General features: G+C 63.2%; 111 protein-coding genes and 1 tRNA gene (1 of these 112 cut by a window edge). 49 read left to right on the top strand and 63 right to left on the bottom strand.

All coding sequences use genetic code 11. The features are described from left to right. Positions 1–21 carry the end of a glycosyl transferase gene (locus GSQ90_RS12095; RefSeq protein WP_158815094.1) on the top strand. Its footprint begins 978 nt before the window's first position, so only the last 21 of its 999 coding nucleotides appear in the window; its start codon lies off the left edge, out of view; the stop codon is at positions 19–21. A gap of 48 nt (positions 22–69) precedes the next feature. Beyond that, the gene (gene rpe / locus GSQ90_RS12090; protein ID WP_158815093.1) at positions 70–747 is read left to right on the top strand and encodes a ribulose-phosphate 3-epimerase; all 678 of its coding nucleotides are present in this window, start codon (positions 70–72) and stop codon (positions 745–747) included. A 19-nt stretch (positions 748–766) separates the two neighbouring features. On the opposite strand, the gene GSQ90_RS12085 is transcribed toward rpe, so the two are convergent. The 6 genes from GSQ90_RS12085 to GSQ90_RS12060 form a co-directional block, all read right to left on the bottom strand. Next, positions 767–3646, bottom strand: a complete 2880-nt coding sequence (locus tag GSQ90_RS12085) for a valine--tRNA ligase (protein ID WP_158815092.1) — start codon at positions 3644–3646, stop codon at positions 767–769. 171 nt (positions 3647–3817) lie between these two features. Continuing rightward, complete coding sequence (locus GSQ90_RS12080; protein ID WP_246731553.1) at positions 3818–4411, bottom strand: PopZ family protein; 594 nt, start codon at positions 4409–4411, stop codon at positions 3818–3820. Between the two features lie 154 nt (positions 4412–4565). Further along, the gene (locus tag GSQ90_RS12075; protein WP_158815091.1) at positions 4566–6002 is read right to left on the bottom strand and encodes a TolC family outer membrane protein; all 1437 of its coding nucleotides are present in this window, start codon (positions 6000–6002) and stop codon (positions 4566–4568) included. Between the two features lie 254 nt (positions 6003–6256). Then, positions 6257–6922 carry a protein-L-isoaspartate O-methyltransferase gene (locus GSQ90_RS12070; protein ID WP_158815090.1) on the bottom strand — a complete coding sequence of 222 codons (666 nt, stop codon included), beginning with the start codon at positions 6920–6922 and terminating at the stop codon, positions 6257–6259. A 58-nt stretch (positions 6923–6980) separates the two neighbouring features. Continuing rightward, positions 6981–7054: transfer RNA gene (locus GSQ90_RS12065), tRNA-Cys, on the bottom strand. A 79-nt stretch (positions 7055–7133) separates the two neighbouring features. After that, positions 7134–7862 (bottom strand): phosphatidylcholine/phosphatidylserine synthase, encoded by a 729-nt coding sequence (locus tag GSQ90_RS12060; protein WP_158815089.1) that lies wholly within the window; start codon positions 7860–7862, stop codon positions 7134–7136. Positions 7863–8101: 239 nt separating this feature from the next. Here GSQ90_RS12060 and GSQ90_RS12055 point away from each other — a divergent pair, with 239 nt between their 5' ends. Next, the gene (locus GSQ90_RS12055) at positions 8102–9346 is read left to right on the top strand and encodes an FAD-dependent monooxygenase (RefSeq protein WP_158815088.1); all 1245 of its coding nucleotides are present in this window, start codon (positions 8102–8104) and stop codon (positions 9344–9346) included. A 42-nt stretch (positions 9347–9388) separates the two neighbouring features. Here GSQ90_RS12055 and GSQ90_RS12050 read toward each other — a convergent pair whose 3' ends face one another. The 7 genes from GSQ90_RS12050 to GSQ90_RS12020 form a co-directional block, all read right to left on the bottom strand. Next, positions 9389–10306: a pirin family protein gene (locus tag GSQ90_RS12050; RefSeq protein ID WP_158815087.1), complete on the bottom strand. Its 918-nt coding sequence runs from the start codon at positions 10304–10306 to the stop codon at positions 9389–9391. Between the two features lie 52 nt (positions 10307–10358). Continuing rightward, entirely contained in the window at positions 10359–10964 is a 606-nt protein-coding gene (locus tag GSQ90_RS12045; protein ID WP_158815086.1) for a riboflavin synthase, read from the bottom strand. Position 10965: 1 nt separating this feature from the next. Further along, positions 10966–12111 carry a bifunctional diaminohydroxyphosphoribosylaminopyrimidine deaminase/5-amino-6-(5-phosphoribosylamino)uracil reductase RibD gene (gene ribD / locus GSQ90_RS12040; protein WP_246731552.1) on the bottom strand — a complete coding sequence of 382 codons (1146 nt, stop codon included), beginning with the start codon at positions 12109–12111 and terminating at the stop codon, positions 10966–10968. After that, complete coding sequence (nrdR, locus tag GSQ90_RS12035) at positions 12108–12617, bottom strand: transcriptional regulator NrdR (RefSeq protein WP_158815085.1); 510 nt, start codon at positions 12615–12617, stop codon at positions 12108–12110. Before nrdR ends, ribD begins: the two co-directional genes overlap by 4 nt. A 40-nt stretch (positions 12618–12657) precedes the next feature. Continuing rightward, positions 12658–13968, bottom strand: coding sequence for a serine hydroxymethyltransferase (glyA, locus tag GSQ90_RS12030; RefSeq protein WP_158815084.1), 1311 nt, complete (start codon positions 13966–13968; stop codon positions 12658–12660). 201 nt (positions 13969–14169) lie between these two features. Continuing rightward, positions 14170–14619 carry a hypothetical protein gene (locus tag GSQ90_RS12025; protein ID WP_158815083.1) on the bottom strand — a complete coding sequence of 150 codons (450 nt, stop codon included), beginning with the start codon at positions 14617–14619 and terminating at the stop codon, positions 14170–14172. Positions 14620–14987: 368 nt separating this feature from the next. After that, positions 14988–15266 carry a hypothetical protein gene (locus GSQ90_RS12020; RefSeq protein WP_158815082.1) on the bottom strand — a complete coding sequence of 93 codons (279 nt, stop codon included), beginning with the start codon at positions 15264–15266 and terminating at the stop codon, positions 14988–14990. Positions 15267–15365: 99 nt separating this feature from the next. Here GSQ90_RS12020 and GSQ90_RS12015 point away from each other — a divergent pair, with 99 nt between their 5' ends. Continuing rightward, complete coding sequence (locus GSQ90_RS12015; RefSeq protein ID WP_158815081.1) at positions 15366–15788, top strand: chorismate mutase; 423 nt, start codon at positions 15366–15368, stop codon at positions 15786–15788. 21 nt (positions 15789–15809) lie between these two features. Here GSQ90_RS12015 and GSQ90_RS12010 read toward each other — a convergent pair whose 3' ends face one another. The 6 genes from GSQ90_RS12010 to GSQ90_RS11985 all read right to left on the bottom strand — a co-directional run bounded on the left by GSQ90_RS12010 (position 15810) and on the right by GSQ90_RS11985 (position 21531). After that, positions 15810–16148, bottom strand: coding sequence for a septum formation initiator family protein (locus GSQ90_RS12010; RefSeq protein WP_158815080.1), 339 nt, complete (start codon positions 16146–16148; stop codon positions 15810–15812). A 97-nt stretch (positions 16149–16245) separates the two neighbouring features. Further along, positions 16246–17526 carry a phosphopyruvate hydratase gene (gene eno / locus GSQ90_RS12005; protein ID WP_158815079.1) on the bottom strand — a complete coding sequence of 427 codons (1281 nt, stop codon included), beginning with the start codon at positions 17524–17526 and terminating at the stop codon, positions 16246–16248. Positions 17527–18161: 635 nt separating this feature from the next. Next, a complete protein-coding gene (gene tgt, locus GSQ90_RS12000) occupies positions 18162–19310 on the bottom strand; it encodes a tRNA guanosine(34) transglycosylase Tgt (protein ID WP_158815078.1) in 1149 nt (382 codons plus the stop codon). A gap of 28 nt (positions 19311–19338) precedes the next feature. Continuing rightward, a complete protein-coding gene (gene queA, locus GSQ90_RS11995) occupies positions 19339–20430 on the bottom strand; it encodes a tRNA preQ1(34) S-adenosylmethionine ribosyltransferase-isomerase QueA (protein ID WP_158815077.1) in 1092 nt (363 codons plus the stop codon). Between the two features lie 34 nt (positions 20431–20464). Continuing rightward, positions 20465–20920, bottom strand: coding sequence for a peptidylprolyl isomerase (locus GSQ90_RS11990; protein WP_158815076.1), 456 nt, complete (start codon positions 20918–20920; stop codon positions 20465–20467). 56 nt (positions 20921–20976) lie between these two features. Next, positions 20977–21531 (bottom strand): peptidylprolyl isomerase, encoded by a 555-nt coding sequence (locus GSQ90_RS11985; RefSeq protein WP_158815075.1) that lies wholly within the window; start codon positions 21529–21531, stop codon positions 20977–20979. A 165-nt stretch (positions 21532–21696) separates the two neighbouring features. Between GSQ90_RS11985 and GSQ90_RS11980 the strand changes: the two genes are divergently transcribed. Then, on the top strand, positions 21697–22563 hold the full coding sequence (locus GSQ90_RS11980) for a lysophospholipid acyltransferase family protein (RefSeq protein ID WP_158815074.1): 867 nt from the start codon (positions 21697–21699) through the stop codon (positions 22561–22563). A gap of 84 nt (positions 22564–22647) precedes the next feature. Further along, the gene (gene xth / locus GSQ90_RS11975) at positions 22648–23430 is read left to right on the top strand and encodes an exodeoxyribonuclease III (RefSeq protein ID WP_158815197.1); all 783 of its coding nucleotides are present in this window, start codon (positions 22648–22650) and stop codon (positions 23428–23430) included. A 466-nt stretch (positions 23431–23896) separates the two neighbouring features. Here the strand turns inward: xth and GSQ90_RS11970 are convergent, their stop codons facing one another. Further along, the gene (locus GSQ90_RS11970) at positions 23897–24082 is read right to left on the bottom strand and encodes a hypothetical protein (protein ID WP_158815073.1); all 186 of its coding nucleotides are present in this window, start codon (positions 24080–24082) and stop codon (positions 23897–23899) included. A 200-nt stretch (positions 24083–24282) separates the two neighbouring features. On the opposite strand from GSQ90_RS11970, the gene lexA reads away from it, so the two are divergent. Continuing rightward, positions 24283–24987, top strand: coding sequence for a transcriptional repressor LexA (lexA, locus tag GSQ90_RS11965; RefSeq protein ID WP_158815072.1), 705 nt, complete (start codon positions 24283–24285; stop codon positions 24985–24987). A gap of 454 nt (positions 24988–25441) precedes the next feature. Here the strand turns inward: lexA and GSQ90_RS11960 are convergent, their stop codons facing one another. Together GSQ90_RS11960 and GSQ90_RS11955 are read right to left on the bottom strand one after the other, a co-directional pair. After that, positions 25442–26812: a PleD family two-component system response regulator gene (locus tag GSQ90_RS11960; RefSeq protein WP_158815071.1), complete on the bottom strand. Its 1371-nt coding sequence runs from the start codon at positions 26810–26812 to the stop codon at positions 25442–25444. A 4-nt stretch (positions 26813–26816) separates the two neighbouring features. Further along, positions 26817–27188 carry a response regulator gene (locus tag GSQ90_RS11955; RefSeq protein WP_158815070.1) on the bottom strand — a complete coding sequence of 124 codons (372 nt, stop codon included), beginning with the start codon at positions 27186–27188 and terminating at the stop codon, positions 26817–26819. A 100-nt stretch (positions 27189–27288) separates the two neighbouring features. Between GSQ90_RS11955 and GSQ90_RS11950 the strand changes: the two genes are divergently transcribed. Both GSQ90_RS11950 and GSQ90_RS11945 read left to right on the top strand, forming a co-directional pair. Then, complete coding sequence (locus GSQ90_RS11950) at positions 27289–27597, top strand: DUF3572 domain-containing protein (protein ID WP_158815069.1); 309 nt, start codon at positions 27289–27291, stop codon at positions 27595–27597. Beyond that, positions 27594–28898 (top strand): DNA polymerase IV, encoded by a 1305-nt coding sequence (locus GSQ90_RS11945; protein ID WP_246731551.1) that lies wholly within the window; start codon positions 27594–27596, stop codon positions 28896–28898. The genes GSQ90_RS11950 and GSQ90_RS11945 overlap by 4 nt, the downstream gene beginning before the upstream one ends. Positions 28899–28922: 24 nt before the next feature. Here GSQ90_RS11945 and GSQ90_RS11940 read toward each other — a convergent pair whose 3' ends face one another. Next, the gene (locus GSQ90_RS11940; RefSeq protein ID WP_158815068.1) at positions 28923–29738 is read right to left on the bottom strand and encodes a cell envelope integrity EipB family protein; all 816 of its coding nucleotides are present in this window, start codon (positions 29736–29738) and stop codon (positions 28923–28925) included. A 156-nt stretch (positions 29739–29894) separates the two neighbouring features. Here GSQ90_RS11940 and GSQ90_RS11935 point away from each other — a divergent pair, with 156 nt between their 5' ends. From GSQ90_RS11935 to GSQ90_RS11915, 5 genes are all read left to right on the top strand, one after another. After that, a complete protein-coding gene (locus GSQ90_RS11935; RefSeq protein ID WP_158815067.1) occupies positions 29895–30365 on the top strand; it encodes a RidA family protein in 471 nt (156 codons plus the stop codon). Between the two features lies 1 nt (position 30366). Further along, positions 30367–31143: a glycerophosphodiester phosphodiesterase family protein gene (locus GSQ90_RS11930; RefSeq protein WP_158815066.1), complete on the top strand. Its 777-nt coding sequence runs from the start codon at positions 30367–30369 to the stop codon at positions 31141–31143. A gap of 114 nt (positions 31144–31257) precedes the next feature. After that, entirely contained in the window at positions 31258–32442 is a 1185-nt protein-coding gene (locus GSQ90_RS11925) for a GNAT family N-acetyltransferase (protein ID WP_158815065.1), read from the top strand. Positions 32443–32524: 82 nt separating this feature from the next. Next, a complete protein-coding gene (locus tag GSQ90_RS11920) occupies positions 32525–33253 on the top strand; it encodes an SDR family oxidoreductase (RefSeq protein WP_158815064.1) in 729 nt (242 codons plus the stop codon). Continuing rightward, a complete protein-coding gene (locus GSQ90_RS11915; RefSeq protein WP_158815063.1) occupies positions 33253–33873 on the top strand; it encodes a 2-hydroxychromene-2-carboxylate isomerase in 621 nt (206 codons plus the stop codon). The genes GSQ90_RS11920 and GSQ90_RS11915 overlap by 1 nt, the downstream gene beginning before the upstream one ends. On the opposite strand, the gene GSQ90_RS11910 is transcribed toward GSQ90_RS11915, so the two are convergent. Then, complete coding sequence (locus tag GSQ90_RS11910; RefSeq protein ID WP_158815062.1) at positions 33870–35015, bottom strand: MFS transporter; 1146 nt, start codon at positions 35013–35015, stop codon at positions 33870–33872. The genes GSQ90_RS11915 and GSQ90_RS11910 overlap by 4 nt on opposite strands. A 121-nt stretch (positions 35016–35136) precedes the next feature. Here GSQ90_RS11910 and GSQ90_RS11905 point away from each other — a divergent pair, with 121 nt between their 5' ends. Beyond that, on the top strand, positions 35137–35568 hold the full coding sequence (locus tag GSQ90_RS11905; protein ID WP_158815061.1) for an HIT family protein: 432 nt from the start codon (positions 35137–35139) through the stop codon (positions 35566–35568). Positions 35569–35595: 27 nt separating this feature from the next. On the opposite strand, the gene clpA is transcribed toward GSQ90_RS11905, so the two are convergent. The 3 genes from clpA to GSQ90_RS11890 form a co-directional block, all read right to left on the bottom strand. Beyond that, positions 35596–38094 carry an ATP-dependent Clp protease ATP-binding subunit ClpA gene (gene clpA, locus GSQ90_RS11900; protein WP_158815060.1) on the bottom strand — a complete coding sequence of 833 codons (2499 nt, stop codon included), beginning with the start codon at positions 38092–38094 and terminating at the stop codon, positions 35596–35598. Positions 38095–38104: 10 nt separating this feature from the next. Further along, complete coding sequence (gene clpS, locus GSQ90_RS11895; protein ID WP_371418360.1) at positions 38105–38455, bottom strand: ATP-dependent Clp protease adapter ClpS; 351 nt, start codon at positions 38453–38455, stop codon at positions 38105–38107. A 389-nt stretch (positions 38456–38844) separates the two neighbouring features. Then, complete coding sequence (locus tag GSQ90_RS11890; RefSeq protein WP_158815059.1) at positions 38845–39180, bottom strand: phasin family protein; 336 nt, start codon at positions 39178–39180, stop codon at positions 38845–38847. Positions 39181–39638: 458 nt separating this feature from the next. On the opposite strand from GSQ90_RS11890, the gene GSQ90_RS11885 reads away from it, so the two are divergent. Next, positions 39639–41495: a D-alanyl-D-alanine carboxypeptidase gene (locus tag GSQ90_RS11885; protein WP_158815058.1), complete on the top strand. Its 1857-nt coding sequence runs from the start codon at positions 39639–39641 to the stop codon at positions 41493–41495. Positions 41496–41549: 54 nt separating this feature from the next. Here GSQ90_RS11885 and GSQ90_RS11880 read toward each other — a convergent pair whose 3' ends face one another. The 4 genes from GSQ90_RS11880 to GSQ90_RS11865 all read right to left on the bottom strand — a co-directional run bounded on the left by GSQ90_RS11880 (position 41550) and on the right by GSQ90_RS11865 (position 44618). Beyond that, positions 41550–42266, bottom strand: a complete 717-nt coding sequence (locus GSQ90_RS11880; protein ID WP_158815057.1) for a DnaJ domain-containing protein — start codon at positions 42264–42266, stop codon at positions 41550–41552. Positions 42267–42356: 90 nt separating this feature from the next. Continuing rightward, positions 42357–43064 carry a VWA domain-containing protein gene (locus GSQ90_RS11875; RefSeq protein ID WP_158815056.1) on the bottom strand — a complete coding sequence of 236 codons (708 nt, stop codon included), beginning with the start codon at positions 43062–43064 and terminating at the stop codon, positions 42357–42359. Positions 43065–43140: 76 nt separating this feature from the next. Then, on the bottom strand, positions 43141–43575 hold the full coding sequence (locus GSQ90_RS11870; protein ID WP_158815055.1) for a DUF1489 family protein: 435 nt from the start codon (positions 43573–43575) through the stop codon (positions 43141–43143). A 374-nt stretch (positions 43576–43949) separates the two neighbouring features. After that, on the bottom strand, positions 43950–44618 hold the full coding sequence (locus tag GSQ90_RS11865) for a Pr6Pr family membrane protein (RefSeq protein WP_158815054.1): 669 nt from the start codon (positions 44616–44618) through the stop codon (positions 43950–43952). A 177-nt stretch (positions 44619–44795) separates the two neighbouring features. Between GSQ90_RS11865 and GSQ90_RS11860 the strand changes: the two genes are divergently transcribed. From GSQ90_RS11860 to GSQ90_RS11845, 4 genes are all read left to right on the top strand, one after another. Continuing rightward, positions 44796–45749, top strand: coding sequence for an adenosine deaminase (locus tag GSQ90_RS11860; RefSeq protein ID WP_158815053.1), 954 nt, complete (start codon positions 44796–44798; stop codon positions 45747–45749). Between the two features lie 23 nt (positions 45750–45772). After that, complete coding sequence (locus GSQ90_RS11855) at positions 45773–46585, top strand: AraC family transcriptional regulator (RefSeq protein ID WP_158815052.1); 813 nt, start codon at positions 45773–45775, stop codon at positions 46583–46585. A 91-nt stretch (positions 46586–46676) separates the two neighbouring features. Further along, the gene (locus GSQ90_RS11850) at positions 46677–47288 is read left to right on the top strand and encodes a LysE family translocator (protein WP_158815051.1); all 612 of its coding nucleotides are present in this window, start codon (positions 46677–46679) and stop codon (positions 47286–47288) included. Between the two features lie 202 nt (positions 47289–47490). Continuing rightward, the gene (locus GSQ90_RS11845) at positions 47491–47802 is read left to right on the top strand and encodes an endonuclease domain-containing protein (RefSeq protein WP_246731550.1); all 312 of its coding nucleotides are present in this window, start codon (positions 47491–47493) and stop codon (positions 47800–47802) included. A 77-nt stretch (positions 47803–47879) separates the two neighbouring features. On the opposite strand, the gene GSQ90_RS11840 is transcribed toward GSQ90_RS11845, so the two are convergent. The 5 genes from GSQ90_RS11840 to GSQ90_RS11820 all read right to left on the bottom strand — a co-directional run bounded on the left by GSQ90_RS11840 (position 47880) and on the right by GSQ90_RS11820 (position 53816). Next, complete coding sequence (locus GSQ90_RS11840) at positions 47880–49835, bottom strand: biotin carboxylase N-terminal domain-containing protein (RefSeq protein ID WP_158815049.1); 1956 nt, start codon at positions 49833–49835, stop codon at positions 47880–47882. 278 nt (positions 49836–50113) lie between these two features. After that, positions 50114–50572 carry a DUF3237 domain-containing protein gene (locus GSQ90_RS11835; RefSeq protein WP_158815048.1) on the bottom strand — a complete coding sequence of 153 codons (459 nt, stop codon included), beginning with the start codon at positions 50570–50572 and terminating at the stop codon, positions 50114–50116. Between the two features lie 2 nt (positions 50573–50574). Beyond that, positions 50575–52182 (bottom strand): carboxyl transferase domain-containing protein, encoded by a 1608-nt coding sequence (locus tag GSQ90_RS11830; RefSeq protein WP_174247469.1) that lies wholly within the window; start codon positions 52180–52182, stop codon positions 50575–50577. A 72-nt stretch (positions 52183–52254) separates the two neighbouring features. Beyond that, entirely contained in the window at positions 52255–53193 is a 939-nt protein-coding gene (locus tag GSQ90_RS11825) for an ion channel (protein WP_158815047.1), read from the bottom strand. Then, on the bottom strand, positions 53163–53816 hold the full coding sequence (locus tag GSQ90_RS11820) for a glutathione S-transferase family protein (RefSeq protein WP_158815046.1): 654 nt from the start codon (positions 53814–53816) through the stop codon (positions 53163–53165). The genes GSQ90_RS11825 and GSQ90_RS11820 overlap by 31 nt, the downstream gene beginning before the upstream one ends. A gap of 105 nt (positions 53817–53921) precedes the next feature. Between GSQ90_RS11820 and GSQ90_RS11815 the strand changes: the two genes are divergently transcribed. Next, positions 53922–54215 (top strand): DUF3253 domain-containing protein, encoded by a 294-nt coding sequence (locus GSQ90_RS11815; protein WP_158815045.1) that lies wholly within the window; start codon positions 53922–53924, stop codon positions 54213–54215. 9 nt (positions 54216–54224) lie between these two features. Here GSQ90_RS11815 and GSQ90_RS11810 read toward each other — a convergent pair whose 3' ends face one another. From GSQ90_RS11810 to folP, 4 genes are read right to left on the bottom strand one after another with little or no spacing between them, the layout of a single operon-like run. Continuing rightward, a complete protein-coding gene (locus tag GSQ90_RS11810; RefSeq protein WP_158815044.1) occupies positions 54225–55019 on the bottom strand; it encodes a YdcF family protein in 795 nt (264 codons plus the stop codon). Between the two features lie 45 nt (positions 55020–55064). Further along, complete coding sequence (gene folK / locus GSQ90_RS11805; protein ID WP_158815043.1) at positions 55065–55607, bottom strand: 2-amino-4-hydroxy-6-hydroxymethyldihydropteridine diphosphokinase; 543 nt, start codon at positions 55605–55607, stop codon at positions 55065–55067. Then, on the bottom strand, positions 55597–55995 hold the full coding sequence (folB, locus tag GSQ90_RS11800; protein ID WP_158815042.1) for a dihydroneopterin aldolase: 399 nt from the start codon (positions 55993–55995) through the stop codon (positions 55597–55599). Before folB ends, folK begins: the two co-directional genes overlap by 11 nt. A gap of 2 nt (positions 55996–55997) precedes the next feature. Beyond that, entirely contained in the window at positions 55998–56972 is a 975-nt protein-coding gene (folP, locus tag GSQ90_RS11795; protein WP_246731549.1) for a dihydropteroate synthase, read from the bottom strand. A 64-nt stretch (positions 56973–57036) separates the two neighbouring features. On the opposite strand from folP, the gene GSQ90_RS11790 reads away from it, so the two are divergent. The 6 genes from GSQ90_RS11790 to GSQ90_RS11765 all read left to right on the top strand — a co-directional run bounded on the left by GSQ90_RS11790 (position 57037) and on the right by GSQ90_RS11765 (position 64287). Further along, the gene (locus GSQ90_RS11790; protein ID WP_158815041.1) at positions 57037–57900 is read left to right on the top strand and encodes a sulfite exporter TauE/SafE family protein; all 864 of its coding nucleotides are present in this window, start codon (positions 57037–57039) and stop codon (positions 57898–57900) included. Between the two features lie 71 nt (positions 57901–57971). Next, positions 57972–59003, top strand: coding sequence for a cysteine synthase A (locus tag GSQ90_RS11785; RefSeq protein WP_158815040.1), 1032 nt, complete (start codon positions 57972–57974; stop codon positions 59001–59003). Further along, on the top strand, positions 59004–59723 hold the full coding sequence (locus GSQ90_RS11780; protein WP_158815039.1) for an alanyl-tRNA editing protein: 720 nt from the start codon (positions 59004–59006) through the stop codon (positions 59721–59723). It abuts the gene before it with no gap. 506 nt (positions 59724–60229) lie between these two features. Then, a complete protein-coding gene (locus GSQ90_RS11775; RefSeq protein ID WP_158815038.1) occupies positions 60230–61609 on the top strand; it encodes an NAD(P)/FAD-dependent oxidoreductase in 1380 nt (459 codons plus the stop codon). Positions 61610–61689: 80 nt separating this feature from the next. Next, entirely contained in the window at positions 61690–62544 is an 855-nt protein-coding gene (gene sseA / locus GSQ90_RS11770) for a 3-mercaptopyruvate sulfurtransferase (RefSeq protein ID WP_158815037.1), read from the top strand. Between the two features lie 186 nt (positions 62545–62730). Further along, positions 62731–64287: a Na+/H+ antiporter gene (locus GSQ90_RS11765; protein WP_158815036.1), complete on the top strand. Its 1557-nt coding sequence runs from the start codon at positions 62731–62733 to the stop codon at positions 64285–64287. 43 nt (positions 64288–64330) lie between these two features. Here GSQ90_RS11765 and GSQ90_RS11760 read toward each other — a convergent pair whose 3' ends face one another. The 4 genes from GSQ90_RS11760 to GSQ90_RS11745 all read right to left on the bottom strand — a co-directional run bounded on the left by GSQ90_RS11760 (position 64331) and on the right by GSQ90_RS11745 (position 68550). Continuing rightward, the gene (locus tag GSQ90_RS11760; RefSeq protein WP_158815035.1) at positions 64331–65140 is read right to left on the bottom strand and encodes an ATP-binding cassette domain-containing protein; all 810 of its coding nucleotides are present in this window, start codon (positions 65138–65140) and stop codon (positions 64331–64333) included. Positions 65141–65149: 9 nt separating this feature from the next. Continuing rightward, positions 65150–66181: an ABC transporter permease gene (locus GSQ90_RS11755; RefSeq protein WP_158815034.1), complete on the bottom strand. Its 1032-nt coding sequence runs from the start codon at positions 66179–66181 to the stop codon at positions 65150–65152. 109 nt (positions 66182–66290) lie between these two features. After that, positions 66291–67265 carry a substrate-binding domain-containing protein gene (locus GSQ90_RS11750; RefSeq protein ID WP_158815033.1) on the bottom strand — a complete coding sequence of 325 codons (975 nt, stop codon included), beginning with the start codon at positions 67263–67265 and terminating at the stop codon, positions 66291–66293. Positions 67266–67524: 259 nt separating this feature from the next. Further along, positions 67525–68550: a LacI family DNA-binding transcriptional regulator gene (locus tag GSQ90_RS11745; RefSeq protein WP_158815032.1), complete on the bottom strand. Its 1026-nt coding sequence runs from the start codon at positions 68548–68550 to the stop codon at positions 67525–67527. A 131-nt stretch (positions 68551–68681) separates the two neighbouring features. Here GSQ90_RS11745 and GSQ90_RS11740 point away from each other — a divergent pair, with 131 nt between their 5' ends. Next, positions 68682–69881 carry a serine hydrolase gene (locus tag GSQ90_RS11740; protein ID WP_158815031.1) on the top strand — a complete coding sequence of 400 codons (1200 nt, stop codon included), beginning with the start codon at positions 68682–68684 and terminating at the stop codon, positions 69879–69881. A gap of 17 nt (positions 69882–69898) precedes the next feature. Here the strand turns inward: GSQ90_RS11740 and GSQ90_RS11735 are convergent, their stop codons facing one another. Both GSQ90_RS11735 and GSQ90_RS11730 read right to left on the bottom strand, forming a co-directional pair. Then, entirely contained in the window at positions 69899–70246 is a 348-nt protein-coding gene (locus GSQ90_RS11735) for an ArsC family reductase (RefSeq protein ID WP_158815030.1), read from the bottom strand. Positions 70247–70339: 93 nt separating this feature from the next. Continuing rightward, entirely contained in the window at positions 70340–70981 is a 642-nt protein-coding gene (locus GSQ90_RS11730; RefSeq protein WP_158815029.1) for a glutathione S-transferase N-terminal domain-containing protein, read from the bottom strand. A 70-nt stretch (positions 70982–71051) separates the two neighbouring features. Here GSQ90_RS11730 and GSQ90_RS11725 point away from each other — a divergent pair, with 70 nt between their 5' ends. Beyond that, positions 71052–71699: a TetR/AcrR family transcriptional regulator gene (locus GSQ90_RS11725; RefSeq protein WP_158815028.1), complete on the top strand. Its 648-nt coding sequence runs from the start codon at positions 71052–71054 to the stop codon at positions 71697–71699. Here GSQ90_RS11725 and GSQ90_RS11720 read toward each other — a convergent pair. Next, positions 71634–72272, bottom strand: a complete 639-nt coding sequence (locus GSQ90_RS11720) for a uracil-DNA glycosylase family protein (RefSeq protein WP_158815027.1) — start codon at positions 72270–72272, stop codon at positions 71634–71636. The two genes, GSQ90_RS11725 and GSQ90_RS11720, sit on opposite strands and share 66 nt — an antisense overlap. A gap of 218 nt (positions 72273–72490) precedes the next feature. Here GSQ90_RS11720 and GSQ90_RS11715 point away from each other — a divergent pair, with 218 nt between their 5' ends. From GSQ90_RS11715 to GSQ90_RS11700, 4 genes are read left to right on the top strand one after another with little or no spacing between them, the layout of a single operon-like run. After that, positions 72491–72934, top strand: a complete 444-nt coding sequence (locus GSQ90_RS11715) for a MarR family winged helix-turn-helix transcriptional regulator (protein WP_158815026.1) — start codon at positions 72491–72493, stop codon at positions 72932–72934. Positions 72935–72988: 54 nt separating this feature from the next. Further along, positions 72989–73552, top strand: coding sequence for an isochorismatase family protein (locus tag GSQ90_RS11710; RefSeq protein ID WP_158815025.1), 564 nt, complete (start codon positions 72989–72991; stop codon positions 73550–73552). A 2-nt stretch (positions 73553–73554) separates the two neighbouring features. Next, complete coding sequence (locus GSQ90_RS11705) at positions 73555–73884, top strand: hypothetical protein (RefSeq protein ID WP_158815024.1); 330 nt, start codon at positions 73555–73557, stop codon at positions 73882–73884. Next, positions 73881–75185, top strand: a complete 1305-nt coding sequence (locus GSQ90_RS11700) for an MFS transporter (protein WP_246731548.1) — start codon at positions 73881–73883, stop codon at positions 75183–75185. The genes GSQ90_RS11705 and GSQ90_RS11700 overlap by 4 nt, the downstream gene beginning before the upstream one ends. Before the next feature lie 32 nt (positions 75186–75217). Here the strand turns inward: GSQ90_RS11700 and msrA are convergent, their stop codons facing one another. Further along, the gene (gene msrA, locus GSQ90_RS11695) at positions 75218–75739 is read right to left on the bottom strand and encodes a peptide-methionine (S)-S-oxide reductase MsrA (RefSeq protein WP_158815023.1); all 522 of its coding nucleotides are present in this window, start codon (positions 75737–75739) and stop codon (positions 75218–75220) included. 335 nt (positions 75740–76074) lie between these two features. Continuing rightward, a complete protein-coding gene (locus GSQ90_RS11690; protein ID WP_158815022.1) occupies positions 76075–76980 on the bottom strand; it encodes a LysR family transcriptional regulator in 906 nt (301 codons plus the stop codon). A gap of 128 nt (positions 76981–77108) precedes the next feature. On the opposite strand from GSQ90_RS11690, the gene GSQ90_RS11685 reads away from it, so the two are divergent. From GSQ90_RS11685 to GSQ90_RS11675, 3 genes are all read left to right on the top strand, one after another. Further along, the gene (locus tag GSQ90_RS11685) at positions 77109–78464 is read left to right on the top strand and encodes an amidohydrolase family protein (protein ID WP_158815021.1); all 1356 of its coding nucleotides are present in this window, start codon (positions 77109–77111) and stop codon (positions 78462–78464) included. Between the two features lie 65 nt (positions 78465–78529). After that, the gene (locus GSQ90_RS11680; RefSeq protein ID WP_158815020.1) at positions 78530–79729 is read left to right on the top strand and encodes an arabinose transporter; all 1200 of its coding nucleotides are present in this window, start codon (positions 78530–78532) and stop codon (positions 79727–79729) included. Positions 79730–79808: 79 nt separating this feature from the next. Next, entirely contained in the window at positions 79809–80576 is a 768-nt protein-coding gene (locus GSQ90_RS11675) for an SDR family NAD(P)-dependent oxidoreductase (RefSeq protein ID WP_158815019.1), read from the top strand. A 42-nt stretch (positions 80577–80618) separates the two neighbouring features. On the opposite strand, the gene GSQ90_RS11670 is transcribed toward GSQ90_RS11675, so the two are convergent. Then, entirely contained in the window at positions 80619–81170 is a 552-nt protein-coding gene (locus GSQ90_RS11670) for a 2'-5' RNA ligase family protein (protein WP_246731547.1), read from the bottom strand. A 303-nt stretch (positions 81171–81473) separates the two neighbouring features. On the opposite strand from GSQ90_RS11670, the gene GSQ90_RS11665 reads away from it, so the two are divergent. The 6 genes from GSQ90_RS11665 (at position 81474) to GSQ90_RS11640 (ending at position 89264) form a co-directional block, all read left to right on the top strand. Further along, positions 81474–82838: an SWIM zinc finger family protein gene (locus GSQ90_RS11665; protein WP_158815017.1), complete on the top strand. Its 1365-nt coding sequence runs from the start codon at positions 81474–81476 to the stop codon at positions 82836–82838. Beyond that, the gene (locus GSQ90_RS11660; protein WP_158815016.1) at positions 82831–84258 is read left to right on the top strand and encodes a DUF5691 domain-containing protein; all 1428 of its coding nucleotides are present in this window, start codon (positions 82831–82833) and stop codon (positions 84256–84258) included. The genes GSQ90_RS11665 and GSQ90_RS11660 overlap by 8 nt, the downstream gene beginning before the upstream one ends. A gap of 5 nt (positions 84259–84263) precedes the next feature. After that, positions 84264–85334, top strand: a complete 1071-nt coding sequence (locus GSQ90_RS11655) for an AAA family ATPase (RefSeq protein ID WP_256366597.1) — start codon at positions 84264–84266, stop codon at positions 85332–85334. Further along, a complete protein-coding gene (locus GSQ90_RS11650) occupies positions 85331–87592 on the top strand; it encodes a DUF5682 family protein (protein WP_246731546.1) in 2262 nt (753 codons plus the stop codon). The genes GSQ90_RS11655 and GSQ90_RS11650 overlap by 4 nt, the downstream gene beginning before the upstream one ends. Beyond that, complete coding sequence (locus GSQ90_RS11645; RefSeq protein ID WP_158815014.1) at positions 87585–88739, top strand: VWA domain-containing protein; 1155 nt, start codon at positions 87585–87587, stop codon at positions 88737–88739. The genes GSQ90_RS11650 and GSQ90_RS11645 overlap by 8 nt, the downstream gene beginning before the upstream one ends. Before the next feature lie 249 nt (positions 88740–88988). After that, entirely contained in the window at positions 88989–89264 is a 276-nt protein-coding gene (locus GSQ90_RS11640; RefSeq protein WP_246731545.1) for a hypothetical protein, read from the top strand. Positions 89265–89282: 18 nt separating this feature from the next. Here the strand turns inward: GSQ90_RS11640 and GSQ90_RS11635 are convergent, their stop codons facing one another. From GSQ90_RS11635 to iolD, 11 genes are all read right to left on the bottom strand, one after another. Continuing rightward, a complete protein-coding gene (locus tag GSQ90_RS11635; protein ID WP_158815012.1) occupies positions 89283–90017 on the bottom strand; it encodes a DUF4253 domain-containing protein in 735 nt (244 codons plus the stop codon). A 105-nt stretch (positions 90018–90122) separates the two neighbouring features. Next, the gene (locus GSQ90_RS11630; protein WP_158815011.1) at positions 90123–90881 is read right to left on the bottom strand and encodes an Imm52 family immunity protein; all 759 of its coding nucleotides are present in this window, start codon (positions 90879–90881) and stop codon (positions 90123–90125) included. Positions 90882–90894: 13 nt separating this feature from the next. Beyond that, positions 90895–92259: a Tox-REase-5 domain-containing protein gene (locus GSQ90_RS11625; RefSeq protein ID WP_158815010.1), complete on the bottom strand. Its 1365-nt coding sequence runs from the start codon at positions 92257–92259 to the stop codon at positions 90895–90897. A 402-nt stretch (positions 92260–92661) separates the two neighbouring features. Beyond that, a complete protein-coding gene (locus GSQ90_RS11620; protein ID WP_158815009.1) occupies positions 92662–93681 on the bottom strand; it encodes a substrate-binding domain-containing protein in 1020 nt (339 codons plus the stop codon). Between the two features lie 50 nt (positions 93682–93731). Beyond that, positions 93732–94817 (bottom strand): ABC transporter permease, encoded by a 1086-nt coding sequence (locus GSQ90_RS11615; protein WP_158815008.1) that lies wholly within the window; start codon positions 94815–94817, stop codon positions 93732–93734. Continuing rightward, positions 94807–95547, bottom strand: coding sequence for an ATP-binding cassette domain-containing protein (locus GSQ90_RS11610; protein WP_158815007.1), 741 nt, complete (start codon positions 95545–95547; stop codon positions 94807–94809). Before GSQ90_RS11610 ends, GSQ90_RS11615 begins: the two co-directional genes overlap by 11 nt. 630 nt (positions 95548–96177) lie before the next feature. Further along, positions 96178–97248: a Gfo/Idh/MocA family protein gene (locus tag GSQ90_RS11605; protein WP_158815006.1), complete on the bottom strand. Its 1071-nt coding sequence runs from the start codon at positions 97246–97248 to the stop codon at positions 96178–96180. Positions 97249–97326: 78 nt separating this feature from the next. Continuing rightward, positions 97327–98301: a Gfo/Idh/MocA family oxidoreductase gene (locus tag GSQ90_RS11600; protein ID WP_158815005.1), complete on the bottom strand. Its 975-nt coding sequence runs from the start codon at positions 98299–98301 to the stop codon at positions 97327–97329. 114 nt (positions 98302–98415) lie between these two features. After that, positions 98416–99228, bottom strand: a complete 813-nt coding sequence (locus GSQ90_RS11595; RefSeq protein WP_158815190.1) for an SDR family oxidoreductase — start codon at positions 99226–99228, stop codon at positions 98416–98418. A gap of 5 nt (positions 99229–99233) precedes the next feature. Further along, entirely contained in the window at positions 99234–100133 is a 900-nt protein-coding gene (iolE, locus tag GSQ90_RS11590; protein ID WP_158815004.1) for a myo-inosose-2 dehydratase, read from the bottom strand. 6 nt (positions 100134–100139) lie between these two features. Beyond that, positions 100140–102011 (bottom strand): 3D-(3,5/4)-trihydroxycyclohexane-1,2-dione acylhydrolase (decyclizing), encoded by a 1872-nt coding sequence (gene iolD / locus GSQ90_RS11585; RefSeq protein ID WP_158815003.1) that lies wholly within the window; start codon positions 102009–102011, stop codon positions 100140–100142. Positions 102012–102120: 109 nt separating this feature from the next. On the opposite strand from iolD, the gene iolG reads away from it, so the two are divergent. From iolG to GSQ90_RS11565, 4 genes are all read left to right on the top strand, one after another. Beyond that, positions 102121–103128 (top strand): inositol 2-dehydrogenase, encoded by a 1008-nt coding sequence (gene iolG / locus GSQ90_RS11580; protein WP_158815002.1) that lies wholly within the window; start codon positions 102121–102123, stop codon positions 103126–103128. Between the two features lie 83 nt (positions 103129–103211). Further along, positions 103212–104021, top strand: a complete 810-nt coding sequence (locus GSQ90_RS11575) for an HpcH/HpaI aldolase/citrate lyase family protein (RefSeq protein WP_158815001.1) — start codon at positions 103212–103214, stop codon at positions 104019–104021. Then, positions 104021–104974, top strand: a complete 954-nt coding sequence (locus GSQ90_RS11570; protein ID WP_158815000.1) for a hydroxyacid dehydrogenase — start codon at positions 104021–104023, stop codon at positions 104972–104974. The genes GSQ90_RS11575 and GSQ90_RS11570 overlap by 1 nt, the downstream gene beginning before the upstream one ends. A gap of 1 nt (position 104975) precedes the next feature. Further along, positions 104976–106106: a Gfo/Idh/MocA family protein gene (locus tag GSQ90_RS11565; RefSeq protein WP_158814999.1), complete on the top strand. Its 1131-nt coding sequence runs from the start codon at positions 104976–104978 to the stop codon at positions 106104–106106. A 4-nt stretch (positions 106107–106110) separates the two neighbouring features. On the opposite strand, the gene GSQ90_RS11560 is transcribed toward GSQ90_RS11565, so the two are convergent. Further along, positions 106111–106983: a MurR/RpiR family transcriptional regulator gene (locus tag GSQ90_RS11560; RefSeq protein WP_158814998.1), complete on the bottom strand. Its 873-nt coding sequence runs from the start codon at positions 106981–106983 to the stop codon at positions 106111–106113. A gap of 743 nt (positions 106984–107726) precedes the next feature. Beyond that, positions 107727–109109 (bottom strand): MFS transporter, encoded by a 1383-nt coding sequence (locus tag GSQ90_RS11555; RefSeq protein WP_158814997.1) that lies wholly within the window; start codon positions 109107–109109, stop codon positions 107727–107729. Between the two features lie 133 nt (positions 109110–109242). On the opposite strand from GSQ90_RS11555, the gene GSQ90_RS11550 reads away from it, so the two are divergent. From GSQ90_RS11550 to GSQ90_RS11540, 3 genes are all read left to right on the top strand, one after another. Further along, the gene (locus GSQ90_RS11550) at positions 109243–110193 is read left to right on the top strand and encodes a LysR family transcriptional regulator (protein ID WP_158814996.1); all 951 of its coding nucleotides are present in this window, start codon (positions 109243–109245) and stop codon (positions 110191–110193) included. A gap of 434 nt (positions 110194–110627) precedes the next feature. Further along, positions 110628–111008, top strand: a complete 381-nt coding sequence (locus GSQ90_RS11545; protein WP_158814995.1) for a nuclear transport factor 2 family protein — start codon at positions 110628–110630, stop codon at positions 111006–111008. A 57-nt stretch (positions 111009–111065) separates the two neighbouring features. Beyond that, positions 111066–111626, top strand: a complete 561-nt coding sequence (locus GSQ90_RS11540) for a DNA-3-methyladenine glycosylase (protein WP_371418359.1) — start codon at positions 111066–111068, stop codon at positions 111624–111626. Positions 111627–111745 lie beyond the last annotated feature (119 nt).

Genomic DNA, 111745 nt, shown 5'->3' with positions numbered 1-111745 from the left:
CTCGTCAGGAAGAGATCCTGAAACGGTAGAGACCATCGCGCCGTCGACCAGGGAACCGGGGAATAACTTATGCTCAGGGACATCAAGATCGCCCCTTCGATTCTGGCCGCGGATTTCTCGCGGCTTGGCGAGGAAATCCACGCGATCGACGAAGCCGGCGGCGACTGGCATCATCTCGATGTCATGGACGGGCATTTCGTACCCAATATGTCGTTCGGACCGCTTGTCGTCCAAAGCCTGCGGCCGCTGACCAACAAGACTTTCGACGTTCATTTGATGATCGCGCCCGTCGATCCCTACCTCGAAGCCTTCGCCAAGGCGGGCGCCGACAGGATCACGGTCCATGCCGAGGCCGGACCTCATCTTGATCGATCATTGCAGACGATCCGCGGTCTCGGCAAGAAAGCTGGCGTCGCGCTCAATCCCGCGACGCCGGAAGGCGCGATCCAGTATGATCTCGACAGGCTCGATCTCATCCTCGTCATGACGGTCAACCCCGGCTTTGGCGGCCAGGCCTTCATCCCCGCCATGATTGAAAAAATCCGACGCGTCAAAGCGATGATCGGCGAGCGCCCGATCGAACTCGAAGTCGACGGGGGCATCGGGCCGCAAAACGCCGGCGCGGTCGTTGACGCCGGCGCCAATGTCCTGGTCGCCGGGTCGGCGATATTCGCGGGGCGTTCGGTCGAAGCCTATCGGGCGGAGATCGAGGCGATGCGCGGCGCGGCTTTAAAAGGGCGCGGCTGAGCAGCGCCCCACCGTCGCGCTAAGCCTTGTCGAACCGCGCCAGCGCCGCCTCCATCTTGGCGATCCGTTCGATGGCGGCCTCGCGGCGTTCGCGGTTTTCCTCAACGACTTCTTCGGGCGCGCGCGCCAGGAAATCGGCATTGCCAAGTTTGCCGTCGATCCCCGCGACCTCCTTGCGCTCTTTTGCGATTTCTTTGGCGAGCCGTGCGCGCTCGGCCGCAATGTCGACGATTCCGGCTAGCGGGATCGCGGCCAAGGCGCCGCGCACGATCATCTGAGCCGACCCGGCCGGCGCGGAATCGGCAAAACCGATTTCGGTCACCCGTGCGAGACGCTGGATCGTTTCGCCCCAGTTTTTGGCGGCGGCGACAATCGTCGCATCAGCCCCGACCAGCGTCAGCGGCAATTGCGCGCCGGCCGGCACGCCCATTTCCGAGCGCACGGAGCGGATTTCGGAGACGAGGTCGACCAGCCAGCCGATCTCCGCCTCGGCTTTGGGATCGGCGACAAAATCCGACTGGGGCCAGGGACCGAGCGCCAGAAGCTGCGCGCGCGGCGGTCCCTCCCCGCCCTTAATCGCCCAAAGCTCCTCGGTGAGGAACGGCATGAACGGATGCAGCAGCGCGAATATCTCGTCGAGAACATAGGCGATCGTCGCCTGCGCCTCGGCCCGCGCCGCTCCATCTTCGCCGCCTTGCAGCACCGGCTTGGCGAGTTCGAGATGCCAATCGCAAAAGATGTTCCACACAAAGCGGTAGACGGCGTTGGCGGCGTCGTTGAAACGAAAGGATTCGATCGCCAGAGCCGTCTCGGCCACCGCCTTGGCGGTCTCGCCAAGAATCCACTTGTTGAGCGGTTCGCGAACGGCGCCCGGATCGAAGGCCGCCTTGCGCAGGCAGCCGTTCATTTCGGCGAAGCGCGAAGCGTTCCAGAGCTTGGTCGCGAAATTGCGATAGCCTTCGACGCGGGCGGTGGACAATTTGATGTCCCGCCCTTGCGCCGCCATCGCCGCCAGTGTGAAGCGCAAGGAATCGGCGCCGTAGCGGTCGATCAACGCCAGGGGGTCGATGACGTTGCCCTTCGACTTCGACATTTTCGCGCCCTTCTCGTCGCGCACGAGGGCGTGGATGTAGACGTCGCGGAACGGAATCTCTTGCCTGAAATGCAGGCCCATCATCATCATCCGGGCGACCCAGAAGAAGATGATGTCGAAACCGGTGACGAGGACCGAGGTCGGATAAAAGCGCTTGAGTTCGGGCGTCTCGTCCGGCCAGCCGAGCGTCGAGAACGGCCACAGCGCGGATGAAAACCAGGTATCGAGAACGTCTTCGTCGCGGATGAAAGTCTCGGTCAGCCGCTGCGGATCGGCGGCGATCGCATCCGCCTCGTCCTGAGTCAACGCGCCCCGCTCGACGCCATCGGCCAGCGCCTCGCCGCACGCCTGCGCCTCGCTCTCGGCGACATAGACGGCGCCCCATGGCGCGTACCATGCGGGGATCTGGTGACCCCACCAGAGCTGGCGCGAAATGCACCAGGGCTGGATATTCTCCAGCCAATCGAAATAGGTCTTCTCCCAGTTCTTCGGCGTGAACAAAGTCCGCCCGTCGCGCACCGCTTTCAGCGCGGGCTCGGCGAGCGCTTTGGCGTCGGCGTACCATTGATCGGTCAGCCAGGGTTCGATGACGACGCCCGAGCGATCGCCGTGCGGCACCATATGCGTGTGCGGCTCGATCTTGGCGAGCAATCCCAGCGTTTCCATCATCGCGACGACGCGCTTGCGCGCTTCGAACCGGTCGAGACCGTCGAGAACCGCGACCGTCCGGGCGCAATCGTGATCTTCCGTCGGCACCCCTTCGAAAAAGGCGATATTGCCTTTGAGCTGGATGCGCGCCTCGCTATCGAGAATATTGATGGCCCGCACGCCTTCGGCCGCGTGCCGCCGGCCGACTTCGAAATCGTTGAAATCATGCGCGGGCGTGATCTTCACGGCGCCGGCGCCCTTTTCGGGATCGGCATATGCGTCGGCGACAATCGCGATCAGCCGCCCGACCAGCGGCAGGCGCGCCTTCTTGCCCTGCAAATGCCTATAGCGTTCGTCGTCGGGATGAACCGCTACAGCCGTATCGCCGAGCATGGTTTCGGGCCGCGTCGTGGCGACCGTCAGCTTTTCGCCGGTCTCCTCGCCCTCTTCATCGACGATCGGATATTCTAAATAATAGAGATGGCCGTTGGGATTTTTGGCAAGCGCCTTGCCGAGCGCGGCGGTGTCGAACGGCGCTTCGTCCCCGCGCGACCATTTGAACGCGCCGCGGCATTCGACCTGCACGACTTCGAGGTCCGAAATCGCGGTCTGGAACTGTGGGTCCCAATTGACGAGACGCTTGTCCTTGTAAATCAGCTTTTCGCGATAGAGCTGGACGAAAACCTTGATCACGGCCTTCGACAGGCCCTCGTCCATCGTAAAGCGCTCGCGGCTCCAGTCGCACGAGGCGCCGAGCCTCTTCAACTGGTTGACGATGGCGCCGCCCGATTCGGCCTTCCAGGCCCAGACGCGCTCAAGGAATTTCTCGCGACCCATTTCGCGGCGGCCCGGCTCCTGCCGCTCCATAAGCTGGCGTTCGACAACCATCTGGGTCGCGATGCCGGCATGGTCGGTGCCGGGCTGCCACAGCACGTCCTTGCCTTTCATGCGGTGATACCGGCACAAAATGTCCTGCAAGGTGTTGTTGAGCGCATGGCCCATATGCAGGTTGCCGGTGACATTGGGCGGCGGGATCACGATGCAAAACGGTTCGGCGGCGGCGCGCTCGGGCCGCCCAGCGCGAAAGGCGCCCTCGGCCTCCCATTGCGCCGAAATGCGCCCTTCGACGGCGGCGGGATCGAATGTCTTTTCCATCATGAACAAGCCCAAAACTCGCCGGGGAATGCGCAAGCCGCGCAACGCCCCGGGGAGCGGCTGCAACGCGACAGCCGCGACGATGACATCAGGGAAGACGAAACGCTCCGCCCGGCGCGCCGGGGTTAAAGCCCGAGGCGCGCGGCAAAGTCAACGCAAACGAGCGATTCCGGCTTAGCGGCCGCCGCGCGCGACCCGCTGAATCTCGGCGCGGACAAGCCGTTCGACGAGGCTGGGCAAGTTATCGTCGAGCCAGGCCTTGAGCATCGGGCGCAGCATTTCGCGCATCAGACCTTCGATCATTTCGGAACTCTGCATGGCGACGCTAGCCGACAGCGCATTAAAGGAAGCGGCGACCGCGGCGTCCGTCGCCGGAGACACAAACGAATCTTCCTCGACGGGCGCCGGATCTGGCGCAACCTCCGGCGCGACAGGCGCGGCCACAGGCGCCGGCTGTTCCCAAACGATCTTTGGAGATGGCGGGGCGATATCGACCGGCGGCTCAGGCGGCGGGGCGACCGGCGCCGCCTCGGGCGCCGGAGCAGCCACGCGAGCGGCCGGGACCGAATCGTTTGAATAGACGATCTGGGGTCCGCCCGTCGCGACAGGCCTTTGAGCCGGGGCGCTTGCCGCAGGCGCCTCTTTGTCGTCGGCAATGATGCTGCGTATCGAGGCGAGGATTTCTTCCATCGAGGGTTCGTGGGCGCGTTGCGCGCGACGCAGCGATTCGAGCTCTCTGTCGGTGGAAGACGAATTGGGTGCGTTCATGGCCTCTGCCCCCCGGCGCGCAATTGCGCCTTGTTTGGTTGAATGGCGCGCTCCCAGGTTGGAGCGCTCGCCAATATCGCTCTACGCCGCGGCCCGATCCAGGAAAATCAGGCGCACCTTCGCTCGCCCCTATGGGGCGAGCGCTGTTGATCGTTTACCGGCCGTCGGGCGTGCGCAGGCCAAACCACTTGTCCTTGACCTGGTCGAAGTGAACCTTGGGGTCGTATTGGACGGCGGCGAGCCCGAGATTGACGGTCGACAACCGGCCGATCGCCGACAGAACCGCGTAAGAGGCGACAACCTGATCGTGCTGCGCCGAAACAAGCTGGACGCGCGCGTTGAGAAGCGTCTGTTGGGCGGTAAGCACGTCGAATGTCGTGCGCTGCCCAACCTTGGCCTCCTCGCGTATGCCGGCAAGCGCGATTTCGGCGGCCGCGACCTGCGCTTTCGCCGAGCGGATGATGCTCACCGAATTCTCGTTCACGCCCCAGGCGGAAACAACCGCGGCGCGCACTTTGTCGCGCTGCAGATCGGTCTGCAATTCCTGCTGGCCGAGTTGCTCCTTGGCTTGGCGCGTCGAGGCGTAAGTCGTGCCGCCGTCGTAGATCGGAATGGATATCTGCGCCACGAGCGACGCGGTAAGGGCGTTGTTGGGCACAGCCTCGCCCGAAACGTCAAATCGCTGTTGAACCTGGCCGGTCAACCCAACGGTCGGATAAAGCGCCCCTTCAATAACCTTGATGTTGAGCTCCGCCGCATCGACGCCGTGCAGAGATCCGACAATAGCGGGATGCTCCACTTGCGAAATCGCGATCGCCTGGGTGATGGTCCTGGGCAATGTCTTGTCCAGAGGTTTGACCGGCGCGAGATTTTTGGGTTCATCGCCGATCGTCTGCCGATAATTGGCGATCGACGTCTGCAATGTCGATTGCGCCCCCAGGGCGGTCGCCTGAGCGCCCGCCAGACTCGCCTCCGCCTGGGCGACGTCGGTCCGGGTGACCTCGCCTACCGTGAAGCGATCTCTCGTCTGGCGCAATTGTTCTTGCAACACTTCGACGTTGTTGCGATCGAGATCGAGAATCGCCGTGTCGCGCAAGACATTCATGTAGAAGGTGACGCCGTCCAACAGGACGTTCTGCTCCGTGTTGCGCAACGTCTCGCGCGCCGCCATCACGCCGGATTCAGCCTGGCGCACCGAGTTGAAAGTGCGCTCGCCATTCCACAAGGTTTCATTGACCGTCAGGCCGTAGCCGCGCGGCCTTGAATAAATATCAAAGGGTCCCCCGGCCGCGGCCGGCAAACCCCCATTGCTCTGTTGAACGCCCGCGTCGGCCTCCGCGCTGACTGTCGGCCGATAACCGGCGGTCGCTTTGGGAACATTTTCGTCGCTGGCGCGAACGGCCGCGCGTTGCTGATTGATGTCGGGATTTTTGAAATAGGCCTTGACCAGCGCCCCGCCGATTGTTTCCGCTCGCACAGCTCCGGAGACTACCGTCAAACCCGCGATCGCCAGGCCGAACGCCACCCGGCGCGCGATCCAAACCCGATTCGAGGCGTCTGACGCCTTTATCTTGACTCTCAAAAACGACATTGACGCCCCGTTTTCGGCCGCCGTTGTTCGGCGCGCCTGACATTTGGCTGCTCCGCGAACGCATTTCTGCGTCCGATTGCAGCAATCGCCTAACGGCCGCGAACGCTACCCAAGCCGCGACTAGAAGAGCCGGCGAACCGGCGCCAGAATTCAATATAAGCCTTTGTTCGTCGCGGGCTACCTGCGTCGCCCTGAGATCGCGCTCGAGCCACAGCAAATTTGTCGAGCGTCGCAATTATGCGACACTTTCACCGTTAAAAAGCAAAGCTAGGCGTTGGCCGAAAAGCCTGAAGCTTGACCGCCGTCGCGTCAAACAAGACACGCCGGCTCGTGACGCCGCCAATCCTCTCGATAAAGACCGCTTTCGCAGCGTTAAATGAAGCGTCGACGCCGACCAAACGCCCCCCAGGCGCCAATTGGTCCAACAATTTCTCCGGACTGCTCTCAAAAGCGCCGTTGACGAGGATAATATCGAAAGGCCCTGGCGCCCCATCCGCCAGGTCGCCAGCGACGATTTCCACCGATTTTTCTTTCGCCAGCAGAACTTTTGCCGCCGCGACCGCTCCCTCGTCAGATTCAAGAGCGACGACATGCGCCCCGAGACTGGCCAGAACCAACGCACTGTAGCCAGAACCGCCGGCGACATCGAGCGCCTTTTCGCCGGGCTGAACATTCGCCGCCTGGATCAGCTTCGCCAAAACCATCGGCGCCAGCAGAACCCGGTCGTGCGCGCCCAAAGCCGGAACGTCGCGATCGACATAGGCGAGCGAGGCGAACGCCGGCGCGACGAAGGCTTCGCGCGGAATATTAGCGAACGCCGCCAGCACCGCCTGATCGGTCACATCGCAGGACCGCAACTGGCCGTCCACCATGTGCTGGCGTCGAACAGCCCAATCATCGCCGGAAATTGCCTGAGCCATTGGCGCGCCGCTCGCTTTTCGTGACAGCACGTGAAAGACGCGCCGATAGAATCAGATTTGGAGGCCTCGCCCGGAATCGAACCGGGGTGCAAGGATTTGCAGTCCTCTGCGTAGCCACTCCGCCACGAGGCCGTGCCGATGCGAAGTTTCGCTGCAGCGTGATCGGCTATAGCAAGATTCATTGCGCGGCGGCAAGACGCGGTTATCGGCCTCAGGCAATCTCATTATCCTGGGCCCACGGCGAATGGCGCAGAAACGGCAGGCCGAGAAAATAGAGAGCCGTCGCGATCAGACCAAGCTTGACCCAGAGATCGGCCTCAAGATGCTCCATAATGGCCAAAGCTGCGAAAATGAACCAGGCGATGGTCGCCCCGACCGTCCATACGCGCAATTTTTCGACGCGCAACGGATGCACAAAAACAACCGGCGCGAACATCAATGCGGCGGCAATCAGCATCGCCGCCGCATTGACGAGCCACGGCAGGCGAAAAACAAAGAGATAGAGAACGAACACATTCCACAACGCTGGAAAGCCGCGAAACCAATTGTCGGCGGTCTTCATCCTCGTGTCGGCGAAATAGAGCGCCGAGGCGATGGTGACGATCAGGCCGATCCAGAAGGCCACCGAAGTCGGCATCAAATCGGAGCGCCAGACCGCAACCACGGGCGCCACCACATAAGTCAGAAAGTCGATGATGAGATCGAGCACGACGCCGTCAATCGTCGCCGCTGTTTCGGTGACGCGGGCGGCGCGGGCCAAAGTGCCGTCAATGCCATCGATGAACATCGCCAGGCCAAGCCAGGCGAAGGTCGTGGGGAAGTCGCGTTCAATCGCCGCATAAAGCGCCAGGAGCGCGACGGCGCCGCCGGAGGCGGTCAGGATGTGAACAGAAAAACCCGCCGCGTTTCGCACGGGGATGCCCTTGTTGCCCAAACTCATCGCGGCTCCGCCCCCAGCCTCCCGCCCGCGCGGAACTTCGAAGGGCGCGCGGATTCGGGCGACGCTCGCCCGTTGCGAAGAAAGCATGCGTGCGGCAATAGGGCAATGTCGAGCGGGCGCCGGCGCCCAGTTTGCGATATTGCCTAAGCGGCGCCCATGATGGACATTGCCGCCTGCGGGCGCCGTCCGCGATCTCTCGGCGAGTGAATTCCCGCCCGTCAACGGAGAGCCTTCGCTTTATGGACGAAACATCTGGCGCGGCGCTTTCCTGCGAAATTCTCGTCGTTGGCGCGGGGCTGGCGGGCCTGGCCGCCGCCATCGGGTTCGAGCGAGCCGGTTTCGACGTTATTCTTTGCGGCGCCCCCGAGCGCATCGCGAACGGACGAACCGTCGCCTTGCTTGAAAGCTCCGTCCGCTTCGTCAAGGCGCTCGGCGTTTGGGCTGATGTCGAAACGCAAGCCGCGCCGCTGCGCGCGCTGCGCATCGTCGACGATGTGGGGTCGCTCTGGAGCGCCTCGCCGATCGAGTTCCGCGCCAGCGAAATCGGCCTTGAAGCGTTTGGTTGGAATATCGAAAACGCGAAGCTCGTCGATGTGCTTGCAGCGGCGGCGCATGCGTCGCCCCGGCTGCGAATCATCGAGAGCCGGATCGCCGCTTACGAATTCGCGACCGGCGAAGCGCGGGCGCGCTGCGACAGCGGAATGGTCATCGCCGCCAGATTGATTGCGGCGGCCGATGGGCGCGGCTCGCCGGCGCGCAAAGCCGCTGGGATAGACGCCTCATCGCGGGCCTATCCGCAGACGGCGCTGACCCTCATCCTGACGCATTCGCGCCCCCACCATGATTTCTCGACCGAATTTCATACCAGAACCGGCCCGTTCACCCTTGTTCCACTGCCCGAATCGCCCCCCGGGACGACGCGCTCCAGCCTCGTTTGGGTGATGTCGCATGCCGAGGCCAAGCGCCGCGCCGCGCTTGATGATTTGGCGCTGGCCGAAGAAATCGAGACGCAATCCCGGTCCATCCTGGGCGCCATGCGGATCGAGGGGAAGCGCGGCGCCTTTCCATTGGCTTTGCAATCGGCGGTCCAGATGACTGGGCGGCGTCTCGCCCTGATCGGCGACGCCGCGCATCTCCTGCCGCCGATCGGCGCGCAAGGGCTCAATCTTGGTCTGCGCGACGCCGCTCATCTGATCGAAGCGGCGATCAAGGCGAGAACGGAGCGAAGCGACCTCGGCGGCCCCGAGACGCTCACGCATTACGCCGGTTCACGACGGCTCGACGTCGCTTCGCGCACGGGCGCGGTCGATGGCCTCAATCGTTCGCTGCTGGCCGACCTGCCGCCGCTCGACTTCCTGCGGGCCGGAGCCCTGACTGCGCTCGGCGCCATCGGGCCGCTGCGCCGCTTTGTCATGCGCGAGGGCGCGACGCCGCGTTTCTCGACGCCAAAATCGATGCGCGCGGGCAATTCGATCGCGAGATGACAAGATTCAACGCGGGGCTTCGTTCGCGGGATCGAAGGGCTCTCACCCTTCCGGCAGCGGAATGAACTCGCTCTCATCGGGCACGGCGGCGAAGCGACCTTGCTTCCAATCCTCCTTCGCCGTCTCGATGCGCTCCTTGCTCGACGAGACGAAATTCCACCAGATGTAACGCGGGCCCTCCAGCGCCGCGCCGCCAAGAAACATCAGACGGCAATCGCTTTTCGCTTTGATCGTGATGCGATCGCCCGGGCGAAAAATCAGCAGCCGCGGACCTTCGAACAGATCCCCTGCGATCTCGACTTCGCCATCGACGACATAGACGGCGCGTTCCTCGTAATCATTGTCGAGCGGCGCAGATCGGCCGGCGGCGATCTTCACTTCCGCATAAAACCAAGGCGAAAGACTATCGACGGGCGCCGTCTTGCCAAAAGCGCTTCCTGCAACGATCCGCGCTTCCAGCCCACGATCGGCGATCATCGGCAGAACGCTCGCGTCGAAATGCTGGAAGGTCGGCGCAATCTCCTCCTTTTCTTTGGGCAGCGCGATCCAGGACTGGATGCCGTATAGACCCTGCCCGCTTGCCCGCTGCGGCGCCGGCGTCCGCTCGGAATGGGCGATGCCGCCGCCAGCTGTCATCAAGTTCATCGCGCCTGGCGCGATCTCCAGCGCATTGCCTTCGCTGTCACGATGGAAAATCGAGCCTTCGAACAAATAGGTGACCGTCGCCAAGCCGATATGGGGATGCGGACGCACATCCATCCCCTGCCCGGCGATAAATTGCGCCGGTCCCATCTGATCGAAAAAGATAAAAGGTCCGACCATCTGGCGCTTGCCATGCGGCAAGGCGCGCCGGACGGAAAATCCGCCGAGATCGCGCACGCGCGGAACGATGACGAGTTCAAGCGCGTCGCATGATTGGGCGTCGCCCGCGACGGGGTCATATCCTTCTGCCCAGCTCATCAAGCCAATCCTTCGTTAGGCGCGGCGTCAGACGACGGCCGCGCTCGCGAGTTCAGCGGCTCGCCTCCAGCAGCCGCGCGGCATAGCGCGCCATCTGGTCGACCTCGATATTGACGCGGTCTCCGGATTTTCTGTCGCCCCAGGTCGTGACGGCGAGCGTATGCGGAATCAACAGAATTTCAAACGTGTCGCCATCGACCGCATTGACAGTCAGGGATGTGCCGTCCAACGCGACGGATCCCTTCTGGGCGATGAATTTGGCGAGCGCGGCGGGCGCGCGAAATTTGAAATGCGCCATGCCGTCGAAATCGCGCCGCCACAGGATTTCGGCCGTTCCATCGGCATGGCCGCTGACCATATGGCCGCCCAGTTCGTCGCCGAGCCGCAGCGAGCGCTCGAGATTGAGCCGGGTTCCCGCTTCCCATGCTCCCGCATTCGTCAGCGCCAGAGTTTCGGCGCCCACATCGACCGAAATCGCCGTCCGATTGCCGGCGCGCGCGACATCGACGACGGTCAGACACACACCCGCATGAGCAACGGAAGCGCCAATCTCGATCGTGGAGGGGTCATACCCGCAACCGATGCGCAGCTTGCGCAAATGTCCGTGGTCCTCGGCCTGCAAAACCTCGCCGACATCGCTGACAAGTCCCGTGAACATCTCATTCCAACCTTTCCAGCCTTTGGAAATCTCGCATTTCATCGCTGCCGAAGTGAGCAATTTCAGCCTCGGCATAGCACGCCCGATCGTCAAGCGCGCTCAGGGCGAAACGGTCTAGCGCCGGCAAGCCGGTTCGGCCAAGCGGCTTCTGGGCGGTGAACAGAATCACCTCGTCGGCAAGGCCTTGCGCAATCAGCGCCGAGCCGACGCCCGGCCCGCCCTCGCTGAAAACGCGCGTGACGCCGCGCCGGCCGAGCGCGCGCAACGCGGCTCCCAGGTCGACGTGACCTTCGCGGTCGGCGGCGACCCGCTCGACGCTGACGCCCACGGCTTCAAGCGCCGCTGCGCGCTCCGCCGGCGCCGCATCGGTGGCGATCGCCAAAGTTGGAAAATCGCGCGCGGTGGCGCCGAGACGCGAACGCGGCGACAATCGCAACCGCGCGTCAAGCACGACGCGCAGCGGCCTGAACGCCTCCGCGCCAGGCAAGCGAACCGTCAGCAAGGGATCGTCGCCAAGCGCGGTTCCTGCCCCGACCATGATCGCGTCATGCATTGCGCGCATGACCTGGACGCGCAGATTGGCGGCTTCGCCCGTTATGGCGAGGCGCGGGTCATGCTCGTCGCCCGCGGCATAGCCGTCGGCGGTGCGCGCGAGTTTCAGCGTCACCATCGGCCGGCCTTGGGTGACGCGCAGGATATGGCCGCAATGGTCGCGCCGCGCCGCGCGCGCGCCGATTCCGACGACGACCTCGACGCCCGCTTCGCGCAACAAAGCATGTCCGCGCCCGGCGACCCGCTCATCGGGATCTTCGATCGCGCTGACGACCCGCGCAATTCCCGCCGCCGCGACCGCCTGCGCGCAGGGCGGCCCGCGGCCTTGATGGAAACACGGCTCCAGCGTCACATAGAGCGTGGCGCCGGCTGCGGCTGGCCCCGCCTGGTCGATCGCGTTGCGCTCGGCATGCGGTCGCCCGCCCTTTGACGTCACGCCGCGCCCGACAAGAACGCCGTCGCGGACGATCAGGGCGCCGACCGAGGGGCTGGGCGCGCAGACGCCAAGATTGCGCCGCCCGAGGGCAAGCGCGGCGGCCATGAAGCGCTCATCCTCAGCCATGACGGCGTCGGGCGCCGAATGCGCGGCGGTCATCGCGGCTCCGCGAGCGACTTTTTGGGCTTGGCCGCCGTCTTGGGCGAAAGTTCGGGTTCGGCCTCCAACTCGCCGACGATCGCGTTGAAATCGCGGGCCTCGCGGAAATTGCGATAGACCGAGGCGAAGCGCACATAAGCGACGTCGTCGAGGCCCTTCAGGCCTTCCATCACCAGCTCGCCGATGCGGTCGGTCGAAATATCGCCGTCGCCCTGGCTCTCAAGCTGGCGCACGATGCCGTTGACCATGCGCTCGATGCGGTCGGCGGCGACGGAGCGCTTGCGCAAGGCGATTTCCACCGAACGTTGCAGCTTGTCGCGATCGAATGGCGCGCGCCGGCCCGATTTCTTGACCACGGTCAATTCGCGCAATTGCACGCGCTCGAACGTCGTGAAACGACCGCCGCAATCGGGGCAAATGCGGCGGCGGCGGATCGAGGAGGAATCCTCGGTCGGGCGAGAATCCTTCACCTGCGTTTCAAGACTGCCGCAATAAGGGCAACGCATGGGAAAGCTCCCGCCTGGCCCGGGCGGATCGCCGGGCCCTTCAATAAATCGGAAAACGCTGCGTCAATTCGGCGACGCCGGCGCGAACCTGCGCTTCGATGGCAGCATTCTCCGATTCGCCATGCGCCGCCAAGCCGTCCAGCGTCTCGACGATCAATTCGCCTACTTGTCTGAATTCGCCGACGCCGAAGCCGCGCGATGTCGCAGCCGGAGAGCCGAGCCGTACGCCCGAGGTGATCGCGGGCTTTTGCGGGTCGAAGGGAATGCCGTTCTTGTTGCAGGTGATATGCGCGCGCCCGAGCGCCGCTTCCGCCCCTTTGCCGGTCAGGCCTTTGGGGCGCAGATCGACCAGCATCAGATGGTTGTCGGTGCCGCCCGATACAATGGCGTAGCCGCCTGCCGTAATCGTCGCCGCGAGGGCCTTGGCGTTGGCGACGACGGCCTGGGCGTAATTCTTGAATTCAGGCGTCAACGCCTCGGCGAAAGCGACAGCCTTGGCGGCGATCACATGCATCAGCGGGCCGCCCTGGAGACCGGGAAAGATCGCCGAATTGATCTTTTTCGCGAGATCCTCGTCGTCGGTCATGATCATGCCGCCCCGCGGCCCGCGCAAGGTCTTATGCGTCGTCGTCGTGGCGATATGGGCGTGCGGAAATGGCGAAGGATGCGCGCCGCCCGCCACCAGCCCGGCGAAATGAGCGATGTCGACGACGAAATAAGCGCCGACCGCGTCGCAAATCGCCCGGAATCGCGCAAAATCCCAATGGCGCGAATAGGCCGAGCCGCCGGCAATGATCATTTTGGGTCGGTGTTCGTGGGCGAGCTTTTCGACCTGATCCATATCGATGAGGCCCGTCTCGCGATCGACCCCATAGGAAACCGGCTTGAACCAGCGGCCCGACATATTGACCGGCGAGCCATGGGTGAGATGGCCGCCAGCGGCCAGATCAAGTCCCATGAACACGTCGCCCGGCTGTAGCAGCGCGAGAAACACGCCCTGATTCGCCTGGCTTCCCGAATTGGGCTGGACATTGGCGAAGCGGCAGGAAAACAGCTTGCAGGCGCGCTCGATCGCTAATCTTTCAGCGATATCGACATATTGGCAGCCGCCGTAATAGCGCCGGCCGGGATAGCCTTCCGCGTATTTATTGGTCATCACCGAGCCCTGCGCTTCCAAGACCGCGCGCGAGACGATGTTTTCCGAGGCGATCAGTTCGATCTCGTCGCGCTGGCGACCAAGCTCCAGCTCGATCGCCCGGGCGATCTCCGGATCGGCGGCGGCGAGCGGCGCCGAAAAGAAGGAATTCGAGCGTACCGGCTTGTCAGCGATTTCAGCAACGGTCTGCGTCATGGATCGGCCCTCGAACTGATGGCGCCGGACCTTCCGCTTCCCAGGAGGCTCCCGACTTTCGCCCGCATAGCACAAGGACGCGGAGAAGCGAAAGGCGGGCGCTGGACCGGCAATGCCTCAATCCGTTCTCTCGTGATCGACGGAGACGCCCCGGGCGTGGTGAAAAATCGAATATTTGGGACAGCAACATTGTCGATATGGCTATTGGCGGATCCAAATTCGTAAAGGCCCGATCGGCTCGAAACCGGCCCGGAGGGCAGCGGTGAGTTCGGCTTGTCGTTCATAACCCACGAGCGGCAAATCGGGGAATATCGCCGCAGCTTGAGAAATCAGACCGCGCCAGACAATTTCTGAACCGACTTCCGACGAGAAGACGTTGGAGAGACCGACAACCTCCGCTCCTCGATTCAAAATGCCGCCGCACAGGGGCCTATCGCCGCGGAAGCCGAGCAGGAAAACGACGCCGGGGACCGACAGCAAACGAGGCAAGAATATCCGCGGCTCTTCTTGCGTTGCGTCGCCTTTGGTCCACGCAAGCTCCCAGCGCTCCAACTCCGCCGCACTGGTCGCCGGCGCCCATGTCAATCCGTCGGAAGTCTCAAGCGCGTTTCCGAACCGCGGCGACAGGCTTATCCACTGTGCCTCGAACAACACCGCGAAGCCCGATCGACTCAGATCAAGGCAGCGGAAACTGTCCTTTACCGCCCATGCCCGTTCCCGAGATTGGACCAGCGCGGAAATCGTCCGCTCCTGTTCCGACGCCGCTCTGGCGCCGATTAAAGTCACGACGTCAGGATAATACCGAGGGGCGCCTTGCCGATGCACCCATATCGAGTCCAGAAATTCGCCGGGAGCGCCGTGCGCGGAACAAACAGCATTGCACCATAGGCGTTGTTGAGGGCCGCGCTTTCCAGAATATGCCCTGGCGTCGGCATCGGTTGATTCCTGTCCGGATGCGTTTCATTTGACGGGCGTCGCGAGAATATCAGGCGCTTATCGCATGCAAAATCTGACGCCGCTCAATGTTTCATGAAATGCCCCAGCACGCCGTAAAGGCAGCCCTTGAACAGGACGTAAAAGGCGATGCTGAGATAGCCATAAAAGACAAGCTCCGCCAGTTGCAGCAGGCCGCCGTCTTTCAGAGCCATGATTCCATATTGCGAAACGAAACCGAAGTTGGCGCTGAACAGCAGCACAAGATGATAGGACGTGATCGCGGACAGCCCCGCAAACACGCCCATCAGAAGGAAAGCCCGCCAGATCGGGCCGTTGAACATATCGTGGAGAAATCGCTGCATGACGCGCTCCGAACTCTGCCCGCCTTGACCCTGGCGCGCGCGGTCGCCCAAATGGCGAAACAACCGCTTGCAGCGCGACCATTCCTGGCGAGGCCCTCGATGAATCATCCGCTTTTCGTTCTTGCCGTCCTGTTTGTTTCAGGCGTCGTTCAGGCTCAGGCTCAAACCGCCGACAACGCCGCCACGCATCCCGCCTTTTGGGGCTCGCCATCGGTCGATGGCGGCAAATGCTGCGCGAACCTTCTGGAAGTGCGCGCCAACATCGATCGGCTTGATCACGAGATCATCCGCCTGATGGCCGAACGCGGAAAATATGTCGCCGAAGCCGGCCGCTTCAAGGCCAATCCGGCGGCGGTGAGCGCGCCGGCGCGGGTCGAAGAGATCATCGTCAAGGTCAAGGGAATCGCTGGAGAGAGCGGCCTGGCCGAAAGCGTCGCCGAGCGCACTTATCGCGCCATGATCGCCGCTTTCGAGGATTATGAGCGGGAGGAATGGCAGCGGAGGAATGCGAAGGGGCAGTAGGCAATAAGGACGTTTTGCTGCCTACTGCCTACTGCCTACTGCCCCGTTCTCCGCAGTAAACACCACCAGATCATTCTTGCCGACACGGTCCAGAACCGCGCGCGCTTCTTCATCGAGAAGGTCGCGATCGACCGCATCCGAACGCATCAACGCCACGCGGCGCTCCCAGCGTTGACGGTCGGTCTGGAGCGCCTTCAATTCTGCGCCCAGATCCTGCATCTGGTTGGCGTATTCGGCCTTGGTTTTCAGGCCACGTTCGCCGTTCCAGGCGGCCCAGACGAGATAGCCGCTCGCAACGCCCAGAACGACGTAAAACGCGATCGGAAGCAGGATAGCGCGCGCGCGCGTTCGGACTACCATCCGAAGACCTTGGCGTCCTCATCGTTAAGATTTGGTTGCCGGCTCGGCCAAAATTGCGCGGCGAACGCCAAAAGAATCTCTGCTTTTGGCGTCCCTTTCAAAGCGATTTGATCGCCGCGCGCCCGGCATATTTCGCCTGCGCGCCGAGCTCCTCCTCGATGCGGATGAGCTGGTTGTATTTGGCGAGCCGATCGGACCTGGCGAGCGAGCCGGTTTTGATCTGGCCGCAATTGGTGGCGACCGCCAGATCGGCGATAGTCGAATCTTCCGTCTCGCCTGAGCGATGCGACATAACGGCGGTGTAGCCGGCCCGGTGAGCCATATCGACGGCCGCGAGCGTCTCGGTGAGCGAACCGATCTGATTGACCTTGACCAGAATCGAATTGGCGATGCCCTTCTTGATGCCCTCGGAAAGACGCGTCACGTTCGTCACGAACAGATCGTCGCCGACAAGCTGGCATTTGGACCCGATCAATTCGGTCACCAGCTTCCAACCCTCCCAATCGTCTTCCGACATGCCGTCTTCGATCGAGGCGATGGGATAGGCGCCCGCCAATTTGGCGAGATAGTGCGCCTGCTCCTCGATGGACCGGGTTTTTCCTTCGCCTTCATAGACATAAGCGCCGTTCTTAAAGAACTCGGTGGCCGCGCAATCCATTCCCAGCATGACGTCGGCGCCCGGCTTGAAGCCAGCGCTCTCGATGGCCTTCAGGCAGAAATCAAGCGCTGCTTCCGCCGATGGAAGGTTGGGCGCGAAGCCGCCTTCGTCGCCGACATTCGTATTGTGTCCGGCCTTTTTGAGAGCGCTCTTCAGCGTGTGAAAAATCTCGGCGCCCCAGCGTACGGCCTCGCGCAGCGAAGGCGCGCCGACGGGCAGAACCATGAATTCCTGAAAATCGATCGGATTGTCGGCATGAACGCCGCCGTTGACGATGTTCATCATCGGTAGCGGCAGCACGCGCGCGGTCGTCCCGCCGACATAGCGATAGAGGGGCAGGCTGGACGCCTCGGCGGCTGCCTTGGCGACCGCCAAAGAAACGCCGAGAATGGAATTAGCGCCAAGCCGGGATTTGTTCGGCGTACCATCGAGCGCGATCATCGCCTCGTCGATCATGATCTGGTCTTCGGCCTCGAGGCCCGAGAGCGCCTCGAAAATATCGCGATTGACCGCCTCGACCGCTTTGAGAACGCCCTTGCCGCCATAGCGCGCCTTGTCGCCGTCGCGCAGTTCGACCGCCTCATGCGCGCCGGTCGAGGCGCCCGAGGGAACGGCGGCGCGACCCATCGACCCGTCTTCGAGAACGACCTCCACCTCCACCGTAGGATTGCCGCGGCTATCGAGAATTTCTCTCGCAATAATGTCGACGATGGCGGTCATATCTGCTCCTCGGTCCTCGTTCGCTCGCGCAGGCTTTTACGCGAATGCCATCGCGCACGAAAGGGCGCAGCGCGCCAAAGAATCCAAAAACGCGACGCCTAAATATTGGGCTCGAGCTGGCAACCGCTCCCGCTATCGCGCGGTTCCGGGAGTTCTAGGCGCCCCAAATGCCTAGCCGCTGGGCGGCCGACAAATAATTGCGTCATGGCGCCTCATATAGTGGTGACATTGCACATTTTTTCGACTAGCGTCCCTTCCGTTAGGAAAAGGAGGCTGGCGCCAGTTTTGGCGTCGCGTAGCTGCCGAGTCTGTGGGAGGACGGGGCGTCTTACCGGTTTTACGAGCAGGGCGTGATTCCTGCGCGCACGATGATGCGACGGAGACCGGCTTCGCAATTCAAGGACAGGTGCAAAGAGGCAAAGCCCGGCAAGCCCGCGGCTTTGCCTTTTTTGCTTGAAGAGGCCTCAACCCTTCTCCCGAGAATCGGGAGAAGGTGGCCTTTGCGTAAGCAAAGGTCGGATGAGGGCGGTTGCCCTGGCAACGACCCCAAACCGCCTCGTCCTGATGAGGGCCATCACGCCGATGGCCGTCAACCCGAGCGAACTTCGTTCGTCCGCGGCGCTGCGCGCCGCCTACTACCGCGAAGCGGGAGAAGGGGACATCGGGCCTTCGCCCCTCGCCCAGCCGCTTCTCGCCTCGGCCATGAAATCGGCGAGCCGCCCCTCCGAAATCGCCTTGCGCATCCCGGCCATCAACTCCTGGTAATAGGCGATATTGACGGCCGTCAGCGCCATCATAGCGAGAATTTCACCCGACTTCACCAGATGATGCCAATAGGCCCTGGAATAATCGCGCGCGGCCGGACAGGTCGATTGCGGGTCGATCGAGTTGGGATCGTCGGCGTGGCGCGCATTGCGCAGGTTGATGCGCCCAAAGCGCGTGAACACCATGCCATGGCGCCCCGCCCGCGTCGGCATCACGCAATCGAACATGTCGACGCCGCGCGCGACGCTCTGCATGAGATCGTCGGGCGTCCCCACGCCCATGAGATAGCGCGGCTTGGTGGCCGGCAGATGCGGCTCGACGGTCTCGATCATGTCGAGCATCACCGCTTGCGGCTCGCCGACCGCCAGGCCGCCGATCGCATAACCGGGAAAGTCCATCGCGGCGAGTTCCCGAGCGCTTGTCACGCGCAGGCTCTTGACCGCGCCGCCCTGAACAATGCCGAACGCCGCTTTGCCCGGCTGATCGCCGAACGCGAGTTTGGAGCGTTCGGCCCAGCGCAGCGACAGCCGCATCGCGCGCTCCGCCTCTTCGTCCGAACAGGGCAGACGCACGCATTCGTCGAGCTGCATCTGGATGTCGGAGCCGAGCAGACGTTGGATTTCCATCGACCGTTCGGGCGTCAACTCATGGCGAGAGCCGTCGATATGCGACTGGAACATTACCCCGCGCTCGCTGAGCTTGCGCAGCTTGGCGAGCGACATCACTTGAAAGCCGCCCGAGTCGGTGAGGATCGGATGCGGCCAGTTCATGAATTTATGTAGGCCGCCGAGGGCCGCAATGCGCTCGGCGCCCGGCCGCAGCATCAAATGATAGGTGTTGCCCAGCACGATATCGGCGCCCAAAGCCCGCACATCGCCCGGATACATCGCCTTGACCGTCGCCGCCGTCCCCACCGGCATGAAAGCCGGCGTGCGGATGGTCCCGCGCGGCATCGAGATTTCGCCCAAGCGCGCCACCCCGTCGCGGCCGTTGATCGTGAATGTGAAAACGTCGGTCAACGGAAGCTTTCGAGGAGGTTTGCGCGCATCACGCCGCCCGATCGCCGGCGCGCGTCAGCAGACAGGCGTCGCCATAGGAGTAAAAACGATAGCCGGTCTCGATCGCATGGGCGTAGGCGCGCTGCATCGGCTCCAGCCCGGCGAAGGCGCTGACCAGCATGAACAAGGTCGATCGTGGCAGATGGAAGTTGGTGAGCAGGACGTCGACCGCGCGGAAACGATAGCCCGGCGTGATGAAGATCGAGGTTTCATCCGCGAAGGGCCTTATGTCTCCAGCCTCGTCCGCCGCGCTTTCCAGCAACCGCAGGCTCGTCGTGCCGACAGCGACGATGCGTCCGCGATGGGCGCGCGCTTCGTTCAGCGCCGCCGCGGTCGCCCCGTCGATGCGCCCCCATTCGGCATGCATGACGTGATCCTGCGTGTCATCCGCCTTAACGGGCAGAAACGTCCCGGCGCCGACATGCAGCGTGACCTTATGAAGGCTCGCGCCGCGCGCCTCGATCCGGGCGACGAGCTCGGGCGTGAAGTGCAATCCCGCTGTCGGCGCCGCAACGGCGCCGGGCTCCGCTGCGAATAGCGTCTGATAGTCCGCTCTGTCGCCGGAATTCGGCGCGCGACGCGAAGCGATATAGGGTGGCAGCGGCATTTCGCCGAGCCGTTCGATCGCTTCGTCGAGCGCGGCGCCGTGGAACGCGAAGGCGAGCAAAACTTCGCCGCCCTCGCCTTTTTCCTCGACCTCGGCGTCGAGTGCGCCCAGCAGACAGGCCATGCTTTCGCTGGTCTCGCCAAAGCGTATCCGCTCGCCCGCATTGAGCTTCTTGGCGGGGCGGACAAAGGCGCGCCACCGGCTTTCGTCGACACGTTTGATCAGCGTCGCCTCGATCTGCGCCGCGCTGTCGCCCCGCATTCTGATCCCGGAAAGGCGCGCGGCGATGACGCGCGTGTCATTGACCACCAGCGCATCGCCGGGGCGAATGAAATCGGGCAGATCCCCAATGCGGCGATCCGCAAGCGCGCCATGCGGGTCCACCACAAGCATCCGCGCCGCCTCGCGCGGCGCAGCCGGCGTCAACGCGATACGCTCGGGCGGAAGCTCGAAATCGAAGAGATCAACGCGCATGATCAGGGCCCTCGAAGGCCCGCCTTCGCAGCCCTCAGCTCAGGGTCGCCTTCACGATCTTGTCGGGATCGCGCACGGGTTCGCCGCGCTTGATCTTGTCGACATTCTCCATGCCCGACACCACCTTGCCCCAGGCGGTATATTGCCTGTCGAGAAATTTGGCGTCGCCAAAGCAAATGAAGAACTGCGAATTGGCCGAATCCGGGCTTTGGGCCCGCGCCATCGAGACCGTGCCGCGCACGTGCGGCTCGGCGTTGAACTCGGCCTTGATGTTGGGATATTGCGAGCCGCCCGTGCCGGTGCCGTTCGGGCAGCCGGTCTGCGCCATAAAGCCGTCGATAACGCGATGAAACACGATGCCGTCATAAAAGCCCTCGGCGACGAGGCGTTTGATATGCGCGACATGGCCGGGCGCGAGGTCGGGCCGCATCTCTATGACGACGGGGCCTTTGGTCGTCTCCAGCGTGAGGGTGTTGCCTTGTTCAGCCATGAATCATGCAGTCCTGTTGATTGAAGGGGATGGTTTCGAAACGAAGCGGCATGCCCTCACTTAGGGCTCGCCGCCAGGCGCAGGCTCAACATCTTGTCGGGATTGGTCACGGCGCCGTTATTGGCCTGGTCGCCCTTCTTGATTTTGTCGACGACATCCATGCCGGACGTCACTTCGCCAAACACCGTATATTTGCCGTCGAGGAAGGAAGAGTCGGCGAGGCAGATGAAGAATTGCGAATTGGCGGAATCAGGATCGCTGGCGCGCGCCATGCCGAGCGTGCCGCGCTTGAAGGGGGTCTGGGTGAACTCGGCCGGGATGTCAGGCAGATCGGAGCCGCCTTCGCCGGTGCCCTTGGGATCGCCGGTCTGCGCCATGAAGCCGGCGATCACGCGATGGAAAACGAGACCATCATAGAATTTGCGCGCCACCAGTGCCTTGATCTGGGCGACATGCTTGGGCGCGAGATCCGGACGCAGCTTGATGACGACCTTGCCGTGCTTGGTCTCGAGGATGAGCGTGTTCTGCGGATCGGAGTCTTGCGCGGCCGCGCCCGAGGCGGCGAGAGCGGCGATCGAAAGAGCCAAAGCGTCGCGGCGGCTGAATTTCATGCGGGATAACCTCGCTGGAGCGGAGTCAAAGCGTTCGATATCGGCCGCTTGATAGCATGAGGGCGTTCTGGCGCAACCCTCGGCTTGACCGCGAAGGCTTGACGACGCACGCCTTGCCCGGCAATCAGGCGTCGTCGGCGCTCCGTCGGCTGGATCGCCGTGTTGATGACCCGCCTCAAGCGTCTGCGCCATAGAGTTGAGTATATTGCACTTTTGGCGCTGGCCGCCGTCATTCGCGCTCTACCGCTCGAACGGGCTTCGCAATGGTCGGGGGCAGGCTGGCGCCTTGTCGCGCCCCGCCTTCGCCGACATCAGCGCGCTTTGAACAATCTCGCTCTAGCTTTTCCAGAAAAGAGCCCCGCCGAGATCCGACAAATCGCGCTGGGCATGTGGGAGAACTTAGGACGCACTTTCGCGGAGTTTTTTCATCTCGACGAAATCGTCAAAGGCGATCGCATTCGGATGGAGCCGCCGGAGCTTTTCGAGTCGCTGCGCGGACTGAGCGGCGGCGTCATTTGCGGCCTGCATATGGGCAATTGGGAGATCCTGTCCCAAGCGGGCTTGAATATCGGTTGGCGGCCGGCCGGCGTCTATCAGAAGATCACCAATCCGTTCGTCGATCATTACATCAATACTATTCGAGCGCCGCTCTATCCCGCCGGACTCATGGAAAAGTCGCCGCGCGCGGCGAAAGCTATGCTGCGCTATGCGCGCGAGGGTGGTTGCGTCGCCTTCCTGGCCGACCAACGGGATCGCCGGGGCGTCGGCGCAGCCTTCTTCGGAAGGTCGGCTCTGTCCACCCCTTTTCCCGCATTCGTCGCCCGTTCGGTCGGGGCGCCTCTTTACGTCTGTCGCGCCAAACGCCTGAACGGGGTTCGCTTCTCGATCAGCGTGGCGCAAGTGACGGTGCCAAATACGGCGGACCGCGACGCCGATGTCGCGGCGGCGACCGGCGGCGTGCAGGCGGCGTTCGAAAGCATGGTGCGCGAGGCGCCCGAGCAATGGATGTGGGCGCATCGTCGGTGGGATTGAAAAATCCGCGGTCGGCCTCGCAAAAAATGCTTTAAGATGCGTTCGAGAACCGATTTGCGCCAATCATTGGCGAAGGAGCCTGTCCTGCGCATCGCCACCTGGAACGTCAATTCCGTCCGCCAGCGACTGGGCCACCTGCTCGCCTATCTGAAGGAGGCGAGCCCGGACGCTTTATGTCTGCAGGAATTGAAATGCCAGGACGACGCCTTCCCAAGGGCCGAGATCGAAGAACTCGGCTACAACGTCGCGACGCATGGGCAGAAGGCATTTAACGGCGTCGCCATTCTCGCCAAGCGCCCCTTCGAAGCGACGCGCGGCCTGCCTGGCGATTCCGCGGATGAACAGGCCCGCTATATCGAGGCTGTCCTGCCAACGGACAAAGGCGTAGTTCGGCTCGCCAGCATTTATCTGCCGAACGGCAATCCGGCGCCCGGCGACAAATATTCCTACAAGCTCGCCTTCATGAACCGGCTGATCGCCCATTCCCGGCATTTGCTTGCCTTCGAGGAGCCGTTAATTCTGGCCGGCGACTTCAATGTGATTCCCGAGCCGCGCGACGCCGCCGACCCCGCCCAATGGACGTCCGACGCTCTCTTCCTGCCGCAGACCCGCGCAAAATTCCGCGAACAACTCGCGCTTGGCTTCACCGACGCGCTTCGCGCAACCACGGACGCCGGCGGCCTCTATACGTTCTGGGACTATCAGGCGGGTTCCTGGCAGCGCGACAACGGCATACGGATCGACCATCTCCTGCTGTCGCCGCAAGCCGCCGATCTCCTGAGCGGAGCCGGCGTCGACAAGCAACTGCGGGCGCTGGAAAAGCCCTCCGACCACACGCCCGCATGGGTCGAACTGCGAATCGACTAGGACGAGATGAATTTATGGTGGAGCCGCCGCTCGCAACGACGGTAGTTCGATTCAATCCATTCCTATCTCGCTCTAGCCCTCCTGAAGCGACCTCAATGATATCAAGGGGCTACATTTCTCCTCGCCCAACATTTGCAAATTTTTTTCGAGCCTGATCGTGAGATATCAAGGGGTTGCAAGCGAAAAACTGAAAAATTCGTTTTTCTGAAAACCCGCCGCCGCCCCGCCCGTCCTATCCGCCCTTCCCGGCGCGCGCTCGCGCAAAAAAGCTCAATCTCTTCCGCTGGAAAACAGCGGAGACTATACGATGGAGAAGCTGGAGTGTCCAGGTAATATTTCTCTAAAACAGAAAGAGGCGGCCGGACTCTTATCGCGCTACAGCGGGATGATTCTCGATCGAATTGATCCACCGCCATGGCGAGCGGCCGTTTTCATCGTAAGTTATTCCGCTCCAAGGGGTCGCTCTCTACTTTCGCCTTCGTGATTCGGCGCCCGCCTGTTTGCGCGCTGGGCGTTTCCGCGCCGCGTGATTCGCGGTCGAAGGCTCGGTTATCGCCAGCGGATCGCTGGCGGGAAAGGTCTCCGCGAGCGCCGCGTCGAGATTAGCGTCAACTTCGTCTTTGATCGTCTGTTCCTTGGTTTTCCTGGTCATTGCGGCGCCTCCGATCCGTCATCCACCCATGAAACGCGTCTCTGATTGTAGCAAAGATCGTGCAAAACCCCCGCACTACTTGCAGAACACAGAGTGAACGAATAAGGTCTGTTCATGATTTGTTTATCGGCCGCCGCGAAAGTGGCCGCAAATCTGGGCCCGGACGATGATTCGTTGCGGGATTCGCCAAGAGGCTAGAAATGCTGACCAAGAAACAGAGCGAGTTACTGCGTTTCATCCATGAACGTCTGCAGGAGGCGGGCGTTCCCCCCTCTTTCGATGAAATGAAGGAAGCGCTGGACTTGCGTTCAAAATCGGGGATCCACCGCCTCATTCTGGCGTTGGAGGAGCGCCATTTCATTCGCCGGTTGCCCAATCGGGCGCGCGCGATCGAGGTGCTGCGTCTACCCGAATCGGCAACGGTGTCAGCGCCCCGCGCCCAGAAATTCTCGCCCAGCGTCATCGAGGGCAATCTCGGGCGCGTTCGCCCCTCCAGCCCCTCGTCCCGGTCGGAAGAAGACCGCTCAGTCGCGGTGCCCATGATGGGCCGGATCGCGGCGGGAACGCCGATCGCCGCCATTCAGACGCGCACGCATACGATCAGCATGCCGCCTGAATTCCTCGCCAGCGGCGAGCATTTTGCGCTGGAAGTGCGCGGCGATTCGATGATCGAGGCGGGCATATTCGAAGACGACACCGTCATTATCCGCCGGCAGGACGACGCCGAAACGGGCGATATCGTCGTCGCGCTGATCGACGACGAAGAAGCCACCTTGAAGCGCCTGCGCCGTCGCGGCGCCTCGATTGCTCTCGAAGCGGCCAATCCCGCCTATGAGACGCGGATATTCGGTCCCGACCGCGTGACGATACAAGGCAAGCTCGTCAGCTTGATCCGCCGGTACTAAGGCAAAACGGCGCGCCCCGCTTGATCCAGGGCCTGCCAGTTTCGATCATGACTGAGAAATGGTGGCCGGCTGGAAACAGCTATGAGGAGGCCACTCCTTGCTGCTTCCAAGCCGGCCGACCCCACGGACCCAGGAGATGCGGCGGACCTGAGCACTCCGTAGGGTATCTCTTGCGGCCCCCAATGTGCGCCGCACAAACGACGTTACAACGACGAAGGCGGAAAGCAATCGTTAGACCGCGATCGGCTCTGGAAACCGTTTGTTTACCTAAACAAACGCGGTTAAGGGCGGCCCGCCCCGCGGCCGCCACATTCCGAATCGGTAGTTAATTTACTTTAAACGCGCCGCCGCGCCAAATTATGGATTTCCGCCGGTCTGGTCCGTGATCCCAGCACAGCGCGCGCGAGCGCACCCGTCGATCTCATTCCCGCAAGGAACTCGGGCTTCCCAACGATCAAGCCGCGTCGGCGGTCACACGGTTGCGCCCTTCGGATTTCGACCGGTAGAGCGCACGATCGGCCCGGCGATAGAGCGAATCCGGATCGCTGTCGGGTCCGCGGCCCGCGATGCCGATCGACACGGTGATAGATATCGTCCGTCCCGCGCTGTCGATCACGAAAGGTTCTTCCTGAATGGCGGAGCGGGTGCGCTCGGCGACTTTCGCGGCAATTTCAAGCGACGAATTGGGCATGACGATCACGAATTCCTCGCCGCCGAGGCGGCAAAGCAAATCACCTCCGCGTATGACGCCGCGCAGACGATCGGCGAAACCCTTGAGCACTTCATCGCCGCAATCGTGACCATGGGTGTCGTTGACGTTCTTGAAATGGTCGATGTCGAAAATCATTAGGGATAATGGCGCGCGGCGGCGTTGCGCCTGATCGAGCATTGTCGCGAGATGCGTTTCGAGGAAACGACGATTGTTAAGCCCCGTCAGAGGGTCGACTAGCGCAAGCTCGATCGACTGCTGAACCTTGTTGCGGAGGCTGTCGGCATAGCGCTTGTGACGCAATTGCGTCTGAGCGCGCGCCAGCAATTCATTGCGATCGATCGGCCGCGCCAGATAGTCATTGACGCCAAGATCGAGCGCGCGAAGAACGCGCGTGCGGTCATCGGCCTCGGCGATCGCCAGAATCGGCAGATTGCGCGTCCGCTCCAGAGAGCGGATTTGGCTGCAAAGCCGCAGTCCGTCGTAATTTTCCAGCCCAAGGCTGACGACGAACAAATCGCAATCGTCTTCGGCGGCCTTGAACAAGGCCCGATGCGCGTCGGTCTCGACCGTCACCTCATGGTGAGGGCTGAGCGCCTGAACGATCCGCTCCGAGGAGCTGGCGCGGTCGTCGACGAGCAGAATTCGCCCTTTCTTGCCGTCGTCGGCGGTCATCGCGAAAGCGCCCTCGCGCGCGCCAGGCGACAGGGCCTTGCTGGCGCCGCTGCGCAATTCGTCGATCACCACTTTGAGGCGGGCGAGCGATTTGACGCGCGCGACCAGGGCGACTTCGTCAATAGGTTTGGTCAGGAAGTCGTCGGCCCCCGCTTCGAGGCCGCGCACCCGATCGGCGGGTTGGTCCAGGGCGGTCACCATGACTACGGGCAGATGCGCGGTCGCTGGATTGTTCTTGATGCGGCGACAGACTTCGAAGCCATCCATGCCCGGCATCATCACATCGAGTAGGACGATGTCGCATGAGCCCTCGGCGCAAATCCCCAAGGCTTCGGGGCCGTTGGCAGCGGTTAGAACGTCGAAATATTCCGCGCTAAGACGCGCCTCCAGCAGTTTGACGTTGGGCGGAATGTCGTCAACGACGAGAATGCGGGCAGTCATGGGATCACTTCTCTCCCAGAAAATGGTCGATCGTCTCGAAAAATTTGACGACGGAGATGGGCTTTGAAAGATAGGCCTCGCATCCGCCTTGCCGAATTTTTTCCTCATCGCCCTTCATGGCGAACGCCGTCACCGCGATGATCGGAATCGAGCGCAGTTCTTCATCGTCCTTGAGCCATTGCGTGACCTGCAGCCCCGAAACTTCCGGCAATTGAATATCCATAAGGATCAGGTCGGGGCGGTGTTTGCGCGCGAGTTCGACAGCCTCGACGCCGTTCCGGGTCTGGATGATCCGGCACCCTCTCGATTCCAGGAGATCGTTGAAGAGCTTCATATTCAACTCGTTGTCTTCTACGATCAGCACGGTCTTGGCCATTTCAGCTTCCAAATCAAGCGGCGGCGCCTAGCCGACCTTAGACGGGCGCAACCTGTTTGCGAGCCTAACCCAGAGACATTGACGAAAGGAAAACCTCGCCATGAGGCCCAACCAAAAAGCCTCGCTATCCACAGGCGCTGAGGCCGCAGCGCAGATGGCCATCGAGGCGCTCGCCTGGCTTGCCGCCGACGACGATCGGCTGGGGCGCTTCCTGACCCTCTCCGGTCTTGGCCCTGAAAATCTGCGAAAAGCGGCGGCGGAGCCGCGCTTTCTCGCTGCTATACTCGATTATCTCGCCTCAAACGAGGCGCTGCTGGTCGATTTTGCGCGCGATAGCGCGCGAAACCCCGAAGAAGTGGCGCGGGCGCACGCCGTCCTCCACGGACCCGAGGTCAGGGCGGCGCTGTGATCTCCCATGGCGCCGAGGGCGCCCGCGTCGTCTTGTGTAGGGATTGTCTGGTTGAATCGCCGGGCGGCGATTCCAGCCGATGCGCCCTGTGCGGTTCGCCGCGCCTCGTCGCCTACCCCCACGGCAACGCTCTCACGATCGCCCATATCGATTGCGACGCGTTCTATGCATCAATTGAAAAGCGCGACAATCCGACGCTCTGGGATCGGCCCCTCATCGTCGGGGGCGGCCGGCGCGGCGTCGTTTCGACCTGCTGCTACGTCGCCCGCACTTTTGGCGTGCGCTCCGCCATGCCGATGTTCCAGGCGCTCAAGCTTTGCCCCGAGGCGGTCGTCATCGGGCCCGACATGGCCAAATATGTTCGCGTCGGCCGCCAGATCAGATCGCTGATGCAGGATCTGACGCCGCTCGTCGAGCCGATCTCGATCGACGAGGCGTTTCTTGACCTGACCGGCTGTGAAGGCGTGCATGGCGCCGGCGCGCCGTTGACACTGGCGCGCCTGGCCAGAAAGATAGAAAGCGAGATCGGTCTCACCGTTTCGATTGGCCTGAGCGACTGCAAGTTTCTTGCTAAATTGGCCTCGGACCTCGACAAGCCGCGCGGCTATACGATTGTCGAGCGGGTTCAGGCGATGGCGCTGCTGGCCCCCATGCCCGTCAGCCGGATCTGGGGCGTCGGCAAGGTTGCGCAAACCCGACTGAACAACGCAGGTTTGCGCCTGATCGGCGACATCCAGGCGCTGGACGAGACGACGATGTTCGCCCGGCACGGGGCGGAAGGCGGCCGGCTATGGCGCCTTGCACGCGGCATTGACAAACGGCGCGTGACGCCGGAGCGCGAAACCAAGAGCATTTCGAGCGAAACAACCTTCGACGTAGACACCGCCGACAAGGAGCACCTCACCCGCACCTTGCTCGTCATGTGCGAGCGCGTCGCAGCCCGGCTCAAAAAGCAGCAACTCGCCTGCAAAAGCGTGACGCTCAAGCTTCGGACAGCCGATTTCAAGCTGCGCACGCGCGCCAGGTCCGGCTTCGAGCCGACCCAACTCGCGACGCGGCTGTTCCTCGTGGCGCGCTCCCTGCTAGAGAAGGAATTGGACGGCGCCCGCTTTCGCCTGCTGGGCGTTTCAACCGCCGATTTCGCCGCCGCGGAGGGCGCCGATCAAGGCGATCTTGTCGACAAAGACATCGGGCGCGAGAGGGCGCGCGAGGACGCCATCGATTCCCTGCGTGAGAAGTTCGGCGCGAGCGCCGTCGTCCGCGGGCTGGCCTTCAAAGCGACGACGCCCAAGCGACCCTGATCGCGACCATGGCGGTCGCGCGTTCTATTTGGCGCAAGGGGCGGCGGGCAGCAGTTCGAGCTTCGTCAACTGGGCGGCGAGCGAAAACGAGCCATAGTCCAGTTTCAGACTGCCCGAAACGCCGTTCTCATAGAGATCGAACGACAGAACATATTCCGGCGCCGAATCTTTCTTGGCGGCGTCGAAATAGGAGATCGCCACGGGCCAGCGCCGCAGCGCCTTGAGCGAATCGGCCGCATCGGCGTCTGCGCCCGGCGCGGTCGCCTCTTTGCCGACGACGGTCAGCGTATCGAAAATTTTCTCGCCGGTGTCAGAGCCATCGAAAACGCGCGCCTCCAGGACGCTGCCGCCCGATTTCGCCGTCTCGATGATGCGCGCGATATGCTGCGTCGGAAACAATATGTCCTTGCCCAACGCCAGGGTTTCTTCTTTTGGCTGAGTCAGGTTGACCGAAATGTCGCCCGCATCCGAACGCGTCGCGCTGCCGTCGATCGGGGTCTGGGCATTGTCGGACAGGCTCGTATCGATGCGGAATCGCAACGTCTTGGCTTGCCCATCTTCGAATGTGACCGCCTTGGTGTCTGACGAGATCGGCGCCCCCTCGCCCCGTTGCAGCTCGGTCACCTGGCGAAAGGTGGCTGCATAACCTTCACAGGACGAACCATGAAATTCATAGGCGATCAGCCCGCTCGCGGAGACCGGCGCCTGCGAGCCGTTTCCTTTAGCCAGGCTGATCTGGTACGCCGCGCGATGAGCGGCGAGCGGCATGACGGCATCCGCGCGCGCCGCGCCCAGAGAGGTCGCCAGAGCGAACGCGGCCATCGCCAATCTCAGCTTCATACATCCAGCTCCCTCGGCAACCCGGCGCGAATGCGCGGGGCAAAAAAATACGGTGGCCCGCCATCATTGCAACGTCAGCGGGCTGACGTAGACTGATCCCGACTCCAGAACCATTATGCGCCTAGCGCTGCGCTATGGCCAAAAGAAGGACATATTATGAGCCAGATCGCTTCGCGTCTCGAAGAATTGGGGATTGTTCTCCCCGCTCCCGTAGCGCCCATCGCCAATTACGTCCCCTACGCGCGCATTGGCCGCATGCTGGTCATATCAGGCCAATTGCCGCTCGGATCGGACGGCAAGATCGCGCCGGCGCATATCGGCAAGCTGGGCCCTCATTCGCCCATTGACGGCGCCCGCGAGGCGGCCCGGCTTTGTGCGATCAACCTGCTCGCCCAGGCCAGTGCGGCCCTCGGCGATCTCGATTCCATCACGCAGGTGGTGCGGCTCGGAGGGTTCTTCAACGTGGCTTCCGATTTCGATTCGCTGCCGCAGGCGATGAATGGCGCCTCCGATCTGATGGCGGCCTTGTTTGGAGAACGGGGACGACACGCCCGGACGACCGTCGGCGTCGCCCACCTGCCCCTCAACGCCCTGGCCGAAGTCGAAGCGATGTTCGAAGTCGCCTGAAATGGCTCTCAACGCGCCGCATTGGTTGACGGCCAGCCCGATCGCGCATCGTGGGCTTCATGACGCCCACAGGCGCATTGTGGAGAACACGCTCGGCGCGGCCGAAGGCGCAGTCGCGCACAAGGCGGCGATCGAATGCGACGTGCAAGCCAGCGCCGACGGCGAGGCGATGGTTTTTCACGACGCAACCCTCGATCGGCTGACCCTTTCCAGCGGATTGCTCTCGCAGAAAACGACGCAAGAATTACAGGGCATAAGCTACAGGGCGAGTCCTGAGCGGATTCCGACCTTGGTCGAACTGCTGCAGCGCGTCGCCGGCCGAACGCCCGTGATTTGCGAAATCAAGAGCGCGTTCGACGGCGACATGCGGCTGGCGGAGCGCGTGGCGCGGATCGCCGCCAATTATAGCGGTCCGCTCGCGTTGAAAAGCTTCGATCCCGCGATCATCGCCCATTTCCGCGGCGGCGCGAATCCGCCCGGACCGCAGGGAAGCCCCTGCCCTTTGGGGATCGTCGCCGAAGCCAGCTACGACGGCGAATATTGGAGCGCGTTGTCGGCGGAACAGAAAATCCGTCTCGCCAATTTTCTTCACTATCGTGAAACCAAGCCCGATTTCCTGTCCTATTGCGTCGACGATCTGCCCAACGCGACACCGTTCCTGCTGCGCACGCTTAATGCGACCCCGGTGATGGCCTGGACCGTCCGCACGCAAGCGCAAAGGCAAGCGGCGGCGCAATGGGCCGATCAAATTATTTTCGAGGGGGAGCCATCGCCTTAGCATCCTCCTGCGACCCCGCCCTGCGACGATCGAGCGTGGATTTTTCCGCCCTCGCCGCATTGCAGCCTTCCTCGATGACTCTATGTTGAGGGCGAAAGCAGCCCATGAGCGCCTATGTCCCCGTCTGAGCTAAAGGTCCGCATCGCCCGAGACATCGCCAAGATCGACGCCGCCCAGTGGGATGCTTGCGCCAACCCCCCAGGCCTCAACGAAGAAGCGTCCGGGGGCGAACGCTTCAATCCGTTCGTCAGCCACGCTTTTCTGCTGGCCCTCGAACAATCCGGCTCGGTGGGCGGGCGCAGCGGTTGGGCGCCGATGCATGTGATTGTGGAGGATCAGGCGGACCGCCTGATCGCGGCCGCGCCGACCTACGCCAAGAGCCATTCACAGGGCGAGTATGTTTTCGACCACGGCTGGGCGCAGGCCTATGCGCAAGCCGGCGGGCGCTATTATCCCAAACTTCAGGTCGCCGTCCCCTTTACGCCGGCGACAGGACGGCGCCTGCTGGTCGCCCAGAACGCGCCGCCGGGAACGCGCGCGACGCTCGTGGCAGCCTTGCGCGGCCTGTGCAAAGCGATCAACGCCTCCTCAATCCACGTCACCTTCGCCAATGCCCAGGACTGCGCGGCGCTGGAGGAGGCCGGCTTCTCGCTGCGGACGGGCGAGCAGTTTCACTTCGCCAATCCCGGCTATGCCGATTTCGAAACGTTCCTGGCCGAACTCTCCTCGCGCAAGCGCAAGAATATCAGGCGCGAGCGCAAGGACGCTCTGGCGGACGGTGTCAGCGTCGAATGGGTGACGGGCGCGGCTCTGAAGCGCGAACACTGGGACGCCTTTTTCGCGTTCTACATGGATACGGGGTCGCGCAAATGGGGCAACCCCTATCTGACCCGAAAGTTCTTTGACCTGGTCGGAGCCTCCATGGCCGACCGCGTCCTGTTGGTGATGGCCAAACGGGACGGGCGTTATATCGCCGGCGCGATCAATTTCATCGGCGACGATGCGCTTTACGGGCGCAATTGGGGCGCGATCGAAGAGCGCCCGTTCCTGCATTTCGAGGTCTGCTATTATCAGGCGATCGACTTTGCGATCCAGCGCGGGCTCAAACGCGTCGAGGCCGGCGCGCAGGGCGAACATAAGCTCGCGCGCGGCTATCGCCCTGTCCCGACTTTTTCGCTTCATGACTTCGCGGATAAAAGATTGGGCGACGCGGTCGCTGAATATCTCGCCCGCGAACGGATCGCGGTCGAGGAGACGATCGCGCTCTATGAAGAGCACGCGCCCTTTCGCAAGGCGTAACCCGCACGCCGTCGGCCTGGTTGTAGCGCGCCGGCTTCTATGAAATCCTGCATCCAACAATTGCCTCGGGATAGGGCGCCGCATGACAGCAAAAGCTTCCGCCCTGATTATTGGAGCTGGTGACGCAACAGGCGGCGCGATCGCGCGGCGGTTTGCGCGCGAAGGGCTCATCGCCTGCGTCGTCCGCCGCCACGAGGACAAGCTGGCGCCGCTCGTCGCCCAGATCGTAGCCGATGGCGGGCGGGCGCGTGCGTTCGGCGTCGACGCGCGCGATGAAGATTCTGTCATTGCGCTGTTCGAGACGATCGAGCGCGATGTCGCGCCGCTCGACATCGTCGTTTTCAATATCGGCGCCAATGTCAATTTCCCGATCCGCGACACGACGGCGCGCGTTTACCGGAAAGTCTGGGAAATGGCTTGTTTCGCTGGCTTTCTAACCGGCCGCGAAGCCGCACGGAAAATGACGCCGCGCCAGAGTGGGACAATCATCTTCACCGGCGCCAGCGCCAGCCTGCGCGGCCGCTCCGGCTTTGCGGCTTTCTCGGGCGCGAAACATGCGCTGCGCGGGCTCGCTCAATCCATGGCCAGGGAACTTGGCCCCGAGGGCGTTCATGTCGCCCATGTCGTGATCGACGGCGCTATCGACACGCCATGGATCCGCGAGAATTTTCCCGAACGGGCGGCCTTGAAGCCGCAAGAGGGTATTCTCGAACCCGACGCGATCGCGGAAATGTACTGGATGCTCCATTGCCAGCCGCGCAGCGCCTGGACGCATGAACTCGATCTGCGTCCCTGGATGGAGGCCTGGTGATGTCAAAGCAACAGCCGACGGTCGAGCATCATTTCGATTTCGGCAGCCCCAACTGCTATTTCGCCCACCGCGTCATCGGCGCGATCGAACAACGGACGGGTGCGACTTTCACCTACGTCCCAATTCTGCTCGGCGGCGTGTTCAAGGCGACCAACAATCAGGCCCCGCTAATCGCCTTCAAGGATATCGCCAATAAGCTCGCTTACGACCGCCTCGAGATCAGGCGGTTCATCGCGCGCCACCGCCTCGACCGGTTCAGAATGAATCCGCATTTTCCTGTGAACACATTGCAGATCATGCGAGGCGTTACGGCCTTACAGGACGACCCTTCGTTCATGGCGACGGTTGAGGCCCTTTTCTGCCTGATGTGGGAAGACGGCAAGAAAATGGACGATGCCGAAATCATCGTCCAATCGTTGAACGAGCGCGGACTCGACGGCAAGGCGTTCCTAGCCCGCGCAAGCGAGCCTGACGTCAAAGCCAAACTCATGGCCAACACCGAACGCTCGGTGGCGCGCGGCGCTTTCGGCGCGCCGACCTTCTTCGTCGGCGACGAAATCTATTTCGGCAAGGATCGCCTGCGTGATGTCGAGGAGGCGATCGTCGCGGCGACGGGCTAGCGCATGGAATTGGCCGTCAGCGCAATGACGCAAGCGCATGCGGCGAGCAGCCAGAGGCTGAACTTAAGACCAAACATCGTCGCCAGCGCGCCGATCAGCACGGGGCCGAGCAGCAGGCCGGAATAGCCGGCGCTCGCGGCCATCGCCACGCCGGCGGCCGGCGAAGATCCGGCGCGCGCCGCGGCGCTGAAGACGATCGGCACGACATTCGACACGCCGAGGCCGACCAGGCCAAAGCCGATCGCGCTCGCCAGAGGATGCGGCGCCGTCAGCGCGCCGGCAATTCCCACGGCAGATGCTATTCCCCCCAATCGCACGGTCCTCGCCTGCCCGAATCGCGCGACAAACCAGTCGCCGCCGAGCCGACCGATCACCATCGCGGCCGAAAATACGGCATAGCCGGCGGCCGCGAGCGATGGCGGCGCGGCAAGATCATTGGCGAGATAGACGGCGCTCCAATCGCCGACCGCGCCCTCGCACAGCAGGCCGAGCGCGACGCAGCCGCAAAGCCAAAGCGCCGCGCGATCTGGCCAGACGAAGCGCGGCGCAACAGCCGGCGGCGGCGCGTCGGGATCGCGCAACGCGCGCCAGGTCAGGGCGACAGCCACGATATTGATGAGCGCGACAAGGCTCATCGCGCTGACCAAGGGCGACGAGCGCGTCGCCATCGCCGCGCCAAGCGCCGCGCCGCCGAGGCCGCCAACGCTGAACGCCGCGTGAAAGGACGACATGATCGGGCCGCCCCAGCGCGTCTCAATGCCGCTGGCGAGACCGTTCATCGAAACGTCGAGCGCCCCATTGGTCAGGCCGAGCACGAAGGCCGCCCCGATCAGCGCGGCAAAGTTGGGCGCGAGGCCCGGACCGAACATCGCCAGGGCGAAGGCAAGCGCGGCGAAACGGGTCGCGCGGGCGACGCCGAGGCGCGGCGCCAGCATTCCCGTCATCGGCATCGATAGAACGGCGCCCGCCGCAAAGCCAAGCAACGCCAGACTGAGCGCGCCGTCGGACAGATGCAGCCGTGCTTGCAGCAACGGCATCGAAGCGGCCCAGGCGCCGATCCCCAAGCCGTTGCAGAGGAAAATCAAGCTATTGGCGGCGCGCTCGGTCCTGCGAGCGACGGGCGAGGCAGAGACCGAATTCACTAATTCCTCTCTTGGCCGCGCCGCTGTTCATTGGCTGTGGCCCGTCGCCGCCGAATCCTGTTTTCAACAACGACGATCTACAGCAAGATCGCCCGACCCCTACCCTGAATCAGAGTCCCCCATGTCCCCAGTCTATGATTCCAACAACATCTTCGCCAAAATCCTGCGCGGCGAGGCGCCGTGCACGCGGGTCTATGAGGATGAGGTCGCACTGGCCTTCATGGACATCATGCCGCGCGCGGAGGGGCATCTCCTTGTTATACCCAAGGCTCCGGCGCGCAACATTCTGGATTTGGCGCCGGCGGCGCTCGCCCGTTTCATGCCCTCGGTTCAGAAGGTCGCGATCGCGGCCAAAGCCGCCATGGCGGCCGACGGGCTGTCGATCATGCAGTTCAACGAAAGCGCGGGCGGACAAGTAGTTTTCCACCTGCACTTCCACATTCTGCCGCGCTGGACCGGCGTCGAATTGCGCCCGCCTGGCGGCCCGATCGAAAAGAGCGGCAAACTCGCAGCCAATGCGGCGAAGATCGCCGCGGCGCTGAAGGAATCATAAAGCGCCGGCGCGCGTTGGCGCCTCCTGCTATTGTGGCGTCGCGTCTCCGGGAACCACCTGCGGCTCCGTTCCTGGCGTTTCGCCGGACGGGTTCTCGTCCGGCTCGGCGGGCGCGTCGCCCTCGCCGCGTTTGCGCGGCGACCTCGCTTTGCGCACCTCGGGCTCGTCGGTGGCGCGCTTGCGGCCCGCCACCAGCAGATCGCGCTCGAGCCGCGGCTGCGCCGGGCCTTCGGGATAGACAAAGCCGAGCTTTTTCACGCCGCTGTCGTCGCCCGTCACCACGACGCGCACGATGCCGCCGTTTTTCAGCCGGCCAAACAGCACTTCGTCGGCAAGCGGCGTCTTGATCTCCTTCTGGATGACGCGCGCCATCGGCCGCGCGCCCATCGCCTCGTCATAGCCGTTCTTGACCAGCCAGGCGCGCGCTTCATCCGACAATTCGATCGTCACATTACGGTCGGCGAGCTGCGCCTCCAACTGCAGGATGAACTTGTCGACGACGCGTGCGATCACCTCTTCGGGCAAGCGGCCGAATGGCACGATCGCATCGAGGCGGTTGCGGAATTCGGGCGCAAACAGCCGATTGATCGCCTCGGTGTCGTCGCCTTCACGCTTCGAACTATGGAAGCCGAACGCCGCCTTCGCCATATCCTGGGCGCCCGCATTGGTGGTCATGATGAGGATCACATTGCGGAAATTGATCTGCTTGCCCGAATGATCCGTCAGCTTGCCGTGATCCATGATCTGCAGGAGAATATTGAACAGGTCCGGATGGGCCTTTTCGATTTCATCGAGCAGCAGCACGCAATGGGGATGTTGATCGATGGCGTCGGTCAACAGGCCGCCCTGGTCGAAGCCGACATAGCCGGGCGGCGCGCCGATCAGGCGCGATACCGTATGCCGCTCCATATATTCCGACATATCGAAGCGGATGAGTTCGACGCCAAGGCTTGACGCCAATTGGCGCGCCGCCTCGGTCTTGCCGACGCCGGTCGGCCCGGAAAACAAATAGGAGCCGATCGGCTTTTCAGGATCGCGCAGGCCCGCCCGCGCAAGCTTGATCGCCGAAGACAGCGCCGCGATGGCCTCGTTCTGGCCATAGACCACGCGCTTGAGCGTGTCTTCAAGATGCTGGAGAACCTCGGCGTCGTCCTTGGAGACGGATTTGGCCGGGATTCGCGCCATGGTGGCGATCGTCGCTTCGATCTCCTTGATGCCGATGGTCTTTTTCCGTTTGGCTTCGGCCACGAGCATTTGCGACGCGCCGGTTTCGTCGATCACGTCGATCGCCTTATCGGGCAATTTGCGATCGTGGATGAAGCGCGCGGAAAGCTCCACCGCCGCCCGCACCGCCTCGTTGGTGTAGCGGATCTTGTGGAACTCCTCGAAATAGGGCTTCAGCCCCTTGAGGATTTCGATGGCGTCTTCGACCGTCGGCTCGTTGACGTCAATCTTCTGGAACCGCCGGACCAAAGCGCGGTCCTTCTCGAAATATTGGCGATATTCCTTGTAAGTCGTAGAGCCGATGCAGCGCAGGACCCCCTGCGCCAGCGCCGGCTTGAGCAGGTTCGAGGCGTCCATAGCGCCGCCCGACGTCGCGCCGGCGCCGATGACGGTGTGGATTTCGTCGATGAACAGAATCGCGTCTTTGTGCTGTTCAATCTCCTTCATCACCTGCTTGAGGCGTTCCTCGAAGTCGCCGCGGTAACGGGTGCCGGCCAGCAGCGCGCCCATATCGAGGGCGAAGACGGTGGCGTTGGCGAGCACTTCAGGCACCGCGCCATTGATGATCTTATGGGCGAGCCCTTCGGCGATCGCCGTCTTGCCGACGCCCGGTTCCCCCACCAGCAGCGGATTGTTCTTCTGGCGCCGGCACAGCACCTGAATCGTGCGCTGCACCTCGGCCTCGCGCCCGATCAACGGATCGATCTTGCCATCCTTCGCTTTTTTGTTGAGGTTTACGCAATAAGCATCGAGGGCTGCTTCCTTTTTCTTCTGATCTGGCCCCTCTTTCGAATCCTTGGAATCGCGTGATTCATGATCGTCCTCGGCGCCGCGCGGCGTCTTCGAGGCGTCTGTCATGCCGGGCCGCTTGGCGATGCCATGGCTGATATAATTGACCGCGTCATAGCGCGTCATGTCCTGCTCTTGCAGGAAGAACGCGGCGTGACTTTCACGCTCGGCGAAGATGGCGACCAGAACATTGGCGCCGGTCACTTCTTCGCGACCGGAAGATTGAACGTGAATCACGGCGCGCTGGACCACGCGCTGGAAGCCGGCCGTCGGCTTGGCTTCCTCGCGGGTTTCGATAACCAGATTTTCGAGTTCGGTATCGACGTATTGCGTCAGATTCTTGCGCAAGATGTCGAGATCGACGCTGCAGGCGCGCAGCACGGCCGAAGCGTCGCTGTCATCGATCAGAGACAGCAACAGATGTTCGAGAGTCGCATATTCGTGCCGCCGCTCGTTGGCGACGCCGAGCGCCCGGTGCAGAGTTTTTTCCAGTGCGCGAGAAAAGGATGGCATTGCGCGCCTTTCACTTCTTTTCCATGATGCATTGCAGCGGGTGTTGGTTCTTGCGGGCGTGGTCCATGACCTGGGCGACCTTGGTCTCGGCGATCTCGTATGTGAAGACGCCGCATTCGCCCACGCCGTGATGGTGCACATGCAGCATGATCTGCGTCGCCTCTTCAGGGTTCTTATTAAAATAGGATTGCAGAACGAGAATTACAAACTCCATGGGCGTGTAATCGTCATTCAGCAGCAAAACACGATACATGCTCGGGCGCTTGGTTTGCGTGCGCGTGCGCGTAATAACGGCTGTTCCGCTGCCCGGCCCTTCGGGAGCCTTGCGCGGTTCGCGCGCGCCGACCGGCGCAATGCGCAGAAGCTGGGGCGGGCTCGCTCTCGTAGCGCCCGCCGCTGGGCGGCCAGCGCTGCGTGGAGAAAACAGCCAGCGCGCCAGAAGCGCCACTCCGGCCCTGAAACGACTGACCACCAAATGCGGTTCGCCGATCACCTTCAACCTCTCATCACACTGAGCGGCGCACGATCAGTACCGGGGCGGCCTCTCCAGTAAAACTCATCCACCCAATCTAGGCGCCTTATGCGCGATATGAAAGAGGATTGTGCGTCCGCGCCCGGATCAAAAATCAGACAGCCGGCAAATGATGCGCGGAGCGTAAAAACAAAAATAGGGCCGGCTTTTCAGCCGACCCTTGCACAAGGCGCGCGATGATGGAGCGCCTAATCCAGCAATAGAAATGGTGTGGATGATTACTTGGCCGGCGCCTTGACGTAGGCGGATTCGATCGGCTTGAACGCTTCCTTGGCGAGCTTGGCGTAAAGTTCGCTAACCTTGGTCGCCTGAGCGACAAAACCTTCATACGCGCTCTTGGCGAATTCGGTTTGAATCTGAATCGCCGTCTCGATGCTCTTGGCGCCGAGAAGCTTCTCGACAACCGACGTATTGGCGGCGATCGTCTTCTTCGAATAGTCCGTGGTCTCGGTCGCAATTTCCTGCAGACCCTTCGAGAACGAAGTGGTCGCCGCGGTCGCGGCCTCAAGCTGCTGTTTGCCGAATTTCTGCATTTCTTCAACGTTGGTGAACATGGTTTTGGCCTTTCAATTTTGCCGCCGCACTTCAAACGGCGAGGCGTGATCGCGGCGCGACCAGCGGTCCGACGCAAGCTCGATGCGATCACGATGCGACCCCATCCCTGCCCGGCTTATGTATGTGCAGTGCACAAAAATGTCAATCGATTATCTTGCACCGCACCATTTCCATGTTTTACAGCGCGTCATTCCTTAACGCCAGATAATCGGTATCGATAAACTTGCATTCATTTTCAACCGCTTGCCTCAATTTCAAGAACCATCGCGCGGTCCACCAAGCGTTAATCATCTCGCATTTTATCGCGCCAATTCATCGGCTTGGAGAGCGATGAAGCGGAATGAGCGCTCGCCGTTAACCCCGCCGTAACCGCATCCCCATACGGTTTGCTTGTGTGTGCGTGAAGCAACTGTCGCTGCCTTGGCGCTTTTGCTGGTTTGCTTCAAGGGGCGGTTTCATGGCGTTGCGTTTTGGAAAGATCGGGTCGAGACGCGCGACCCCCCTGGCGGCGATTGGCGCTGCTTTGGCCGCTCTTGCTTTATTCGCCACACCGGCCGAGGCGCGCCATTGGCGCCATTATCACTATTACGCGCGGCAGCACTATCGCTCTTACGCCAGGCAGCCAGCCGCTCCGTCCCCGGCGTTCGCCGCCCTGGTCGTCGATGCGAATTCGGGGCGCACGCTTTATGCCGCCAGCGAGAACGAGCTGCGTCACCCCGCCTCGCTGACCAAGGTGATGACGCTCTATCTCCTGTTCGAACAGCTTGAAAAGGGTCGCCTGTCCCTCGATTCGCCCATCACCATGTCCGCCCATGCCGCAAGCCAGGCGCCGTCCAAGCTTGGACTTGACCCCGGCGAGACCATCAGCGTCGACAATGCGATCAAGGCGGTTGTGACGCGCTCGGCCAATGACGTCGCCGTCGCCATCGGCGAGAATATCGCGGGCGACGAAGACAGCTTCGCCGAGATGATGACGCGCAAAGCCCATGCGCTGGGCATGTCGCGCACGACTTATGTCAACGCCTCGGGCCTGCCCGACGACAGGCAGATCACAACGGCGCATGACTTGGCCGTGCTTGGCAGAGCGGTGCAGGAGCGCTTTCCGCGCTACTTCCGCTATTTCTCGACCCATTCGTTCGACTATGCCGGCGAGACGATCGGCAATCACAATCATTTGCTGGGCCGCGTCGACGGCGTCGATGGAATCAAGACCGGCTATACCCGCGCCTCGGGCTTCAATCTCCTGACCTCCGTGCATCGGGACGGACGCGCGCTGGTGGCGGTCGTCATGGGCGGCCCTACGGCTTCTGCGCGCGACCGACTGATGGAACAGCTCATCGCCCAGCATATTGCGAGCGCGACAACCGCCCATACCGCGACCATGATCGCCGACGCTTCGACGCCCGAGCCAGCCCCGGCGTCGTCGGACCGTCGAGGGTCCGCGGCGCCGCTGCAATTGGCTGCGATGCCGCCTGCCCCGCCCGTCAGGATCGCAATGGCGACCGCCGACGCGCCCTTGCCGCCCACACGCTCGATCGCGCTCTCCAACGACGACAGGGAAGACGCCGAAGGCGACGGCGACAATGTCGAGCGCGACCCGCCCACCCCGACGCTGGAAGCCGTGCATCGCCAGGTCCGGCGCGAAATCCACGACGCGCCGGCCGCCGCGCTCGCCGCCCCCGCGCCTCCGCCGGTTCCGGTGCGCGTTGCCGACAACAATCCAGCGGCGCTCGGCTGGGTCAAGGGCCCCGACGGTGTTGCGCCGCCCGAGCCAAAGGCCAGCCAACCCGAAAAGGCGATGGCCGCCGCCGCCGCGCTTCCCGCCCTTCTGCCGCCGTCTCCTCCGGTCCGCGCCGCCGACAATAGCCCCGCTGCGCTCGGCTGGGTCAAAGGCCCCAATGGCGTCGCACCCTCCGCGGCGCCAAAGGCGGGCCCCGCCGCCAAGACGGTAGCCGCCGCTCCGGCGCGCGTCGCCGAACCGAAGGCTGCCCCGGCAAAGGCGATCGCCGCCGCCCAGCCTAAAGAGGAGACCCATGTCGCGCGCAGCGAAGACGTCCGTTCGTCCGGTCGCGATGGCTGGATGATCCAGATCGGCGCGAGCGAGAACGCGGATAAGGCCAACGACCTGCTCAATCGCGCCAAGGCGCAGAACCGGTCGACCCTCGCGTCAGCCAAGCCCTTTACGGAGAAGGTGGCGAACGGCGATTCCACTTTCTATCGCGCGCGCTTCGCCGGCCTCGATTCGTCGTCCGCCGAGGCCGCCTGCAAGACTCTGAAAAGGACGGGTTTTTCCTGCTTTGCGACACACGACTAAGCGTGAATGCGGTTTTTGATGTGCGACGAAATGCGTTTTTGAGTGGAGTTGAGTTCAATGGCGGCGCAACAGAACATCCTTGGCCTGATTGACGCGCGCCGCCAGACTGGTCGAGCCGCCATGGTCTGGATGGAGCTTCTTCATCAGGGACCGGTGCGCTCGCACAATCTCCTCGGCGGCGGCGCCCTGCGCCAGGCCCAGAACCTGATAGGCCTCATCCGGGGTCATCGCCCCCGAGCCGCCGCCTCCGGGCCGCGCGTCGCCGTTGTCTTGTGCTGTCTCGCGCCAACGGGCGAACCGGCGGTCGAGATACGTCTCTAGGAGACGCGCCCCGTCAGGATCGTCGTGCCGCGCCGTCGCATAAAGATTCAGGCATTCAGGGCGCGTAAGCATGTCCAGAGAACGTCCCTGGAAAGGCCCCGAGAGCACGATCCCGGTCATCTCGCCGCTCTCATGATCGAGACGCATTTCAAGCGTCGCCGACCGCGCGCTGGATTTTTGTCCGCCAGCGGGTCGCGCGTTTCGAGCCCCCAGACCCGAAAACAGATTCTGAATCTTGCCCCAGCCGGCGAAACCGAAAGCCACGCTCGCCACCAGCGAGGCCAAGCCGAGACTGCCCCGCAACACCAGCAGCAGCGCGCCGATCAGTCCGAGCACGCCGCCGCCCTGACGCACCAGACGCGCCGCCAAAGCGGGGCTCAGGCGGGCGAATTGCTTGATCCCGGCAAGGACCAGATAGAGAAGGAAGAGACCAGCGATCAGATTGGGCATCGTTCGAATTTTCTCGCCGCGGACGCCATCCGCCCCTATGCATCACGCGGGAACGGCGACGGCGGGCGTTAGGTTACAATGAAATGGCCCCTAGCGCATCTGGCGCAAGAGGAGGCGGGCGGCGTCTTCCTTCAGGGCCTGCGCTTCGAGGCCCGCTCTGCCCCCGGCGGCATAGGCCGCGGCGGCGCGCAAGAGTCCCTCAAGGCGATGGGCGGCGCTGGCGTCGAAAGCGCCATAGGCGCCGCCGGTGAGGCGGGCGATTTCCTGAAACGCGCGCGACGCATTCGGGTCGTCGCCTTCCTGAAACATGAACGCCTTGACCCCGGCGATCGCCAATTGGCCGGCCGTCGCCAGCAGGCCCTCGATGCTTTCCTCCATCGCGTCGCCGACGAAGACCAGCGCGCCGACCCTGGCGCGGCGCGCCTCGTCACGCGCATGGCCGAGCACTTTGCCGATCTGCGTCGCGCCGCCGCGCACCTCGATCTTGCTCATGAGGTCGCTAAGGCCCTGCCCGCCCGAGACGAATTTCGACGCGCGGCATTCGTTGAGGCCGCGGAAATAGACAAGCTGCACATCGAGGCCGCCAAGGTCGGCGGCGACCTGAAACATGCGCGCCTGCAGGCTTTGCGCGAGATCCCAGGTCGCTTGCCGGCTCATCGTCGCGTCGAGCGCGAAGATCAGGCGGCCGCGGCCCGACGCGAGCGGCGCCGGCGCCTTGCGCGCCGCTTCAACGAAGGCCGCGACATCCGGATTGACCGGTCTCTGCGCGAGCGGCGAATCGTTGTTCTCTTTGGCCAAGACCGTGCTCCGCCGTGAAATCTCTCGACCGGTTACATCGGCGTCCGGCAGCCATTCGACAAGCGGGGGCTGGCGTCTACAGCAATCCGAGGCCGCTCAGCTCACGGCGCAACGCTTCCGGCATGTCCGCGACGTCGCCGCGCCCGCGCAAGTCGGGCGGCGCATCTTTGGCGGCAAGATAACGCCAGCCCTGGAACGGGCGATAGGGGCGCGGCAGGACCGGCGTGACCTGTGGCTGCATCCACAGACGGCAGCGGCCGATCCCGTCCGCATCCATAAAAGTCTCGATGTCCTTCAGCTCCTGGCGCGCCGCGACCTGGCCGCGAATGACCCAGTAGAGCGACCCGCCGTCGAGCAATTCGGCGCCGCGCTTGGGCGCCATCCGCGTCACATGCAGCGAAAGCTGCCGCTCGCCGCGCTTCCGGCGCTCTGCGATACGTTCAGCGATCCATTCCTCGAGGTCTTCGATCGACTCGGCGCCGACGCATAGTTTGATCAGATGAAGAGCCATGCCTTGATTATGGCGCGGCGCGCGGGGAAAGCGAAGGGCGCGGCGGCGCAAGGCTGTGGAGAGCTAGCGAGTTTGGTACCGCGAAATGAGGTTTTTCAAGGCGTTGCGAGGCGGTTTAGTTTCGCGCCCAGCGTCGCTCGCCTCCTGTGCGGATGTCGGTCGAGGCGAGGACAAAGCGCAGCGTGAAAGAAATGCTGCCTTTTCGAGCGCGCATGATATTTCAGCGATAAGCAATTGATGTATAATATAAAATTGTCTAAAATAGAAATACGACGAACGCCGCTCGCTAACCCCCATCTTCCACGTTTATCCCTCGCACTATCTGTTGAACGAAGAGATGCGGCGACATAGAGCGGACGGACGTCGGTCTACGCCTATTCCTCCCGTGTCCGCCGCGCCAGCCAATGATCCAGCCCGACCAGTGCGAAGCCCCCCGCCACAAACCCTAGCGCCATCGGCAGCGCGTTCGTCGCCATCTGGAGCCACCCAATCCTAGCCACATCCATGAACGGATAGGCGTAAACGCCTTCAACCGCGCCTCTCGTCAGCGCGTAGCCGAAATAGGCGACCGGCAACAGCAACCAAAGCCATGGATCGCGGCGCGTAAGGCCGCCCTTGGGCGCGAAAATCAGCCAGAACAGCGGGACCAGCACCGTCGTCACCTTATGCAGGAGCAAATCGGCCAGTTTCGCGCCGCCGCTCAATTCGACGACGAGGCCGCGCAACAGCAGGCCGGAAACAATGCCGACGAGGAGCATCGCGAGCGTCGCGCCGCCCAATAGCGCCGGCGACCCGAATTGACGCCGGCCCAATGCGGCGCCGGTTAAAACCAGCGCCGCCAGAAAATTGGCGATGATCGTAAAATAGCGAAACATGATCCAGAGCGTTTCGGCGACCGATCCCAGCCGCTCGAAGCTCGCGCTGAATTGAAGCGCCATCCCGATCCAGAGGATCAAAGCGATGATTCCGGCGACGATGCGCGCGGTTGCGGATGCGGCGCCTGCCGATTGCCCGAGCGCTGGCGCGCGCCTATGCCACGGCATAAAACGCCTCGACGAAGTTTCCAGGGCCACGATCGTCGTCCGACTTCATGCGCCTCTCCGGGACCAAGATTCGGATTCTGCTTAGCAAAAAATGGACGATGGTCGCACGAAGATCAATGGCCACCGCCATCGATCGAGATTTTTGAACGATGGATGTGGCGCTGCTATGGGTTGACAATGGCCCCGGATTTTCAGGCCGCATTGATAACCGGCGACATCGACGCCGTGCGGCGCTGCGCGAAAAGCGATCTGCACAACCACGCCATGCTCGGAGGGGCGCGCGACTTCCTCGCGCAACGCACGGGGCGGAACATCGCGCCGCTCGATCGAAAGCTCGGATCGATGGCCGAGATGCACGCCTTCGTGCAGGGAGCCGTCGGCGAACTGTTCCAAAACCGCGAGGGACGGCTGCTCGCCTTCGAAGCGACGCTTGTTCAGGCTCGTCAAGACGGCGTAACGCGTCTTGAGATCGGCGAAGATGTCTGGGCGATCACGTTTTATGAGGGTTCGGCGGCGGAATTGACGCGCAATCTCCAACAATTGCACGCTCTCGCGGCGCCCGACATCGCATGGGTTCCGCAACTCGGACTGTCGCGCCACTGCCCGCTGGCGGCGATCGAGCGTTGGCTCCGGCCCTTTCTGGAGCTTGGATTCTACCAAACCCTGGACCTGTCAGGCGATGAACTCGCGCAGCCGATCGAAGCGTTCAAACCGGTCTTTCGGCGGGCGAAAGACGCCGGATTGCGCGTGAAAGCCCATGTCGGAGAATGGGGCGGCGCCGAAGACGTCTGGCGAGCCGTTGAGGAGCTGGCGCTCGATGAGGTCCAGCATGGAATCGCCGCCGCCCATTCGCCAGCCGTCATGCGTTTCCTCGCGGACAACCACATCCGCCTTAACATTTGTCCGACGTCCAACGTGATGCTCGGCCGTGTGGCGAACCTGGCGACGCATCCGATCCGCCAGCTTTATGATGCGGGCGTGCCGGTGACGGTGAATACGGATGACGTCCTCGTCTTCGGTCAGGGCGTGTCGGAAGAGTTTCTGAGCCTGTATGATGCCGGCCTGTTCAGCGCCGCGGAACTCGACGACATCCGACACACGGGCTTGACGGACCCCTATCCGCCACGATGATGGTCGAAAATCCGGACAAAGGGATGACCAAAGGGCAGTTCAAAATATTGCGTTGCGAAGCCGCCGGCGTGCAGGCTGTCGAGGCCGCGACGCGCCATGCCTTTGCGCGCCATTCGCACGAGCAATATGGCGTTGGCGTCATTCATCAGGGCGCGCATAAATCCCATAGCGGCCGCGGCATGGTGGAAGCGGGCGCCGGCGATGCGATCACGGTCAATCCTGGCGAAGTGCATGATGGAGCGCCGATCGGCGGCGCCGGCCGGTCCTGGCGGATGCTCTATTTCGATCCGCCGGTGATTGTCGACGCGATCTCCGACATCGGCGAAGGCGCATCGCAATCCCAGGAATTCTTCCACCCCGTCATGCGCGACGCCAGAATCGCCGCCGCGTTCCAACACCTTTTCCAGGCGATGACAAAGGGCGGCGGCGGTTCGTCCGAGATTCGCCGTGAAGAACTGTTGTTGGGACTGCTGGCGGGAATCATCCGCGAACGCGGCGAAGCCGATGTCCTGCGATCGGCCCCTATGGCGATCCACCGAGCCCAAAATCGGATCGACGATGAGCCCGCCGCCTCGGTCACGCTGGCCGATCTCGCACGGGACTGCGGACTAAGCCGGTTTCAGGTTCTGCGCGGCTTCGTCCGCGCCACCGGCTTCACGCCGCATGCCTATCTCCTGCAGCGGCGGACCGATCTTGCGCGCCGGTCGATCGCGCGCGGAACGCCTCTGGCGGACGCCGCCGCTCTCAGCGGCTTTGCCGATCAGAGCCACATGACGCGGACATTCCTGCGCAAATACGGGATTTCGCCCGGCGCCTATGCGGCCGCCTTCGCCTGATTGGCTCCGCCTGCAATCCCGTTCAAGACGCACGGCTCTTCGTCGGCTTCCATGCGGCCGCACGCGGAAAGCCCGCCGTCGGAGAAGCGCCATGAGTCTCGAATTCCTGATCACGTCGTTCATCATCGTCGTATCGCCTGGAACAGGCGTTCTCTACACCTTGGCGACCGGCCTCTCGCGCGGCGCGCGCGCCAGCGTGGCGGCGGCCTTTGGCTGCACGATCGGGATTGTCCCCCATATCGCGGCGGCGATCGGCGGCTTGGCGGCGATCCTGCACGCCAGCGCCCTCGCCTTCCAGAGCTTCAAATATATCGGCGTCGCCTATCTCCTCTATCTCGCCTGGAGCGCCCTGCGCGAGAAGGGGTCGCTGAATGTCGAGAAGCAAGTCGAAGAGCGCTCGACCGTTCGGGCGATCGTCACGGCGATCCTGATCAATATTCTCAATCCAAAGCTGTCGATTTTCTTCCTCGCCTTCCTGCCGCAATTCGTGAGCGCGCAGGAGGCGCATCCGCTTTCGCACATGCTGCTGCTGAGCGGAATTTTCATGGCGATGACATTTGTCGTTTTCGTCGGCTACGGCCTGTTCGCCGCTTCCGTCCGCGACCGGATCATCGCGCGTCCGCGCGTCCTGACATGGATGCGCCGGACTTTCGCCGGCGCCTTCGTCGCGCTTGGCGCGAAACTGGCGTTCGCCGATCGGTGAGGCCCAAGCGCCGACGCAACCCCTTCTCCCGAGAATCGGGAGAAGGTGGCCCGACGAAGTCGGGTCGGATGAGGGCGCTTGCCGCGAAGCGCCGACCAAAATAGCGTTGCAATTTCACGAAGTCGCTTCAACCACACCATCGCCTATGCCGACGCGTTATCCCGAAAGACAACTTGATCAAGCGCGGCGATTGCGCCGTAATATGACCAATGCCGAAGCGACGCTTTGGCGTCTCCTGCGCGGCTCGCACGTCGACGGCCTGAAATTCCGCCGTCAGGTTCCTATCGGACCCTACATCGCCGATTTTCTCTGCTTTCAGCGTCGCTTGATCGTGGAACTGGACGGACCGCCGCATGATGGCGACGAACGCAAGAGCCGCGATGCCGCGCGCGATGATTGGCTGCGCGAGCAGGGATATCAGGTTGTACGGTTTCCCAATGATCTTATCATCGGTAGCGGGAATATTATCGTCGATCGCATCCGAGCAGCCGTCGCAGGCGCATCGACCGCGTGACGCCGGCGTTCCGCGGCAGGCGCCCTCATCCGACCCGACTTCGTCGGGCCACCTTCTCCCGATTCTCGGGAGAAGGGTTATTCCCCCTCCTCGATCGTCATCAGCCGCGCGCCCTGCTGCACCTGCGAGCCGACGGCGGCGGCGATGCGGGCGACGCGGCCGGCGCGCGGCGCGTTGAGCGAATGCTCCATCTTCATCGCCTCGACGATCGCCACGCGCGCGCCCTGCGCAACGATCTGGCCCTCTTCTACGAACATAGCGAGCAGCCGCCCGTGCATCGGCGCTTCGACGACGCCCGAACCGTTCCCCGAAGCCTCCATCTCGCCGTCGAGCGGATCGGCGAGGCGCAGTTCGATCTGCCGGCCCTCTCGCAGGACGAATAAAGCCTCATCCGTCTCGACAATGCGCGCCGCCGCTTTGGGCGCATCGATGGCGGCGGGACGATCGTCGGCGAAAGCAAGCTCCGTGACCCCGCTTGCGCTGCGCTGAACAAGAGCCGCAGGCCTTCCATCGACAAGAATATCGACGCCGACATTCCTGCGCCCCGTCAATTCGAAACTATCCGCCACGCGCCAGGGATCAAAAGAGGCGGCGGCGCCGGCGCTTCGCCGCGCAAGCAGACGCTGGGCTCCAAGCAGGATAGCGCCCGCATCAGGTTCCCTGGGCGCCGCGCCGAGGCGCGCCAGATGAGCTTCGATGAAGCCGGTGTCGAAGGCGCCCGCGCGGAACTCGGGCGCGTCGCACAGGGCGCGCAAAAAGGCCGCGTTGGTGCGCGGGCCCGCGACGAGCGTCTCCTCCAGCGCATGACTCAAGCGATCAAGCGCCTCGTTGCGGTTCGCGCCATGCGCGATGACCTTGGCGATCATCGGATCGTAAAAGGGCGTCACTTCGCTGCCCGCCTCGACGCCCGTATCGACCCGCAGGCCTTCGCCATCGGGGAATTGCAGGGCGTAGATTTTTCCGGCCGAGGGCAGAAAGTTGTTTTCGGGATTCTCCGCGTAAAGGCGCGCTTCCACCGCATGGCCGCTTTGGCGAATGTCGCTTTGCTTCAACGGCAGCGGCTGGCCTGCCGCGACCCTGAATTGCCATTCGACGAGGTCCAGCCCGGTGATCGCCTCCGTCACGGGATGCTCAACCTGCAGGCGCGTATTCATCTCCATGAAATAGAAGGCGTCGGGCCGCAGGCCGCGCGAGGAATCGGCGATGAACTCGATCGTGCCGGCGCCGACATAGCCGACCGCCTTGCCCGCCGCGATCGCCGCGGCCGCCATTTCGGCGCGCATGGACGCCGACAGCCCCGGCGCCGGGCTCTCCTCGATCACCTTCTGGTGGCGACGCTGCAGCGAGCAATCGCGCTCGAAGAGATGCACGACCTCGCCGCTTCGATCGCCGAAAATCTGCATTTCAATATGGCGCGGCTGCGCGACATATTTCTCGATCAGCACGCGCGAATCGCCGAACGCGCTCTGCCCCTCGCGCGCGGCGCCCTCCAGCGCCGCTTCGAAATCGACATGCGCGTCGACGCGGCGCATACCCTTGCCGCCGCCGCCTGCGATCGCCTTGATGAGAACGGGATAGCCGATCTCATAGGCTTTCTCTTTGAGAAACTTCGCCGTCTGGTTGTCGCCGTGATAGCCCGGCACCACCGGAACGCCCGCTTTCTGCATCAGCGCCTTAGCGGCGTTCTTCAGCCCCATCGCGCGGATCGCCGAGGCCGGCGGCCCGACGAAGACGATGCCCACCGCCGCGCAGCCCTCAGCGAATTCCGCGTTTTCGGACAGGAAACCATAGCCGGGATGGATGCAGCTTGCGCCGACCCGTTTGGCGAGCGCGATGATCTTGTCGCCCGCCAGATAGCTCTCGCGCGCCGCAGCCGGGCCGATTTCATGCGCTTCGTCTGCAAGCCGCGTGAACAGAGCGCCGCGATCGGCTTCGGAATAAATCGCGATCGAGCGGATGCCGAGCCGCCGCGCGGTGCGGATGACCCGGCAGGCGATTTCGCCGCGATTGGCGATGAGGACGGATGCGAACAATTGGGCGTCTCCTGCTGAGTCTGTAGCCTAGCCCAGCGCGCGCGATCGTCCAACGAGATCAAAAACTGGGTACACGATCTTATGCCCAGCGTGCTCAGAAAGGGTGGCCCTCGCTACGGCTCCGCATTTCGGGCATTTTAATTCTCGCGGCCATCGATCACGAGAAGACATGGGTCTGATTATCGCACGCGTGCGCGGCGACTTCCACCATGGTCAAGACCGTCAGATTTCAAATGGACCCGCTACCGACAACCGCACGCCCCCCTCGCCGCCGACCCTCACAGCACCTCGAACACATTGATCTCGACATGCGCAGGATGTCGCGCGCCCGCGCCGACGAACAGCGAGCGGGTCAGCCAGAGATAATCGGCATGATCGGTCTCGAAGGTGAGCCTCGTCCTGAAATAGATCAGCGCGGGATCGACGGCTTCGCCGCGCGCGAGACGCGCCATCGCCTCCGGCGGTCCATGGCGCAGCCCGACATTGTCGACGCCGATCGTCGCCCCATCATGGGTCCGGAAGGCGTAGCGCGCCTCGACAAGCGTGAAGCCGTCGTCGCCGATCAATTGATAGTCCGCGCCAGCGGCGATCACCTCGCCCTTCAGCCGCGGCCCGCTCACCGCGCCGCCAATGATCGGAACGATCCTTCTAAGGCCCGCGGGCGTGTGGCCGACGACGATCGGCGGCGCGACCTTGACGGAGAGGTCAGCAATATGGCGAAGGCTCGCTTCAATCATCGCTACATCCTGAAAATGCCGAACTTCGTCTCTTCGATTTCCGCGTTGAGGCAGGCGGAAAAGGCCAGCGACAGGACGCGGCGCGTTTGCGAGGGCGCGATAATGCCGTCGTCCCACAGGCGCGCGGTCGCGAAATAGGGCGAGCCCTCGCTCTCATATTTGGCGCGGATCGGCGCCTTGAAGGCGTCTTCCTCTTCGGCGGACCAGCTCTTGTTCTCGGCTTCCAGCGCATCGCGGCGCAAGGTTGCGAGCACGCTCGCCGCCTGTTCGCCGCCCATCACGCTGATGCGCGCATTGGGCCATGTGAACAGAAAACGCGGGCCATAGGCGCGCCCGCACATGCCGTAATTGCCCGCGCCGAACGAGCCGCCGACGATCAGCGTGATCTTCGGTACGCGCGCGCTCGCCACCGCCGTGACGAGCTTGGCGCCGTCCTTGGCGATGCCGCCCGCCTCATATTGCCGCCCCACCATAAAGCCGGAAATATTCTGCAGGAACAGCAGCGGAATTTTGCGCTGCGCGCAAAGCTCGATGAAATGCGCGCCCTTCAACGCGCTTTCCGAGAACAGAATGCCATTGTTGGCGACAATGCCGATCAGCATGCCCGACAGACGCGCAAAGCCGGTGACCAGCGTCGTTCCGTAACGCGCCTTGAATTCGTCGAAGACCGAGCCGTCGACGAGGCGCGCAATGATTTCGCGCGCATCATATTGCTTGCGCAGATCGACGGGAACGACGCGCTCGAGCTCCTCGGCGGGATAGAGCGGCTCCACGGGCGCGATGATGTCATGCGCCGTCTTCTCGCGCCTGTTGAGATTGGCGATCGCCCGCCGCGCCAGCGCCAAAGCATGACTGTCGTCGCGCGCCATATTGTCGGCGACGCCCGAGATGCGGGTATGCACATCGGCGCCGCCGAGATCCTCGGCCGAAACGACTTCGCCGGTCGCCGCCTTCACCAGCGGCGGGCCGGCGAGGAAGATGGTGCCCTGCCCTTTGACAATGATTGTCTCATCCGACATCGCCGGCACATAGGCGCCGCCCGCCGTGCAAGACCCCATCACGACGGCGATCTGCGCGATGCCTGCCGCCGACATATTGGCCTGATTGTAGAAGATGCGGCCAAAATGCTCGCGGTCGGGAAAGACCTCGGCCTGATGGGGCAAATTGGCGCCGCCGGAATCGACGAGATAGACGCAGGGCAAGCCATTCTCGCGCGCGATTTCCTGCGCGCGCAGGTGCTTCTTGACCGTCAAGGGATAATAGGCGCCGCCTTTGATGGTGGGGTCATTGGCGACGATCATCGCCTCGCGCCCCTCGATCGCGCCGATGCCGGCGATCAGCCCCGCGCCGTGCACGTCGCCCTCGTACATGCCGAAGGCGGCGAGCGGCGCGATTTCCAGAAACGGCGAGCCCGGATCGATGAGACGCGCCACGCGCTCGCGGGCGAGCAGTTTGCCGCGCGCGACATGCCGCTCGCGGCTGCGCGCCGCACCGCCCTCAGCAGCCGCGGCGCGCCGCTCGGCGAGCTCGGTCAGCAAAGCCTTCCAGGATTGGGCATTCGCGTCCTGTTCGGGGGTCGGCGCCCCGGCTTTGCTTTTCAAGATCGCCACTCGATTCTCCACCCGCCGAACGCCAAGGCGCCGCCCGTCAACCTAGAGCAGCGCGCGCCGTCCGCAAAATGTCTAGGCTACGACCGGTCGCGTGTCGTGGATTTTCGCATAATCCACGTGCCGCATGCCTTCTTCGTCAATGCGGATAATGTCGACGAATTCATGCCCGACGCGCAAATCTGCGGCCGCATAGCGTTTGCGCGCATGCACGAGCTGCGAGGAGGTTTCATCGAGCCCGTTGATGGTCACGACGAAATTCATCTCGCTTTTCCCGATATCTCCAGCGCTCATGCCGTCAAGCGGACTGTTGGCGTCGATCACATGAAAGAGCGTCCAGCTCAGGGCGAAGACGGGATTTTCACTTCGCTCAAGGCGCAAGGGCTGGAAGCTGACGCTCCGGCGCCCTTCGGCGGAACTAATGCCGAGCGTGACCCATAATTTGGCGCTCGCGTCCGAAATGAAATTATTGCGCGCGTTGGCGAGCCGCACCATCAGCGTCGGCGCGCCATTATGGACGGCGACGACCGGATTGCTCGCAAAAATAAGCCGCGCTCGCGGCCGCGAAAAACGGGCGAAAACCAGGCCGGTCATGACGGCCAGCGAAACCAGCCCGAAGAAATTCTCGACCGTCGCCACAAGATGGCCATACATCGATTGCGGATGCATGTCGCCATAGCCGACCGTCGATGTCGTCTCGACGCTGAAGAAGAACAGGTCCGAGAAGCTGCCCGGCTTGGCGTTGGCGATCGGCGCTTCGCCAAAATTGTAGATTTGCGCGAATAGCAGGTTGAACAGGATGAAAATCGCCGCCAGCGATCCGAAGAACGCCGGCCAGGTCACTGTCATCGCGTTATGATAAAAATCGGTCCAGACGTTGTTCTCGAGCCCTTCAGTAATGATCTTGCCGGCGCCCAGGGTCACGACGCGCGCGCGCGTCTTCCTCAGACCGAGGATCGAAAGCGCGCGTACGCGCAGCCGTCTCACATGCTGTCGTATTTTTCCAGGCGCCATTCTTCGGCCTCTGCGTCCTTGATCCAGGCCTTCCAGGCGGGAAGCGCCATGATGGCGTCCATGTAATCGCGGGTCGCCTTCTTCACCTTGACGTCATAGGTATGCAGGCGATTGACGACCGGGGCGAACATCGCGTCGGCGGCGCTGAAGCGGCCAAACAGGAACGGGCCCGCGGCGCCGAAGGTCTTGCGCGCTTCCGCCCACGCCGCCTCGATCCGCGCGACATCGGCCTCGACCGCTTCCGTCAGCTCCAGCTTCCTGACCGGACGGCGAAAATTCGTCGGACAATGCTGGCGCAACGCTTGAAAGCCCGCGTGCATTTCGCTGCTGAGCGTGCGCGCATGCGCCCGCGCCGCTTTGGCCTTCGGCCAGATCGCCTTATCGGGATATTTCTCCGCGAGATATTCCACAATAGCCAGCGATTCCCACACCGATATCGCGCCGTCATGCAGCGACGGGCACTTTCCCGTCGGCGCATATTTCAGGATACGTTTGCGCGTATCGGGCAGATCCAGCGGAATGACGATTTCCTCGAAGGGAATCTTGAAATGAGCGAGCAGGATCCATGGCCGCAGCGACCATGACGAATAGGCCTTGTTAGCGATCACAAGCTTGAGGGGCATGGCGGCCTCTGCTGAAAAACGAGGATGCGCGTTCATTGAGCGTGTCCCGGCGCTTGTCAAGCGCCGGGCTTGACCTGACGGCAAAGCCCGAGGCATCACCTCGCCATGACCATTTCAGCCGAGAATGCCGAATCGCCGCCGAGCCTTGAGGGGACGATCTTCACGCTATGCAATGAGGCCGGCATCGCCCGCACGATCTGCCCGACCGACGCGGCGCAGGCCTATGCCGCCGCGCGCGGCGAGGATTCATTGGGCTGGCGCTCGCATCTGTCGAAGGTGCGCGGCGCCGCCATCCGCCTGGCCGAGGCCGGCCGGATCGTCATCTATCGCAAGGGAAAACCAGCCGACCCGCACGATTTTCGCGGCGTCTACCGGCTCGGCCTGCCCCGCTCCGACTGAGCGATCGCGTCAAGGCGCCGGGAAAAGCGCATCGATCTTGCCGCTGAGGCGATAGGCGATCAGGCCGATCCATTCGTGGATCGCGACATCGAACAGGCGCAAGCCACGCGTTGTTTCATGGTTGGGCCGCCAATCGCGGGGGCCGCCATAGGAGCGATAGTCGACGGGATAGGCCACGACATTGAAGCCCGCCTTGCGGAACAGGCCCATCGAACGCGGCATGTGATAGGCCGAAGTGACGAGCAGCCAGACCTGCGTCGGCTCAGGATGAACCAGGTCGCGCGTGAACCGCGCGTTCTCGTCGGTATTGCGCGAGCGATCCTCCAGTTGAACCCGCGCCGGATCGACGCCGAGCGCGGTGAGCAATTTGCCCGCGTCATGCGCCTCGGTGAGATCGCTTGAGGTCAGGGCATTGCTGCCGCCGGTAAAAACGAGACGCGCCTGCGGGAAACGCCGCGCCAGTGCGACGGCCTCGGTCAGACGCGCCGCGCCGTCCATCAGAATCACCTGATCGCGCGCCTCGCCCAATTCCGGATCGACCGCGCCGCCGAGCACGATGATGCCATAGGGCGCGACCAATTCGGCGGGCGCGGTCGGAAAGCGATCCTCCAGCGGCGCGATCAGCCAATTCCCAACCGGCCCCAGGCCGACCAGGAGCAGCAAGCCGATCGCGACAAGCGCCATGCGCCGGCCCAGGCGCGCGTGACGTCCCGCGGACAGGACGGCGCCGATAAACGCGGCGAACAGCAGGATATTGATCGGCGCGGCAAAAAACCAAAGCACCTTCGAGGCGATGAAAAACATAGAGCACCGTGTGCAAGTATTCGTAGAATTGTCGGCGTCGAAAACCTACGCCCGACCATTGTCTGGCCCGAGGGCGGCGCTGACTCTCGCGCTCGCCTCTGAATCGACTTCGATGCCCGCGCGGTCGGCAAGCATCAGCCATTGCGCGACATCCCGGCCGGCGATTTGCAGATGCGGCACAATTTCCGCCAGCGGCGCCAGCACAAAGGCGCGCTCCGCGATGCGCGGGTGCGGGACCCTTAGTTCAGGCTCGTCGATCGCCGCCTCGCCATAAGTCAGAATGTCGATATCGAGCGTGCGCGGCCCCCAGCGCTCGACGCGTCGGCGGCCCATGCCGCGCTCGATGTCCAGACAAAGCGCGAGCAGCGCTTGCGCCGGCAACGTCGTTTCGACGAGGACCGCCATATTCAGGAACGGCGGCTGGTCGAGCTTGCCCCAGGGCGGCGTCCGATAGACGGACGAGGCGCGCCGCAGCGTCACCCCTGGGGCGTCGCCAAGACATTGCAGGGCGTGAATGAAGGCCGCGGCCACATCGCCGACATTGCCGCCGAGGCCGAGAAACGCCGCCACGGCGCGATCATTCGCCACGCTTCACCTCGATCTCCACGCCGGCGCCGCGGAGCTTCGCCGGGATCGGCGGCGCGAGCTTGATCACCCGCACTGCGACGCTCTCAATCCGGGCAAATGTCTCCAGCAATGCGCGCGCAATATCGAAGGCGGCGGCTTCGACCAGATGGCGCGGCGCGCCGCAAAATGCCTTTTGCGTCACCGCCACGACCTCGCCATAGTCGATCGCCGCGCTCAGATTGTCGCTTGCCGCGGCCTCGCTGAGGTCGGCGGTGAGATCGAGATCGATCTCGAACATCTGGCCATATTGCCGCTCGTGCGGAAAGCAGCCGTGAAAGGCGCGCAACTCCAACCTTTCAATCAAGACCTTGCCGCGACAAATCCGGCTATCGGAACCCCGATTGTTCATGGTCATTCTCTTGTCTGCGGCGCCGCTTCTATCGCATGCAAAACCTGCAACGCCTGCCGATGGGCCGCGACATCGTGAACCCGCAAAATGGCCGCGCCGTTCATGACGCCCGCTATTCCAGCCGCGACAGAGCCGACGACGCGCTCGGCGGCGACTTTCTGGCCAGTCAGCATTCCGATCGTCGACTTGCGCGATACGCCCAGCAAAATCGGACAGCCGAGCACGGCTAGCTCGCGCAGTCGGCGGATGAGTTCAAGATTTTGCGCCGGCGTCTTGCCGAATCCAAAACCCGGGTCAATCAACAGCCGTTCGCGCGCAACGCCCGCGGCAAGCGCCCTATCGATCGAACGCGACAGGAAATCGATGATGTCGGCGACAATATCTAATGAAGCATCGATGCTGGCGCGATTATGCATCAGCACCGCCATGGCGCCCGTATCGGCCACGACGCGGGCCATTTCGCTGTCGCGCTGAAATCCCCAGACGTCATTGACGATCGACGCCCCCGCCTCGAGGGCGGCGGCGGCGACGCGCGCCTTGGTCGTGTCGATGGAGATCGGCTGTCCAACACGCTGGTGCAGCGCCGCGATCACAGGGACCGTGCGCGCGATTTCCTCATCGGCGGCGACGGCGCTGGCGCCGGGCCGGGTCGATTCGCCCCCGACATCCAGGATCGCGGCTCCCTCCCCGACGAGGCGTTCGCCATGTTCGACAGCCTCCTCAGCCGTCGCAAAGGCGCCGCCGTCGGAAAAGGAATCCGGCGTGACATTGACGATGCCCATCAGGGGGACTGGCGAAGCCAGCGTCAGAATCTTGCCATGCGGCAGGGAAAAGGTCACGGATCGGGCAAACCGGGCTGGCGGGAGGAAAGGCGTCGAATCGAAATGGAACAGCTTCCCCCGACCGTCTTTTTCCCAAAGCCTATAGGCCAGAAACGCGACCGGCGCCATCAGGCGGCGCGCATCGCTGGCCGCCAAACGACACAGCCCGGAAGTGACTATTGCGTGTCGCCGAGGTTTGAATTCTATAAAAATATCGTTTATGTCAATTTTATTAGGACATGGCTCCAACCGAGAGCGGACGCTCGAAGCTTTCGGCGTCGCACAAGGCGTCGTGATTGCTGATGGGGACGCCGAATTGCTTTATACATTGTCGGGACTTTTCGTTGGGCTTGTGGTCGGCGTAACTGGCGTGGGCGGCGGATCGCTGATGACGCCGATCCTTGTGCTGTTGTTTGGCGTCCATCCGGCAACCGCGGTCGGCACCGATCTTCTCTACGCGGCCGCGACCAAATCGGTCGGCACCGCGGTCCACGGTTTCAATGGCACGGTTGTCTGGCGCGTCACCGGCCTGCTGGCGCTCGGCAGCGCGCCGACGGCCTTCGTGATGATCTTCCTGCTCAATCATTACGGACCGTTCGGCGCCGGCGCTTCGGCGCTGATCACGACGATTCTCGGCTATGCCTTGCTGTTGACGGCGGCGGCGATGCTGCTGCGCGGCCGCATCCAGGCCTATGCGGCGAGCCGCGTCGGCCGCATCAATCCTGCAACGCGAACAGCGCTGACGATCCTGACCGGCATCGTCCTTGGCGTCTTCGTCTCGCTGTCCTCCGTCGGGGCTGGCGCTCTGGGCGTCACTGCGCTTATCCTGCTCTATCCTGAGGTCCCGACTGCGCAAATCGTCGGCAGCGACATTGCGCACGCCGTTCCCTTGACGCTGGTCGCCGGTTTCGGCCATTGGCTGATCGGATCGGTCAATTTCGGCACGCTAGGCCTGTTGCTGATCGGCTCGATCCCCGGCATCATCGCCGGCAGTTTCATCGCGCCGCGCCTGCCCGACTATTGGCTGCGGCCGCTGCTGGCCATCGTCCTCGTCTTTGTCGGGGCCCGTCTGGTTATCGTTTAAATCCGCGCGGCGATCGAGGCCTCGGTCCCGCCGCATCCGTTTCTGAAATGTCCAGAATTCATGAGGGCGACATGAAATTCAGTCCATCCGTCGTCGAAGCGATCGGCCACACGCCGCTCATCCAGCTCAAGCGGGCTTCCGCGCTGACCGGCTGCACCATTCTCGGCAAAGCCGAATTCATGAACCCCGGCGGCTCGGTCAAGGACCGCGCGGCGCTGGCCATCATTCAGGACGCGATCGCCAGCGGCGCGCTGCGCAAAGGCGGCGTGATCGTCGAAGGGACGGCGGGCAATACCGGCATTGGCCTTGGCGTCGTCGGATCGGCGCTCGGCTTTCGCACGGTCATCGTCATTCCCGACACCCAGACGCAGGAAAAGAAGGACATGCTGCGCCTCGTCGGCGCCGAGCTCGTCGAAGTGCCCGCGGTCCCCTATTCCAACCCGAACAATTACGTGAAATATTCCGGGCGACTCGCTGAAGCCCTTGCGAAATCGGAGCCGAATGGCGCGGTCTGGGCAAACCAGTTCGACAATGTCGCCAACCGGCGCGGCCATTATGAAACGACCGGCCCGGAAATTTTCGACGACACATTGGGCAAGGTCAACGGCTTTGTCTGCGCGGTCGGCTCGGGCGGCACTCTGGCCGGCGTCGGCATGGCGCTGAAGGAGCGCAATCCCTCCATCAAGATCGCGCTGGCCGATCCTATGGGCGCGGCGCTCTATGAATTTTACGCCCATGGCGCGCTCAAGAGCGAGGGGTCTTCAATCACCGAGGGCATCGGCCAGGGGCGCATCACGGCCAATCTCGAAGGGGCGCCGGTCGATTTCGCCTATCAGATCCCTGACGAGGAGGCGCTGCCGATCGTCTTCGATCTCGCCGAACAGGAGGGCCTGCTGCTCGGCGGCTCCTCGGGCGTCAATATCGCGGGGGCGATCCATCTGGCCAAGGAGCTGGGGCCGGGCCATATTATCGTGACGATCCTGGCCGATTCCGGCGTGCGCTATGCCTCAAAACTGTTCAACCCGGCGTTCTTGCGTTCGAAGAACCTGCCGGTCCCCGCCTGGCTCGAGCGCAAAGCCAGCGCGCCAAAGGTTTTTCTCTAAATGACCGAGCCATTGTTTCGCGCCGATTCCTATCTCAAGGAGATCGAAGGCGTCGTTGTCAGCGCCGAGCCGCGCGGGATCGTCCTTGAGGCGACCCATTTCTACGCGCAGGGGGGCGGGCAAGCGGGCGACCAGGGGGAAATGCTGCTGGCCGACGGCTCAAGCCTCGCGATCGTCAACGCTATCTATGACGCAGACAAGCGCACGATCCTGCATGTGCCGGCGGCGGGCGCCAAACTGCCCGCTCCCGGTGAAAAGGTGACGGCGCGGCTGAACTGGGACCTTCGCCTCAAGCGCATGCGCGCCCATACCGCCCTGCACCTGCTGACCGCGGTGCTGCCCTATCCCGTCACCGGCGGCGCGGTCGGCGATGGCGAAGGCCGGCTCGATTTTGATTCCGGCGACGCCGCGCTCGACAAGGCCGAGATCGCGCAAAAGCTCAACGCTTTGATCGCCACCAACGCCGCCGTCGGAACCCGCTGGATCACCGACGAGGAGCTGGCGGCCAATCCCGGCCTCGTCAAAACCATGTCCGTCAAACCGCCGACCGGCAGCGGCCGTGTCCGGCTGGTTGAAATCGAGGGGATCGACCTGCAGCCCTGTGGCGGCACGCATGTCGCGCGCACCGGCGAGATCGGTCACGCCGAGGTCACGCAGGTCGAAAAGAAGGGCAGGATCAATCGTCGCGTGCGCATCGTCCTCACGCAAACCGGACCATGACCAGCGCAATGCTGGCGAAAAATGATGCGACGAAAATGACGTGGAGTGTAGAGCCGTTTGACGCCCGGTCCATATAGTCCCCCAGAACCCAATTGTCTGACGGGGGCGGGTCTAAGGCATCCGGCTTACGTCGGCGTATGATGGACGGCTTGGATTTGACGCGACCGTATAAGGATTTGTTTATGCAGGGATTTACGTCGGCTCATTTGGAAATGGGCCGGCTGCGCGGCGCGCCTTCATCCAAACCGGATGATCATCAGCGCGAAAGTGGCGAAGAACGCCAGCGTGAAGAGGACATTGAACGCGTTATGGCTTGAAGCGTGGTCCACGATAGCCTCCAAAGGTCTGGCTCGTTCCTGTATGACGGTTACGGGACGGTTTTTGCCCACCGGGACGCTCCGCCGGCCGACCTTCGCGATAATTTCGAAAGGAGATGCAATATTTTTGCATCCCGGTTCTGATCCGCTGTATCGCGATAGGCGGTGAAACCGGCAGCGAGTGTTCCCATGCCTCCATCGCCATCGGAAAGCGCCCGGCCGCGGGTCGTGATCGTCGGGGCGGGATTTGGCGGGCTGACCGCGGCCAAGGCGCTCGCGCATGCGCCGGTCGACATAACGGTGATCGACCAGCACAATTATCATCTGTTCCAGCCCTTGCTGTATCAGGTGGCGACCGCCGCGCTTTCGCCCGCCGACATCGCCTCGCCGATCCGCAGCGTTCTGGCGCGTCAGAAGAATACGACGGTCATCCTCGCCGAGGTTTCCGGGATCGACATCGCGCATAAGCAGGTCATCGCCGAAGATCGGCGGGTCGATTATGATTTCCTCATTCTGGCCACCGGCGCCCGGCACGCCTATTTCGGCCATGACGACTGGGCGCATCATGCGCCCGGCCTCAAGCGCATCGACGACGCCACCTATTTGCGACGCCGGATCCTGCTCGCATTCGAAAAGGCGGAATCGGAGGCGGACCCGGAGCTGCGTCGGTCGCTGCTCAATTTCGTGGTGGTCGGCGGCGGTCCGACCGGCGTCGAAATGGCGGGCGCGATCGCCGAACTGGCTCGCAAGGCGCTGAAGTCCGATTTCCGAACCATCGACCCCCGCAGCGCGCGCATCGTGCTGATCGAAGCCGCGCCGCGGCTTCTCACGCCTTTCGATCCGCGCCTTTCGGAGGCCGCGTTCAAATCGCTCGAACGGCTCGGCGTTGAAATTCGCCTGAACGCCGCGGTGACCGCTTGCGACGCAGAGGGCGTCGCGATCGGCGCCGAACGCATCGCGGCGGCGACGATCGTCTGGGGCGCCGGCGTCATGGCCTCCCCGGCCGGCCTATGGCTCGACGCCAAAACTGACCGGGCCGGCCGCGTCGAAGTGCAGCCCGATCTCTCCTTGCCCGGACATTCCGAAGTTTTCGTCATCGGCGACACGGCTCTCGTCCCATCGAGCGATGGCGGCGCCCTGCCCGGCATCGCGCCGGTCGCCAAGCAACAAGGCGTCTATGTCGCGCATTTGCTGATCGATCGCCTGAACGGGCGCGCGACGCCGCCGTTCCGCTACAGGGATTTCGGCATACTCGCGACGATCGGCCGAAAACATGCGGTCATCCAGATGGGGCCGATCAAGCTTTCCGGCTTTTTCGCCTGGCTGCTGTGGTGCTTCGCGCATATCTACTTCCTGATCGGCTTCAGGAACAGGCTCGCCGTGGTCCTGAACTGGGGCTGGAACTATTTCACCTTTCAGCGCGGGACCCGGCTTATTACCGGCATTACGGGTTCGCGCATGGGGCAGATGGACGAGGCGACGCCGCCCATCGATCCCTCTCTCGCTCGGGCCGGGCGGCCAGGCGACGCGGACCGCCCCGCCGCCAACGCGGCCGACCGTCCGTCGTAGCGCCGCGCGGGCTTCTGGCCGCCACGCAATGAGGGTAGACTGACGCCTCGCGCCATTCGATCGCATAGGAACCGCCGCTTATGACCTCCCATAATTTCGTCACCACCGATTGGCTCGCCGCCCATCTCGGAGAGCCCGGCCTCGGATTGATCGACGCGTCATGGCATCTGCCGCCGACCGGGCGCAACGGGGCGGCTGAATTTCGCGCCGGCCATATTCCGGGCGCCGTATTCTTTGATATCGACGTCATCGCCGACACTTCGAGCGGCCTGCCCCATATGTTGCCCGACCCCGTCGCCTTCTCGTCGGCGATGCGCAAGCTCGGCCTTGGCGACGGCATGCATTTCGTCGTCTATGACGCGCATGGGCTGTTCGCAGCCGCCAGAGTCTGGTGGACGCTGCGCGCCTTTGGCGCGACGGACGTCAAAATCCTGGTCGGCGGCCTGCCCAAATGGATCGCCGAGGGACGTCCGGTGGAAGAAGGCGCGGCTGAACGCCAGCCGCGGCATTTTTCCGCCCGCCTCGACCATAGCGTCGTCGCCTCGCTCGCCGATGTGCGGCAAGCTTTGGCGAGCCGCGCGGCGCAAGTGGTGGACGCCCGCCCCGCCGAGCGATTTCGCGGCGAGACGCCCGAGCCGCGCGCCGGCCTTAAAAGCGGCCATATGCCTGGCAGTCTCAACGTTCCCTTTGTCGATATCGTTGAGAACGGCAAGCTCAAGTCCGGCGAGGCCCTCACGGCGACCTTAACCGCCCATGGCGTCGACCTCGCCAGGCCGGTCATCACCACCTGCGGCTCGGGCGTCTCCGCCGCAATATTGGCGCTCGCGGTGGAGGAGGCGGGCGGAAAACTCGCCGGCCTCTACGACGGCTCCTGGGCCGAATGGGGCGGCCGCGATGACTGCGCCGTGGCGACAGGCCCAGCGACGATCCCTTGACTGTATGCGCCGCATGCGAGCGCGGCGTCCTCGCTGGGTCCTCTGAATTTCGTTCAGTTTCCAAAGCGACGGCGCGCCGGAATCGGGCGCGGCGGCGCCGGTTTCTGAAGCGCTTGGCGCTCAATTCGGCTAAAACGAAGCCAGCGAAGCTGGACGCCGCGTCAGGCTCGCCGGGGCGCTGGAACCATGCTGTCCGTTCACATCATTATCGCGCTGATCATGGGCTGCGTGCCGCTCGCCTGGATCGCGCGGCGCATGGGCCTGCCCGACCCGGTGACGCTCGTGCTTGGCGGCGCGGCGCTCGCCTTCATTCCTGGCCTGCCGCAGATCGGCATCGCGCCTGAAATCGTCTTTACCGTTCTGCTGCCGCCCATCCTTTATCAAGCCGCGCTGCATCTGCCGTGGGGGGAGTTTCGCGAGAGCCTGCGACCGATCCTGATTCTCGCGATCGGCCTCGTGCTGGCGACGATGGCGGCGATCGGCCTTGTCGCACATTGGCTGATCCCCACCCTGCCGCTGGCGGCCGCGATGGTGCTGGGCGCCATTCTGGCCGCCACCGATCCGACAGCCGCGATCGCCGTGATGCGCAAACTGGGCGCGCCGCGCCGCGTCGTGACCGTCGTGGAAGGCGAGAGCATCGTCAATGACGCCACCGCTCTGGTGCTGTTCACGCTGGCCGTCCATGCGATCACCACCGACGCATTCTCGATTCCCTCGGGCGTCGTGCAATTCGTCTTCGTGGCGGCGGGCGGCGCCCTGGTTGGCCTCGTCATCGCCGTTCTGTTCGAAGTCGTTCACAGCTTGCTTGGCGATTCCGAGCTCGAGGCGATATGGGGAATCATGCTGCCCTTCGCGGCCTATCTCGCCGCCGATTCCGTGCAGACCTCGGGCATTCTGGCGGTGCTGGCCGCCGGCATGTTTCGCGGCTGGCATTCGCCCGAAGTTCTCAGCGCGCGCTCCCGCCTGATCGGTTTCGCCATCGCCGATGTCGTCGCCTTCGGACTCAACAGCCTGATCTTCGTCCTGATCGGCCTGCAATTGCGCAACGTCGTCACGGCGTTGTCGGGCTATGGCGTGGGACGGCTCGCTCTCTACAGCGTGACGATCAGCGCCGTGTTGATCGCGCTGCGCATGGCCTGGGTGTTGGGATCGGGAGCGCTCGCCAGCCTTTTCAGACCGATCGGGGAGCGCCCCATGACGTTCCCGATGCTGGCCGTCGTCTCCTGGAGCGGTATGCGCGGCATTCTTTCACTCGCCGCCGCGCTGGCGATCCCGCACACGATCGGCGGCGGCGAACCATTTCCGGGGCGCGATCTCATCGTCTTTCTGACTTTCTCGGCGATCGTCATCACGCTGCTGCTGCAATCGGTCACGCTGAGACCGCTGATGAAGGCGATTGGTCTCGAAAGCGATGCGCAAGACTTGCCGGGCGAAACCGCCGCGCGGCGCGAAATGGCCGTCGCCGCGCTGAAGTCTTTGCGCCGCTTCGCGAGGGATTCTCCCCCGGGAACAGCCGCCGCCGCCTCGCTGAAGGCGCTCTCCGCCCAATATCTCGCCGAAGCGCCGGCCGATGCCGAGGTCTATGACCCGGCCGCGCAGGAAACGCGGCGGCAGGCCCAGAAAGACATTGTCGCGGCGCAGCAACAGCGGTTGATCGCAATGAAGCATCGCGGCCTCGTCAGCGACCAGGTTTTCCTGCGGCTGCAGCGCGAGCTGGATCATGTGGAGTTGAGCGTGGAGTAAGCGCGCACCTTATTCGAAACGCGCCTGCCTTGGCCGGGTCGCTCTAGAGAGCGCCCTGCCCGTCTTCTTCAAAAAGCGCGAGGTCGGCTTCGATCTGCTCGGTCTGTTTGCCACCGGCCATGAGATTGAGCACTTCCTCGCGGCTTTTCTCGCCGCGATTGAAGGCGGCGGAAACGCCGCCCTGATTGAGTACGACGAAGCGATCGCCGATCAGCATCGCATGACGCGCATTATGCGTGATGAACACGATTCCTATCCCCTTCGCGCGCACGGTCTTCACCAAAGTCAGCACCTTGGCGGCCTCCTTCACGCCGAGCGCGGAGGTCGGCTCGTCGAGGATGAGAATCCTCGCCCCAAAATACATCGCGCGAGCGATGGCGATGACCTGGCGTTCGCCGCCCGAAAGCGTGCCGACAAGCTGATCGCCATTGGTCACCCTTGTGATGCCGAAGCCGCGGATTTGCTCCAGCGCGATTGTCTCGGCCCTGGCGATATCGAGATGGCGGAACGGGCCCCAACCCTTGGTCGGTTCGGCGCCGAGGAAGAAGTTGCGCGCCACGCTCATCAGCGGGATCGTGCCGACCTCCTGATGCACGGTGGCGATTCCGAGGCCTCGCGCCTCGCGCGGGCTCGAGAAGCGGGTTTCAGCGCCGTCGACGAAAATGACGCCAGAACTCGGCGGGTGAAAGCCCGACAGAATCTTGATCAGCGTCGATTTGCCCGCGCCATTGTCGCCCAGCAGGCACAGGATCGATCCGGCGTGAACCGCGATCGACACGTCGCGCAGCGCCTGAATGCCGGCAAAGCTCTTCGAGACGTTTCGCAATTCGATAAGGGGTGCGCGCTCCGCCATTGTCCCCACCTAATGGGTCGTCAGCGCAAGGCGCCGGAAATAGCTGTTAGCCAGCACCGCCGCCAGCAGCAAAGCGCCGAGGATCAGCAGCAGCCAATCCGTGTTCCAGCCCGTGTAGAAAATGCCGACGCTGATGATTCCGTAGATCACCGAACCGAAAAACAGGCCGAGCGGCGAGCCGTAGCCTCCGCCGAGCAACACGCCGCCGATGACGGCGGCGATCGGCGCCTGAAAGACATAGCCCTGGCCATTGGCGGCGTTGCCGGAATGAAATTCGATCGCCTGGATGGCGCCGACCAGCGTGGCGGCAAGGGCGGTGACGACGAAGATTACGACCTTGACCAAAGAAGTCGGCACGCCGGCGCCGCGCGCGGCGACGATATTGCCGCCCGTCGCATAGATCCAGTTGCCGAACGGCGTGCGCATCAGCACGCCCATCGCCGCCAGCGTGAGCAACACCCACCAGAGTATGGCGATGTTGGCTTGTCCCCATTGGCTGGCGAACAGGAAATCGACGCCGGGCGTCGTCAGCATCGAGGACGAAGTGGTGTTGGTCAGCAAGCGTGAAAAGCCCAGCGCCGCGCCCACGATTCCATAATTGGTCGCGAGCGTGACGATGAACGAGGGCAGGCCCGTGCGAACGACAATGAGGCCATTGATCAACCCCACCAGGCCGCCGAAGACGAAGACGACGGCGAGCATAATCCACGGATTGACGCCATAATGGTTCGTGCCGATGGCGAGGATGATCGACGTCGCGCCGATCACCGATCCGATCGACAGATCGAATTCACCCGCGATCATCAGCAGGCCGATCGCGAGCGCCATGATCCCCAGTTCAGCCGAGGTGTCGAGCCAGGCGGCCGTGCCGTTGAAGGAAACGAAGTTCGCCTTCCAGGCGGCGATGGCGAAGAACAGATAGACAAGCAGAGCGGCGAAAAAAGCGCCCGCCTCCGGCCGGCGCAGCAGGCGGCGCATCTGGAATCTCGATGGCGTTTGCACGGGTCGCACAGCGCCGCTTTCCAAAACACGATCGCTCATCGATCGGTGTCCAACAGAATCGGCCACGAACGCATTCGCACTCTTTGTCCCCTCCCTATGCGATGATCGAGTCCGGCGGCGCACGCCGCCGGGCTCTCTGCAAAAACCCTCATTCCGTGCCGCGGTAGCCCGGAAATTCCTTATTGAGGTCGATGATGCGCTGGGCGTCCTTCTGGAAGACAAAATGCGGGCCCGCAAACAAAGGTTCGGCGGGAACCATGTCGAACTTGGCTTTCTGATAGGCGATCGTCAATGCGAAATAGCCGTCGAGATAGCCCTGCAAATCAACGTCGAACAGGACTTTGCCGTCGCGCACTTCCTCGAGAACCTTGCGGGCCAGGGTCAGGCCGCCGATCTTGACCTTGCCCTCCCTGCCCGCTTCCTGGACGGCGCGCACGGACACATCGACCTGCGTTGGGCCCAGCGCATAAATGCCGTCGATCGCGGTATCCGCCTGCAGCGCGCCCTTGATGGCTTGCAGATTGACCTGTTGGTTTTGCGTGTCTTGCAGCGGAATCGTCAGATCCTTGCTGTCGCTCCCGCCCGCTTTCATCGCCTCGCCATAACCGGCGCACATCGATTCCAGCGCGGGATTGCCCGGCACCTGATTGACGCACAGCCCATGTTTGACGCCGGCCTTCGCCTCGATTTCGCCGGCCTTGACGCCCACTTCATGCGGATCGTAGCCGACATAGGTCAGGCCGCCGACTTCGCGCCATTGGGCGAAGCCGCCGTCCATGATGATGACGGGAATGCCGGCGTCCGCCGCCTTCTTGATTTGGGGACCCATCGAATCGGGGAAAAAGTTCGACACGACCAGCACGTCAGGCTGACGGGCCGCCGCTTGTTGAACCAGGCGGGTCAGATCGGCTTGCACATTGTTGAAGTCCTGGATCGTCGAATATTGATATTCGATGCCAAGCGCTTTGGCGGCGTCATCGGCGCCCTTTTTCAACGGACCGAAAAACGGCTCGATGAGCGGGCCCGACACCATGATGATGACGGGATCCTTGGCTTGCGCAGGCCCGCCCAACCCCGCCGCGGCGATAGCCGCCAGCGCGCTTGCAACGACAAGTTTTTTCATTTTTCCCTCCCCTGTTTCCCGACCGGACGCGGCCTGGAAAGCGCCGTCACGCGTTTCGTCGATCGCCTCATCGACGATATCGAAAATATGTTGACGTCAACAATATTGCTCAGATGCTCGCCTGTCAACGACCATCGGCGGCCGCGCGCAGCGAATAAGGCCTGCCTCGGGACTCCGAATTCCATCGAGCCAAAACGGCCTTCAGCGTTGGCTCATCGGGCGCGCCCGACATGATTCGTCGTTCGACGCCCCTTCCCCTTCACGCAAGACCGCGCGGGCGATCGCAGGACTGGCGCAAGATGACCTCGGAGCGTACGGTCGCCGATTGTGCGGGCTGCGAGGGATCGGCGAGCCGGGCGAGCAGCATGGTGGCGGCATGCGTCCCCACCTGCTGCATATCTCTCCAGATCACCGTGAGCGGCGGATCGACGACGCTGGAGATGAAGCCCTCGTCCGATCCGACGAGGGAAATGTCATGGGGAACGCGCAATCCCATTTCTTTGATCGCCCGCAAGGCGCCGAATGTGAGTTGATCGGCCGCGACGATAAGAGCCGTCGGCGGCCGCGGCCCCTTCAACAATTCCAGCGCCGCCTGATAGCCGTTCGAGCCTATCTGATGGCGTAGCCGTATCAGGGAGGGATCGGACTCCAGCCCCATTTCCTCAAGCGCATCGTGAAACGCCTGATGACGCAACCGGCCCGGCCGCGCCTTCAAAGGACAGGTCATCAGGGCGATCCGCTGGTGGCCAAGCTTGGCCAGATAATGAACGACATCGCGAATGCAGCTTCGATCCTCGGAATAGACGGTGTCGATCGGGAAAGGGAGGTCGCGATCCAGGATGATGATCGGCACGCGCGACTTCTGGATCAATTCGTGAATCGAAGTCTGCGTCTCGTCCGTAATGACGGCGATCACGCCATCGACCGTGTTTTGCTGCGAAGAGGAAAAGAACTGCCCCTCGCGCTCGGGCGAAAAGCCGGTGCTGCCCAAAACCATCCGATATCCCTGTTTGGCCAGCAGAGCCTCCGCGGTCTGGGCGACGATGGAATGGGCGGTATTGGCAAGGTCGGGCAGAATGAATCCAATGCTCTGGGTGGATTTCGTGCGCATGCTCTTGGCGGCTGCGTTGGGCTGGTAGCCAAGCTCCGCAATGGCCGCCTCGACCCTTTTTCGCGTTTTCGCGCTGACATAGCCATTGCCCGTGACAACGCGCGACACGGTCATGTTGGAAACGTTGGCGCGGCGGGCGACATCGTTGATGGTCGGCTGTCCAAAGCTGCTCATTGTCTTCCCGCGCTATGCCGGCATCCGCGCGGGGTCGTGACGCGACGGGTTTCGACAATATATTGACGTCAACATACTAGAATCGATATTCTGCCCCGGCAAGGCGACCCCGCCTCGCCGGGAGGAACGACATGCCGAAAGAAGCAGCGATCGAGGGTTTTGTCGCGCCCGGATTTGAGCGCGTCGCTGAAGCGTTCGGCCAAAACTTCAAAATCGGCGAAGAACTTGGCGCGGCTTTCGCCGCTGTGCAAGACGGCGTTCTGGTCGTCGACATCTGGGGCGGCGTCGCGGACCGCGCGACCAGCAGACCCTGGACCAGGGACACGCTGCAACTGGTCTTTTCCGGATCAAAAGGCGTGCTTGCGACGATGATCTTGATGCTCATCGATCGCGGCCTCATCGACATCGACGTGCCGGTGTCGCGCTATTGGCCGGAATTCGGCAAGGATGCAATCCTCGTTCGTCACATCGTCTCCCATACCGCGAGATTGCCCGGCAATGACGCACCCCTCAGCCTTGCCGATCTGACCGACGATCGCGGCATGGCCCTAAGGCTCGCCAGGCAATCGCCCAGCATCGATCCGCGCGCCGCCCATTGCTATCACGCGCTCAATTTCAGTTGGCTTTGCGGCGAACTGGTTCGCCGCGTATCCGGCCAATCGGCGGGTCAGTTTCTCGCCCAAGAGATCGCAGGCCCTCTTTCGCTCGAACTCTGGATGGGGTTGCCCGAGGCGCGGGAGAAACGGGCGTCGACGCTTTATCTCGCGCCGGACTGGGGAATGGCCCCCTTTCTCGACCCGACCCTCTGGGCGCGCGATTCGCTGATCGAGTCGATCTGGGGCAATCCGCCGCTGTGGGGCGATCCGGTCAACTGGACGCCCGGGACTTTTCCCTGGAACACGCGCGCGTTCCACCGCGCGGAGATCGCCGGGGCCGGGGCGATCGGCACGGCGCGCGCGATCGCAACCCTCTATGGCGTTTTGGCTCAAGGCGGCGCGCCGCTGCTATCGCGAGAGACGCTTGCCCTGGGCCGTCGCACGGTCGCCGACGGGCTCGATGAAGTGCATGGCGCCCGGCTGCGCACCGGAATCGGCTTTCAATTGCAAACGGAATTGCGGCTTCTGGGGCCGCCGGAGGACGCCTTCGGCCATAATGGGGCGGGCGGCTCCAGCCACGGGGCCTGGCCCGAACATCGCATCGGCTTTTCCTATGCAATGAATCTGATGCGCGACCCGTCCAGCGACGATCAGCGCGCTCTGCGCGTGCTCACAGCTCTGCATAAGGCGGTGAAGGCGCGCGACCGCCATCCGAGGGCGGCGAAGAGCGCTTGATGAGAGGCGCCGGAGTCTCAGGAGATCGCGGCCTCGTAGATGTCTGGCTTGAAGCCGACAAGGAACTTCCCACCCAAATCGAGCACAGGCCGCTTGATCATCGAAGGTTGGTCGAGCATCAGCGCGATCGCCTTCTTCAGTGTCAGCGCCTCGCGCGCCGCTTCCGGCAGCGCTCGAAAGGTCGTACCGGATCGATTGAGCAGCGTCTCCCAGCCTACCGTCTTCGCCCAACCCTCTAGCCGCGCCCGATCGATCCCTTCCGTCTTATAGTCGTGAAAGACATATTTCACGCCGTGCTGATCGAGCCACAGTCGCGCTTTCTTCATCGTATCGCAGTTTTTGATGCCGTAAATCGTAATGGTCACGCCTGCATTCCCCAGCCAATTTGAATGGCGAGACAGACTCATCTATCAGCGCCGTTGCATCGTTTAGCATAGGAGCGGCGCTCGGCGCCGCCGTCAGGCGGCCTTGTGACGCGCGCGTTCCGCTTGCCACAGGACGACCTCTTCCGCCATCGCTTTGGCGACGCTCGCCCGCTTGCGATGCCGATCAAGATAGTCTGCGACCGCGGGATAAAGGCCCATGTCAATCGAGGGAATGACCTGCGTCCAGTTCAAGACGGTCGCAAGATAGGCGTCGGCGATGGTGAAGCGGTCGAGCAGGAACTCCCTCCCCGTTAGATATGTGTCGAGATAGGCCAGGCGCGACAAATTATTGGCGAGCACATAGGCCTTCATTTCGGCGGGCGTCTTCTTTCCCAGAAGCGGGACGAACAGGCCCTTGTGCAGCTCTGTGCCGATGAAACACAGCCATTGATGCAACCGCGTGCGTTCGATCGCCTCAGTCGGCGCAAGGCCGGACTCCGGGCGCCGATCGGCGACATATTGAAGGATCGCCGCGTTTTCCGTCAGCAATTGGCCGTCGTCCGTCCTCAGCGACGGCACCATGCCGAGCGGATAGATCGCGAGATAATCGGAGCCGTCGCCAACCAGCGTCTTCGTTTTTGGATCCACTTCGAGAAAATTGGCGGCGTCGCCCGATTCATAGAGCGAAATGCGCGTCGCCATCGAGCAGGACAAGGGCGAGAAATAAAGATCCATCGAAATCCTCCACGGATTGTTTTTTATACTGTCTCGCATAAAATACCTTACGTCAAGGATTGTTTGCAATATGGTACAAAAATCCCCCGAGACGAAGCGCAGAGGCCGTCCGCGCTCCTACGAACCCGACATCGCCCTCGCGCGGGCGATGGAGACGTTCTGGAAATCAGGCTATGCGGCGACCACGCTCGACGATCTTAGCGCCGCCACGGGCATGAACCGCCCGAGCCTCTATGCGGCGTTCGGCGACAAGCAAGACATCTATGTCAAAGCCTATCGGAAATATCGCGCGCGAGTGCGAGACGAGTTCGAACCAATCATCGAGGAATCGGGGCCCGTCCGTCTTGTCCTGCGCCGGATTTTCGAGGCGGCCAGCGAACTCTACCTCTCGGGACCCGATGGCCCGCGCGGATGTTTCTCGGTGGTCACCGCCGCGTCGGAGGCGGTCGCCGATCCTCAAATCCGCAAGCTGGTGGTCGAAGCGATCGCCGCGCTCGATGAGACCTTCGCAGCGCTTTTCACCAAGGCGATCGCGCGCGGCGAACTGGCGCCGGACTCGAATCCCTTGGCGCTCGCAAAGGTCGCCACGGCGACGATCCATACCTTAGCGATCCGAGCGCGCATCCATGCGCCGAGGGACGAATTGCAGGCGCTAATCGACGCCGCCGTCTCCATGCTCTGCGGACCGGCCGATCCTCCCGCGCGGCGGCATCGATGAACGCACCGCTTCGCGCAAGGCGGGCAGAACGTCGCTCTCGAACCAGGGGTTGCGCTTCGCCCAGCCGACGCTGCGCCATGAGGGATGCGGCAGCGGAAACAGCGCCGGGCCAAAGGTTCGGAACGCTTGCACCGTCTCGGTGAGCGAAAGGCGCGCCGCGCGCGGCAGGTAATACGCTTGCGCGTAACTGCCGACCAACAGCGTCAGACGGTCGGCGGGAAGCAATTTCAGGATCCGATCATGCCACAGAGGCGCGCATTCGGCGCGTGGCGGCAGGTCGCCGCTCTTGCCCTTTCCCGGATAGCAAAAACCCATCGGCACGAGGGCGATCTTCGCGGGATCATAGAAGTCGCGCTTCGACAATCCGGTCCATTCCCGCAACCGATCTCCGCTTGGATCATCCCATGGTACGCCGCTGGCGTGAACGCGCGTTCCAGGCGCCTGTCCGATAATCAGTATCCGGGCGGTCGCGCTGAACTGGACGACCGGTCGAGGACCGGCCGGCAGATCGGCCGCGCAATGCACGCATGACGCGATCTCAGCGCGGAGGGCGAGCACGGCATCCTTGGTCATAATCCTACCACGCTGCCTCCATCGCGGCGTCCTGGCCGTGGGCCGTCGAAGTCGGCCGCCGACGTTCGCCTAAACCATAGCCGCTTCCAGATGGCACCGAAACGGCTCGCCGCGAAATGCCCGGTCCACAGACTGGAGAACAACCTTCACGACAGCCAGCGTTGAAAATATCAACAGACAAACTTGCAAGTTTAACTGCTAATTCCTATATGGGGGTTATGAGCAATACCCGCGACCCTCTCAATTCCCTGGAAGCCGCCGTCACTGAGCTTTCGCTGGCGATTGGACAGCTCCTGCGCCGACTGCGCATGGAAGCGAACCCGAGCGAACTATCCTGGTCGCAGGTCGCGACGCTCGCCCGGCTCGACAAGCTCGGCTGGATGACGACGGCGGACCTCGCCCGCGCCGAATCGGTGAAGCCGCAATCCATGGGCGCCACGCTCGCCGATCTGGAGCAGGAGGGATTGGTCCAGCGCCGGCCTCATCCGACCGATGGGCGGCAAGTCCTGTTCGGCCTCACCGACGAAGGCGTCGAAGCGCGGCGAAAGCGCAGCGTCGCCAAGCGGGAATGGCTCCTCGCCGCGATGGCCAAGCTCGACCCGGCCGAACAGCAAACCCTCATCGCCGCCGTCGCACTGATCAAGCGCCTGGGCGATTCATGAACATCGCGCCGCGCGCCGAAGCGCGGCGATCCCAATCAACAGAAAGAAAACGCCATGGCGCTGACCAAGCTTGACCCGAAGACGGCCCTCGTCGTCATCGATCTGCAAAAAGGGATCGTCGCCTATCCGACCGCGCGTCCCATCGGTGAAATCGTAGAGCAAGCGAGCGCCCTGGCCGACGCTTTCCGCAGCCATGGCCTGCCTGTTGTGCTTGTCGTCGCCGCCGGTCGCGCTCCGGGGCGGACCGAGCAGGTTCGCAACTTTGGCGAGATTCCCCCCGGCTTCACCGATCTTTTCCCCGAACTGAATCAGCAGCCGCAAGACCACACGGTGACAAAGCGGACGCCGGGGGCATTCACGAACACGGACCTCGAGACGCATCTCAAGAAGTTAGGCGTCACGCAGATCGTCCTCGCCGGCGTCGCCACCAGCAACGGCGTCGAGGCGACCGCGCGCCACGCCTATGAACTCGGGTTCAACGTCACTCTCGCCGTCGACGCGATGACCGACACAAACGCCGATGCTCACACCAACAGCATCACAAGGATTTTCCCGAAGCTGGGTGAAACTGGCGCGACGCAAGAGATCATCGACCTCCTCAAGAAAAGGAACGTTTGACTATGGAATGGCTCCACGACATCTCCTACTTCTTCGGCGGCGCGTTCCTCGGAAACGCTGTCCCCCATCTTGTGAGCGGCATGATGGGGCGCCCCTTTCAAAGCCCGTTCGCGAAACCGCCCGGCGAGGGCTTTTCTTCTTCGACGGTCAATGTGCTCTGGGGGTTTTTCAACCTTGCCGTCGGCTATGTTCTCGTCTGCCGCGTCGGGGACTTTGATTTGCGGTCCGCGGAACATATCGCCGTTTTGGGATTGGGCGTTCTTCTCCTAGGACTGTTGACGGCGCGCCGGTTCGGAAAGTTCAACGGCGGCAATTCTCCCGAGGCCTCGTGAGCGGTCCGGTGAAAGGCGCTTTCCGCTCGCTCGGCAATCCGAACTACCGGATTTGGGCGGGCGGCGCGCTCGTCTCCAATGTCGGAACCTGGGTGCAGCGCACCGCCCAGGATTGGCTGGTGCTGACCCAGCTCACGCAACATAACGCGACCGCCGTCGGCATCGTGATGGGACTGCAATTCGGGCCGCAGCTCCTTCTCCTGCCCTGGACCGGGTTTGCCGCCGATCATTTCGACCGCCGCAAGCTGTTGATCGCCACGCAAGCCACGATGGGCGCACTGGCTCTGGGACTGGGCCTCCTCACTGTCACCGGGCACGTCCAATTGTGGCATGTCTATGTGTTCGCCTTTCTGCATGGCAGCGCCGCGGCGTTCGACGCTCCGGCGCGTCAAACGTTCGTCTCGGAGCTTGTTGGGGAAAACGATCTGTCGAATGCGGTGGCGCTGAATTCGACCTCGTTCAACGCGGCGCGGATGGTCGGTCCCGCGATCGCGGGAATCCTGATCGCCTCAACCGGCACGGGATGGGCGTTTCTCATCAACGGGGCCTCGTTCATGGCGGTGCTGGGTTCTCTTAGCCTGCTGCGCGTCGATGATCTCCACCGGAGCCGCCGGGCCGTCCGTACGCCAGGGAGCCTCTTGGAAGGCTTTCGCTATGTCTGGAAGCGTCCGGATCTGCGCGCCATCGTCTTCATGCTGTTCTTGATCGGCACGTTTGGATTGAACTTCCCGATCTTCATCTCGACCATGTCGGTCACCGTCTTTCACGCGGGGGCGAGCCAATATGGATTGCTGACGTCGATCATGGCGGTCGGAACGGTCGCCGGCGCCCTGCTCGCCGCCGGGCGGGAAAAGCCGCGATTCACGCTTTTGCTGGGCGGCGCCGCGTTCTTCGGCTTTGGTCTGGCGCTCGCCGCCGTCATGCCCAATTACGCGCTCTTCGGCGCCGCTCTCGTCATCATCGGCATATCGGCTTTGACCTTCACCAACGCCACCAACAGCTTGATGCAACTATCCACCGAGCCCGTCATGCGCGGGCGCGTGATGGCGATCCGTCTCGCGATAGCCTTGGGTTGCACGCCCATCGGCGCGCCGATTGTCGGCTGGGTCGCCGATACGTTCGGCCCGCGCTGGGCGCTCGGAATCGGCGCCGCCGGCGGTTTCGCTGCTGCGATCGTCGCGATCCAATATCTCGCGAGATATCGCGGCCTGCGCATGCGCGCCGACGCCGGGCGCTTGCGGTTCAGCATCGACGAAGGCGAGCTTATGGCCGGTTCGCAGCAAGCCCCGACGGCGCGCTGAACGCGTCGGAGCCCCTCGTCGACATCAAGCCTTCACGCTTGCTTGCGGACGGCGCTTTCGCGAACCGGCAGCGTCCAATTCGGCCGGACGAAATGGCAGGTATAGCCGTTGGGATAGCGTTCGAGATAATCCTGATGCTCGGGCTCGGCCTCCCAGAAGTCGCCGACGGGCGCAAGCTCGGTCACGACCTTGCCCGGCCACAAACCTGAGGCATTGACGTCGGCGATCGTGTCTTCGGCGACCCGCTTCTGTTCGTCGTTGGCGTAGAAGATCGCGGATCGGTAGCTCAGCCCTACATCGTTACCCTGGCGGTTGCGTGTCGTCGGGTCGTGAATTTGAAAAAAGAACTCGAGAATCTTCCGGAAGCTGATCCTGGAAGGATCGAAAATGATCTCGATGGCTTCCGCGTGCGTTCCATGGTTGCGGTAGGTGGCGTTGCGCACATCGCCGCCGGAATAGCCGACGCGCGTCGAGATGACGCCGGCATAGCGACGGATAAGGTCCTGCATGCCCCAAAAACAACCGCCGGCAAGCACTGCGCGTTCTTCGGTCATTGGATATTCTCCACTTGATTGAGGCCGGCCCCCGCCCTCTTCCCGCTCGCTGATGACGGGCAGTTTTAGCGTGCTGATATAGGAACCCAATTCTCCCAGTCGAGGTCGAAAAGCCATTCGCAACGCCGTCAAAAAATGACGCCGTTGATTTTCAAGGATTTTCACGTCGAAAAAATGGCCGGCCCCACCAGCGCTCGACATCGACCGCGAGATGCGATCGCGCGGAAGCTAGCATGCCCTGCCCCAGTTCACCAAGGCGATCAGGCGACCCCGTTTCGCCGATCGGTCATCGCCCGGCGCTTTACTCACACAGGCCGGCCTATATCGCTGCAGAGCTAAAGCTGTCCGACGATGTCGACGCAGAAATCGGTGAACGCCTGGACTTTCGCCGGCGTATGCCGACGTGACGGATGAAACGCAAAGAGCGGAAAGCGCTCTCCGTGCCAGTCCGGAAAGAGATCGACCAACCGTCCGGCGGCGAGCAAGTCGCGAACGCCCCATCCGATTACCTGGGCGACGCCGCTGCCGGCGATGCACTCATCGAGCATGGTCTTGGGATCGGAGAAGGTCAGCGGGCCGTTGGTGGCGACCCCCAGGACCTCGTCGCCGCGGACGAACTCCCAATCGAAAGGCCGTCCCGTGTGGGGGTCGATAAATTGCAAACAGCGATGGCGGGCCAGGTCTGAAGGAAGCGTTGGCCGACCGTGGCGCTCCAAATAAGTCGGCGAAGCGACTGTCAAGATTGGCGCCTCGATCAGCTTGCGTGAAACGAGCGTCGCAAACCGCGGCTGGCCGAAGCGGATGGCAAGGTCGATCCCCTCCGACACCAGATCGCCGACCTGCTCGCCGGTGACGAACTCGATCGACAGTTCGGGATAGCGTTCGCAGAAGGCCCCGAGCCGACCGGCGAGCACCAACGGCAGGAAGAACGGGTCAATGTCGACCTTAAGCCTCCCGCGTACGGCCGACGCCGCGCCGGACGCGACCGCGGCGGCCTCCTCGATCGCGGAAAGGTGCGGCTTCACCTCCTCGAAGAAACGGCGCCCCTCGTCGGTCAACATGATCGACCGGGTCGTGCGGTCAAGGAGGCGAACCCCCAACCTCGTCTCCAACCGACCGATCGCTCGGCTCACGCCGGAGTCCGTAATCCCGACGAGGCCCGCAGCTTTGACAAAGCTGCCGCCCTCGACGACGGCCGCCAGCACACTCACTCCGGACAAGATCCGCCCATCGAACGACATGATAGCTTCCTGACATTTAGTCATGAAGCATCTGACATAACCGCACTTAATTCAAGCTCACACACCCGCGATATTGGCCCCGGGGCCAAAACTTTTGGTCCAACGCGAACACTTAAGAGGGCTAGATCATGAGCACACGAAGCGCCCCGCGCACGCTTATCCAGGGCGGCGCAATCATCACCATGGATGCCGAGGTTCCGAACCTCGCAACCGGCGACGTCCTGATCGAAGGCGACCGCATCGTCGCAGTCGCCGCCAAAATCCCGGTCGGCGACGCCGAACTCATCGACGCCAGAGATTGCATCGTGCTGCCGGGTCTTGTCGACGCCCACCATCACGCATGGCTGGGCGTGATGCGCCGCTTGATGCCGAACGTCGACGATCTCTTCGCCTACATCCGCGTCGTCGCCGACACGTTGGGTGCCCACTACCGGCCGCTCGACATGTACGCGAGCACTAAGCTGACCGCGGCGGCGTCCCTCGATGCCGGGATCACCACCCTCATCGACGCCTGCCACAGCTCGCGCAGCCCCGAACATACGGACGCGGCGCTGGACGCTCTGGACTCCGCCGGCATCCGCGCGCTGCACATGGTCGGCGCCGCGATGGACAAGAACGCGCCCGCCGCCCATCTGCCGCGGGATCTCGAACGCCTGGCGCGCGCCTGGAACCACGACGGGGGCCGGGTGCAGGTCGGCCTCTTCGGCCAGTTCAAGCTCGACTGGTGGCAGGCCGCGCGGGCGCTCGACATGCGAATCCTGACGGAGTTCATCGGCGATCTCGCCAAGCTCGGCCCGGAATTCGCCGAGAAGGGCGTGCTGGGTTCTCACAACATCTTCAATCATTGCGCGCGCATCCCCGAAGAGACGTGGAAGCTGTTCGCCGACGCCGGCGTCAACATCACGGTCAACCCGCGCTCGGATGCGCTGTTCGGCTTCGACGATGAGAGTTTCGCCTACCAGCAGGCGATCGATCACGGGTTGACCCCGGCGCTCGGCATCGATCTCGACACCGCCTTCGGCAGCGACTTGTTCGGCGAGATGCACGCGCTGTTCGGCCAGCAGCGCTCGGCGATGCGCTACCGCCGCTTCCGCGGCGAAGCGGCCGCGCCCGCGCCGATCTCGGTCGAGGCCGTGCTTCAGGCCGCGACCGTCAACGGCGCGCGGGCCGCGGGCCTGGAGCGCTCGATCGGCGCCCTGACACCGGGTAAGCAGGCCGACATCATCATGGTCGGCGCCGGCGGCGTCGGCGTCTTCCCGGTCAACAACGCCATCGGCGCCATCGTCCAGGCGGTCGAGCGCTCGGACGTCGACACCGTCATGGTCGCCGGCCAGGTCCGCAAACGCGCCGGCAAGCTGGTCGGCGTCGACGTGGCGAAGCTGTCGGCCGAGGTCGCGGCATCGCGGGACTATCTGCTGGAGGCGAGCGGCTACCGGCCGGACCACTTCGGCACATTGGCGACCGCCACCAGCACCGCGGCGTGACATCAGAGCGCCGCCCGCTTGCCGGGCGGCGCCTCACCCCTCAACCGAAATTGACGGAGGTTGCCATGTCGGCGCCCACACTCAAAAGCGTAAGCCGGTCCGATGCCGCGCCGGTTCACCTCGCGCGCCCCGCGCCGAGCGTCATTGCGGCGCTGTTCTGCGGCTATCTCGCCGTCGGCCTCCCGCTCCCGGTCATCCCGCTGTTCCTGCACGACAGGCTCGGCTTCAGCAATCTGATCGTCGGGCTCGCCATCGGCGTCCAATTCCTGGCGACGGTGCTGACGCGCGGCTATGCCGGCCGCGTCACCGACCACCATGGCGGCCGGCGCGCAGCGTTGCAGGGCGCCGTCGTCTGCGCGCTCGGCGGGGCGCTCTATCTCGCCGCCGCCATGCCAGGACTGTCCCCAGCCCTCAGTCTCGCCATCATTGTCGTGGGACGCCTGGCCGCCGGCTTCGGCGAGAGCCAATTCGTCACGGGCTGCGTATCCTGGTCGATCGCCGCGGTCGGCTCGCAGCGCGCCGGCATGTCGATGTCCTGGACCGGAATCGCCATGTTCGCGGCGCTCGCCATCGGCGCGCCGATCGGCATGGCGCTCTACCAGGCCTATGGCCTTCAGGCGGCGATGGTCGCCTGCATTGCAGCGCCGCTGGTCGCAGCGGCCATAGCTTTCGCCGCCGCCTCCTACGTTTCGCCGGCGGGCGAGCGGCTACCCTTCTACCGCGTGATCGGCCAGATCTGGACGGAAGGCGTGGGGCTGATGCTGCAGGGTGTCGGCCTGTCCGGCCTCGCCGCCTTTGCTTCGCTCTATTTCGCAGCGCGCGGCTGGGCTCACGCCGGCCTTGTCATGACCGCATTCGGCGTCGGCTTCATCCTCGTGCGGCTGGCGCTCGGGCATCTGCCCGACAAGATCAGCGGGTATCGGGTCGCCTTCTGGTCGCTCGTCGTCGAAGCCGGCGGTCAGGCGATGCTATGGGAAGCGCCGAACGAGATCGTCGCGCTCGCCGGCGCGCTCGTCACCGGCCTTGGATGCGGCCTCATCTTTCCAGCGCTTGGAGTCGAAGCCCTGAAGCGCGTGCTGCCGGCGAACCGGGGCAGCGCGATGGGCGCCTTCGTCGCCTTCCTCGACATCGCTTACGGCGTTGCCGGTCCGGCGGCGGGTCTCGTCGCCGGATGGTTCGGATACGCGGCCGTCTATTTGCTCGGCGCCGCCTGTGCGCTGCTCGGTGCGGCCATTGTTCTCAGCCGGCGGCGCATCACGACGTGAACCGCTATGCTACGCGCCGGATGGGCCGCGATGCCCGCCGGCGCCGATAACCCAGACCATTCGACGCAGGAGAATTCAAATGACGCGTGTCTTTATTTCGGGCTCGTCTACAGGCCTCGGCTTGATGGCCGGGCGGCTTCTTCTCGAGCAGGGCCATCAAGTCGTCCTCCATGCGCGCAGCGAAACGCGCGCCGACGACGCAAAACGGGCGCTGCCGGGCGCCGAGGCCGTCGTCATCGGCGACCTGGAGACCATCGCCGGCGCGAAGAATGTCGCGGCGCGAGTCAACGCGCTCGGCCGTTTCGATGCGGTCATTCACAACGCCGCCGTCGGTTATCGCGAGCGCCACCGCACCACCGCGGATGGCCTGCCGCATGTTTTCGCGATCAATACGCTCGCCGCCTATATCCTGACCGCGCTGATCGAAAGGCCGAAGCGACTGATCTATCTGAGTTCGGGCATGCACCATCATGCGGACGCCCATCTGGACGACATTCTCTGGCGGGAGCGGCGCTGGGACGGGTCGACGGCCTATGCCGAAAGCAAGCTGCATGACGCCATGCTGGCCTTCGCCATCGCCCGCCGGTGGCCCGATGTGCTCTCGAATGCTCTAGAGCCAGGCTGGGTGCCAACCAAGATGGGCGGCCTAGGCGCGCCCGACGATCTCGATCAGGCCCATCTCACCCAGGCGTGGCTTGCGGCGAGCGACGACGCCGCGGCGCGGACGACTGCCGGCTATTTCTATCACCTCAAGCCGCGCGACCCGAATCCGCAGGCCCGCGACGTCGCTCTCCAGGACCGGCTGATCGATATCTGCGGAAAGATTGCTGGCGTCCAGTTACCATAGCGTGAAGCGGCGATGGCCGCGCGGCCATCGCCGTTCTTGAAATCAATCGCGCAATCGCCAACGCGCGAGCGGCATGTGCACGCCTTCGCCATACACGCTGCGGACGAGGGCGAATTCGCGCACGGTCGACGCGATCGGCGCGCCAAGTGCAGTTTCGGCGACGGGCTTGCGACAATAAGCCAAAGTCACATGCGGCTTGAAACGCGACCGCCCAAGAAACTCGACGCCGGCCATCGCCGCGTGGAGCGAGTTTCGTAAAGCCGTCAGCGCGGCGAGGCCGTCGCCGCAAAGCAGGACCAGCGCAAAACTGTCGCCGTTCTTGAAACTCGCGACGCGGTCAAAAACAACATTGAAAGCAGCCTGATCGATAGACGCTGCGGCCCGCTCAAGGGCCGAAAATGCCTCCGCCGGCAAGAGCGACGCAACGCCGACCGGGACCAATGTGACGTGCAAGATCTCCGCCGGTCGAGGCCGGCCGGATAATTGTGACGGGCCGCATAAAGCGCGCGCCAATTCCGCGCTGCGGGCTGTGGCGGCGACGTCCAAATAAATGGCGAAGAACAGATCGGTCCTTTGCGGGGATTTCCGTTGCATGAATCTCCGTGCGGACTGCAGCCTCGTCGGTTGCAGGTCGAGGTCCAACGACAATTGTTGCGGCTGTTGCGGTGCGCCGGTGAAAGGCATGCTCCCAGCTCCTTCGCGGTGGCGTCGACGCTGCCGCGCTGTCGATCTTCGACAAATCGCCTTGACTCTTTAAGGAACATATCGTGAACTGGCTTTGGGGGCAAGATAATGAGGCGTTGAGAATTTCAAGAACGGATGATGGGAGGCCAGTCGCGTTCCTTGCCGCTCGGCACGCCTACGCCATCGCATCGCAAGAGCTGGGGACCGCTGCCGATGGATATGACTCGCGCCGCGATCGAAGCGATGGCGCCGGACCAAAGCGCTTTGGCCGCCGCATCGGCATTGCTCAAGCCGGCGAAATGGCCGCTGCGCGCGCGTTCGGAACGATTGATCTGGGGCGAATGCCAAGGTTCCGGCGCCAATCCGTATCGCGTCGCCGCTGACCTTGAGGATCGGGGCTCGAAATGCACCTGTCCGTCGCGCAAATTTCCGTGCAAACACGCGCTGGCTTTGATGTGGATGTACGTCGAAGACGGCGCTGCGTTTCAGGCCGGCGATGTCCCCGATTGGGTCAATGATTGGACCCGGCGTCGCCGCAAGGGCGTCGCGCCGCCCGTCGCAGCCGGCGAAGACAAAAGCCTCGAGGCGGCGCATCAGGCGCTCGCCGAAAGCACGCCTGACCCTGACGCCGAGGCGCGCAGAAAAGCAGCCGCTTTGAAGCGCGCCGATGAAACCCACCGATCCGTTTACGCCGCGACCGAGGATCTCGACATCTGGATCGCCGATCAATTGCGCACCGGCCTTGCAGGCTTTCTCGGCGCCCTCGGCGAACGCTGCCGACGCATCGCGGCGCGCCTGGTCGACGCGAAGGCCGGCGCACTGGCGAGCCGCATCGATGAAATGCCCTCGCGTCTGCTCGCCCTGTCCGCGGAAGAGCGGGTCGACGCGGCCATCGCCGAACTCGGCAAGCTCGTCCTCCTCGCGCGCGCGTGGCGCGCGGCCCCGGACGACCCCGAACTGCGCCGCGAAATCGTCAATGCGGAAACGCGCGAGGAAGTGCTCGCCAATCCAAAGGCGCCGCGCGCCATCTCGCTCTGGGAAGTGCTGGGCGAGCGCGTCGTGACGCGCCGCGACGGACTGGTGAGCCAGGCGACCTGGCTGATGAGCCTCGGGCCGTCGGCGCGGCGTTTTGCAGTGCTGCTCGATTTCTTCCCAGCGTCGGCGGGTCGCCGCGGCGGCGCGTTCGTCGCCGGCGAGCGCTTCCATGCGGAGATCGCCTTTTATCCGGCCCGCGCGCCGCTTCGCGCCGTCATCGCCTCGCGCGAGGGCGCCGTCGATGCACTGGACGCCTGGCCGGATCCGCCAACAGATCCCTTCGCCCATTACGCCGAAGACCTCCTGGCGACGCCATGGCGGTCCGAGACGCCGCTGCTGCTGCCGAAAGGTCGAATCTGCGCCGACGCCAGCGGGCGCGCATGGTGGCGGTCCAGCCGCGGCCTATGCGCGCCGCTGCGCGAGCCGCCGCCGTCGCTCGCCCTCGGCGCCTTGATCGACAGCGCGGCGGGCGTTTGGGATGGCGCGCGCCTCGCCCTGATCGCCGCCCGGACGAACTGGGGAAGGCTCGCCTTCGATGGATGATCTCGAATCCTCCCTCGCCCATATCCGCGGCGCCTGGATGGCCGGACGTTCGGCATTCCAACATTGTCCGCCGGAATGGCGCGCCGCCGTCGAGGGCGTCGGCGCTGAATGCGCCCTCGCCGCGCTCGCTGGTCATGCGGGCGCCGTGCTGTTTCGTCCGGCCCCGGCGGCGGCACTGGAACCGCGTCGCCTTCTGCCCGAGCTTGCCCCGCCGACCCTTCCCGAGCCATTGCGGCCCCATCTGCGCCGTTTGATGGCGAAGCAGAAAGGCGGGGCGTCGATCGAGCGCCATTGGATCGACTTCGTCGCGGCGCGCGGTTACGTCCTGCACCCTGCGGATTGGCTGCCCGCGTCGCGCGCCGATTGGGCGCCGGACGGCTATGCGCCTTGGTTCGACTGGGTTCGCGGCGAAGACAAGCCGTTCCCGCCGCCGACATTCGCGCTCGATACCTACGAGCAATGGTCCTGGGCGATGCGGTGCGCCGCGCTCGTCGCATTGCGCACGCGCGATCCCGGCGCAGCGCGCGCGATCATCGCCGCCAAGGCGTCTTCAGAGGTTGCGGAGCGGCGCGCCATGCTGATCGAGATTCTCGATACGGGGCTCTCCGATCAGGACGTCGAATGTCTCGAAGCTCAAGCGGACGACCGGTCCGAACGCGTGCAAGTTTTGGCGCGGCTTTATCTCGCGAGGCTCGGGCGGCGGGTCGATGCGGAGGCGCTTGCGACGGAACTGGCCGATATGCTGGAAGTCCGCAAGAGCGAGGCGCCGGGCGGCCGCGCAAGTTTGGCGATCGACGCCCTGAAGACCCCGGCGCAAAATGCGCGCCGCCGGGACTTGTTCAAGCTCGTGAGCTTGGCGGGTCTTGCCCGCGCGCTTCGCATAACCGAGGAAGAGATCGTCGAGACGGCGCCGGTCGGCGCTCCCGACGGCGTCGAAGCCTTCGTGCAGATGGTCGCGGCGACCGGCTCGGACCGCGCCTGCCGCATGCTGCTCGATCAAATGCTCGACGACGGCGCCTTCCCGCTCGCCCACGCCCGTTCATTAGGGCCTCGGCTCGATGCGGAACAACGACGAGCGCTCCAGCCGCGGATCCTGATGCGCGACGCCGAGATGTTCGAGACGACGTTGACGCTAATGGGCCGCGTTCTGGGCGAGGCGGCGCTGCCAGCTTTGCTCGCCTCGCCCGGATATGCCGCGCTGACGAACGCGGTCGAAGCCGCTCGCGGCGAAGACGAGACGCAACGCCGGCCTGCCGACGCCCTCCTTGAGACGATGCTGAGCCGCATCGCGTTTTTGGCCGACGCGCCGGCCGCCGCGGCCTTGCTGGCGCGCCTGACCGCCGCTGGCCTCCCCGCCGCCGATCCGAGACTCGACCCCTTGCGCTTCAACGCCGCTTTGACAACGGAGGCTACGCCTTGACGGAAATGTTGCGTCTTCCCGCCGAAATAACCTACGCCGCCGAACTCGAAGCTTTGAAGGTCGGCGACGCAGGGCCGAAGCCGAAAGGGTGGGTTTTATCGCCCCGCGCGGCCATGACCTATCTCATGGGCGGCGCGGCTGGGGGCGGCGCGCCGATCAGCGCCAAATATGTCGGCGACAAGCGCCTGATCGAGACGGCGATCGCCACGCTCGCCACCGATCGCGCGCTCCTGCTGCTTGGCATGCCGGGCACAGCGAAATCCTGGGTCTCGGAACATCTTGCCGCCGCTATCAGCGGCGATTCGACGATGATCATTCAAGGCACGGCCGGCACCGATGAAAATCAGATTCGTTACGGCTGGAACTATGCGCAATTGCTCGCTCATGGACCGTCGCGCCAGGCGTTGGTTCCAACGCCTCTGCTCCGCGCCATGGAGAATGGCAAGCTTTGCCGTCTCGAAGAACTGACGCGCATGGGATCGGACGTGCAGGACACGCTCATCACCGTCCTGTCGGAAAAGATGATGCCGATCCCGGAGCTCAACGATTCCGTTTACGCCAGGCGCGGTTTCAATATCATCGCGACGGCCAACAATCGCGACAAGGGCGTGAACGAACTATCCTCGGCCTTAAAGCGCCGCTTCAACGTCGTGGTCCTCCCTTTGCCGGACAACCTCGAGCAGGAGGTCGCGATCGTCGCCAAGCGCGTTGGCGAAATGTCGCAGGGCCTCGAACTGCCCGCGCCCAAAAACGTCGCCGAAGAGATCGCGCGCGTCGTCGCTATATTCCGCGAAATGCGCGGCGGCGCGACCGTTGACGGAAAAATGACGCTGAAGTCGCCTTCCGGATCGCTCTCCGCCGCCGAGGCGATCGGCGTCATGATCGGCGGCCTCAGCCACGCCGCCTTCTTCAACAACGGCGCGCTTTCCGCCGAAGGGATCGCATCCAATATGATCGGCGCGATCATCAAGGACCCCGTGCAGGACAAGGCGGTGCTGGAGGAATATCTCGAGACCGTGCTGAAGAAACGGCCCGACTACGCCGATTACTACCATGCGCTCAGCGATATGATGTGACGCGCGCGATGGGCGTCGAGGTCAGCATTTTCGGCATTCGTCATCATGGTCCCGGCTCGGCGCGCCGCCTGCTGGAGGCGCTCGAAGCCTTGCGGCCTTCGCTCGTGCTCGTCGAGGGGCCGTCCGATGCGTCGGACCTATTGCCGATGCTCGCGGACGCGGCGATGATTCCGCCGGTCGCGCTACTGACCTATGCCGCGGACGATCCGGGCCGCGCCATCTTCTGGCCCTTCGCGACTTTTTCACCCGAATATCAAGCCATATGCTGGGCGGTGCGCCATCGCGTCGGCGTGCGCTTCATCGATATACCCGCGAGCTGGCGGCTCGCGCTGCCTGCGCAAGTGGACGAAACCGAACCCGAACCGAAGGAAGCCGCCTTCACTGGCGAGACGGAGCAGAGCCCGCTCGAACGCGATCCGATTGGCGTTCTCGCGGCGGCCGGCGGCTACGAAGATGGCGAGAGCTGGTGGCGCGACGTGATCGAGGAAAACCCTGCGCCCGCCCCCATATTCGCCGCGATCAGTGAAGCCATGACTGCGCTGCGCGAGGCTTCGTCGCCGGTTCGCGGCCAGGAGGCGATCCGCGAGGCCTATATGCGGTTGGAAATCGCCAAGGCGGCGAAGGAGGCCGAAGGGTCGGTCGCCGTCGTCTGCGGCGCGTGGCACGCGCCGGCGCTGCAGGCGAAGATCGCCGCTACGGCGGACCGCGCGCTCCTCAAGAGCGCGCCAAAGCAAAAGATCGTCGCCACCTGGGCGCCCTGGACCTCGCCGCGCCTGGCGATGGCGAGCGGCTATGGCGCCGGCGTCGCCGCGCCGGGCTGGTGCGCGCATCTTTGGGACGCGCCGCGACAGGAAATCGCTTCGCGATGGCTGGCGCGCATCGCAGCCGCGTTGCGCGCCGAAGGTCATTTCGTCTCCACCGCTTCGCTCATCGAAGCCGAGCGCCTCGCCCAAAGTCTCGCCGCGTTGCGCGGCCGCCCGGCGCCGGGTTTCGAAGAATTGCGCGAAGCGGCGATCGCCTGCCTTTGCTTCGGCGAGACCCTTGTCTGGGCAATCGTGTCGCAACGCTTGCTCGTCGGCGCGGAAGTCGGCGCCATCCCCGACAACGCGCCGCTGGCGCCGCTGCTCGAAGATTTGCAACGCGAACAAAAGCGCGTGCGCCTCAAGCCCGAAGCGCTCGACCGCGAACTCGCGGTGGATCTGCGCAGCGAGAGCGGCGCCGACCGCTCGACGCTTCTGCATCGCCTTGTTCTGCTCGGCGCGCCATGGGGCAAGCTCGCCGAAGCCGGCCGTAGCCGCGGCACGTTCCGCGAGCGCTGGATATTGCGCTGGGAGCCGGAATTCGCCGTCCGCCTCGTCGAGAATCTCATCCACGGCTCGACCATCGCCCAGGCGGCGACCGGACGCATGGCCGCGGCTTTCGACCAGGCGGCCGATCTGAAAGCGCTCGCCGATCTGGCGTTCGCCGCCTTGACCGCGCGCCTTACGCAAGCCGTCGAACGCGGCATTGAGAAGATCGAAAGGCGCGCGGCGCAAACCAGCGACTGCGGCGAGTTGCTTCCCGCTCTGCTCCCGCTCGCCAACACGCTCCGCTACGGCGAGGCGCGCCAATCCGACGCCGATCAGCTCGCCGCTTTATTCGCGCGCATCCTCACGCAGGCCGCGCTCGCCCTGCCCTATGCGGCGCGCGGGCTCGATCAACCCGCCGCGGCGGCGATGCGCCGCATGATGGCGAGCGCCAACGAAGCCGCGACGCTCGCCGAGATCGGCGGCGACGAACTGGCGGCCTGGCGCAATGCGCTTCGCGCACTCACGGAGGATGCGCGCGTCACGCCTGTCATCGCGGGCGCGGCGGCGCGCCTGCTCTATGAAGCCGAAGCGCTGGCGGCGGAGGACGCCGCGACGCTTCTTGGCCTTGCGCTTTCGCCAAGCCGCGCGGCCGCCGACGCCGCGGGCTATTTCGAAGGCTTTTTTGAAGGCGCAGGCGAGCGGCTCATCCATGACAAGCCTTTGCGCGAGGCGGTCGACATTTGGATGCAAAGCCTCGATGAGGCGTTTTTCGTCGAACATCTGCCGTTGTTCCGCCGCGCCTTTTCGAATCTCGACCGCATGCAGCGCCGCCGCCTGCTCGACGCTGTGCTCGGCCGCGCCGGCGCGGGCCTGGCGGGACGCCTGCTTTGCGCAGACGCGGCGGCAATATGGCCGCGGCATTTCGAGCGCCTGACTGAAATTCTTGGCGCGAGGCCGGCCCATGAATGACGATCGCGAGCGACGTTGGCGCCTCGCGCTCGGCGGCGGGGACGATTCTCTGGGCCCCGAGGATCAGCGCCTCTCCGGTGCGCTTACTGCGCTCTATGGCGAGGGCGATAACGATCGGAAGAAACGCGGCGGTCTGGGCGCCTCCGCGCCCAATGTCGCACGCTGGCTCGGCGACATACGCCGATATTTCCCGTCATCCGTGGTGCAGATCGTCCAAAAGGACGCGCTCGAACGGCTCGGGCTGCACCGCATGCTGCTCGAGCCCGAATTCCTCGCCGCCGTTGAAGCCGACGTGAACCTCGTCGCGACGCTCATTTCCCTACGCAATGTCATGCCGGACAAGGCCAAGGCGATGGCGCGCCAGGTCATCGCCAAGGTCGTTGCGGAATTGATGGAGCGGCTTGAACACAGGACCGCCGAGGCGCTTCGCGGCGCCATCGACCGCTCCCGCCGCGCTCACCGCCCGCGTTTCGCCGACATCGATTGGCCGCGCACCATCCGCGCCAATCTCAGGCACTATCAGGCCGATCGCCGTACGATCGTGCCCGAACGCCTCATCGGCTTCATGCGCCGCCAAAAACGGCTCGCCGATCTCGATGAAATCATCCTCTGCGTCGATCAGTCGGGCTCGATGGCGAGTTCGGTCGTCTACGCCTCGATCTTCGCGGCGGTCATGGCGTCGCTGCCGGTCGTCAAGACGCGGCTCGTCTGCTTCGACACCGTCGTCCTTGATCTCACCGACGAGCTCGACGATCCAGTCGAGACGCTGTTTGGCGTCCAGCTCGGCGGCGGCACCGACATCAACCAGGCGGTCGCCTATTGCGCCAGCAAGATCGAACGTCCCGCCAAAGCCCATTTCGTGCTGATCAGCGACCTCTATGAGGGCGGCAAGGCCGACGAGACGCTCGCGCGCTTGAAGAGCCTGATCGGCGCGGGCGTCAGCGTGATCGTGCTGTTGGCCCTCAGCGACGCCGGCCGTCCCGCCTATAATGCCGATCTTTCCGCCCGCATCGCGGCTCTGGGCGCGCCGGTCTTCGCCTGCACGCCCGATCTTTTCCCCGACCTGATGGCGGCCGCGCTGCGCCGCCAAGACCTTCAAGCCTGGGCCGCGCAACACGACATCAAGCTGGTGCGGCCGGCGGAGTAAACCGGGCGCCGACTTCGATGGCCGCGCCAAGACTGCGCCTGACGAGCAGCCGACCGTCTGTCTTACTCCCGATGATGTCTATGCGAACCATGTCGGCCAGACGCTGGAGGTAAGCGCGTTGCCCCCGGAGCAATCGATGTTCAAACGGGACGCGTCCACATTGCATTGATCGCGTGTTCTCTTGTCCCTAGATTTCGAATGAGGACAAAACGATCCCGGAGGGATGACGAGATGATAGCCTGGGAGCGCGTGACCGACGCCGACGTGCTGCGCGCGATAAAAGAATACGACCGCCTGGGGCCGGAGCGGTTCTTCTCCGCCCATGGCTTCGCGCCCACCACGACTTATGAACTGGTCTGGGAACAACGCTTTTACCCGCCCAAAGCCATCTTGGGCGCGGCCTATGAGTTCGCCACGGGCCAGCGACTTGCTTCCGGCGACTTCGAAGGCGGGAAAGCCGGCGCCGTAAGAGTGCTCGGACAGCTCGGATTCACCGTTAGGGAAAAGCGGCGACCAGCCAAGTGAATCGGACGCCCGCGCGTTCTAATCCCACCAGAAGAACCACCAGTCGCTCGCCATCAATCCGGCGGCCAGCTTCCGATAGGAGCCCATGCCCTGGTCAATGATGTCATTGCAATAGAAATATTGTGTGCGAGCGAGCTCGAGGGCCTCCTCGCGCGTCGTGGGCTTGCGTGATACGCGCAGGTTGATCGTATCGGCCCCAAGGCCAATGAGTTCGGCGCCGTAATGGTCGCGCCAGGCGCGCAGCGCCGCAACGTGATAGGCGGCCGCAGGGCACTGATTAAAATTCCCCCACTGCATATAGGCTGGAATGGCGGTGGGGTCATCGGTAGGGATCAGCGCAATGTGCACTGGAGATCTAGGCTGTCCGGTCAAGGTGTCGTACGCGACGGACAAGCCTGACCCGTATGAGGTCTCGGCGGGCCAATCCCCCAAAGGCGCCTCACATTCCTCGTTTTTGAAATCGGCCAACGAAGCTATTTGCCCGAGGTACACCATGGCCTCCGCATATTCGTCCCGGCGAAGCTGATGAAGGTCGGCCGGAAACTTGATGGCTTCTGCGGCGGCAAGGATATCCTCGATTGGCGTCAGTCGCGCCCGATCCGTTGGATCGAATGGGAACAGGAGATTTTCGAGATCATCCCCGAGTACGACGGGCGCGCCGCGGCCAGCCTTTTTCAACTCCTCCCATGTGGCGAGGGCGCTCTCACCGCTGGTTTCCACGATCTCATAGGGGAAATGTGCAAACGCTGTCATGTGACCTCCTACTCGCTCTTGATCCGCCTACGCCAAGGCTTCGGCTGCTATGCGCCAGAAGACTTGTTGATCTTGCGCCCATCCGCGCCGTCGCCCGTTCGGCGCTCAGCTTTGAATCGGGCGCAGCGCGGCTTCAAGCGCATGCAGCCGCGCTAAGCCCTCGGCATCGTTCTTCTCGAACAGCTCCTCGCATAAAGTGACCAGCACAGAGCCGTCTTCGAGAGTTTCGACTTCAACATCGGCGGGATATTTCGCGCGCGAAGCGAGGTCTGGGGGCAGGTAGGTGATCCAGCCGATCCAGGGTTTGAGAGATCGCTGGTGCGCCGTCCAAAGCGGATTGGGGATCGAGGGAAGATCGCGGATATAGAACGGAAACATCGCGCACATTTCCGCGGGTTTCCAGATTTCGCACGCGAATTTCATCAACGGCCTGAGTTCGGACGCGCGCCACAGTCGTCCGGTGGTCGGCCGCAACGCCGAGAGCCGCATGAAGATGTGGTTTGCCTTACTGTCCTTGTGCGGGCCGTAAGAGCCAATATGGCAATTGGTGTCGGCGTAGCTCGACTCGCGAAAATCATAGGGCGGAGATCCCGCGTGCCCTCCCCAAACATCGCTCCCCTGCTCCGGCCAAAGACCGCCGCCGAAGTCATAGCGATTCATAGTGTCGACTAAAAGTTGTTTCGCCTCGGCCTCGCTCAGAGGAACGCGAACCGTCTCCTCCCTGGTGGTCGGCGAACCCAGCCAACTCTGATAGATCGGATCGAAGTCCGGCAGACCGGTGACAAAGTCAGAGAGCCTACGCGCGTCGTCAGCTTGCGCAGGCTCGCGCGCTTCCCACCAAAGATCGAGGTGCAACTTATCCATCAAAGCTCTCGTCTCAGTTCGGATCGTAAACGACGAACAGGTTCGTCTTGCCGATCTCGCTCAATCCGCGATAGCCTTTCTCGGTTTGAGCGTGCCAAACGACAATGCGGCCCGCGGCGGCCGCTTTATTCGCTTGTCTTTCCATCTGAATTGCAGGATTCTTTTTCGACTTGACCCAATCGTACAATTTGTCATTCTCATCAAACATGAAGTCGATGTCCGCCTTGGCTTCGAGCAAGTCTCCCGTCTGCGGATCGCAGCCGTCGAAGTTGACGTCGCCGACGTTTATCGCCCACCCGTAGGGCAGCTTACTGACATACTCCTGATAGGCGATCGAGTTTGCCGATTGCGCCGTCTTCGGCTCGGGCGTCGGACTCGGACAGAGTTTCGGCTCGTGATCATCATCTGCCGGATTTGCTGCCGGCTCGCCGTTGACGCGACGAAAGTCCGCGAGCGCGCGATCAAGGGCGTCGGCGGTGATGACCAAAGTCCGGCGCCGCCCGGGCGTGAGAACCATTCGAGCGACCATTTCGCCGTCAGGACTATAAAAGGCGTGGCCCTGTCCCAGGGCGCCCACTATCAGGGTTCGCCACTGGCCGTCGATGAGCGCCTTGAAAGTCACCCGGGTCTCGTCGTGAGCCCAGCGGTAGATCATGTCGGGACGACCTGGAACGGCGCCTTCATCCACGATTCGATTGGCGTTCGGGATGAAGATCGCCCCGAAAAGGATCGTCGGAACGGAAACGCGAGCCGCCAGCATCGCGAGCCCATCCAGAGCGACCGCAGACAGATTTTCGGCGAGCAACGAGTCCGCGCCGGTAGCGAGCGCTGAGGGCACGAACGCAAGTTCGCCGCCGGGAGCGGCACTGTGAGACGACGCACTTTCGTTAGGCTTCGCGGCGGCTTTCGGCGGCTCATCCGCCTGCGACTCTTTCGGCTTGGGCGCGAACCAGCCAGGATTCGGCGGCGAACCGGTTCGCGGGTGCTTGTCGTCCCAACCATCATCGGCCTTCAAGAGGCCACACGCGACAAGGTCGCGAGAAAGGCGGCGCTCGCCAGACTTGTCCAACAGGGCGTCGGCAAGCGGAAGCGGATCGGGAAGTCGCAACAGCAAGGCCGCGATCTGCGCCTTGGCGATATTCCGATCTCGGAGCGCGCTCGCGACGGCGCCTAAGGCGGCCATCTTGGCCGTGACATCGATCGGAAAGCCGTAAACGCGCGAAAGGTCGAAACCGAGATCACGCTCGTCGCGCGCCGCCCAACCGCCCTTCTTATCCCGCGCCAGTAGCGCGACGTCGCCAACCCGCAGCCCTTCCTCGTCACATTCAATTCCCCCGGGCGAGAGGCGAAAGACCCGAATGGGCGGAAAATCGTTCACAGCGCAACCTCGCAACCGCGGTTATGCAAAGAGAACATATCATGAACGTTTTGGCAAGCACGAGGCCGCCTATTTTTCGCGCTGAGCGTCACGGCCCAGAGAACCCGTCGCCCCGAGTTCTCATCCTTGTCTTCATCGGCGTAGCAGTTATTTCAACTGGTCATGGCGACGCGACATCCTCAACAGCCCGTCAGCCCCCGCAATGATTCAGACGATCCCCAAGCTCCAGAAAGTCGCACCGGAGCCGAAGCCTGGCGACGATCTCGGCGGCCCGGCTCGCGACCGCATCACGCACCGCGACAAGTCGCCCGCTACGCCCTCATCGAGCAAGCGCGCAAGCAAAGGGCGGCGATTGCGCGCCGCCCCTGTTTCGTGTCGTCTATGCGATCCCCTCAGCGCCTTTTAGCTGCCGCCGCCGATGCAAGTGTCGGCGGTCTTCGGCGTACAGACATCGAGGCCAGTGTAGGTCGGGTCCGCGGGCGCCGCCTTGCCGTCCTTGATGTCCTTCAGGAAATACATCGCCTTGTATCCCATCTCGAAGGGGCGCTGGCCGACCTGTCCGGCCGAGAGGCCCTTCTTCATGAGATCGATCTGAACCGGCAGCGTGTCGGCGACGACCAGCGCCAAAGCGCCCGAAGCGATCTTGTCCTTATATTTCGTCGCCACGTTGCTGTAGGCGTCCGGCAAGAATTGCGGGAACCCACCGGTCGGGACGAAGGCGTCGAGGTTTGGATTCTTGTTGAGAATGTCCTCCATCTGCTGGACCGCGACGGTAAAGTCGTCATTCGTATAGAGTGGGCAGCCGGCCATTTCCGTCCAGCCATTCTGGCCGGTCAGGCGCTCGCCGGGCGATTCGGCGCTGGCCTTGCCGGCCAGCGTGTCGCGAATTCCCTGCATGCGCTCGTTATGATTGGCCGCCGCGGCGCCGCCCGACTGGATGCAGATGCTGCCGCCCTTCGGCTTGATCTCCATCACGCGCTTGGCGAGATTGACGCCAATGTCGTAGTTGTGCGTGCCGACATAGGCGAGGCGTTCGCCCTTGTCCTTCGGCAGCAGGTCGGAATCCCAGGTGAGAACCGGGATTTTCGCCGCCGCCGCGCCCGAAAGCGCGCTCGCCATCGCAGCCGCGTTGGCGGGCGAAACGGCGATGCCGTCGACTTTCTTGGTGATGAGATCGGCGACGATCTGCGCTTCTTCGTCGCCGCCGCCGTGCTCGCCAGGACCGATGTAGAGGCACTCGATCGCGCCGTTGAGCTCCTTCTCCGCCTTCTTGCAGCCGGCGAGCGCCTGATCGAAGAACGGATTGTTGGTGTTCTTGGGCACCAGCGCGAAGACGTATTTCTTTTCCGCCGCGCTCGCTCCGCTCGCCATCGCCAACAAGGCGCCGGCCACCAACGCTGTACCCACAACATGTTTCAACATGAACGTCCTCCCGTTTGCTCCCACACAACCCGCGATGTCCGGTGTTCGGACTATTCGCGTCTCTTGCCGCGGATCCTTTCAAGGACGACCGCAAGAACGATAAAACTGCCGACGAATATGCCCTGCCAGTTGGAATCGACGCCCGCCATCAGCAGCGAATTGCGGATCACGAAAATCAGCGCCGAGCCGACGAAAGCGCCATAGGCGCCCCCTTCGCCGCCCATGAGATTGGCGCCGCCGATCACCGCCGAAGCTATCGCGAGCAATTCATAGGACTGGCCGAGACTGTTGTTGGCCGAGCCCGACCAGCCGACACTGAGAATGGCGGCGACGGCGGCCGACATGGAACAAAGAACATAGGCCTGCACCTTCATGCGCTTGACCGGCACGCCCGCCAGATTGGCGGCCTGCTCGTTGCCGCCGATCGCGAAGATATGCCGGCCCCAGGCGGCGTTCTTCAGGACGATTGCGAGGACGACAGTCAGGATGATCAGCACGAGAAAAGGATTGGACAAGCGGAATGGAAGCGCCAAGCCGAAGCTCGCGCCGCTGCCGATGCTCTTGAACGTGGCCGCGCCGGGGCCAAAATCGTAGAGCATCCGGTTTCCCGACAGCAGCACGGCGCAAGCGCGCGCCACCGACAGCATCCCCAGCGTCACCACAAAGGGCGGCAGACCGACATAGGCGATTAGCGCGCCGTTGACGCCGCCGATGATGGCGCCCGCCAGCAGGCCTGTGGACACCGCCATCCACCAGGAATGCGTCCAGGCCGCCTCGTTCCACCAATCGGGCATCCACGGAATCGGCTGTTTCAGCAACACGAGGCCGCAAACGATGGCGACGGCCCCCATGACCGAACCGACGGAAAGGTCGATGCCGCCGGTGATGATGACCGGCGTCATGCCGAGCGCCATGATGCCGATAAAGGCGAAATTGCGCGTGATGTTGAAAAAATTATCCTCGCTCGCGAACACCGGCTCTTGAATGCTCATGACGCCGCTGATGACGACGAGCGCGACCGTCACCCAGAACGCCTGACTGGCGAACAGCGTCGCGAGCACAGTCTTGTCGCGCGTGTCGAGTCGGGGCTCCGCAGCGCTGGCGCCGATGGTTTCGATTTGCCGGTCAAGCGACATGAATTGCTCCCGTGATGAGCCCGGTGACTTCTTCGGGGGAACTCGTCGCGAGCGCCTTGTCGGCGACCTTGCGGCCGCGCCGCAAGACAACGATGCGGTCGCACACCGCAAAGACATCAGGCATGCGGTGACTGATGAGCACAACCGAGACGCCGGAATCGCGTAGGCGCCGGATCAGGTCGAGCACCTCAGCGACCTGGCGCACGCTGATCGCGGCGGTCGGCTCGTCCATCAGCACAATTTTCGGATTGGAGAGCCGCGTGCGCGCAATCGCCACCGCCTGGCGCTGACCGCCCGACATCAGGCGCACGAGGTGGCGCGGGCGCGTTTCGGACTTGAGCTCGGCGAACAATTCGCCCGAACGTTTGTTCATCGCGCCATGCGCGAGCCATTTGATGGGTCCGAGCGATCGCTTGATCTCGCGTCCGAGAAAGACGTTGGCCGCCGCCGACAGATTGTTGCACAGAGCCAGGTCCTGGTAGACCACCTCGATGCCCTGTTCGCGCGCCTCCACAGGTCTGTGGAAATGGACGGTCTTCTCATCGAGCACGATTTCGCCAGAGGACGGCGGAAAGTTCCCCGCTATCACCCTGACGAGGGTAGATTTCCCAGCGCCGTTGTCGCCCATCAGGCCGACAATCTCGCCACGCGCGACAGAAAAGTCGATATTACTCAGCGCCTTGATCGCGCCAAAACTTTTCGAAACCTCCTTCAGCGCAAGCAAGGTCATTCGCTATCGCCTCCCCTGGGTCGACGGCTTTTCGCGGCGCCTGTCGATCCCGCTGCAATTTGCCGGACTATCGCTTCGTTTTGCAAGGAAAATCAGGCGCCTGCAAATTAGGCGCGGCGCGCGTCCACCGCGCCCCTGTCCAATTCAAACGTTCGTTCACGGACCGCCGCGCCGAAAAATTTGGAAATGCGTCGCGCTTCAAGGAGTGGGGCCGCAATCTGCGCGCCGTTCGTCATGCTCTCGCCTCCACCCTGACCATTTCGTCGGCATCTTAACTAACGCGCATTGAAAATTGTCGATGTCAGTGTATCGCAATATTTATTGCAAGTTTTTAACCGAAGTCAAGCTCTCTTCTTCATCTCAATACCGGTTCGCTCGCGAATTTCATGATGGTGTGAGGCTTGGCGTGCATTCGGATTTTACCGGGTTTCGCTGGCGACCGGTGAAGAACCCTCTTTCTCGATCCGGATTCGCCCTCACGCCATTATCGGATTGCTCGGAGGCTCTCCAGATTCGGCGAGCGACGTGGGTGTTCCGCCGAGTTGGCGTTCGCGGCATTGGGCGATCCGCCACTGTCCAGGGCGGCCGCTTCTGTGTCGATCCCTACCGATCCAGGGGGAAACCGATTTGTCAGAGAACGAGGCGACGATCCGTTATAGGCGTAAGCCGCACCATGTCGGGGGTCGGATGGCGAGAACGCGGCTGAGTTGAAATCGCTTGTGGCGTGCCGGTCGAGGCGGCCCTTTCGATTGCGATCAGCGCGCGCATGTCCGCTAACCCCTCGTCGCCATCGGCTTCAGGCGGCGTTCCCGATCTGATGCAATCAGAAAAATACGCAACCTGCGCGCCAAAATGGTCGATCTGCGGGAACTGGGTCTCGACGATCTTTCCGTCACGGCGCAGCCGCAGCCGCGTCGCGGCTTCAAACTTGAATCCAGGGTCGAGTTCGAGATCGCCCGAGGTTCCCACGACCCGGTAATTGTCGACCGCCGACGCTCCAAAGCTGACGACGAATTGCGCGAGGCCGCCGGACGGAAATCGCAACGTCGCAGCCACCGAGGCGTCGATATCGCCAAAGCGCGGGTCGTCGTCCGGACGGGACGACATCGCCATCGCTTCGATCGGCTCTTCGGCGAAGATATGACGAGCGGCGTTGATGCAATAGACGCCGACATCCTGAAGCGGCCCACCCCAGGCCGATGCTTTCAGCCGATGATTCCCCATCGCGGTCTGGAAGCTGAACACAGACTGAAAGAACAGCGGCCGGCCGATGGCGTTAGCGCGGATATGTTCGAGAACGGCGACGGTTCCCGGTTCGTTGTGCAATCTGTAAGCGGTCATCAGAAATACGTTGGCGCGTCGCGCCGCGTCAATCATGGCAAGCGCTTCGTCTTCGCTCACAGCGAGCGGCTTCTCGACCATGATATGCTTGCCGGCGCGCGCCGCCCGAATGGCGTAGTCAGCGTGCATGTGGTTCGGCAAAGCAATGTACACCGCGTCGACAGCGGGGCTGGCCAGCAGGGCGTCGTAGCCGTCATACCCGACAACCGTTCCAATGCTATGGAAATCCGCGAGACGCTTCGCCTTTGCGCTATCGCCAGTTACGATCGCGGCGACCCGCGAATTCCCGGACTGCGCGACGCCAGGCAGAAACGCGACCTGCGAAATCCAGCCAGCGCCGACGATGGCATAGTTGATCATCCATTCTCTCCAGAGCTTCGCCGATGGAACGCATGGGAACGGGAAGGACCGACGCCGCCCGCTAGCGGGCCTTCTGGTTCAGTCGTACAGCGACGGACGCGGCGTGCATTTCAGCGTCGTCCCCCCGGAATTGGCGAGAGCGGCGACGATCTGCTCGGCGATGGACGAGGCGACGTAGCCGTCCCAGGCGCTCGCCCCGACTAGGGTTCCTGTCGTCACCGCGCTAATCCAGTCAGTCAATTGCCTGCGATACGCGTCTGCGAAACGCGGAACCCAATTCTCGGGATAGGAAAGTCCGCCAGTCCGGTCCTTGTTGCGCAACGTGAGCGACGGCGGCGCCAGTGCGACTGTTCCCTGACGGCCCACCAGTTCGGCATGGACATGGTAGCCATAGGCGGCGTTCATATAGACCTCGGTCGACACGATCTCGTCGCGGTCGGTCCGCATCGTGATCATCAGCGGATCGCCGCCGGGCCCGCTGGCGACGTGAGCCGAGACCATTTCCGATCCGGTCAGCCATCGGCTGATGTCGATCTCGTGCACGAACGAATTCGTCACCGCCATCGGTCCGGTAAACCATTCCGGGGCGCGAGCGTTTCGATGCACGTTGTGCAGCAACACGGTTGCGCCCACCCCGCCCTCGTCCTTAATCTGCTTGATCTCCTGATAGCCGCGATCAAACCTGCGCATGTAACCGACCTGGATCAGCCGGCGTTTCAATGCAACTTCGGCCTGAACCACGCGCAGGGCTTCCGCCGCCGACGACGCCACGGGCTTTTCGCATAGAACCGGCTTGCCAGCTTCCAAGCAGGCCAGCGTCAATTCTGCATGGGTCGCATCGGGCGAAGCAATGATCACCGCTTCGATGTGGTTCGACGCGATTAGAGATCGCGGATCGGAAAAGACGGGGGCTCCCGCCGCGGCGGCTTGCGCGCGGGCGCCGTCTGCGTCGAACACGCCTGCGAGATGCGCGCCGGGCGTCTGGCGCCTGATAAGGCGCGCATGTTCGGACCCCATCACGCCGGTTCCGATGACGCCGACGGCTACGCTCATTTTATTGCTCCTTCTGGGTTCCCCAGGCCTTGCGCCTTCCGTGCGCCTTCAACGCGTTTGGGTCGCCTTCCTATCGCCAGCGGCAAGGAGATGCGAGTCGGCTGGCCTTATGCGTCAGTGAGCCATAGTCATCGGGCGATCAGGAACCGGCATTGCTCCCGCGACCGCGCCCCACACCGACTGATCGAAATTAACGATCGCGCCCGTCATGAGTCCTGCATCATCAGACACGAGGAAATTCACAGCGCGAGCCGCTTCCTCCGGATCGATGAGCCGGCCGAAAGGAAGTCGGCTCGCCGCTTTTTCCATCCAGTCCGGGTCGCCGCTCTCGGCGGCCTGAATCTGCCGTTCGTTGTCTGAGGCCATCCAGCCGACGTTGAGCTGGTTGACGCGAATGCGGTTGCGCATCACCGAAAAAGCGGTATTCGACGTGAGCGTCGTCAACGCGCCCTTGGACGCGCAATAGGGATTGATGAAGGGCTGGCCGGCGAGCGCCGAGATCGAGCCGATGTTGCAGATCGCGCCTTCGACGCCATCGCGGATCATCAGCTTGATCGCTTCTTGCATGAGAAAGAAGGGTCCGCGCACATTGATTGCGAACATTCTGTCAAACAGATCGGGCGTGGTGTCGAGGATAGTGCCGCGCTCAGTTGACGCGCCTGCATTCACAAGCACATTCACGCGGCCGAAACGCTTGTCGGCGTCCGCGATCATGCGTCTGCAATCCTCTACCGATCCGAGATCGCCGCGCACGAACAGGGAGGGAGCGCCGGAAGTCGCCGTGATGTCTTGAGCGACGGCGCTCCCACGTTCTTCGTTGCGGCCGGTGACGACGATTCCTGCGGCGCCGGCCGCCGCCAACCGCCGGGCGATCGCGGAGCCGAGGCCCTGCGTGGCTCCGGAAACGACGCAGACCCTGCCATCCATGCGATTCACGGCACCACCTCGTATCCCGCCAGCGCCATCACGCGCATCAATTCGACATGACCCTTCTTGGCCATTTCGAGCGGCGGATTGACCTTCGGGTCCTGCTCGGCCTCGATCACGAACCAACCCTCATAGCCGTAGGAGGCCAGCCGCCCAACGATGGCGGCGAAGTCGAGCGAGCCGTCGCCGGGCACGGTAAAGGCCCCTTTTACGACCGCGTCCAGGAAGCTCTCCCGCGTCCGGTCCAGCTTGTCGATGACCCCGCCGCGAACGTCTTTGGTATGCACATGGCTGACGCGCTTATGATGCTTGTCGATGACGCGCAACACGTCGCCGCCAGCGAAAGCCATGTGACCGGCGTCGAACAACAGCGGTAGCGCGTCGCCCGAATTGGCCATCAGAAGGTCGAGTTCCGGCTCCGTCTCTATCGCGGCGGCCATGTGGTGATGATAAGAGAGCGGCATGCCCTGGCCGGCGCACCATTCGGCGAAAGCCGTCATCTTGCGCCCGTACGCCTTGATCTCATCCTCCGAGAGCTTCGGCTTGGTCGCGAGCGGCGCGGAGCGCACGCCCTGGATCGAGCGGGCGGTCTCGCCATAGACGATACAGGGCGCCTTCGCCGCGATGAAGAAATCCATCTGGGTGCGAACGCGCTCCTTCTCGCGTTCAATGTCGCCGTCAAGCAGAAGGCCAGAGAACCAGCCTCCGCAGACGGAGATTCCATAGCGGGCGAGGATCGGCCCGAGTTCCCTCATGTTCATCGGGAAGCGCCGCCCCGTCTCCATGCCAGTGAAGCCTGCGACGCTCGCCTGCGCTAAGCATTCCTCAAGGCTCACGTCGTCGGACAGCTCAGGGAGATCGTCGTTCCACCAGGCGATGGGGGCTATTCCAAGTCTAGCTTTCATGGTTCGTCACACTCCAACGCGCTGCTTGGCGCGAATCTGTTCCTGCTGTTTGCGCGCGTTCTGAACCGATTCGCGCGAGGAGACTTCAGGCACGCCGACATCCCAGTCGGCATCGCCGGGAACCCAGGCGTAGGCGTCCGAAGCGATCGACACTACGGTCGTCCGGTCCGTCCCCTTGGCCCATTCGAGGGCGGCTTCGAAATCCGCAAAGCTCTCGCAATGCCTCGCTAACGCGCCCATGGATTCTGCATGTTTGGCGAAATCGACGTGCGGCGGCGCGGCGGGATCCTTCACACGGCAATCGACAAGCAGATTGTTGAAGCCCGGCACGCCCTTGGCTTGTTGCAACCGGTTGATCACCGCGAACCCGCCATTATCGCAGACCACAACGATCATTTTATGACCGCTGAGAATCGTCGAATAGATGTCCGAATTCATCATCATATAGGTCCCGTCGCCGACCATGACGATCGGCGTGCCGCCGAGGCCGCCCGGCCCGGAATTCGCCATCGCATGTCCCCAGCCGGCCGCGATCTCGTAGCCCATGCAGGAGAAACCGAACTCCAGGTCGAACGTGTTCGGCGCCTTGACGCGCCAGCCCTTCGCGACTTCGCCGGGGAGGCCGCCGGCCGCCGAAATCAGCGTGTCCTTCTCTCCCGCCACCGCATTAACGGCGTGGACGACCTGAGCATAGGTCGGGACCGGCGCGTTTGTCGGCGCCTGATGCGCATCGAGCAAAGCGTCCCATTCTTTGAAGAGCGCCTTTGCGCGCGCCATATGCGCGGGATCCACGCGCCACGCACCGAGTTCCGCATCGAGTTCGGTCACCGTCTCAAGAGCGTCGCCGACCACGGCGAGCGCGCGATGCTTCACGGCGTCGAACCTGGCGGCGTTGATCGAGATGAACTTCGCGTCCGGGCTGAACGCTGTCCATGAGCCGGTCGTGAAGTCCTGGAGGCGCGTGCCAATGGCGAGAATCACATCGGCTTCCGCCGCGAGCGCGTTAGCCGATGTGGAGCCGATGATCCCAATGGGCCCCGCGTGCGCCGGATGATAATGCGTAAGTCCGCCCTTACCCGCGATCGTTTCGACGATCGGGATGCCCCGCTTGACAGCGAATTCAGCCACGACGTTCTCGGCAAGCGAATAGCGCACGCCGCCGCCGGCGATCAGGATCGGCTTCTTTGCGGTCTTAAGAAGCGCTGCGGCTTCAGCGAGTTCCTGCCGATCGGGGCGCGGGCGCGGCACAGTCCATGTCCGCGGCTCGAAGAAAACCTCGGGATAGTCGAACGCCACTTCCTGAATGTCCTGAGGCAGGGCGAGGAAGGCCGGCCCGCAATCGGCGGGATCGAGCATCGCGGCGACCGCCTGCGGCAACGACGAGAGAATCTGCGCTGGATGGGTAATCCGATCCCAATAGCGCGTCACCGCCTTGAACGCGTCGTTCACGGTGACGGTCGGGTCGCCGAAATGCTCCACTTGCTGCAGCACGGGATCGGGCAGCCTGTTCGCGAAGGTGTCGCCAGCGATCAGCAGCACCGGCAGGCGGTTCGCATGGGCGGTTCCCGCAGCCGTCACCATGTTCAGCGCGCCTGGGCCGATGGAGGAGGTTGCGATCATGATCTGCCGGCGCCGCTTGGCCTTGGCGAAGCCGATCGCCGCGAGCGCCATCGACTGTTCGTTCTGTCCGCGCCAGGTCGGCAGAAGGTCCCGCACCGTTTCGAGAGCCTCAGAGAAACAGGTCACGTTGCCATGCCCGAAAATACCGAACACGCCGGCAAACAAGGGGACGCGAGCGCCTTCGATTTGGGTGAACTGTTGGGTCAACCAACGCACCACAGCCTGGGCCATCGTGAGTCGAATTGTGGCGCTGGGCATGCGGTCTCCTCCCTCGACGGAATGCGTGAAGCATCTTCGTGTGCATCATATATTGACAACCGCCGTTTAATGCAACAAAAATTGCAACTATGGCCAGGGAGGAACGTCAGTGATCCGAATCGCCGTGCTCGGCTGCGGGCGCATCGGCGCCATGCACGCCGCCAATATTGCCGCGCACCCGAGCGCCCGCTTGGCGGCGGTGCAGGACATCAATGGCGCGGCGGCCGAAGCTGTCGCGGCCTCCACGGGCGCGCGCGTGATGAATAGCGCTGCGGAAGTGTTTTCCTCGTCCGATGTAGACGCCGTCCTCATCGCGACGGCGACCGATACGCATGCCGATCTCCTGGAGCAAGCGGTCGCGGCCGGAAAGCCAGTTCTCTGCGAGAAGCCGATCGACCTTAGCCTGGCGCGGGTGAACCGTTGCGCTGCGATTATACGCGGAGTCAAAACGCCAATACAACTTGGGTTCGTGCGTCGTTTTGATCCGGGTCACAAGGCCGTTCACGATGCGGTCAGGGCCGGCGACATCGGCGTTCTGCACCAAGTCGTCATCACCTCGCGCGATCCCGGTCTGGCGCCAGAAGCCTATCTGAGGGTCTCCGGCGGAATCTTGAGGGATATGACGATCCACGATTTCGACATGGCGCGGTTCATTCTTGGTGAAGAACCAGAGATCGTCATGGCGACCGCCTCGCGGCTGGTTGCTCCAGCCCTGATGGAGAAACTCGGCGACTTCGACACGGTCACTGTCGTCATGACGACAGTCTCCGGCAAGCAGGCCATCATCACCAACTCGCGCGAGGCTCTCTACGGTTACGACCAGCGCGTCGAAGCTTTCGGCTCCAAGGGAATGGCCCTGTCCGAGAACCGGCGGCCGAACCAGACGCTCTTGTTTGGCAAGGGTTTTAGCAATCACGCCGCGCCCCTTCTTCACTTTTTCATCGAGCGCTACCGGGAGGCGTTCGATGCGGAGATCGGCGCTTTCGTCAAAGCTGTCGAAACGCATCAACCCCCTGTTGTTGGCTTCGACGACGGACGGCGAGCGCTGGTGCTCGCGGAAGCGGCGCTCAAGTCGATCGCGGAAGGCCGCGCAGTAACGGTTTCGGAGGTTGAGTGAGATGCGCCGACAGTTCGGGTTTTTCGTGGCGGGGAGCATTCGCGACTATCTCGATGTGAAACTGGCGCAGGTGGTATTCTGATATGATTCCGAACAAACTCAAACAGCTCTGGTCCGAGGGAAGACCGACGATCAACGGCTGGTGTTCGATCGGCAATGCCTTCACCGCGGAGATTATGGCCGCTCAGGGATATGACTCCGTCACCGTCGATGTGCAGCACGGAGCGCTCGATTATGCAAGCCTGTTGCCGATGCTACAGGCCATGCGCGCTTCCGGAGTCGTTCCAATGGCGCGTGTGCCGTGGCTGGAGCCCGGCATCATCATGAAGGCGCTCGACGCCGGCGCCTTTGGCGTCATCTGTCCGATGGTGAACAACGCCCGCCAAGCGGCGGAGTTTGTGAGCTACATGCGCTACCCGCCGCTTGGGCAACGGAGTTTCGGCCCGACGCGTGTTTCGTTTGCCGCCGGCGCGGACTACGGCGCCCACGCCAACAGCGAAATGCTGGCCTTTGCGATGATCGAGACCGCCGAGGGTATGGCGAACCTGTCGTCGATTGCCGCGACGCCGGGCCTGGACGGACTCTATGTCGGGCCGGCGGATCTCGCGTTTGGCCTCGCGCAGGGTCGCCTTGCCCCGGGCTTCGATCGCGAGGAGCCCGAGATGATCGCTGCGCTCACGGAGATTGTCGCCGCGTGCAAGGCGAATGGCATCCGCGCCGCGCTCCATTGCGGCGCGCCCGAATACGCGGCGCGGGCTATCGAATGGGGCTTCGACATGACGACGGTGTCGGGAGATTCGAGGCTTCTCGCCGGAGCGGCGGCGGCGAGCGTGGCGAAGTTCCGGCAACTGACGGGCCAGATCAGTTCGAAGCCCGAAAAGGGAGCCTATTGATGCCCCATCTGTTGATCGCGGGAAAGCTTCATCCCGCCGGCCTCGCGCTGGTCGAAGGCCGCGACGGATTCACCTACGAATACGTGAAGGAGGTCTCCGAGCCGAGCTACGCGCCCCTGATCGGTAAAGCTGATGCGCTGGTCATCCGCACCCAACCGCTGTCTTCAACCACGATTGCCGGAGCGTCGCGGCTGAAAATCGTTTCGCGCCACGGGGTCGGATACGATTCCGTGGACGTCGCAGCGTTGAATAAGCGGCGAATTCCTCTCTGCGTGGCCGGCGACGTGAATTCGCTTTCTGTCGCCGAACACGCGATCATGCTCATTCTCGCCAGCGCAAAGCGGCTCATCCGGGCCGATCGTTCCGTCCGCGAAGGTCCTTGGGGTTGGCGCAACGCGCTGGAGGCAGGCGAAATCTCGGACAAGAACCTGCTCATCATCGGCTATGGCCGTTCCGGCCGTCACTTGGCGCGTATGGCGCAAGGTTTCGGGATGCAAACGCGCGCGTTCGATCCGTTCCTTTTCAAACAAGGATGGCCGGACGGCCCGGCTGCCCCGGTCGTGTCGCTGGCCGATGGACTCGCCTGGGCGGACGTGATCTCGGTACATGCGCCAAAAGCGGGACGACCCATTTTAGGCGCCGAGGAGTTCGCGCAAATGAAGCCCGGCGTTATCATCGTCAACACCGCGCGCGGCGGGATCATTGATGAAAGCGCGCTTGGGACCGCACTCGCGGAGGGAAAGGTCGGCGCCGCGGGTCTCGACGTATTCGACGACGAACCGCCCGCTAGGGATCACCCGCTCCTCGCCTTCGACCAGGTTCTGCTCACGCCTCATATTGCGGGCCTGACACAGCAAGCGGCCGAGCGGATGGCGGTGTCTTCCGTCCAAAACGTAATCGACTTCTTCGCGGGGCGGCTCGACTCCGATCTCATCGTCAACAAGGACTTCTGACATGACCAAACCGAAGCTTCGCATCGGCCTTATCGGCAGCGGCTTCATGGGCAAGGCGCACGCCTTCGGTTACGCCACGGCGACGCGCGTCTTCGACCTGCCCTACGAGCTGGAGCTGCATACGATCGCCGACATCAACGACCAGGCCGCCACAAAGGCCGCCGCCGCGCTCGGATTCTCGCGCGCGACGTCGGACTGGCGCTCGCTGGTCGCCGATCCCGCTGTCGACGTCGTCAACATTACCGCGCCGAACGCGCTGCACAAAGAGATGGCGCTGGCGGCGATCGCTGCAGGCAAGCACGTCTATTGCGAAAAGCCTTTGGCGCCGCTCGCGATCGACGCCAGCGAAATGGCCGAGGCCGCCGAGGCGGCCGGCGTGAAGACGCAGGTGGGTTTCAACTATCTCTGCAACCCGATGCTTGGCCTTGCGCGCAAAATGATCGCCGCTGGCGAACTCGGCGAGATCAGGGGTTACCGGGGCGTGCATGCCGAAGATTACATGGCCGACAGCGCCAGGCCATTCACCTTCCGGCATGATCCAGCGGGCGGCGGCGCGCTCGCCGACATCGGCAGTCACGCGCTCGCCACCGCCGAGTTTCTGATGGGACCGGCCGCCGGACCGATCACCCGCGTCATGGGCGATTGCGTCACGATGATCGCCGAGCGCCCGGATGGCAAAGGCGGCAAACGTCGCGTCGAGGTCGACGACGTCGGTCGCGCATTCCTGCGTTTCGACAGCGGCGCCACCGGTTCGATCGAAGGCAACTGGATCGCCACCGGGCGCAAGATGCAGCACGACTTCGAAGTCTATGGGACGAAAGGCGCTCTCGCCTTCAGCCAGGAGCGTTTCAACGAGTTGCATTTCTTCTCTACCGAAGATCGGCGCGGCCGTCAGGGGTTCCGCCGCATCGAGGCCGCCCCTGACCATCCGCCCTACGGCTTGTTCTGCGTCGCGCCCGGTCATCAGCTCGGCTTCAACGATTTGAAGGCGATCGAGGTCGCTGGCTTCCTCGACTCCATCGCCGGCCGCCGGCCGGAGCCGTTCAACTTCCGCGCCGGCCTGCGCATCCAGACGCTGGTCGAAACAATCCACGCGTCAAGCTGCGCGGGCGCCTGGCGAGACGTTCGCTAGGCCTTCATTGTTCGGTGACGGTCGGTATGCGTGGGTTTACCGAATTCCTTTGAAGCCGCGCCGCCAAGGCCACCGTTAGCGCCTGCGCGAGACACATTGGCGCGGCCAGGGACCGTGAGAACGTATATTCGTGTTCGGGGACGGCGAGCAGAACGCTCGCCGCCTTCGCGACTGGCGAAAGCGTGCTGTCCGAAATTGCGACAATAGGCACCTTCCGGCTGGCCGCTTCGTTGACGATGTTGACGACCTCGGTGGCGTAGAAGCGGAACGAAATGGCGAACAGCAGATCCGTCTTTCGGATCTCTCTCGCCATGTGCGTCGCCAGACCGCCACTGGGATCGAGAAGCACGCAGCGCTTGCCGAGCATCGTCAGGATGTATCGCAAGAGATCGGCCACCGGCGACGAGCGGAGCTGACCAAGCAAATAAATGACCTCCGCCTTTTCCAGCAGCGTCACGGCCTTTTTGAGATCCGCTTCAGAGACCTCGACGAGTAGATTTTGAAGCGAGGCGATATCGCGCACGATCAGGTCTCGAAGAAACCCGCCCTCGCTGCGGTCCTTGCGCGCGCCGAGTTCGCTTTCCAGCGCCTTGACTCGCGCTTCGAAACCGGGCGCCGCTGTGGAAAGGCGCTTCTGGAACAAACCTTGAAGCGTCTTGAAGCCATCGTAGCCGAGAGCCTGGGCGAACCGGACGACGTTGGAGGCGTGAACCTCGCAGCGCTCCGCGATCGCGTGGACCGAATGCACGGCCACATCATTGGGATTCTGGGTCAGATAAACCGCGATCCGCTGATACGACTTACTCATGTGGTCGTAGCGCTCATGGATTGTGCGGATGAGCTCCTCGTAATCAGACGGAGGCTTGGATTGCGGCATCGCTAGATTCTTTAAGTTGGGCGACATGGCGACCTGGCGAACAATGGAACACCGGAACTCACTTGCCGATCATCGACGATCGATCTTTGCCACACTCGCATCCTGGCGCTTCTCAAAGGCTTTGAGCGCCCACTCATGGGGCGTAACCTGTTCCTTGACCTGGCTCCCGACAACAGGCGACGAGAAGATGCCGGCCAAGCGGGTCATGCTACGCTTCGCGTAGCGGCGGTTCGTTCTCGGCATCCGTAACCACATTTTGGGGCATCCCTGTTCAGCCTGCCTTGCAACAATTATTGCGTCGTGAGCGTTCTGGCAAGAAACGCCGGTACTCGTGAGCGCCGTCGAAAGCGCTTTAGTCGTGGTGGCATAGATTACGCGACTAAGGCGGGGAGCGATGAAGGCGCGCGGTCGATTGCGATTCTGGCGAATATGTATGCCGCATATGCGAAGACCGTTCGGGGCATTCGAAGACATGCAAAGGTGGCGGCTTCGCCGTCGAACGACGGCGGTTTAGCCTGCCATTCTGACGGTTGCCGGCGCTTAAGAGCCGCCACTGCGCGATTTACTCGGTGGATCGCCGGCGACGATGACGCTCGCCCTTTGCGGGCAGCGATTGTGCTCGGCGATTTCGCGGTCGCCTCGTCGACTAAGCGGCTTACTCGCGGTTTGGGCGAACCGGCTGAAATTATTGGCTCGCGCCAATTCTTGGGGAGGTTCAGCGGTCGGCCGCGGCCGCCCATTGGCTAGCTTCCAAAACCGTGACCCACGCGCAGCACGCTGACAAGTCCCCCTGCCAAGGCAAGAAGAGCTGCGATGGCAAGACCAATGCGAGGGGCCGATTCCACCGAAACGAGCGAGAAAAGCACCGTCATAATGACCGCGCCCGCCGTCTGGCCGACAAGACGGGCTGTTCCTTGCATGCCGCCTGCGGCCCCACTCCGCTCGCGCGGCGCCGAGAGGAACATGTTGCGATTGTTGGGCACTTGAAAAAGCCCAAAACCTAGCCCGCTCAGCATTGTGAACGGCACAATTGGCAGAAGATTGCCCAGCAGAGGCCACAGACAAGCAAGCGCGAGCCCGGAGGCAAGGCATATTCCTCCCGCCGCGCACAACCATGCGGTCGAAACGCGGTTGGTCAGGCGACCGGAAATCGGACCGGCGAAGGCCACTGTCAGCGGCCACGGCGTCATGTAGAGACCCGTCATGAAGGCGTCCTGGCCGAGCCCATGTTGCAGGTAAAACGGCAAGGCTATGTAGCTGGCCATCTGGCCAGCGAAACAGCACACCGAAGCGATGACAGAGACACGGAATGAGCCATCGCGCAGCAAATCCAAGGGGATGAGCGGCGCCTGGCGCGGCATCTCGCGCCGTATCAATGCAACCAGACAAATGGCCGTCACGGCGAGCAGCGCGCATCCGAACCAAGGCCGCACAATCATGAGGTCGGGCGCCAAGACCAGGGATCCGAAGGTCCCTGCATTCAGTCCGACGCTCACAAGATCAAGCCGGCGCCCGGTACCCGGCGGGTTCGGCAACGCCCTGCTCATAACCAGCACGATGGCGCCGACCGGCAGGTTGACGGCAAAGAGCCATGGCCAACTCGCGATGGAGAGGATTGTCGCGCCGATGGTCGGCCCGATGGCTGCGGACAATGCGATCACAAGGGAATTCCAGCCGATGACAGCGCCGAGAAGCCGATGGGGATAGGCGAAGCGGAGCAAGGCGACGCCGAGCGCCATCAATGCCGCACCGCCAAGTCCCTGAACGAAACGCGCCACGACAAGCCAGGGAAGGGACGGCGACAAAGCGCATAAGGCCGAGGCCGCTGTAAAAACTACAACGCCTGCAATGAAGACCCGTCGATACCCCAGGCTTTCGCCAAGCGCCGCGCAGGGAAGAATGGCCATGACCAAAGCCAACTGATATCCGGTGACAACCCAAACAGATGCGGCGGGCGAAACCAGGAGGGCGCCCGCGATTGTCGGCAACGCGACATTGGCTATGGCGCCGTCAAGCACGACCAGCACCATCGCGGCCAAGACGGCCGCCAGGGCGAAATAGCGCCGCGGAATTGGCAATCCGGCATCTGAGAGGTCGGCTGCGTTCTTCTCAGTGACAGATGGCATCGCATGTCCAATCCAATTGATTGGCGCATGATAGCGATCGAGCTATCGGGCGGAAGGCGCAGTAGATGCAGTCAATACATGCACCAGACGCCATTCCGCTGGCATCGCTCGTCGCGCAATGCCAGGATGGCCAATGCTTGATATCGACCTGAATCTCTTGACCGCGCTCGACGCGCTTCTGCAGGAGGGGAGCGTGGCCGGCGCGGCGCGCAAACTCGGGTTGAGCGCATCGGCAATGAGCCGAACGCTCGCACGCCTGCGCGCAGCGACGGGGGATCCGCTCCTGGTTCGCGCGGGCCGAGGGCTGGTTCCGACGCCGCATGCCGCCAGGCTACGCGAGCGTGTTCGGGGTCTGGCGGATGAGGTCCACGCCGTGCTGCAGCCGCCCGACGACGGGTTTGACGCTGCCGCCTTGAGCCGGGTTTTCACATTGCGCGCCAATGAAGGCTTCGTGGAGACGTTTGCGATGCGGCTGGTCCAGGCCGTGATGGCGGCGGCGCCTGGCGTTCGGCTGCGCTTCGCGCCCAAGCCCGACAAAGATGTGCGACCGCTGAGGGAAGGCCTCGTAGATCTGGAAATCGGCGTCTTGGGCCAGACCGGACCCGAAGTGCGTGTGCAGGCGCTCTTCGAGGATCGCTTTGTCGGCGTGGTGCGGACCGGGCATCCTCTGACGACCGGACCGGTCACGCCACAACGTTATGCCGCTTGCGACCACGTCGTCACCTCGCGCCGTGGTCGTATGAATGGCCCGGTGGACGAAGCCCTGGCGGAATTCGGCTTATCGCGCAAGGTGGTTGTCGCAGTGCCGAGCTTCCCGGCCGCTTTGACGCTTGCCAGAGCCTCAGACCTTGTGGCGCTGGTGCCGGCCTCCTTCATCACAGCGGAGCTCGAGCGCCTGTCTGGCGCCAACCGCGAACGGCTGGAGAGCTTTCCGCTTCCAGTACAAACCGAACCGATCACGGTGTCGCAGATGTGGCATCCGCGGATGGATGCCGACCCGGCCCACCGTTGGCTTCGCGGATTGGTCCGGAATTCTTGTCGGATAGCTTTCAACGCGACGTCAGCTCTCGACGTAGAAACTTGAATTCGCAACCAACCCCGTCGAATTGCACGCCAGAGGCGCTACGATACTCCGCCCTCCGGAACGCCCCTTACGATCGACTCCCACCGCGCCTCAATCCATCGACGGCGTTTGAAAAAGCGCGGAAGACGCGAGCGACAACCTTAAGCAGCGAGAGATCAAAAATTTCTTCGCCTTGAACATTTCCGTCGGTCGAGCCGTCAGATGCGTATGGCCTTTGATTTAAAAGAGAAATTTCGTCGCTTAGGAAATTTCTCGCTCTCAGCGGACTATCGGAGCCAACTGGATGATTTCTTGAATCCACCTTCGAAATACGATCCAGGAGGCCACTCAGTCTTCCACTGGGAATGGCCCCCCTGCCCTATCTTGGGGCTTGTTGCAAGCAAGCGCACGGCGCCGCGGCTCAACGTCGACGGCGATGGTCAAGGAGATTTGATATGGAAGACACAGAGATTCGAGCGGCTCTGGATCGCCACTGGGCGGCCTCCGATGCGAACGACTTCGAGGCGGAGCACCAGATTTACCAGGAGGATGCGCTGCTCGAATATCCTCAATCGGGCGAGCGCATTCGCGGGCGGCTGAACATTCAATCCTCTCGCGCCGCGCAGCCCAACCGGAAACGCTTCACCGTGCGCCGGATCATCGGCGCGGGCGGCCTTTGGGTCACGGAATATGTCCTATCCTATGACGGGCGGCCGTCTTACACAGTGAGCATCATGGAGTTCCTCGATGGGAAGGTGGCCCGCGAGACCCAGTATTTCGGCGATCCATTCGAGCCAGGGCCTTCGCGCGCGCAATGGGTCGAGCCGATGCCCTGAAACCGTGCGGTCGTAAGGATGGCTATTCGCCGCCCGCTCGCCCGATCGGAGCTGCCGATGGATACGGCGTCTCTCGCCCGCTATCTCATTGGCAAGGTTGTGGTGCGGGAATTGCCCGAAGGAGTCGCCACCGGCCGTATTGTTGAGACCGAGGCCTATGTCGTCGGCGACGCCGCCGGACACGCCTATCGCGGGAAGACTCCGCGCAATCGTTCGCTGTTTCTCGAGCCTGGGCGCGCCTATGTTTATCTCGCCTACGGCGTCTCATATATGCTGAATGTATCGAGCGAGGCGCCCGGGATCGGAGCCGGGGCCCTGATCAGGGCGCTCGAGCCGCTCGAAGGCATCCCGATCATGCGGCGCAATCGCGGCGTCGAGCGCTTGCGCGACCTGGCGCGAGGCCCCGGAAGGCTCGCCGCCGCGCTGCGCATTGATCGTTCGCTCGATGGACTCGATCTTTGCCGAAAAGGCCCTCTATGGCTCGCACGCGATGAGCACGAACCCGGTGAAATCGGGAAGAGCGTCAGGATCGGCATTTCGCAGGATGCAAACCGCCTCCTGCGATTCTATCTTCGGAGCAGTCCGTTCGTCAGCGGTCCAAGATCGCTCAACGAATAAGAGACGCTGCCGAGTTAACGTGACATCACTCTCTAAGAGTCCGTCCCATAACTTCGCGATTAATTACATAGCTTTCGGAGCATGAGGCGGATCGAGGCGAGGCGGAGGAAAATGAAGGC

It is taken from the genome of Methylocapsa sp. S129 (genome assembly GCF_009765995.1).
GTDB lineage: Bacteria > Pseudomonadota > Alphaproteobacteria > Rhizobiales > Beijerinckiaceae > Roseiarcus.
The sequence above is the reverse complement of the archived record's forward strand: the minus strand, read 5'-3'. Positions and strand labels throughout refer to the sequence as shown.

Bases quoted from the DNA above. Each gene is read 5' to 3' on its own strand.
- rpe (WP_158815093.1), top strand. From the start codon at position 70: ATGCTCAGGGACATCAAGATCGCCCCTTCGATTCTGGCCGCGGATTTC.
- GSQ90_RS12085 (WP_158815092.1), bottom strand. From the start codon at position 3,646: ATGATGGAAAAGACATTCGATCCCGCCGCCGTCGAAGGGCGCATTTCG.
- GSQ90_RS12080 (WP_246731553.1), bottom strand. From the start codon at position 4,411: ATGAACGCACCCAATTCGTCTTCCACCGACAGAGAGCTCGAATCGCTG.
- GSQ90_RS12075 (WP_158815091.1), bottom strand. From the start codon at position 6,002: ATGTCGTTTTTGAGAGTCAAGATAAAGGCGTCAGACGCCTCGAATCGG.
- GSQ90_RS12070 (WP_158815090.1), bottom strand. From the start codon at position 6,922: ATGGCTCAGGCAATTTCCGGCGATGATTGGGCTGTTCGACGCCAGCAC.
- GSQ90_RS12060 (WP_158815089.1), bottom strand. From the start codon at position 7,862: ATGAGTTTGGGCAACAAGGGCATCCCCGTGCGAAACGCGGCGGGTTTT.
- GSQ90_RS12055 (WP_158815088.1), top strand. From the start codon at position 8,102: ATGGACGAAACATCTGGCGCGGCGCTTTCCTGCGAAATTCTCGTCGTT.
- GSQ90_RS12050 (WP_158815087.1), bottom strand. From the start codon at position 10,306: ATGAGCTGGGCAGAAGGATATGACCCCGTCGCGGGCGACGCCCAATCA.
- GSQ90_RS12045 (WP_158815086.1), bottom strand. From the start codon at position 10,964: ATGTTCACGGGACTTGTCAGCGATGTCGGCGAGGTTTTGCAGGCCGAG.
- ribD (WP_246731552.1), bottom strand. From the start codon at position 12,111: ATGACCGCCGCGCATTCGGCGCCCGACGCCGTCATGGCTGAGGATGAG.
- nrdR (WP_158815085.1), bottom strand. From the start codon at position 12,617: ATGCGTTGCCCTTATTGCGGCAGTCTTGAAACGCAGGTGAAGGATTCT.
- glyA (WP_158815084.1), bottom strand. From the start codon at position 13,968: ATGACGCAGACCGTTGCTGAAATCGCTGACAAGCCGGTACGCTCGAAT.
- GSQ90_RS12020 (WP_158815082.1), bottom strand. From the start codon at position 15,266: ATGCAGCGATTTCTCCACGATATGTTCAACGGCCCGATCTGGCGGGCT.
- GSQ90_RS12015 (WP_158815081.1), top strand. From the start codon at position 15,366: ATGAATCATCCGCTTTTCGTTCTTGCCGTCCTGTTTGTTTCAGGCGTC.
- GSQ90_RS12010 (WP_158815080.1), bottom strand. From the start codon at position 16,148: ATGGTAGTCCGAACGCGCGCGCGCGCTATCCTGCTTCCGATCGCGTTT.
- eno (WP_158815079.1), bottom strand. From the start codon at position 17,526: ATGACCGCCATCGTCGACATTATTGCGAGAGAAATTCTCGATAGCCGC.
- queA (WP_158815077.1), bottom strand. From the start codon at position 20,430: ATGCGCGTTGATCTCTTCGATTTCGAGCTTCCGCCCGAGCGTATCGCG.
- GSQ90_RS11990 (WP_158815076.1), bottom strand. From the start codon at position 20,920: ATGGCTGAACAAGGCAACACCCTCACGCTGGAGACGACCAAAGGCCCC.
- GSQ90_RS11985 (WP_158815075.1), bottom strand. From the start codon at position 21,531: ATGAAATTCAGCCGCCGCGACGCTTTGGCTCTTTCGATCGCCGCTCTC.
- GSQ90_RS11980 (WP_158815074.1), top strand. From the start codon at position 21,697: ATGACCCGCCTCAAGCGTCTGCGCCATAGAGTTGAGTATATTGCACTT.
- GSQ90_RS11970 (WP_158815073.1), bottom strand. From the start codon at position 24,082: ATGACCAGGAAAACCAAGGAACAGACGATCAAAGACGAAGTTGACGCT.
- lexA (WP_158815072.1), top strand. From the start codon at position 24,283: ATGCTGACCAAGAAACAGAGCGAGTTACTGCGTTTCATCCATGAACGT.
- GSQ90_RS11960 (WP_158815071.1), bottom strand. From the start codon at position 26,812: ATGACTGCCCGCATTCTCGTCGTTGACGACATTCCGCCCAACGTCAAA.
- GSQ90_RS11955 (WP_158815070.1), bottom strand. From the start codon at position 27,188: ATGGCCAAGACCGTGCTGATCGTAGAAGACAACGAGTTGAATATGAAG.
- GSQ90_RS11950 (WP_158815069.1), top strand. From the start codon at position 27,289: ATGAGGCCCAACCAAAAAGCCTCGCTATCCACAGGCGCTGAGGCCGCA.
- GSQ90_RS11940 (WP_158815068.1), bottom strand. From the start codon at position 29,738: ATGAAGCTGAGATTGGCGATGGCCGCGTTCGCTCTGGCGACCTCTCTG.
- GSQ90_RS11935 (WP_158815067.1), top strand. From the start codon at position 29,895: ATGAGCCAGATCGCTTCGCGTCTCGAAGAATTGGGGATTGTTCTCCCC.
- GSQ90_RS11930 (WP_158815066.1), top strand. From the start codon at position 30,367: ATGGCTCTCAACGCGCCGCATTGGTTGACGGCCAGCCCGATCGCGCAT.
- GSQ90_RS11925 (WP_158815065.1), top strand. From the start codon at position 31,258: ATGTCCCCGTCTGAGCTAAAGGTCCGCATCGCCCGAGACATCGCCAAG.
- GSQ90_RS11920 (WP_158815064.1), top strand. From the start codon at position 32,525: ATGACAGCAAAAGCTTCCGCCCTGATTATTGGAGCTGGTGACGCAACA.
- GSQ90_RS11915 (WP_158815063.1), top strand. From the start codon at position 33,253: ATGTCAAAGCAACAGCCGACGGTCGAGCATCATTTCGATTTCGGCAGC.
- GSQ90_RS11905 (WP_158815061.1), top strand. From the start codon at position 35,137: ATGTCCCCAGTCTATGATTCCAACAACATCTTCGCCAAAATCCTGCGC.
- clpA (WP_158815060.1), bottom strand. From the start codon at position 38,094: ATGCCATCCTTTTCTCGCGCACTGGAAAAAACTCTGCACCGGGCGCTC.
- GSQ90_RS11890 (WP_158815059.1), bottom strand. From the start codon at position 39,180: ATGTTCACCAACGTTGAAGAAATGCAGAAATTCGGCAAACAGCAGCTT.
- GSQ90_RS11885 (WP_158815058.1), top strand. From the start codon at position 39,639: ATGGCGTTGCGTTTTGGAAAGATCGGGTCGAGACGCGCGACCCCCCTG.
- GSQ90_RS11880 (WP_158815057.1), bottom strand. From the start codon at position 42,266: ATGCCCAATCTGATCGCTGGTCTCTTCCTTCTCTATCTGGTCCTTGCC.
- GSQ90_RS11870 (WP_158815055.1), bottom strand. From the start codon at position 43,575: ATGGCTCTTCATCTGATCAAACTATGCGTCGGCGCCGAGTCGATCGAA.
- GSQ90_RS11865 (WP_158815054.1), bottom strand. From the start codon at position 44,618: ATGCCGTGGCATAGGCGCGCGCCAGCGCTCGGGCAATCGGCAGGCGCC.
- GSQ90_RS11860 (WP_158815053.1), top strand. From the start codon at position 44,796: ATGGCCCCGGATTTTCAGGCCGCATTGATAACCGGCGACATCGACGCC.
- GSQ90_RS11855 (WP_158815052.1), top strand. From the start codon at position 45,773: ATGACCAAAGGGCAGTTCAAAATATTGCGTTGCGAAGCCGCCGGCGTG.
- GSQ90_RS11850 (WP_158815051.1), top strand. From the start codon at position 46,677: ATGAGTCTCGAATTCCTGATCACGTCGTTCATCATCGTCGTATCGCCT.
- GSQ90_RS11845 (WP_246731550.1), top strand. From the start codon at position 47,491: ATGACCAATGCCGAAGCGACGCTTTGGCGTCTCCTGCGCGGCTCGCAC.
- GSQ90_RS11835 (WP_158815048.1), bottom strand. From the start codon at position 50,572: ATGATTGAAGCGAGCCTTCGCCATATTGCTGACCTCTCCGTCAAGGTC.
- GSQ90_RS11825 (WP_158815047.1), bottom strand. From the start codon at position 53,193: ATGGCGCCTGGAAAAATACGACAGCATGTGAGACGGCTGCGCGTACGC.
- GSQ90_RS11820 (WP_158815046.1), bottom strand. From the start codon at position 53,816: ATGCCCCTCAAGCTTGTGATCGCTAACAAGGCCTATTCGTCATGGTCG.
- GSQ90_RS11815 (WP_158815045.1), top strand. From the start codon at position 53,922: ATGACCATTTCAGCCGAGAATGCCGAATCGCCGCCGAGCCTTGAGGGG.
- GSQ90_RS11810 (WP_158815044.1), bottom strand. From the start codon at position 55,019: ATGTTTTTCATCGCCTCGAAGGTGCTTTGGTTTTTTGCCGCGCCGATC.
- folB (WP_158815042.1), bottom strand. From the start codon at position 55,995: ATGAACAATCGGGGTTCCGATAGCCGGATTTGTCGCGGCAAGGTCTTG.
- GSQ90_RS11790 (WP_158815041.1), top strand. From the start codon at position 57,037: ATGTCAATTTTATTAGGACATGGCTCCAACCGAGAGCGGACGCTCGAA.
- GSQ90_RS11785 (WP_158815040.1), top strand. From the start codon at position 57,972: ATGAAATTCAGTCCATCCGTCGTCGAAGCGATCGGCCACACGCCGCTC.
- GSQ90_RS11780 (WP_158815039.1), top strand. From the start codon at position 59,004: ATGACCGAGCCATTGTTTCGCGCCGATTCCTATCTCAAGGAGATCGAA.
- GSQ90_RS11775 (WP_158815038.1), top strand. From the start codon at position 60,230: ATGCCTCCATCGCCATCGGAAAGCGCCCGGCCGCGGGTCGTGATCGTC.
- sseA (WP_158815037.1), top strand. From the start codon at position 61,690: ATGACCTCCCATAATTTCGTCACCACCGATTGGCTCGCCGCCCATCTC.
- GSQ90_RS11765 (WP_158815036.1), top strand. From the start codon at position 62,731: ATGCTGTCCGTTCACATCATTATCGCGCTGATCATGGGCTGCGTGCCG.
- GSQ90_RS11760 (WP_158815035.1), bottom strand. From the start codon at position 65,140: ATGGCGGAGCGCGCACCCCTTATCGAATTGCGAAACGTCTCGAAGAGC.
- GSQ90_RS11755 (WP_158815034.1), bottom strand. From the start codon at position 66,181: ATGAGCGATCGTGTTTTGGAAAGCGGCGCTGTGCGACCCGTGCAAACG.
- GSQ90_RS11750 (WP_158815033.1), bottom strand. From the start codon at position 67,265: ATGAAAAAACTTGTCGTTGCAAGCGCGCTGGCGGCTATCGCCGCGGCG.
- GSQ90_RS11745 (WP_158815032.1), bottom strand. From the start codon at position 68,550: ATGAGCAGCTTTGGACAGCCGACCATCAACGATGTCGCCCGCCGCGCC.
- GSQ90_RS11740 (WP_158815031.1), top strand. From the start codon at position 68,682: ATGCCGAAAGAAGCAGCGATCGAGGGTTTTGTCGCGCCCGGATTTGAG.
- GSQ90_RS11730 (WP_158815029.1), bottom strand. From the start codon at position 70,981: ATGGATCTTTATTTCTCGCCCTTGTCCTGCTCGATGGCGACGCGCATT.
- GSQ90_RS11725 (WP_158815028.1), top strand. From the start codon at position 71,052: ATGGTACAAAAATCCCCCGAGACGAAGCGCAGAGGCCGTCCGCGCTCC.
- GSQ90_RS11720 (WP_158815027.1), bottom strand. From the start codon at position 72,272: ATGACCAAGGATGCCGTGCTCGCCCTCCGCGCTGAGATCGCGTCATGC.
- GSQ90_RS11715 (WP_158815026.1), top strand. From the start codon at position 72,491: ATGAGCAATACCCGCGACCCTCTCAATTCCCTGGAAGCCGCCGTCACT.
- GSQ90_RS11710 (WP_158815025.1), top strand. From the start codon at position 72,989: ATGGCGCTGACCAAGCTTGACCCGAAGACGGCCCTCGTCGTCATCGAT.
- GSQ90_RS11705 (WP_158815024.1), top strand. From the start codon at position 73,555: ATGGAATGGCTCCACGACATCTCCTACTTCTTCGGCGGCGCGTTCCTC.
- msrA (WP_158815023.1), bottom strand. From the start codon at position 75,739: ATGACCGAAGAACGCGCAGTGCTTGCCGGCGGTTGTTTTTGGGGCATG.
- GSQ90_RS11690 (WP_158815022.1), bottom strand. From the start codon at position 76,980: ATGTCGTTCGATGGGCGGATCTTGTCCGGAGTGAGTGTGCTGGCGGCC.
- GSQ90_RS11685 (WP_158815021.1), top strand. From the start codon at position 77,109: ATGAGCACACGAAGCGCCCCGCGCACGCTTATCCAGGGCGGCGCAATC.
- GSQ90_RS11680 (WP_158815020.1), top strand. From the start codon at position 78,530: ATGTCGGCGCCCACACTCAAAAGCGTAAGCCGGTCCGATGCCGCGCCG.
- GSQ90_RS11675 (WP_158815019.1), top strand. From the start codon at position 79,809: ATGACGCGTGTCTTTATTTCGGGCTCGTCTACAGGCCTCGGCTTGATG.
- GSQ90_RS11670 (WP_246731547.1), bottom strand. From the start codon at position 81,170: ATGCAACGGAAATCCCCGCAAAGGACCGATCTGTTCTTCGCCATTTAT.
- GSQ90_RS11665 (WP_158815017.1), top strand. From the start codon at position 81,474: ATGGATATGACTCGCGCCGCGATCGAAGCGATGGCGCCGGACCAAAGC.
- GSQ90_RS11660 (WP_158815016.1), top strand. From the start codon at position 82,831: ATGGATGATCTCGAATCCTCCCTCGCCCATATCCGCGGCGCCTGGATG.
- GSQ90_RS11655 (WP_256366597.1), top strand. From the start codon at position 84,264: ATGTTGCGTCTTCCCGCCGAAATAACCTACGCCGCCGAACTCGAAGCT.
- GSQ90_RS11645 (WP_158815014.1), top strand. From the start codon at position 87,585: ATGAATGACGATCGCGAGCGACGTTGGCGCCTCGCGCTCGGCGGCGGG.
- GSQ90_RS11635 (WP_158815012.1), bottom strand. From the start codon at position 90,017: ATGACAGCGTTTGCACATTTCCCCTATGAGATCGTGGAAACCAGCGGT.
- GSQ90_RS11630 (WP_158815011.1), bottom strand. From the start codon at position 90,881: ATGGATAAGTTGCACCTCGATCTTTGGTGGGAAGCGCGCGAGCCTGCG.
- GSQ90_RS11620 (WP_158815009.1), bottom strand. From the start codon at position 93,681: ATGTTGAAACATGTTGTGGGTACAGCGTTGGTGGCCGGCGCCTTGTTG.
- GSQ90_RS11615 (WP_158815008.1), bottom strand. From the start codon at position 94,817: ATGTCGCTTGACCGGCAAATCGAAACCATCGGCGCCAGCGCTGCGGAG.
- GSQ90_RS11610 (WP_158815007.1), bottom strand. From the start codon at position 95,547: ATGACCTTGCTTGCGCTGAAGGAGGTTTCGAAAAGTTTTGGCGCGATC.
- GSQ90_RS11605 (WP_158815006.1), bottom strand. From the start codon at position 97,248: ATGATCAACTATGCCATCGTCGGCGCTGGCTGGATTTCGCAGGTCGCG.
- GSQ90_RS11600 (WP_158815005.1), bottom strand. From the start codon at position 98,301: ATGAGCGTAGCCGTCGGCGTCATCGGAACCGGCGTGATGGGGTCCGAA.
- GSQ90_RS11595 (WP_158815190.1), bottom strand. From the start codon at position 99,228: ATGGATGGCAGGGTCTGCGTCGTTTCCGGAGCCACGCAGGGCCTCGGC.
- iolE (WP_158815004.1), bottom strand. From the start codon at position 100,133: ATGAAAGCTAGACTTGGAATAGCCCCCATCGCCTGGTGGAACGACGAT.
- iolD (WP_158815003.1), bottom strand. From the start codon at position 102,011: ATGCCCAGCGCCACAATTCGACTCACGATGGCCCAGGCTGTGGTGCGT.
- GSQ90_RS11575 (WP_158815001.1), top strand. From the start codon at position 103,212: ATGATTCCGAACAAACTCAAACAGCTCTGGTCCGAGGGAAGACCGACG.
- GSQ90_RS11570 (WP_158815000.1), top strand. From the start codon at position 104,021: ATGCCCCATCTGTTGATCGCGGGAAAGCTTCATCCCGCCGGCCTCGCG.
- GSQ90_RS11565 (WP_158814999.1), top strand. From the start codon at position 104,976: ATGACCAAACCGAAGCTTCGCATCGGCCTTATCGGCAGCGGCTTCATG.
- GSQ90_RS11560 (WP_158814998.1), bottom strand. From the start codon at position 106,983: ATGCCGCAATCCAAGCCTCCGTCTGATTACGAGGAGCTCATCCGCACA.
- GSQ90_RS11555 (WP_158814997.1), bottom strand. From the start codon at position 109,109: ATGCCATCTGTCACTGAGAAGAACGCAGCCGACCTCTCAGATGCCGGA.
- GSQ90_RS11550 (WP_158814996.1), top strand. From the start codon at position 109,243: ATGCTTGATATCGACCTGAATCTCTTGACCGCGCTCGACGCGCTTCTG.
- GSQ90_RS11545 (WP_158814995.1), top strand. From the start codon at position 110,628: ATGGAAGACACAGAGATTCGAGCGGCTCTGGATCGCCACTGGGCGGCC.
- GSQ90_RS11540 (WP_371418359.1), top strand. From the start codon at position 111,066: ATGGATACGGCGTCTCTCGCCCGCTATCTCATTGGCAAGGTTGTGGTG.